Annotated in this window: 103 protein-coding genes, 1 tRNA gene, 5 pseudogenes and 1 riboswitch (1 of these 110 only partly in view); of the genes and pseudogenes, 64 read left to right on the top strand and 45 right to left on the bottom strand. The window is 68.0% G+C overall.

The window, feature by feature from the left end; all coding sequences use genetic code 11:
* On the bottom strand, positions 1-1221 hold the 5' portion of the coding sequence (locus MKK88_RS31495) for a phosphoenolpyruvate carboxykinase (RefSeq protein ID WP_244007367.1). The gene continues 399 nt to the left of window position 1, outside the view; 1221 of the gene's 1620 nt are visible here — the first part of the coding sequence; its start codon is at positions 1219-1221; its stop codon lies beyond the left edge, outside the window.
* 411 nt (positions 1222-1632) lie between these two features.
* Here MKK88_RS31495 and recR point away from each other — a divergent pair, with 411 nt between their 5' ends.
* The 4 genes from recR to truA all read left to right on the top strand — a co-directional run bounded on the left by recR (position 1633) and on the right by truA (position 4546).
* Positions 1633-2238: a recombination mediator RecR gene (gene recR, locus MKK88_RS31490; protein ID WP_244007365.1), complete on the top strand. Its 606-nt coding sequence runs from the start codon at positions 1633-1635 to the stop codon at positions 2236-2238.
* Positions 2239-2331: 93 nt separating this feature from the next.
* Positions 2332-2847 (top strand): peptide deformylase, encoded by a 516-nt coding sequence (def, locus tag MKK88_RS31485; protein ID WP_244007363.1) that lies wholly within the window; start codon positions 2332-2334, stop codon positions 2845-2847.
* Positions 2848-2855: 8 nt separating this feature from the next.
* Entirely contained in the window at positions 2856-3785 is a 930-nt protein-coding gene (gene fmt / locus MKK88_RS31480; protein ID WP_244007361.1) for a methionyl-tRNA formyltransferase, read from the top strand.
* A complete protein-coding gene (gene truA / locus MKK88_RS31475; protein WP_244007359.1) occupies positions 3785-4546 on the top strand; it encodes a tRNA pseudouridine(38-40) synthase TruA in 762 nt (253 codons plus the stop codon). The genes fmt and truA overlap by 1 nt, the downstream gene beginning before the upstream one ends.
* On the opposite strand, the gene dapE is transcribed toward truA, so the two are convergent.
* The 3 genes from dapE to MKK88_RS31460 form a co-directional block, all read right to left on the bottom strand.
* Complete coding sequence (gene dapE, locus MKK88_RS31470; protein WP_244007357.1) at positions 4528-5706, bottom strand: succinyl-diaminopimelate desuccinylase; 1179 nt, start codon at positions 5704-5706, stop codon at positions 4528-4530. The genes truA and dapE overlap by 19 nt on opposite strands.
* Positions 5707-5776: 70 nt before the next feature.
* Complete coding sequence (locus MKK88_RS31465) at positions 5777-8101, bottom strand: amylo-alpha-1,6-glucosidase (protein WP_244007940.1); 2325 nt, start codon at positions 8099-8101, stop codon at positions 5777-5779.
* A gap of 195 nt (positions 8102-8296) precedes the next feature.
* Positions 8297-9427 (bottom strand): glycosyltransferase family 4 protein, encoded by a 1131-nt coding sequence (locus tag MKK88_RS31460; RefSeq protein WP_244007355.1) that lies wholly within the window; start codon positions 9425-9427, stop codon positions 8297-8299.
* Between the two features lie 427 nt (positions 9428-9854).
* Between MKK88_RS31460 and rpmI the strand changes: the two genes are divergently transcribed.
* From rpmI to MKK88_RS31425, 7 genes are all read left to right on the top strand, one after another.
* On the top strand, positions 9855-10058 hold the full coding sequence (gene rpmI / locus MKK88_RS31455; protein WP_007561407.1) for a 50S ribosomal protein L35: 204 nt from the start codon (positions 9855-9857) through the stop codon (positions 10056-10058).
* A 51-nt stretch (positions 10059-10109) separates the two neighbouring features.
* Positions 10110-10496, top strand: coding sequence for a 50S ribosomal protein L20 (gene rplT / locus MKK88_RS31450; RefSeq protein WP_244007354.1), 387 nt, complete (start codon positions 10110-10112; stop codon positions 10494-10496).
* A gap of 148 nt (positions 10497-10644) precedes the next feature.
* Positions 10645-11727 carry a phenylalanine--tRNA ligase subunit alpha gene (gene pheS, locus MKK88_RS31445; RefSeq protein ID WP_244007352.1) on the top strand — a complete coding sequence of 361 codons (1083 nt, stop codon included), beginning with the start codon at positions 10645-10647 and terminating at the stop codon, positions 11725-11727.
* Between the two features lie 14 nt (positions 11728-11741).
* Positions 11742-12044, top strand: a complete 303-nt coding sequence (locus MKK88_RS31440; protein ID WP_244007350.1) for a hypothetical protein — start codon at positions 11742-11744, stop codon at positions 12042-12044.
* Complete coding sequence (locus tag MKK88_RS31435; protein WP_244007348.1) at positions 12041-12547, top strand: hypothetical protein; 507 nt, start codon at positions 12041-12043, stop codon at positions 12545-12547. Before MKK88_RS31440 ends, MKK88_RS31435 begins: the two co-directional genes overlap by 4 nt.
* A gap of 17 nt (positions 12548-12564) precedes the next feature.
* Entirely contained in the window at positions 12565-14985 is a 2421-nt protein-coding gene (pheT, locus tag MKK88_RS31430; protein WP_244007346.1) for a phenylalanine--tRNA ligase subunit beta, read from the top strand.
* 10 nt (positions 14986-14995) lie between these two features.
* A complete protein-coding gene (locus MKK88_RS31425; protein WP_244007344.1) occupies positions 14996-15877 on the top strand; it encodes a DUF1186 domain-containing protein in 882 nt (293 codons plus the stop codon).
* Here MKK88_RS31425 and MKK88_RS31420 read toward each other — a convergent pair.
* The 3 genes from MKK88_RS31420 to MKK88_RS31410 all read right to left on the bottom strand — a co-directional run bounded on the left by MKK88_RS31420 (position 15866) and on the right by MKK88_RS31410 (position 18771).
* Positions 15866-16651, bottom strand: a complete 786-nt coding sequence (locus MKK88_RS31420; protein ID WP_244007342.1) for a HesA/MoeB/ThiF family protein — start codon at positions 16649-16651, stop codon at positions 15866-15868. The genes MKK88_RS31425 and MKK88_RS31420 overlap by 12 nt on opposite strands.
* 124 nt (positions 16652-16775) lie before the next feature.
* Positions 16776-17297 carry a translation initiation factor IF-3 gene (gene infC / locus MKK88_RS31415; protein ID WP_244007340.1) on the bottom strand — a complete coding sequence of 174 codons (522 nt, stop codon included), beginning with the start codon at positions 17295-17297 and terminating at the stop codon, positions 16776-16778.
* Between the two features lie 223 nt (positions 17298-17520).
* Positions 17521-18771, bottom strand: a complete 1251-nt coding sequence (locus tag MKK88_RS31410) for a glycosyltransferase (protein ID WP_409566741.1) — start codon at positions 18769-18771, stop codon at positions 17521-17523.
* 143 nt (positions 18772-18914) lie between these two features.
* On the opposite strand from MKK88_RS31410, the gene MKK88_RS31405 reads away from it, so the two are divergent.
* The gene (locus tag MKK88_RS31405) at positions 18915-19682 is read left to right on the top strand and encodes an alpha/beta fold hydrolase (RefSeq protein WP_244007336.1); all 768 of its coding nucleotides are present in this window, start codon (positions 18915-18917) and stop codon (positions 19680-19682) included.
* 20 nt (positions 19683-19702) lie between these two features.
* Here the strand turns inward: MKK88_RS31405 and MKK88_RS31400 are convergent, their stop codons facing one another.
* Positions 19703-19987, bottom strand: coding sequence for a DUF1150 family protein (locus tag MKK88_RS31400; RefSeq protein WP_020092805.1), 285 nt, complete (start codon positions 19985-19987; stop codon positions 19703-19705).
* A gap of 103 nt (positions 19988-20090) precedes the next feature.
* The gene (locus MKK88_RS31395) at positions 20091-20519 is read right to left on the bottom strand and encodes an Hsp20 family protein (protein WP_244007334.1); all 429 of its coding nucleotides are present in this window, start codon (positions 20517-20519) and stop codon (positions 20091-20093) included.
* A gap of 418 nt (positions 20520-20937) precedes the next feature.
* Between MKK88_RS31395 and MKK88_RS31390 the strand changes: the two genes are divergently transcribed.
* The 7 genes from MKK88_RS31390 to MKK88_RS31360 all read left to right on the top strand — a co-directional run bounded on the left by MKK88_RS31390 (position 20938) and on the right by MKK88_RS31360 (position 25259).
* A complete protein-coding gene (locus MKK88_RS31390) occupies positions 20938-21429 on the top strand; it encodes a hypothetical protein (protein ID WP_244007332.1) in 492 nt (163 codons plus the stop codon).
* Between the two features lie 80 nt (positions 21430-21509).
* Complete coding sequence (locus MKK88_RS31385) at positions 21510-21986, top strand: Tat pathway signal protein (protein WP_244007330.1); 477 nt, start codon at positions 21510-21512, stop codon at positions 21984-21986.
* A 129-nt stretch (positions 21987-22115) separates the two neighbouring features.
* Positions 22116-22808, top strand: a complete 693-nt coding sequence (locus tag MKK88_RS31380; protein WP_244007328.1) for a MotA/TolQ/ExbB proton channel family protein — start codon at positions 22116-22118, stop codon at positions 22806-22808.
* Positions 22809-22873: 65 nt separating this feature from the next.
* On the top strand, positions 22874-23365 hold the full coding sequence (locus MKK88_RS31375) for an ExbD/TolR family protein (protein ID WP_244007326.1): 492 nt from the start codon (positions 22874-22876) through the stop codon (positions 23363-23365).
* 4 nt (positions 23366-23369) lie between these two features.
* Positions 23370-24368: a cell envelope integrity protein TolA gene (locus MKK88_RS31370; protein WP_244007324.1), complete on the top strand. Its 999-nt coding sequence runs from the start codon at positions 23370-23372 to the stop codon at positions 24366-24368.
* Between the two features lie 294 nt (positions 24369-24662).
* The gene (locus MKK88_RS31365) at positions 24663-24992 is read left to right on the top strand and encodes a hypothetical protein (protein WP_244007322.1); all 330 of its coding nucleotides are present in this window, start codon (positions 24663-24665) and stop codon (positions 24990-24992) included.
* 6 nt (positions 24993-24998) lie between these two features.
* The gene (locus tag MKK88_RS31360; protein ID WP_244007320.1) at positions 24999-25259 is read left to right on the top strand and encodes a BrnA antitoxin family protein; all 261 of its coding nucleotides are present in this window, start codon (positions 24999-25001) and stop codon (positions 25257-25259) included.
* 36 nt (positions 25260-25295) lie between these two features.
* Here the strand turns inward: MKK88_RS31360 and MKK88_RS31355 are convergent, their stop codons facing one another.
* From MKK88_RS31355 to MKK88_RS31345, 3 genes are read right to left on the bottom strand one after another with little or no spacing between them, the layout of a single operon-like run.
* Positions 25296-25778 carry a YaiI/YqxD family protein gene (locus MKK88_RS31355; protein ID WP_244007318.1) on the bottom strand — a complete coding sequence of 161 codons (483 nt, stop codon included), beginning with the start codon at positions 25776-25778 and terminating at the stop codon, positions 25296-25298.
* A complete protein-coding gene (locus MKK88_RS31350) occupies positions 25775-25978 on the bottom strand; it encodes a hypothetical protein (RefSeq protein WP_244007316.1) in 204 nt (67 codons plus the stop codon). The genes MKK88_RS31355 and MKK88_RS31350 overlap by 4 nt, the downstream gene beginning before the upstream one ends.
* Positions 25978-27051, bottom strand: coding sequence for an adenylate/guanylate cyclase domain-containing protein (locus MKK88_RS31345; RefSeq protein WP_244007314.1), 1074 nt, complete (start codon positions 27049-27051; stop codon positions 25978-25980). Before MKK88_RS31345 ends, MKK88_RS31350 begins: the two co-directional genes overlap by 1 nt.
* 262 nt (positions 27052-27313) lie before the next feature.
* Here MKK88_RS31345 and MKK88_RS31340 point away from each other — a divergent pair, with 262 nt between their 5' ends.
* Entirely contained in the window at positions 27314-28153 is an 840-nt protein-coding gene (locus MKK88_RS31340) for an aldo/keto reductase (protein WP_244007312.1), read from the top strand.
* Positions 28154-28165: 12 nt separating this feature from the next.
* Here MKK88_RS31340 and MKK88_RS31335 read toward each other — a convergent pair whose 3' ends face one another.
* From MKK88_RS31335 to MKK88_RS31325, 3 genes are all read right to left on the bottom strand, one after another.
* Positions 28166-29698: a sensor domain-containing diguanylate cyclase gene (locus MKK88_RS31335; protein ID WP_244007310.1), complete on the bottom strand. Its 1533-nt coding sequence runs from the start codon at positions 29696-29698 to the stop codon at positions 28166-28168.
* A 274-nt stretch (positions 29699-29972) separates the two neighbouring features.
* Positions 29973-32171, bottom strand: a complete 2199-nt coding sequence (locus tag MKK88_RS31330; protein WP_244007308.1) for a transglycosylase domain-containing protein — start codon at positions 32169-32171, stop codon at positions 29973-29975.
* 195 nt (positions 32172-32366) lie between these two features.
* Positions 32367-32771: an ATP-dependent helicase gene (locus tag MKK88_RS31325; RefSeq protein ID WP_244007306.1), complete on the bottom strand. Its 405-nt coding sequence runs from the start codon at positions 32769-32771 to the stop codon at positions 32367-32369.
* A gap of 183 nt (positions 32772-32954) precedes the next feature.
* Between MKK88_RS31325 and MKK88_RS31320 the strand changes: the two genes are divergently transcribed.
* Positions 32955-33419, top strand: coding sequence for a hypothetical protein (locus tag MKK88_RS31320; RefSeq protein WP_244007305.1), 465 nt, complete (start codon positions 32955-32957; stop codon positions 33417-33419).
* Between the two features lie 114 nt (positions 33420-33533).
* The gene (locus MKK88_RS31315) at positions 33534-33779 is read left to right on the top strand and encodes a PilZ domain-containing protein (protein ID WP_244007303.1); all 246 of its coding nucleotides are present in this window, start codon (positions 33534-33536) and stop codon (positions 33777-33779) included.
* A 9-nt stretch (positions 33780-33788) separates the two neighbouring features.
* On the opposite strand, the gene MKK88_RS31310 is transcribed toward MKK88_RS31315, so the two are convergent.
* The 3 genes from MKK88_RS31310 to MKK88_RS31300 form a co-directional block, all read right to left on the bottom strand.
* Complete coding sequence (locus tag MKK88_RS31310) at positions 33789-34859, bottom strand: acyltransferase family protein (RefSeq protein ID WP_244007301.1); 1071 nt, start codon at positions 34857-34859, stop codon at positions 33789-33791.
* 108 nt (positions 34860-34967) lie between these two features.
* Entirely contained in the window at positions 34968-35342 is a 375-nt protein-coding gene (locus tag MKK88_RS31305) for an HNH endonuclease (protein WP_244007299.1), read from the bottom strand.
* A 23-nt stretch (positions 35343-35365) separates the two neighbouring features.
* Positions 35366-36193 carry an alpha/beta hydrolase gene (locus MKK88_RS31300; protein ID WP_244007297.1) on the bottom strand — a complete coding sequence of 276 codons (828 nt, stop codon included), beginning with the start codon at positions 36191-36193 and terminating at the stop codon, positions 35366-35368.
* A gap of 162 nt (positions 36194-36355) precedes the next feature.
* Positions 36356-36461, top strand: a riboswitch (TPP riboswitch).
* Between the two features lie 73 nt (positions 36462-36534).
* Between MKK88_RS31300 and thiC the strand changes: the two genes are divergently transcribed.
* Positions 36535-38421, top strand: a complete 1887-nt coding sequence (thiC, locus tag MKK88_RS31295) for a phosphomethylpyrimidine synthase ThiC (RefSeq protein ID WP_244007296.1) — start codon at positions 36535-36537, stop codon at positions 38419-38421.
* A 22-nt stretch (positions 38422-38443) separates the two neighbouring features.
* Here the strand turns inward: thiC and MKK88_RS31290 are convergent, their stop codons facing one another.
* Positions 38444-38947: a TY-Chap domain-containing protein gene (locus MKK88_RS31290; protein WP_244007294.1), complete on the bottom strand. Its 504-nt coding sequence runs from the start codon at positions 38945-38947 to the stop codon at positions 38444-38446.
* 233 nt (positions 38948-39180) lie between these two features.
* Here MKK88_RS31290 and MKK88_RS31285 point away from each other — a divergent pair, with 233 nt between their 5' ends.
* The gene (locus MKK88_RS31285) at positions 39181-39528 is read left to right on the top strand and encodes a flagellar protein FlaG (RefSeq protein WP_244007292.1); all 348 of its coding nucleotides are present in this window, start codon (positions 39181-39183) and stop codon (positions 39526-39528) included.
* Between the two features lie 181 nt (positions 39529-39709).
* Positions 39710-39784: transfer RNA gene (locus MKK88_RS31280), tRNA-Gly, on the top strand.
* A gap of 186 nt (positions 39785-39970) precedes the next feature.
* Here MKK88_RS31280 and MKK88_RS31275 read toward each other — a convergent pair.
* Entirely contained in the window at positions 39971-40387 is a 417-nt protein-coding gene (locus MKK88_RS31275) for a hypothetical protein (RefSeq protein ID WP_244007290.1), read from the bottom strand.
* Between the two features lie 17 nt (positions 40388-40404).
* On the opposite strand from MKK88_RS31275, the gene MKK88_RS34355 reads away from it, so the two are divergent.
* Positions 40405-40539, top strand: coding sequence for a DUF333 domain-containing protein (locus tag MKK88_RS34355; protein ID WP_409566737.1), 135 nt, complete (start codon positions 40405-40407; stop codon positions 40537-40539).
* 137 nt (positions 40540-40676) lie between these two features.
* Here MKK88_RS34355 and MKK88_RS31270 read toward each other — a convergent pair whose 3' ends face one another.
* From MKK88_RS31270 to MKK88_RS31255, 4 genes are all read right to left on the bottom strand, one after another.
* Entirely contained in the window at positions 40677-41150 is a 474-nt protein-coding gene (locus MKK88_RS31270) for a VOC family protein (protein WP_244007938.1), read from the bottom strand.
* A 239-nt stretch (positions 41151-41389) separates the two neighbouring features.
* The gene (locus MKK88_RS31265; protein ID WP_244007289.1) at positions 41390-41776 is read right to left on the bottom strand and encodes a nuclear transport factor 2 family protein; all 387 of its coding nucleotides are present in this window, start codon (positions 41774-41776) and stop codon (positions 41390-41392) included.
* A 41-nt stretch (positions 41777-41817) separates the two neighbouring features.
* Positions 41818-42654 (bottom strand): alpha/beta fold hydrolase, encoded by an 837-nt coding sequence (locus MKK88_RS31260; protein ID WP_244007287.1) that lies wholly within the window; start codon positions 42652-42654, stop codon positions 41818-41820.
* A gap of 309 nt (positions 42655-42963) precedes the next feature.
* On the bottom strand, positions 42964-43686 hold the full coding sequence (locus MKK88_RS31255) for an SDR family oxidoreductase (protein ID WP_244007285.1): 723 nt from the start codon (positions 43684-43686) through the stop codon (positions 42964-42966).
* Between the two features lie 102 nt (positions 43687-43788).
* Between MKK88_RS31255 and MKK88_RS31250 the strand changes: the two genes are divergently transcribed.
* The 3 genes from MKK88_RS31250 (at position 43789) to MKK88_RS31240 (ending at position 47140) form a co-directional block, all read left to right on the top strand.
* Entirely contained in the window at positions 43789-44736 is a 948-nt protein-coding gene (locus MKK88_RS31250; protein WP_244007283.1) for a LysR family transcriptional regulator, read from the top strand.
* Positions 44737-45095: 359 nt separating this feature from the next.
* Positions 45096-45761, top strand: coding sequence for a winged helix-turn-helix domain-containing protein (locus tag MKK88_RS31245; RefSeq protein WP_160532851.1), 666 nt, complete (start codon positions 45096-45098; stop codon positions 45759-45761).
* Positions 45758-47140 carry a sensor histidine kinase N-terminal domain-containing protein gene (locus MKK88_RS31240; RefSeq protein ID WP_244007281.1) on the top strand — a complete coding sequence of 461 codons (1383 nt, stop codon included), beginning with the start codon at positions 45758-45760 and terminating at the stop codon, positions 47138-47140. The genes MKK88_RS31245 and MKK88_RS31240 overlap by 4 nt, the downstream gene beginning before the upstream one ends.
* Here the strand turns inward: MKK88_RS31240 and MKK88_RS31235 are convergent.
* Together MKK88_RS31235 and MKK88_RS31230 are read right to left on the bottom strand one after the other, a co-directional pair.
* Positions 47124-47459, bottom strand: a complete 336-nt coding sequence (locus MKK88_RS31235) for a cytochrome c (RefSeq protein ID WP_244007279.1) — start codon at positions 47457-47459, stop codon at positions 47124-47126. The two genes, MKK88_RS31240 and MKK88_RS31235, sit on opposite strands and share 17 nt — an antisense overlap.
* A 15-nt stretch (positions 47460-47474) precedes the next feature.
* Entirely contained in the window at positions 47475-48707 is a 1233-nt protein-coding gene (locus tag MKK88_RS31230) for a molybdopterin-dependent oxidoreductase (RefSeq protein ID WP_244007277.1), read from the bottom strand.
* Positions 48708-49168: 461 nt separating this feature from the next.
* Between MKK88_RS31230 and MKK88_RS31225 the strand changes: the two genes are divergently transcribed.
* The 3 genes from MKK88_RS31225 to MKK88_RS31215 all read left to right on the top strand — a co-directional run bounded on the left by MKK88_RS31225 (position 49169) and on the right by MKK88_RS31215 (position 51052).
* The gene (locus MKK88_RS31225; protein ID WP_244007275.1) at positions 49169-49486 is read left to right on the top strand and encodes a hypothetical protein; all 318 of its coding nucleotides are present in this window, start codon (positions 49169-49171) and stop codon (positions 49484-49486) included.
* Positions 49462-49857, top strand: coding sequence for a tautomerase (locus MKK88_RS31220; RefSeq protein WP_244007273.1), 396 nt, complete (start codon positions 49462-49464; stop codon positions 49855-49857). Before MKK88_RS31225 ends, MKK88_RS31220 begins: the two co-directional genes overlap by 25 nt.
* A 493-nt stretch (positions 49858-50350) precedes the next feature.
* Complete coding sequence (locus tag MKK88_RS31215; protein WP_244007271.1) at positions 50351-51052, top strand: GntR family transcriptional regulator; 702 nt, start codon at positions 50351-50353, stop codon at positions 51050-51052.
* 10 nt (positions 51053-51062) lie between these two features.
* On the opposite strand, the gene MKK88_RS31210 is transcribed toward MKK88_RS31215, so the two are convergent.
* Positions 51063-51479 (bottom strand): nuclear transport factor 2 family protein, encoded by a 417-nt coding sequence (locus MKK88_RS31210; protein ID WP_244007268.1) that lies wholly within the window; start codon positions 51477-51479, stop codon positions 51063-51065.
* 196 nt (positions 51480-51675) lie between these two features.
* Between MKK88_RS31210 and MKK88_RS31205 the strand changes: the two genes are divergently transcribed.
* From MKK88_RS31205 to MKK88_RS31190, 4 genes are all read left to right on the top strand, one after another.
* Positions 51676-52857 carry an ABC transporter substrate-binding protein gene (locus MKK88_RS31205; protein ID WP_244007266.1) on the top strand — a complete coding sequence of 394 codons (1182 nt, stop codon included), beginning with the start codon at positions 51676-51678 and terminating at the stop codon, positions 52855-52857.
* A gap of 8 nt (positions 52858-52865) precedes the next feature.
* Positions 52866-53741: a branched-chain amino acid ABC transporter permease gene (locus MKK88_RS31200; protein WP_244007264.1), complete on the top strand. Its 876-nt coding sequence runs from the start codon at positions 52866-52868 to the stop codon at positions 53739-53741.
* Positions 53742-53745: 4 nt separating this feature from the next.
* Positions 53746-56214, top strand: coding sequence for a branched-chain amino acid ABC transporter ATP-binding protein/permease (locus MKK88_RS31195; RefSeq protein WP_244007262.1), 2469 nt, complete (start codon positions 53746-53748; stop codon positions 56212-56214).
* A 316-nt stretch (positions 56215-56530) separates the two neighbouring features.
* Positions 56531-57829 (top strand): aspartate aminotransferase family protein, encoded by a 1299-nt coding sequence (locus MKK88_RS31190; protein ID WP_244007260.1) that lies wholly within the window; start codon positions 56531-56533, stop codon positions 57827-57829.
* 12 nt (positions 57830-57841) lie between these two features.
* Here the strand turns inward: MKK88_RS31190 and MKK88_RS31185 are convergent, their stop codons facing one another.
* A complete protein-coding gene (locus MKK88_RS31185; protein ID WP_244007258.1) occupies positions 57842-60034 on the bottom strand; it encodes a N,N-dimethylformamidase beta subunit family domain-containing protein in 2193 nt (730 codons plus the stop codon).
* A gap of 25 nt (positions 60035-60059) precedes the next feature.
* Positions 60060-61637, bottom strand: a complete 1578-nt coding sequence (locus MKK88_RS31180; RefSeq protein WP_279602656.1) for an ABC transporter substrate-binding protein — start codon at positions 61635-61637, stop codon at positions 60060-60062.
* A gap of 732 nt (positions 61638-62369) precedes the next feature.
* Between MKK88_RS31180 and MKK88_RS31170 the strand changes: the two genes are divergently transcribed.
* From MKK88_RS31170 to MKK88_RS31160, 3 genes are read left to right on the top strand one after another with little or no spacing between them, the layout of a single operon-like run.
* Positions 62370-63866, top strand: coding sequence for a DUF4153 domain-containing protein (locus MKK88_RS31170; RefSeq protein WP_244007252.1), 1497 nt, complete (start codon positions 62370-62372; stop codon positions 63864-63866).
* A 31-nt stretch (positions 63867-63897) separates the two neighbouring features.
* Positions 63898-64599 carry a response regulator transcription factor gene (locus MKK88_RS31165; RefSeq protein ID WP_244007250.1) on the top strand — a complete coding sequence of 234 codons (702 nt, stop codon included), beginning with the start codon at positions 63898-63900 and terminating at the stop codon, positions 64597-64599.
* Complete coding sequence (locus tag MKK88_RS31160; protein ID WP_313902366.1) at positions 64596-66275, top strand: HAMP domain-containing sensor histidine kinase; 1680 nt, start codon at positions 64596-64598, stop codon at positions 66273-66275. Before MKK88_RS31165 ends, MKK88_RS31160 begins: the two co-directional genes overlap by 4 nt.
* Here the strand turns inward: MKK88_RS31160 and MKK88_RS31155 are convergent.
* The gene (locus tag MKK88_RS31155; RefSeq protein ID WP_244007248.1) at positions 66272-66706 is read right to left on the bottom strand and encodes a DUF2809 domain-containing protein; all 435 of its coding nucleotides are present in this window, start codon (positions 66704-66706) and stop codon (positions 66272-66274) included. The genes MKK88_RS31160 and MKK88_RS31155 overlap by 4 nt on opposite strands.
* A gap of 305 nt (positions 66707-67011) precedes the next feature.
* The gene (locus MKK88_RS31150) at positions 67012-67677 is read right to left on the bottom strand and encodes a DUF2268 domain-containing putative Zn-dependent protease (RefSeq protein WP_244007246.1); all 666 of its coding nucleotides are present in this window, start codon (positions 67675-67677) and stop codon (positions 67012-67014) included.
* Positions 67678-68015: 338 nt separating this feature from the next.
* Here MKK88_RS31150 and MKK88_RS31145 point away from each other — a divergent pair, with 338 nt between their 5' ends.
* From MKK88_RS31145 to MKK88_RS31135, 3 genes are read left to right on the top strand one after another with little or no spacing between them, the layout of a single operon-like run.
* Positions 68016-69239, top strand: coding sequence for an efflux RND transporter periplasmic adaptor subunit (locus tag MKK88_RS31145; RefSeq protein WP_313902365.1), 1224 nt, complete (start codon positions 68016-68018; stop codon positions 69237-69239).
* A gap of 11 nt (positions 69240-69250) precedes the next feature.
* Positions 69251-72400 carry an efflux RND transporter permease subunit gene (locus MKK88_RS31140; protein WP_244007241.1) on the top strand — a complete coding sequence of 1050 codons (3150 nt, stop codon included), beginning with the start codon at positions 69251-69253 and terminating at the stop codon, positions 72398-72400.
* A gap of 6 nt (positions 72401-72406) precedes the next feature.
* Positions 72407-75463 (top strand): efflux RND transporter permease subunit, encoded by a 3057-nt coding sequence (locus MKK88_RS31135; protein WP_244007239.1) that lies wholly within the window; start codon positions 72407-72409, stop codon positions 75461-75463.
* A gap of 233 nt (positions 75464-75696) precedes the next feature.
* On the opposite strand, the pseudogene MKK88_RS31130 reads toward MKK88_RS31135, so the two are convergent.
* From MKK88_RS31130 to MKK88_RS31110, 5 genes and pseudogenes are all read right to left on the bottom strand, one after another.
* Positions 75697-76329, bottom strand: a pseudogene (locus MKK88_RS31130) (tyrosine-type recombinase/integrase); the annotation flags it as partial.
* 354 nt (positions 76330-76683) lie between these two features.
* Positions 76684-77034, bottom strand: a complete 351-nt coding sequence (locus MKK88_RS31125) for a hypothetical protein (protein WP_244007237.1) — start codon at positions 77032-77034, stop codon at positions 76684-76686.
* A gap of 42 nt (positions 77035-77076) precedes the next feature.
* A complete protein-coding gene (locus MKK88_RS31120; RefSeq protein WP_244007235.1) occupies positions 77077-78537 on the bottom strand; it encodes a methyl-accepting chemotaxis protein in 1461 nt (486 codons plus the stop codon).
* A 521-nt stretch (positions 78538-79058) separates the two neighbouring features.
* Positions 79059-79448, bottom strand: a complete 390-nt coding sequence (locus tag MKK88_RS31115) for a DUF302 domain-containing protein (RefSeq protein ID WP_244007233.1) — start codon at positions 79446-79448, stop codon at positions 79059-79061.
* Positions 79449-79629: 181 nt separating this feature from the next.
* Positions 79630-80070: a hypothetical protein gene (locus tag MKK88_RS31110; RefSeq protein WP_244007231.1), complete on the bottom strand. Its 441-nt coding sequence runs from the start codon at positions 80068-80070 to the stop codon at positions 79630-79632.
* A 238-nt stretch (positions 80071-80308) separates the two neighbouring features.
* On the opposite strand from MKK88_RS31110, the pseudogene MKK88_RS31105 reads away from it, so the two are divergent.
* Positions 80309-81253: pseudogene (locus MKK88_RS31105) on the top strand (LysR family transcriptional regulator).
* Between the two features lie 206 nt (positions 81254-81459).
* On the opposite strand, the gene MKK88_RS31100 reads toward MKK88_RS31105, so the two are convergent.
* Positions 81460-82137 carry an HD domain-containing protein gene (locus MKK88_RS31100; RefSeq protein ID WP_244007229.1) on the bottom strand — a complete coding sequence of 226 codons (678 nt, stop codon included), beginning with the start codon at positions 82135-82137 and terminating at the stop codon, positions 81460-81462.
* Positions 82138-82253: 116 nt separating this feature from the next.
* Between MKK88_RS31100 and MKK88_RS31095 the strand changes: the two genes are divergently transcribed.
* The 7 genes from MKK88_RS31095 (at position 82254) to MKK88_RS31065 (ending at position 90449) form a co-directional block, all read left to right on the top strand.
* Positions 82254-83231: a GlxA family transcriptional regulator gene (locus MKK88_RS31095; protein WP_244007227.1), complete on the top strand. Its 978-nt coding sequence runs from the start codon at positions 82254-82256 to the stop codon at positions 83229-83231.
* A 347-nt stretch (positions 83232-83578) separates the two neighbouring features.
* Positions 83579-84064 (top strand): winged helix-turn-helix transcriptional regulator, encoded by a 486-nt coding sequence (locus MKK88_RS31090; RefSeq protein WP_244007226.1) that lies wholly within the window; start codon positions 83579-83581, stop codon positions 84062-84064.
* A 17-nt stretch (positions 84065-84081) separates the two neighbouring features.
* Positions 84082-85245 carry an HlyD family secretion protein gene (locus MKK88_RS31085; RefSeq protein WP_244007224.1) on the top strand — a complete coding sequence of 388 codons (1164 nt, stop codon included), beginning with the start codon at positions 84082-84084 and terminating at the stop codon, positions 85243-85245.
* Positions 85242-86813: a DHA2 family efflux MFS transporter permease subunit gene (locus MKK88_RS31080; protein ID WP_244007223.1), complete on the top strand. Its 1572-nt coding sequence runs from the start codon at positions 85242-85244 to the stop codon at positions 86811-86813. The genes MKK88_RS31085 and MKK88_RS31080 overlap by 4 nt, the downstream gene beginning before the upstream one ends.
* A complete protein-coding gene (locus tag MKK88_RS31075; RefSeq protein ID WP_244007221.1) occupies positions 86803-87366 on the top strand; it encodes a PaaI family thioesterase in 564 nt (187 codons plus the stop codon). Before MKK88_RS31080 ends, MKK88_RS31075 begins: the two co-directional genes overlap by 11 nt.
* Before the next feature lie 126 nt (positions 87367-87492).
* Positions 87493-88830 carry an MATE family efflux transporter gene (locus MKK88_RS31070; protein ID WP_244007219.1) on the top strand — a complete coding sequence of 446 codons (1338 nt, stop codon included), beginning with the start codon at positions 87493-87495 and terminating at the stop codon, positions 88828-88830.
* Positions 88831-89006: 176 nt separating this feature from the next.
* Positions 89007-90449 (top strand): aldehyde dehydrogenase family protein, encoded by a 1443-nt coding sequence (locus MKK88_RS31065; protein ID WP_244007216.1) that lies wholly within the window; start codon positions 89007-89009, stop codon positions 90447-90449.
* 225 nt (positions 90450-90674) lie between these two features.
* Here MKK88_RS31065 and MKK88_RS31060 read toward each other — a convergent pair whose 3' ends face one another.
* Positions 90675-91394: an SDR family oxidoreductase gene (locus MKK88_RS31060; RefSeq protein WP_244007215.1), complete on the bottom strand. Its 720-nt coding sequence runs from the start codon at positions 91392-91394 to the stop codon at positions 90675-90677.
* A gap of 143 nt (positions 91395-91537) precedes the next feature.
* Here MKK88_RS31060 and MKK88_RS31055 point away from each other — a divergent pair, with 143 nt between their 5' ends.
* Both MKK88_RS31055 and MKK88_RS31050 read left to right on the top strand, forming a co-directional pair.
* Positions 91538-92137 (top strand): TetR/AcrR family transcriptional regulator, encoded by a 600-nt coding sequence (locus MKK88_RS31055; protein ID WP_244007213.1) that lies wholly within the window; start codon positions 91538-91540, stop codon positions 92135-92137.
* 118 nt (positions 92138-92255) lie between these two features.
* Entirely contained in the window at positions 92256-92699 is a 444-nt protein-coding gene (locus MKK88_RS31050) for a MarR family winged helix-turn-helix transcriptional regulator (RefSeq protein WP_244007211.1), read from the top strand.
* A gap of 168 nt (positions 92700-92867) precedes the next feature.
* On the opposite strand, the gene MKK88_RS31045 is transcribed toward MKK88_RS31050, so the two are convergent.
* On the bottom strand, positions 92868-93368 hold the full coding sequence (locus tag MKK88_RS31045; RefSeq protein WP_244007209.1) for a DUF302 domain-containing protein: 501 nt from the start codon (positions 93366-93368) through the stop codon (positions 92868-92870).
* A gap of 275 nt (positions 93369-93643) precedes the next feature.
* Between MKK88_RS31045 and MKK88_RS31040 the strand changes: the two genes are divergently transcribed.
* The 8 genes from MKK88_RS31040 (at position 93644) to MKK88_RS31005 (ending at position 103937) form a co-directional block, all read left to right on the top strand.
* On the top strand, positions 93644-94729 hold the full coding sequence (locus tag MKK88_RS31040) for an efflux RND transporter periplasmic adaptor subunit (protein ID WP_244007207.1): 1086 nt from the start codon (positions 93644-93646) through the stop codon (positions 94727-94729).
* Positions 94726-97833 (top strand): efflux RND transporter permease subunit, encoded by a 3108-nt coding sequence (locus tag MKK88_RS31035; RefSeq protein ID WP_244007205.1) that lies wholly within the window; start codon positions 94726-94728, stop codon positions 97831-97833. The genes MKK88_RS31040 and MKK88_RS31035 overlap by 4 nt, the downstream gene beginning before the upstream one ends.
* Positions 97834-98068: 235 nt before the next feature.
* The gene (locus tag MKK88_RS31030; RefSeq protein WP_244007203.1) at positions 98069-98611 is read left to right on the top strand and encodes a TetR/AcrR family transcriptional regulator; all 543 of its coding nucleotides are present in this window, start codon (positions 98069-98071) and stop codon (positions 98609-98611) included.
* Between the two features lie 144 nt (positions 98612-98755).
* Positions 98756-100048 (top strand): beta-ketoacyl-ACP synthase II, encoded by a 1293-nt coding sequence (fabF, locus tag MKK88_RS31025; RefSeq protein ID WP_244007201.1) that lies wholly within the window; start codon positions 98756-98758, stop codon positions 100046-100048.
* Positions 100049-100189: 141 nt separating this feature from the next.
* Positions 100190-100777, top strand: coding sequence for a PaaI family thioesterase (locus MKK88_RS31020; protein WP_244007199.1), 588 nt, complete (start codon positions 100190-100192; stop codon positions 100775-100777).
* Between the two features lie 33 nt (positions 100778-100810).
* On the top strand, positions 100811-101989 hold the full coding sequence (locus MKK88_RS31015) for a thiolase family protein (protein ID WP_244007198.1): 1179 nt from the start codon (positions 100811-100813) through the stop codon (positions 101987-101989).
* Positions 101990-102346: 357 nt separating this feature from the next.
* Positions 102347-103243 carry an alpha/beta fold hydrolase gene (locus tag MKK88_RS31010; RefSeq protein WP_244007196.1) on the top strand — a complete coding sequence of 299 codons (897 nt, stop codon included), beginning with the start codon at positions 102347-102349 and terminating at the stop codon, positions 103241-103243.
* A 202-nt stretch (positions 103244-103445) separates the two neighbouring features.
* Positions 103446-103937, top strand: a complete 492-nt coding sequence (locus MKK88_RS31005; protein ID WP_244007194.1) for a DUF302 domain-containing protein — start codon at positions 103446-103448, stop codon at positions 103935-103937.
* Positions 103938-104192: 255 nt separating this feature from the next.
* Here MKK88_RS31005 and MKK88_RS31000 read toward each other — a convergent pair whose 3' ends face one another.
* Both MKK88_RS31000 and MKK88_RS30995 read right to left on the bottom strand, forming a co-directional pair.
* Positions 104193-104420: a hypothetical protein gene (locus tag MKK88_RS31000; RefSeq protein WP_244007193.1), complete on the bottom strand. Its 228-nt coding sequence runs from the start codon at positions 104418-104420 to the stop codon at positions 104193-104195.
* Positions 104421-104571: 151 nt separating this feature from the next.
* The gene (locus MKK88_RS30995; protein WP_244007191.1) at positions 104572-104883 is read right to left on the bottom strand and encodes a hypothetical protein; all 312 of its coding nucleotides are present in this window, start codon (positions 104881-104883) and stop codon (positions 104572-104574) included.
* A gap of 224 nt (positions 104884-105107) precedes the next feature.
* Between MKK88_RS30995 and MKK88_RS30990 the strand changes: the two genes are divergently transcribed.
* Entirely contained in the window at positions 105108-105557 is a 450-nt protein-coding gene (locus MKK88_RS30990) for a MarR family winged helix-turn-helix transcriptional regulator (protein WP_244007189.1), read from the top strand.
* 398 nt (positions 105558-105955) lie between these two features.
* Here the strand turns inward: MKK88_RS30990 and MKK88_RS30985 are convergent, their stop codons facing one another.
* Positions 105956-107071, bottom strand: coding sequence for a glycosyltransferase (locus tag MKK88_RS30985; protein WP_244007187.1), 1116 nt, complete (start codon positions 107069-107071; stop codon positions 105956-105958).
* A gap of 420 nt (positions 107072-107491) precedes the next feature.
* Between MKK88_RS30985 and MKK88_RS30980 the strand changes: the two genes are divergently transcribed.
* Both MKK88_RS30980 and MKK88_RS30970 read left to right on the top strand, forming a co-directional pair.
* A complete protein-coding gene (locus MKK88_RS30980) occupies positions 107492-108754 on the top strand; it encodes a glycosyltransferase family 4 protein (protein WP_244007185.1) in 1263 nt (420 codons plus the stop codon).
* A 566-nt stretch (positions 108755-109320) separates the two neighbouring features.
* Positions 109321-110211: pseudogene (locus tag MKK88_RS30970) on the top strand (IS481 family transposase).
* 21 nt (positions 110212-110232) lie between these two features.
* Here MKK88_RS30970 and MKK88_RS30965 read toward each other — a convergent pair.
* Both MKK88_RS30965 and MKK88_RS30960 read right to left on the bottom strand, forming a co-directional pair.
* Positions 110233-110379: pseudogene (locus tag MKK88_RS30965) on the bottom strand (IS701 family transposase); the annotation flags it as partial.
* Positions 110380-111010: 631 nt separating this feature from the next.
* Entirely contained in the window at positions 111011-111709 is a 699-nt protein-coding gene (locus MKK88_RS30960) for a glutathione S-transferase family protein (protein WP_244007183.1), read from the bottom strand.
* 110 nt (positions 111710-111819) lie between these two features.
* On the opposite strand from MKK88_RS30960, the gene MKK88_RS30955 reads away from it, so the two are divergent.
* Positions 111820-112395, top strand: a complete 576-nt coding sequence (locus tag MKK88_RS30955; protein WP_244007181.1) for a TetR/AcrR family transcriptional regulator — start codon at positions 111820-111822, stop codon at positions 112393-112395.
* Between the two features lie 148 nt (positions 112396-112543).
* Here MKK88_RS30955 and MKK88_RS30950 read toward each other — a convergent pair.
* Positions 112544-113022 (bottom strand): annotated as a pseudogene (locus tag MKK88_RS30950) (DUF4113 domain-containing protein); the annotation flags it as partial.

Raw genomic sequence — 113022 nt, 5'->3', positions numbered from 1 at the left:
CCGCGGCATGAACGGGGCGCCGAAGCAGGTCGAGAAGGTCGCCTCCGGGCCGGTCAGGCCGCGCTCGGTGCCCGCCACCTTGGCGGTGTAGCCCGAGAGGAAGTGGTACATCGCCTCGGCGCCGGTGAGCTTGGCGATCGGCGGCATCACCCCGAAGGCGTCGCAGGTCAGCATCACGATGTTCTTCGGATGCCCGGCCCGGCCGGTGGCGCTGGCGTTGGCGATGAAGTCCAGCGGGTAGGCGCAGCGTGTGTTCTCGGTGAGCGAGGCGTCGTCGAAGTCCGGCGCCCGGGTCACCGGATCAATCACCACGTTCTCCATCACCGTGCCGAAGCGCTCGGTGGTGGCATAGATCTCGGGCTCGGCGTTGCGCGAGAGCCGGATCGTCTTGGCGTAGCAGCCGCCTTCGAAGTTGAAGATGCCCTCGTTCGACCAGCCGTGCTCGTCATCGCCCAGCAGCTGGCGGGAGGAATCGTTCGACAGCGTGGTCTTGCCGGTGCCCGAGAGGCCGAAGAAGATCGCCGAGCCGCCCTCGGCATCGAGCGCCGCGTTGGCCGAGCAGTGCATCGGCATCACGCCCTGGCCGGGCAGGATGTAGTTCAGGTAGGTGAAGACCGACTTCTTCATCTCGCCCGCGTAGGCCGAGCCGCCGATCAGCACGAGCTTCTTGGCGAAGTCGATGGCGATCACGGTCTTGGACCGGCAGCCGTGCCGGGCGGGGTCCGCCTGGAAGCTCGGCAGGTCGATGATCGTCATGTCGGGGACGTAGGCGGCGATCTCCGAACGGTCCGGCCGGATCAGCAGGTTGCGGATGAACAGCGAGTGCCACGCGAACTCGCTGAACACCCGGGCCTTCACCCGGTGGGCCGGATCGGCGCCGCCGTAGAGATCCTGGGCGAACAGCTCCTTGCCCTCGGCGTGCTTCAGGAAGTCCTGGCGCAGGGTCTCGAACTGCTCCGGCGTGATCGCGCCGTTGTTGTCCCACCAGATCTCGTTCTCGGTGGCGGCGTCGCGCACCACGAACTTGTCCTTGGGCGAGCGGCCGGTATGGCTGCCGGTGGTGGCAACGAGGGCGCCGCCGCGGGCGAGCTGAGCCTCCTTGCGGGACAACGCCTCCTCGTAGAGGCGCGGGGCCTCGAAGTTCCAGTGGACGGCCTTGAGGTCGCGGAAGCCGGCCGCCTCGGCGCCGTGGGCCGCGTTGTGATCACCGATGTTGGTCAAGATCGTATCTCCCGGGGCCCTGTTCGACCGTCGACGCGACTGTGCCGGACGCAGTGCGCGTCCTGGATTGCCGGGGGCGTCCGTGCGGTCGTACAGGTCCGCCGCACGCAGGATCTCCGCTCCCCGGCCGCTCCCCCTTTAACTGAGTAGGCGGCGAAGCTTCGCTGTCCTTATGGGCTCCCTCCAAAGCCCGCAACGTGGACAAACAGGTTAGATCACAGTTGCGGAGGCAGGAACCCCCGTCTGTAAGCAGTCACCCGTATCACGCAGCCATTCAGGACGGGCGGAACGGCTCTGGAATACCCATATACCAGTGATGCGCCCGCGCGCCCTTGCATGCTGATCGGCGACCGTTATGCCGGAGCTGGGCGGCATGCCCGTCCCACGACCGAAACCCCTGTCAGAGACACGATGCCCCAAGCCGTCGCCGGCCCCGAGATCGAACGCCTGATCCAGCTCCTCGCCCGCATGCCCGGGCTCGGCCCACGCTCGGCCCGGCGCGCCGCGCTGCAGTTGATCAAGCGGCGCGACACATTGCTCGGGCCGCTCGCCGACGCGATGCGGGTCGCGGTCGAGCGCATCGTGGTCTGCTCAAGCTGTGGCAACGTCGACACCTCCGAGCCCTGCACGATCTGCCGCGATGCCGAGCGCGATCCCACCACCCTGGTGGTGGTGGAGGATGTCTCGGATCTCTGGGCGCTGGAGCGCTCGGGCGCCGTGAAGGCGCGCTATCACGTGCTTGGCGGCGTGCTCTCGGCGCTCGACGGGGTGCGGCCTGAACACCTGAACCTCGCGAACCTCGTGGAGCGCGTGGCCGATCCCGTTGTGACCGAGGTCATCTTGGCGCTGAACGCCACCGTCGATGGCCAGACGACGGCGCATTACGTGACGGAATCGATCCGCCATTGCGACGTCAAGGTCACGCGCCTCGCCCACGGGGTGCCGGTCGGCGGCGAGCTCGACTACCTGGACGAGGGGACGCTGACGGCGGCGATCCGGAGCCGCACCGCGTTCTGAGGCGGCGGCACGGTATTTGACCGGTTTCGACCCGCATCTTATTCGACGCAAAAGCCCGGATCAGACCCGGCGCTGTCCCTGCCGGTTTCCGCAATGACCATCCGCCAACTCGTCATCCTCCCCGATCCCGTCCTGCGCCGCATCTCCGACCCGGTCGGCCCGATCACCGGCGAGATTCGAACCCTCGTGGCCGACATGTTCGAGACGATGTACGACGCGCCCGGCGTCGGCCTCGCGGCGATCCAAGTGGGCGTGCCGAAGCGTGTGGTGACCATCGACACGTCCAAGGAAGAGGGCGTGCGCAAGCCGCAGGTCTTCATCGACCCCGAGATCGTCTGGTCCTCCGAGGAGAAGCGTGTCTACGACGAGGGCTGCCTGTCGATCCCCGAATATTATGGCGAGGTCGAGCGGCCGGACCGCGTCCGCGTGAAATTCCGCGACCTTGACGGCACCGAGCGGGAGATCGAGGCCGACGGGCTGCTCGCCACCTGCATTCAGCACGAGATCGATCATCTGAACGGCGTGCTGTTCATCGACCACTTGTCGAAGCTGAAGCGGGACCGCGTGCTCAAGAAGTTCGCCAAAGCGGCCAAGCGCGACGCGGCCTGAGGCCGGCCATGCGTGTCGTGTTCATGGGCACCCCGGATTTCGCGGTGCCGACGCTGGAAAAGCTCGCGCAGGACGGTCACACGATCGTGGCCGTCTACACCCGGCCCCCCACCAAGGCGGGGCGCGGCATGAGCCTGCGGCCCTCCCCGGTCCACGCACTCGCCGAGAAGCTGGGCGTGCCGGTACTCACCCCAACCACCCTGCGCACGCCGGAGGCGGCGGAGACATTCGCCGCGCATCACGCCGACGTCGCGGTGGTGGTGGCCTACGGGATGCTGCTGCCGCAAACCATTCTCGACGCGCCGAAGCACGGTTGCCTGAACCTCCACGGCTCCCTGCTGCCGCGCTGGCGCGGGGCGGCACCGATCCAGCGGGCCGTGATGGCGGGCGATGCCGAGAGCGGCGTCGGGGTGATGCGGATGGAGGCCGGGCTCGACACCGGGCCGGTCGCCCTGGAGGCGCGGGTTGCGATCAACCCCGGCATGACGGCGGGCGCGTTGCACGACGCGCTGATGCCGGTCGGCGCCGCGCTGATGGCCCGCGCCCTCGGCCTTCTGGAACAGGGGGCGCTGACCTTCACGCCGCAGCCGGAAGACGGCGTCGTCTACGCCCACAAGATCACCAACGACGAGGCGCGGATCGACTGGTCGCGCCCGGCCCCGGAGGTCGCCAACCATATCAATGGCCTGTCACCCTTTCCGGGGGCGTTCTTCGAGGCCGATTTCGGCAAGGGCTCAGAGCGGGTGAAAGTCCTGCGCGCCTCGACCGGCGACGGGTCGGGCGCGGCGGGCACGCTGCTCGACGCGGACGGAACCGTTGCCTGCGGAAGCGGCGCCGTGCGTCTCCTGGAACTGCGCCGGGCCGGCAAGGGCGGTAGCGCGAGCGGGGCCGAATTCGCCCGCGGCGCCCGCCTGACGCCCGGCGCCCGCCTCGGCTGATGCCCCGCTACAAGCTCGTCATCGAATACGACGGCGGACCGTTCTGCGGCTGGCAACGGCAGGCCGAGGATCCCACCGTCCAGGGCGCGATCGAGGCGGCGGTCACGCGCTTCTCCGGGGAGGAAGTTCGGCTGACCTGCGCCGGGCGGACCGATGCCGGCGTGCACGCCATCCATCAGGTTGCCCATCTCGATCTCGCCAAGCCCTGGCGGACCGACACAGTCCGTGACGCCCTGAACGCCCATCTGCGGCCGCAGCCCGTGGCGATCCTCTCCGCCGAGATCGTGCCGGAGAGCTTCGATGCCCGCCACTCCGCGATCCGCCGCCACTACCGCTACCGGATCCTGAACCGGCGCAGCCCTGCGGCGCTGACGCGGGCCCATGTCTGGCACGTGCCCTGGCCCCTCGACCCGGACCGCATGCACGAAGCGGCCCAGCGCCTCGTCGGCCATCACGACTTCTCGGCCTTCCGGGCCGCCGAGTGCCAGGCCAACAGCCCGATTCGCACGCTGGAGCAGCTCGACGTCGCCCGGGCGTCGATGGCGCTGCACGAGGAGATCGTGGTGGCGACCGCGGCGCGCTCGTTCCTGCACCATCAGGTGCGGGCGATGGTGGGCACGCTGATGCTCGCCGGCTGCGGGCGGCTCTCGGCCGACAATGTCGCCGACATCCTCGCCTCGGGCGAAAAAAGCCGGTGCGGCCCCCTGGCGCCGGCCGCGGGCCTGACTTTCGTCGGCGTCGATTACGACACCACGAAATAGGCCTCCAGCACCCGCTCGTAGATCGCCGTCAGCCGCTCCAGATCGGCGACCGCCACGCATTCGTCGGTCTGGTGCATCGTTTCGCCCACGAGGCCGAACTCGATCACCGGGCAGGCATCCTTGATGAAGCGGGCATCCGAAGTACCGCCCGTGGTCGAGAGGGTGGGCGTCAGCCCGGTCTCCACCCGGATCGCCTCGGAGACCAGATCCACGAAGGCGTCTGGCCGGGTCAGGAAGGCCGGTGCGTTCGAGGGCTGGAGATCCAGGGTGAAGCGCACCGCGTTGCCGGCCGCCTGCTCCAACCGGCGGCGGATCTCGGTACCCAGGCTCTCGGCCGTCCAGTCGTCGTTGAAGCGGATGTTGAACGTCGCCCGGGCGGTCGCGGGGATCACGTTGGTGGCTGGGTTGCCGACGTCGACCGTCGTGAATTCGAGGTTCGAGGCGTCGAAATGCGCGGTTCCGCTGTCGAGCGGTTCGGCCACCAGGGCGGAGGCGAGACGCAGCAGGCCCGGGATCGGGTTCTCGGCCTTGTGCGGATAGGCGACGTGACCCTGCCGGCCGAGAACCGTGAGCTTGCCGGTGAGCGAGCCGCGCCGGCCGATCTTGATCATCTCGCCGAGGCGGCCGGGATTGGTCGGCTCGCCCAGCACGCAATGGTCGAAGCGGTCGCCCCGGGCCCGCGCCCAATCGAGCAGTTTCACCGTTCCATTGACCGCCGGCCCCTCCTCGTCGCCGGTGATCAGGAAGGCGATGGAGCCCGAAATGTCCGGGCCGCGCCGTTCCAGGAAGGCCAGCGTCGCGGCGAGCATGCAGGCGATGCCGCCCTTCATGTCGGCCGCACCGCGCCCGTAGAGCATCCCATCCGCCACCGAGCCGTCGAACGGAGCGTGGCGCCAAGCCCCCTCCCCCTCAGGCACGACATCGGTGTGGCCAGCGAAGACCAAGCAGGGTCCGCGCTCGCCGAGGCGCGCGAACAGGTTTGGCGTATCAGGGTAGCCTGGCTCGGCGAAGACCGGTCGCTCGATGGTGAAGCCGGCTTGCCGCAGCGCGTCGGCGACGACGTCGAGGGCGCCGCGATCCTCCGGAGTGACGGAGGGGCAGCGGATCAGGGCCTGCGCGAGGCGCAGAGCCGCGTGCGGAGCGTCTTGGTCAGCCGACATCAACCCGTCCTCGGCGGCGAAAAGCGCTGCGCGGCCCGCTTACCCTGAAGCGGGCCGCTGAGGGGAGCCCCTACTTGGTGACCACCACCTGCACGTCGCCATGCCGGCGCTGGACCGAGACGGTGACGTCGTCGTCGTAGCGCTGGAAGCGGAGGTCGAGATGCGAGTTGCCGAGCCGGACGTTGTAGAGCGTCACGCCATCGAGGAAGCCCGGCAGGATCGGGTTCTTGAGGCAGACGCTGTTGCCGGTGTGGTCGAGCTCGAGCCCGAGGCACGCCGCCAGGAATGCGAAGGGCGCCGCCGCCGCCCAGGCCTGCGGGCTGCACGCCACCGGATAGGAGACCGGCCCGCGCTGCTTGCGCCGCATGAAGCCGCAGAACAGCTCCGGCAGCCGCTTCTGGTCCTGATAGAGCGAGGTATCGAACATCCCCTGGAAGATGCGCGCGGCCTCGTGCTTGCGGTCGTAGCGGGCGAGACCCATCGCAATGAGGGCGTTGTCGTGCGGCCAGATCGAGCCGTTGTGGTAGGACATGGGATTGTAGCGCGCCTCGCCCTTGGCGATCGTCCGCACGCCCCAGCCGTTGAACCCGTCCTTGCCGAGTAGGGTCTCGGCGACCCGCGCGGCGCGCTCCGGCTTGGCGATGCCGGTGAACAGGGCGTGGCCGGCATTGGACGAGCGCACGGCGCATTGCTTCTTGGCGCCGTCGAGGGCCAGCGCGTAGGTCCCGATCTCCTCGTTCCAGAAGGCTTCGTCGAACGTTTCGCGCAGGGCGGCGGCCTGCTGCATCAGGCGCTCGGCCATCGGGTCGTGCCCGAGGAGGGCGGCGAGCTTCGCCATGCCGTGCTTGGCGGCGTAGACGTAGCCCTGCACCTCGCAGAGCGCGATCGGGCCCTTGGCGAGATGGCCGTCGGCGTGGAAGATCGAATCGTGGCTGTCCTTCCAGCCTTGGTTCTCCAGGCCCTTGTCAGTATCGCGGGCATATTCGACGAAGCCATCCCCGTCCCGGTCGCCGTAGCGGTCCATCCATTCGAGCGCGAGTTCGAGGGCCGGCCAGATCGCCCGCACGGTCTCGAGATCACCCGTGACGGCGTAGTATTCCCAGGCCAGCATCACGAAGAGCGGCGTGCCGTCGATCGTGCCGTAATAGTGGCGGAATGGCACCTCGCCGAGCATCGCCATTTCGCCCCGGCGGGTCTCGTGCAGGACCTTGCCGGGCTGGGCGTCGGCCGCCGGATCGACCGCCTTGGCCTGGGTCGCGGCGAGGTAGCGCAGCACGCCGCGGGCGAATTTCGGGTCGATCCACAGGGCCATCATCGCCGTGATGATGCCGTCGCGGCCAAAGACCGTGGAGTACCAGGGGATACCGGCGAAGGGGTAGATCCCCTCAGGCGTGCGGCTCGCCAGCATGTAGAGGTCGGCGGTGGCCCGGCAGAGGCCCTCGTTGAACTGATCGTTCGACGAGATGATCGTGGTGATGCCGGCGGTCAGTGTACGCAGGTCGCGCCGCGAATCGCGGTAGGCGCGGGCGAAAATCATACCCTCGCCGAGATCCTTCGGCTCCCGCCGGGCGCCGCCGGCATTGGCCGCGAGCGTGAGTTTGGCGGCCGCGTCCTCGCCCACCATCGTGTCGGTCGGCGGCTTGGTGAAGGCGCGGTGCGCCTCGAAGGTCACGCGGATGAACAGGGAGGTCTTGCCCTCCGGGGGTAGCGACACGTCGAAGACCGCGCGGCCCGGCTCGATCGCGTCCGGCTTCGGGCCGAAATGCAGGGCCGTGGTCCGCACGATCTCGTCCAGGCCGACATAGCGGAACTGGACCTCCCGATCGCTCGCCACCAGGACGCCGCGCTTGCCGCGCTCCTTCCGGTCGGTGCCGCGCACCTCGAACAGATCGCGGAAATCCGCGTCGAAGGTCACGGCGATGCGCAGGCGGCGGTGCTTGGAATCGAAGGAGCGCAGGCCGATCCGGTCGTAACAGGCGCCGCGGAACAGGAATTTGGTGCGCTCGATCGCGATCGTCTCGCGGGGGATCGAGGTCTCGTCGTGGGCGTCGAGGCGGATGTCGGGGGTCGTCATGTCGACGCTCAGCGCCCCGTTATCGTCCTGCATCACCGAGGAGAGCATCAGCGGGCGCTGACCCTCGACGGTCACCTCCAAGCGCGACAGGTAGCGCGTATCCTGGAAATACAGGCCCTCCGGGCCGGGCTGGACCCCGATATCCCCGTAGGAATCGAGAACTCCGAACGCCTCGCCGAACTTCAGCGCGCGCAGCGGCCGCTCCACCAGGGAGGTCTGCGCTTCAATGTGATAGGGCGGCAGCACATCGTCCGCATCCTGGAATCCGTGTGCCAACCCTGCGCTCGGGGCCGCATTCCGGACCGTCGACGCCTGATTCATCGCCGCGTGATTCATCGCCTCTTGGGCCGCTGCCGTGTTGTCCGCCATGCGGGGCATCTCCGGGTGGTGTGAGGGTCGGAATCGAAAGGGCCGCCGCATCAATGCTGATGCCGCGGCCCTTGTTCACCTGACGGATGAGTCGCCTTTAAGACGCTAGGCCGGTCCTCGCCGGCCTCGCAAGCCCGGTGCCGACGATCAGGCCGGCATGGCGGCGACCGGGATCGCCGGCCGGGCCGAGCCGTTCACCTCGCCGTAGGGCTGACGAAAGCCGGACGACGGCAGCTTGATCACGTCGGCGCCGCGGCTGAGCAGTTCCTCATAGGCCGCGACGTACTTCTTGACCATGCACTCGGCCGTGAAGCCACCCTCGAAGTGACGGCGCACACCAGCGCGGCTCATGGCCTTCACCTTGGCGACGGCCGCCACGGCATCGTCCATGTTATCGCAGAGCACGCCGCTCACGCCGTCCTTGATCACCTCCGGAACGGAACCGTTCCGGAACGCGATCACCGGGGTACCGGCCGACATCGCCTCGATCATCACGAGACCGAAGGGCTCCGGCCAGTCGATCGGGAAAGCCAGCGCCAGGGCGTTGCCGAGGAAGTCCTTCTTCTGCTCCTCGTTGATCTCGCCGATGAACTCCACCAGCGGGTGATGGATCATCGGCTCGATCTTCTCGTCCCAGTAATCCTGATCGGCCTTGTCGACCTTCGCGGCGATCTTGAGCGGCGTGCCGGAGCGGATCGCCATTTCGATCGCCCGGTCGGGCCGCTTCTCGGGCGAGATTCGGCCGAGGAAGGCGAGGTAGCCACCCTTGGCCTCGGGGTAGTACGGGCAATTCTCAGCCGGCAGGCCGTGATGGATCGTCGCCAGCCAGTTCGAGGTCGGCGGCATCGGCAGGCGCTGATTGTCGGAGATCGACACCAGCGGCATGCCCGTGAAGGTGCGGTAGACCGGCATGAAGTCCGGTACGTCGAGGCGGCCGTGCATCGTGGTGAGGCACTTGTGATTCAAGTCCTCGAACATCGGATACTGCAGCAGATCGATGTGGAAGTGCAGGATATCGAACTCGTGCGCGCGCCGATGGACCTGATGCAGCATGGCCAGATGGCTGGCCGTGTGGTCCCGGTAGCCGAGGAGGCGCAGACCCTCCGGCGTGCAGGACGCCAGCTTGGAGGATGTCTGCGAGTCTCCGCTGGCGAACAGCGTGACGTCGTGGCCCTGGCGGACCAGTTCTTCTGTAATCCAGCTGACGACGCGCTCGGTGCCGCCGTAAAACTTCGGAGGCACGGCCTCCGACAACGGAGCGATCTGGGCAATGCGCACGAAGTGTCTCCTAAGTGGCCGAATTTGACGGGGGGTCTAACCCTGCCGGCCTGAGCGGGACATGAATGAAACTGACGGCTAAGGTTATGGTTCCTGGCGCCCCCCGCTGTCGCGCACCGTTTTGTGCGGTGCGCTCGCTATCCCCGAATTCCTCCGAATCACCATCACGGTCAGGCCGCAGCGAAACAGCCACCGGACCGTACCGTTCCCGCAATCATGGGACCGTGGCCGGCAATCGCCACTGGTCGACTTCACGGCACGGGCGTTGCCGCCGCGTCAGCTTTCTGTCATAAGCCGCCCCGCGTCGAACCGCCCGGCCGATAGGGCTGCCGTGGCGGCTCGTGCTGCTCCACCAGAAGCATCTTTGCGCGCTCCCCCTCCGACCTTCACGGGTCGGCCGGACGGAGTTTCGCCAACGGAGAGCCAAATGCCCAAGCTGAAGACCAAATCGGGCGCCAAGAAGCGCTTCAAGATCACCGGCACTGGCAAGGTGATGTACGCCCAGGCCGGCAAGCGCCACGGGATGATCAAGCGGACGACCAAGCAGATCCGCAACCTGCGCGGCACCACGACCCTGTTCGAGGGCGATGCCGCCAACGTGAAGAAGTACTTCCTGCCGAACGCGCGGTAAGTCCTTCACCACCCGTTGCCACTGACTTTCGTCGAATCCAGGAGATAACCGATGGCCCGCGTCAAACGCGGCGTGACCAGTCACGCGAAGCACAAGAAGGTTCTGAAGGCCGCCAAGGGCTATTACGGCCGGCGCAAGAATACGATCCGCATCGCCAAGCAGGCGGTCGAGAAGGGCATGCAGTATGCCTACCGCGACCGTAAGAACAAGAAGCGCACGTTCCGCGCCCTCTGGATCCAGCGCCTCAACGCTGCGGTCCGCGAGCACGGCCTGACCTACTCGCGCTTCATCGACGGCCTAGCGAAGTCCGGCATCATCGTCGACCGCAAGGCCCTGTCGGAGCTGGCGATCCACGAGCCGGCGAGCTTTGCCGCCGTCGTCGAGAAGGCCAAGGCCGCCCTTCCCCAGAACACCGCCCAGACCGCCAAGGCTGCCTGATCCAGGCTCACGGCGAGACGCACGGAAGGCGCGGTTCCCCAGGAGCCGCGCCTTCGTCGTTTGAGACGCCCCGCGCTTGCGCCGGGCGGCACAACGCGCGAGAGCACGCCGCAAAGGCTTCTTGCGCCAACCCTGCTTGATGACAGCGATGACCGATCTCGACAGCCTCGAACGCGATCTCCTGGCCCAGGTGTCGGCGGCCTCCGACGAGGCGGCCCTCGACGCGGTGCGGGTCGCCGCTTTGGGCAAGAAGGGCAGCGTCTCGGATCTGCTGAAGACGCTGGGGTCGATGACGCCCGACGAGCGCAAGGAGCGCGGGCCCCTGATCAACGGCCTGCGCGACCGGGTTCAGGGCGCCGTCACCGCACGGAAGACCGAGCTCGCCGAGGCTGCGCTCGAGGCCCGCCTCGCCTCCGAGCGGGTCGACGTGACCCTGCCGGTCCGCGAGGCGCCGGAGGTGCGCGGCCGGATCCACCCGATCTCCCAGGTGATCGACGAGATCACCGCGATCTTCGCCGATATGGGCTTCGCGGTGGCCGAGGGGCCAGACATCGAGACGGATGAGCTGAACTTCACGGCCCTCAACTTCCCGCCCGGCCACCCGGCCCGGGAGATGCACGATACGTTCTTCCTGGCCCCCGACCAGGACGGGAAGCGCAAGGTGCTGCGCACCCACACCTCCCCCGTGCAGGTGCGGACCATGCGGGCGCAGACGCCGCCGATCCGGGTGATCATCCCGGGCCGGACCTACCGGCACGATTCCGACCAGACCCACACGCCGATGTTCCATCAGGTCGAGGGGCTGGTGATCGACACCAGCGCCAACATCGCCAACCTGAAATGGGTGCTGGAGGAGTTCTGCAAGGCGTTCTTCGAGGTGGAGAACGTGAAGATGCGCTTCCGCCCATCCTTCTTCCCGTTCACCGAGCCCTCCGCGGAAGTGGACATCCAGTGCTCCCGCAAGGGCGGCGAGATTCGCTTCGGCGAGGGTGAGGACTGGCTGGAGATCCTGGGTTGCGGGATGGTCCACCCGAACGTCCTGCGGAATTGCGGGCTCGATCCGGATGCGGTGCAGGGCTTCGCCTTCGGGGTCGGCATCGACCGCATCGCAATGCTCAAATACGGCATGCCCGATCTGCGCCCCTTCTTCGAGGCGGATGTCCGCTGGCTCGACCATTACGGGTTCCGGCCGCTCGACGTGCCGAGTCTGGTGGGCGGGCTGACGGGATAGCGGCGGAGGGCACCGTGCTGACTCACGCTCAAATTGCCGGCGTCGCCAACGAGGTGCTGCAGGCGACGCTCGGCCCCCACGGCTTCGAGCGCGCCGAGGTTGCCGACGACATCGATCCGGAAGGTGTTGCGGCCGTTCGCGTGTTAGCGCATTTCCGGCCCGGATCGCAGCCGGCCGACGGTCGGGCGGTGGTGGCCGCGCTCTCCGGGCTGCACACGCGGTTGCGTGAACTCGGCGAGGAGCGCTTTCCGTTCCTGCGCTATGCCTATCCCGATGACGAGATCCCGGGCGCAGCCCCCGAGGATTTCGATCCGTGACACGGCGGACACGAAATCCGCTCAGTGGCGGCCTGCTTGAGATCGCGGTTCATCTGACAAGCATCCGAGGGCGGCGCATCGTCGAGCAGGCGGCCTTCCGGCGGGCCCTCAGCAGCGCGTACTATGCGGTCTTCCATTGCCTCTGTCAGATCTGCTGTGATGGCCTCCGCCTCTGGACCGCTTCGGCGGACGAGATCGAACTCGTCTATCGGAACCTCGAACACAACAAGGCACGGGACGTGCTGGTATCACCCAGGGCGCGTACGCTTCACCCAGACGTTTCGGCCGTCGCGGACGTCTTCATCGCTCTTCGCCGCTGGCGGGAAGATGCCGACTATAGTCCGCCGGGCAGGCTCGGCAGCGAGCAGAAGGTGCTGACCCGCACCGAGACCCGAACCCTGATCGCAGCTGCCGAGGAAACAGTCGGTCTTCTTGACGAGCTACCGCTCGACGTCAGGCGGAAGCTCGCGATTCTACTCACCACGCGATCGAGCCGACGCTAGGCTCTCGAAGGTCCATCATGAAATTCACCCTCTCCTGGCTCAAGGACCACCTCGACACCGAGGCCTCCCTCGACACCATCGCCGAGACGCTGACGCGGATCGGCCTGGAGGTGGAAGGCGTCGAGGACAAGGCGGCCGCGCTCAAGCCCTACGTCGTCGCGAAAATCCTGACGGCCGAGCAGCACCCGAACGCCGATCGCCTGCGCGTCTGCACGGTGGAGACCGGCGCCGGTGCGCCGGTGCAGGTGGTCTGCGGGGCGCCGAATGCCCGCGCGGGCCTCATCTCGGTCTTCGCGCCGCCCGGCACCTATGTCCCGGGCAAGAACATCACCCTGTCGGTCGGCACCATCCGGGGCGTCGAGAGCCGCGGCATGCTGTGCTCGGGGGCCGAGCTCGGCCTGGGCGAGGACCATGACGGCATCCTCGAACTGCCCGCGGATGCGCCGGTCGGCCAGGCCTACGCGCTCTACGCCGGGCTCGACGATCCGGTCGTCGAGATAAACCTGACGCCGAACCGGTCGGACTGCACCTCGATCCACGGCATCGCCCGCGACCTCGCGGCGGCCGGGATCGGCACGCTCAAGGGCGAGACCCTGCCGGGCGTGGGTGGCGAGGCCCCATGCCCGATCGGAATCGAGCTGGCCTTCGAGCCGGCCGACCGGCACCTCTGCCCGCTCTTCGCCCTGCGGCTGGTGCGCGGCGTAAAGAACGGCCCCTCCCCGGCCTGGATGCAGGCCCGCCTGCGCGCCATCGGGCTGCGCCCGATCAACGCGTTGGTCGATATCACCAACTACATCACCTTCGACCGCGGCCGGCCGCTGCACGTGTTCGACGCCGCCAAGGTGTCGGGCGGCCTCACGGTGCGCCGCGCCCGGGACGGCGAGAGCCTGGTGGCGCTTGACGGGCGCACCCACACGCTCACCAGCGACACCGTCGTGATCGCCGACCGGAACGGCGTCGAATCGATCGCCGGCATCATGGGCGGCCAAGCGTCGGGCTGCGACGAGACCACCACGGACGTGCTGATCGAATCGGCCCTGTGGGATCCGACCAACATCGCGCAATCCGGCCGGCGACTCGGCATCATCACCGATGCCCGCTACCGGTTCGAGCGCGGCGTCGACCCGGCCTTCACGCTCCCCGGGCTGGATCTGGCGACCCGCCTCGTGGTCGATCTCTGCGGTGGTACGCCGAGCGAGGCGCAGGTCGCCGGCAAGCCGCCCGAATCCGAGCGGATCATCGACTTCCCCTGGACCGAGGTACACCGCCTCGCTGGCCTCGACGTGCCCCAAACCGAGATGACGATCATCCTGGAGACGCTGGGCTTCCACGTCTCTGGCACCGGCGACCGGGTGAAGGTGCGCACGCCGTCCTGGCGGCCCGACGTGGAGGGCAAGGCCGATCTCGTCGAGGAGGTCGTGCGCATCGCCGGCCTCGATCGCATTGAGGCCAAGCCCTTGCCGCGTCTGGCCAATGTGGGCGGCGCGCTGCTCACCGTGATGCAGAAGCGCACGCGGACCGCCAAGCGCGCCCTGGCGAGCCGCGGGCTGATGGAGGCCGTGACGTGGTCCTTCGTCCCGCACGACGACGCCGTGCTGTTCGGCGGCGGCGGCGCTGACTTGGCCCTGGCCAATCCCATCGCCTCCGACCTGTCGGACATGCGCCCGAGCCTCGTGCCCGGTCTCCTGCGCGCGGCCCAGCGCAACGCCGACCGCGGCTACCCGGATGTTGCCCTGTTCGAGGTCGGCCAGTGCTTCGCCACCGACAGGCCGGAGGGCCAGACGATCCGCGCCGCCGCTGTGCGCCGCGGTAGCGCCACCCCCGCGGGGGCCGGGCGCCACTGGGACGGTGCGACGGAGACGGTGGACGCGTTCGACGCCAAGGCCGACGCCCTGGCCCTGCTCGGCAGCCTCGGCGTGCCGACCGGCGGGCTTCAGGTGACGGCCGGTGGGCCGTCCTGGCTGCATCCCGGCCGCTCGGGAACCTTGCGCTTCGGTCCCAAGACCGAGATCGGCTGGTTCGGCGAAGTTCACCCGCGGACGCTCCAGGCCCTCGACCTGAAGGGCAGCCTCGTCGCGGTCGAGATCGTGCTGGATGCCCTGCCGCTGCCCAAGCACAAGCCGACCAAGGCCAAGCCGGCCCTCGCAATGTCCGAGTTCCAGCCCCTGTCGCGTGACTTCGCCTTCGTGGTCGGCCGCGACGTGCCGGCAGGCGATATCGTGAAGGCCGCCCAGAACGCCGAGCGCAAGCTGGTGGCGGGTGTCGACGTGTTCGATCTCTACGAAGGCGTGGGCGTGCCGGAGGGTGCTAAGTCGGTGGCGATCGCGGTGCGGCTTCAGCCGGTGGACCGGACCCTGACCGATGCCGAGATCGAAGCCGTGAGCGCCAAGATCGTCGCCGAAGTCTCGCGCCGGACCGGCGCGACGCTTCGGGCTTGAGGAACAACGCGTGAATCGGACCGCCCTGCTCATCGCGGATCTGGCGGCGGCCGAACGCCGGCCGACCGCCGCTCTGCGCGAGGCCGTGAAGCATCCGGCCGCGATCGCGGAAGCGACGCTGCCGCTGCTCGAAGCAGCGGCCGACGAACGCGAATTGACCCCGGAGGAGGCCAACCTCCTCTTCTGGGGTCTGCACATCATGGCGCAGGCCCGGGACACGCGCGCCCTCGCGCCGCTGCTGCGCCTCCTGCGGCAGGACGAGGAGAGCCTCGATGCCGTGCTGGGCGATGCCGTCACCGCGACCCTCGCCAAGATGCTGGCGAGCCTGTTCGACGGCGATCCAGAGCCGCTGTTCCGCCTGATCCTCGACAGCACCGTCGACGATTACGCCCGCATGGCGCTGCTCTGCGCCTGCACCTTCCTGACCCTGGAGGGACGCATCGAGCGCACCGCAATGCACGATCTGCTGATCCGCTTCGACGACGCGCAAGCGGCCGTCGAGGAGGCGCCGGCCTGGATCGGCTGGGAGGAGACGATCGCGCATCTCGGCTTCCGCGATCTCGCCCCCCGGGTCGCCGCGGCCCGCGCCGACGGACGCATCACCGACGAGATCAGCGACGCCGACTGGTTCAAGGAGGCCCTGCGCAAGGCCGAGACGAAGCCCGACGATCGGGATCGGCTGGGCCCCTATCAGTACGGCTATCTGGACGATGCGGTCGAAGCCCTCGACTGGACCGTCGAGGGGGCGGGTGAGCCGCAGCGAAACCCGTTCAAGGATGTCGGTCGCAACGACCCCTGCCCGTGCGGCTCGGGCAAGAAGTTCAAGAAATGCTGCCTCGGCAAGGAGCAGGCCGAAGGCCCCTGGATGCCGCCGGGCCCGCTATTCAGCTGAAGCGCCCGTGCCGCTGAGGGGGTTCTCGGGATCCCAGCCGTAGTGCAGCGTCTCGAACCGCATCGAGCGGGCATCGACCATCAGGAGACGGCCGACGAGGGGCTCGCCGAAATCCGTCACCGCCCGGATGACCTCCATGGCCATCAGCGAGCCCATCACGCCCGCGAGCGCCCCCAGAACGCCCGCCTCGGCACAGGCCGGGACGCTGCCGGGCGGCGGCGGGTTCGGGAACAGACAGCGATAGGTCGGATTCGGCGTCCCGTCCGGGCCAGTCTCGTGCGCGCGGATCGTGGTGAGCGTGCCGTCGAAACGGCCGAGCGCCGCCGTCACCAGCGGGCGGCGGGCGCGGAAGCAGGCATCCGAGACGGCGTAACGCGTGGCGAAATTGTCGGACCCGTCCGCCACGAGGTCGTAACCGGCGATCAGCTCGACCGCGTTGTCGGGATCGATGCGGATCGGGTGCGGGACCACCGCGACATGTGGGTTGAGGCGCGCGATCGCCTCGGCGGCGCTCTCGACCTTCGGTCGGCCGAGATCCCGCGTGCCGTGAATCACCTGCCGTTGCAGGTTCGACAAGGAGACCGTGTCGTCATCGACGATACCGATCGTGCCGATCCCGGCCGCCGCGAGGTACTGAATCAGCGGCGCGCCGAGCCCGCCCGCACCGATCACGAGCACCCGGGCAGCCTTCAGCCGGGCCTGACCCGGGCCGCCGATCTCGGCAAGCACGAGGTGGCGGGCGTAGCGTTCGATCTCGTCGGAAGAGAGGGCCATGCGCAGCCCATAGGCCTTCGCAGCGGCGCGCGGAAGAAGCGCAAGGGCCGTTGTCGGGATCGGCGCTGGGGCGAGGATGCCCCAGGGCCGGAAATCAGCGGCGGAAAAGGAGACGCGGCGGCGCTCAGCGCGGCGCCAGGATCATGATCATCTGCCGGCCTTCGAGCATCGGCTCGCTCTCGACCTTGGCGATCTCGGCCGTCTCGTTCTTCACGCGCTCCAGGAGGCGCAGGCCGATATCCTGGTGAGCCATCTCACGGCCACGGAAGCGCAGGGTCACCTTGACCTTGTCGCCCTCCTCGAAGAAGCGGTGCACCGACTTCATCTTGGTGTCGTAGTCGTGCTTGTCGATGCCGGGGCGGAGCTTGATCTCCTTGACCTCGACCGTCTTCTGCCGCTTGCGCGCCTCGTTCTGCTTCTTCTGCTCGTTGAAGCGGAAGCGCCCGTAATCGAGCAGCTTGCAGACGGGCGGCACGGAATTGGGCGCGATCTCCACGAGATCGAGGCCGGCTTCCTCGGCGAGGTTGAGGGCGTCGAAGAAGGGGACGACGCCGCGGTTCTGGCCGGTATCGTCGATCAGCTGCACCTCTCGCACACCGCGAATGTCGCGGTTGGCGCGCGGCCCGTCCTTCTGCGGGGCCGGCATGGCTCTCATCGGTCTACGAATGGCTTAGGTCTCCTGCTGCAACGACGAAATGGCGGACCGGACAATCCCCGTGAGGATCACCCGGCCGCCGGCCGCTCCGGTCTCTTCCGGACATACTACGTTGGGGGAAGCGCGGCCAGAGTCAACGTCTGACCGAGACGGAGACCGAAAATAGTCGCGGTCCACCGTGGGATGTCAACCGGGGCCGCGGGCCTGGGCCGGCTCAGCGGGCGTCACGCAGCAATCGGGCATAGACCGCCAGCGTATCGCCGACCATGCGATCGAGCGAGAAATGCGCCTCGACATGGGTGCGGGCCCTGCGCGCCATGGCATCCCGGGCGCTCGCCCCGAGGGAGAGGGCTTCGGTCAGTGCGGTTGCCAGGGCAGCGGCATCCCCAGCCGGAACACGCCACCCGGTGCGCTGGCCGGGCGGCACATCCGGCGGGGCCAGGACCGTCTCGGGCACGGCTCCGAGGTTCGACACCACAACCGGCGTGCCGAGCGCCTGCGCCTCGACCGCCGATCGCCCGAAAGCCTCCGGCTCGACGGACGGCACGGCCACGACCGAGGCGGCTCTGAACGCAGCCGGCATGTCGGTGCAGTGGCCGACCCGTCGCACGACGGCGTCGAGGTTCCGGGCTGCGACCAGCGCGTCGAGTTCACGCTCGTAGGCGCTCCGTCCCTGGGCGTCGCCGGCCAGCACGACGGCGAAATCGCGGATGCCCCGGTCGCGCATGTGCGCGGCTGCCTCGATCAGTACGCGCTGCCCCTTCCAGGCGGTGAGGCGGGCCGCCAGCAGAATCACCCGCTCGTGCGGCGCGACGTTCCAGGCCCGACGCAGCGCCTCGACCCGGCCCGCACTGACGGCGACCGGGTTGAAGACGGCGAGATCGGTGCCCCGGTGGATGACCTGGACGCGATCACCGGCCTGCTCGGCATGCATCCGCTTGATGAGATCGGCGGTGTAATGCGAGTTGGCGATCACCACGTCGCCGCGGGCCATCACGGAATTGTACAGCACCTTCACGCTGGTCCGGCCGGAATAGCTGCCGTGATAGGTCGTCACGAATGGAAGGCCGAGCCTGCGCGCGGCGCCGAGCGCCACCCAAGCGGGCGCGCGCGAGCGGGCGTGAATGATCTGCACGCCCTCCCGGCGGCACAGCATCATCAGCCGCAGGACGTTGACCGCCATCCCGGCCGGATTCTTGGACGCCGCCGGGAAGCGCAGCCAGTGGCCACCCTTCGCCTGCAACTCGCCGACCAGGCGCCCGCCTTCGGTCGCCACCAGGGCGCGGGCCCCGACCGCCGCCAGCGCGCCCGCGACATCGACCGTCGTCCGCTCCGCACCCCCGGCTTCAAGTTCGGGAATGATCTGCAGGACCCGCGCGCCCGCCAGGGCGCCGACCTCGGCGGGGAAACCCGACAGGCCTCGCGGCTCGTGACCCGTCCGCGGTCCCTCGGCGAGGACGCGCATGCCGCCCGCCGGTATCTGCCAAATGCTCGCTGCCATTGCTTCAGCATCGTCGTCGCGCTTTACGGTCCGGTAAACGGATGTTGAAGCGAACCGTCTCAAGGACGGCGTTTCTTCGCCCATGGATGGGGATATCGGAGATCCGCATGAGCGAGAGCGAGCCGCGTTTCCTCACGGTCGGTGCCGGAGGCCTCGAACGGCGCATCGCCGTGCGCGAGCGCCAGGGGGCGGGTCCGCCGGTCGTGTGGCTCGGCGGGTTCCGATCGGACATGAAGGCCACGAAGGCCAGCGCCCTCGATCAATGGGCGGCGGAAGCCGGGCGCCGTTTCGTCCGGTTCGACTACGCGGCCCATGGCGAATCGAGCGGCACGTTCAAGGATTGCACGATCAGCTCCTGGCTGGAGGACGCGCTGGTCGTGCTGAGCGCGCATGTCGACGAACCCCCGATCCTGGTCGGCTCCTCGATGGGTGGATGGATCGCCTGCCTCGCGGCCCGCGCCCGGGCGTTACGTGGCGAGACAACCGCGGGGCTCGTGCTCATCGCCCCGGCCCTGGATTTCACGGAGGATCTGATCTGGGGCCGTCTCAGCGCGGCGGCGCAGGCCATGCTGGTTCGCGACGGGGTCCTGCGCCGGCCCAGCGACTATGCGCCGGAGCCGGATCCGATCACCCTGAAACTGATCGAGGATGGGCGCGGGAACTGCCTGCTCGGAGATTCCTTCGATCCGGCCTGCCCGATCCACATCCTGCAAGGGATGCGCGACACCGATGTGCCCTACACCCACGCCCTCAAGATCCTCGGGCGTCTGCCGGCAGAGGGGACCGTCATGACGCTGATCGCCGACGGCGACCACCGCCTGTCGCGGCCGCAGGATATCGCGCGGCTCGTGGCGGCGGTGGCCGAGATGGTCTGACGGGGCGAGGCCCGTCGGGTTCAGTGCAGGCTGACGGGCTGCAGATCGTGCGCAGCGGCATTGGCCAGCACGACATCGCGGGAATCGGCGAGCATGATCGGTGCACCGCTCGCCGAGAGCAGCGCGAAGAGGTCGAGGCCCGGCGTCAGTTCCGGAGCCTGCGGGAAGAAGCGGCGCACCTCGTCGGATCGGATCGGCCGGACGTAGGCGATATGCCCCTCACCGAGCGCCGCGAGATCGGCCGGCTGGAAGTCGGCGGGATCGAGATCGGCGGGGGTCAGGGGCGACGGGTTCAGATCGGTCATCAAAGCCCTCCTGGGGTGGCAGAGCGTCCGCGGCCGGTCCCGGAGGCACCGGCGGCACGCTACGCATGTGGGGATTGCTGTCGTCCGATCAATCTCTTCGCTGTCAGCCGCGCGCGCCGATATCGATCTTGCGCACGATCCGATCCGGCTCCGGCCGGACGAGGTCGATGGACAACAGGCCATTGGCGAGATCCGCGCCGAGGACCTCCATGCCGTCGGCGAGGAGGAAGGTACGCTGGAACTGCCGCGCCGCGATGCCGCGATGGAGAAAATGCCGCTCGCGCTCGTCGACCTGCCGGCCGCGTACCACGAGCTGGCTCTCCTCCAGCATCACGTCGAGTTGTTCGCGGGTGAAGCCCGCGACCGCCAGCGTGATGCGCAGCCGTTCGGGCTCGCTCTCGGTCCGGGGCAGGCGCTCGATATTGTAGGGCGGATAGCCGTCGCTGGCGGCCTTGGAAACCCGGTCGAGGGCCTGCTCGATCTCGTCGAACCCGAGCAGGAACGGATGCCCGAAGGGCGAGGTGCGCGTCATCGCGGCCGTCATCCAGAAAGCGAGGCCTCCGCGCCCGGGGCTTGCCGCCGCCCCGCGATGCCCGAGCACCTCGTTGACAGGGAGCCCGCCATGGCAGCGCTCCGCCGGACGAGACAACGCCGGCAACTCGACGATATGGCCGCGGTGGTGCGGCCCATCAAGGGACGTCCGCGATTTCCGACGTATCCGATCTTTCCTGCCCCCTCGGGCGCATTCAGGACCATTCGGCAATGTCGTGTAGGAAAGAGTGGCAAGTTATCAAACCGCCACGCTCCGTCCTAACAGTTTGGAACTGCTCTGATTTTTGCGCCTGCCCTTGATCACGACGCCGGTGGTGGCTTACTGCCGCGACTGGCGATCGGACGATCTCATTGGACGAGCGCACGAATTCCTCCTGTGACGCGAGGCAACGCAGCCCATGGACGCGCCCCGGACTCTCTCGGACCGTACGGCGATGCGGCGCGTGGTCGACGTGTGCGGCGACGAGGCCGAGATCCTGGCTTTGTCGGTGGCCCGGTTCGTCGCAGCCGGCTACATGACCAGCGACGTCGCGTGCTGGAATGCGGCCTTCGACGGGGCTGAGCAATTGTTGGGGCCGGCGGAGGGATGCCGGTTCGTAGCCTGCGTTGTAGCGATCATTCGCGCCCTCCGCGCCGAGCGCGAGGAGGATTGGTCGTTCATGCCGGCGAGTTGCTGCCGGGTGACCGGCCACGAATGCGCGCTGGTGAATATGATCAACCGGGGCCGGCGTCAGCTCTGGGTCGACCTGGAGGAAGCGGCGGCGGAGATGACCGGGCGCGAGGCGGCGCCACGGCTGGTGGCGGCAGTCCGTGCGGCCGTCGATCCGCTCGAAGCGGCGGCCGAGCGCTTGGCGCCGGCGTCCTGCCGCAGCGGCGTCGTACTTCACTGATCCCCCGCGGGATCGCATCGATTGGGCAGAGGCGGCGGGCGCGGGCCTGCTGCGCTGGCGAGGAAAAGGATGACGGTTCGGTGCTTGCCTTGAGCGTTCCCCTATACCGCCGACGGATCGGGCGCATTGCGTTCGATACGGCGGCCTGTGTCGCGCTCTCGGCGCTCCTCGTGGCATCGGCCCTGGCCCAGGATGGGTCGGAGAAGGCCGGGCCTTTGAAGCTCCAGCTCAACAAGGTCGAGACCGCCGGAGAGGCCTGCCGCGTCACCATGGTGATCGACAACACCAGGGGCGCAAGCCTCAAATCCTACAAGGTCGATCTCTTCGCCTTCGACACGGATGGGGTGGCCCAGAAGCGCGTCGCCGTGGAACTGGGGCCGCTTCCGCCCCGGAAGACCGTGGTGAAGATCTTCGATTTTCCCGGGATCGCCTGCAACAAGGTCGGGCGCGTCCTGTTGAACGACGTTCTGGCCTGCGACGGAGGCGACTCCGCCCGCGAGGCCTGCCTCGAACGGACCGAGACGGACTCGAAGGCCAGCATTCCGTTCGACCGCTGAATTCGGCTGTGCGTCGGATGAAGCGGTGACACCGTCCGGCACCTTGGATTGCCGGGCGGCCAGCGGCTTTCGCCGCCCCCGACAAGACAGCGGCGCAAGGCCGCATGAGACCAACGGCAGGAGCCCGCGATGGACCCGACACAAGCGCCGATCGAGGCGGCCCACGACTTCTCGTTCCTCGGCCTGTTCCTTCAGGCCGATCCGATCGTCAAGGGCGTGATGATCCTCCTGGTGGTCGCCTCCATCGCGTGCTGGACGGTGGTGTTCGAGAAGATCATCCGCCTCGCCGCAGCCCGGCGGCAGGCCAAGGACTTCGCCACGCTGGTCCAATCCGGCGGCAAGCTCAACGGCGATCTCCGCGGCATCGCCGGCCACGTCGCCCGGGCGGGCATCGACGCGTGGCGCGATCAGGACACCTCCGAGACCCGGGCCGAGCGCCGCGAGCGGATCGAGCGGGCCATGAAGGGCGCGCTCACCATGGAAATGAAGCGCCTGCGCACCGGCCTCTCGCTGTTGGCGACCTCGGGCTCGACAGCGCCGTTCGTCGGCCTGTTCGGCACGGTCTGGGGCATCATGAATTCGTTCTCGTCGATCGCGCGAAGCCAGGACACGTCGCTGGCCGTGGTGGCGCCGGGCATTGCGGAGGCTCTGTTCGCCACCGCGATCGGCCTCGTGGTCGCCATCCCGGCCGTCATGGCGTTCAACAAACTGTCGGGCGACGTGAGCGCGATCCAGAGCACCTTCTCGTCCTATATCTCGCTGCTGGGTAACCGCCTCGCCCGCGACCGCGCCGGCACAGCGCACCGCGCCGCCGCCGAGTAAGCTGCACCACCCCCCTCTGCCGCGCCCGCCCGACGGGCCGGACGCACCGGAACCGGAGACGCCCCATGGCGATGGGATCCATCCGCACGAGCGACGACGACGATCTCGACGACATGCCGATGTCCGAGATCAACGTGACCCCGATGGTCGACGTGATGCTCGTGCTGCTGATCATCTTCATGGTCGCCGCGCCGCTGATGACCACCGGCGTTCCCGTTCAGCTTCCGAAAACCGCGGCCCCCAAGGTCGCGCAATCGAAGAAGCCTCAGGAGGTGACGGTCGACAAGGACGGCAACCCGTCGATCGCCAAGGAGGTGTTCACGATGGACAGCCTCGTGCCGCGCCTGCGGGAGATGGCGGCTGCGGACAAGGATCAGGTGATCCTGGTGCGTGGCGACCGGGACGTGCCCTACGGCAAGGTCATGGAGGTGATGGGCCTCGTGGGCCAAGCCGGCTTCACCAAGGTCTCGCTGATCGCACAGTCGCCCGGCGGCGCAGCCGCGGCCTCATCGGCTCCTGCCGCCCCCGCTGCCGCACCCGCCGGGACCGCCCGCTGAACCGATGAACACTCTCGTACCGACGGATGTGCCCGAGGGGTTCGGGCAGCGTCGCCCATCCGGGCTCGTCGCGGCTTTCCTGGTCGCGCTGCTGCTGCACGCCCTCGCGCTTGTGGCCGCGATGTTCCTGCAGCTCGCGCCGCCGACGCCGCCCGGCGAGCAGCAGATCACGGTGGATCTGGCTCCGGTCATGACCGAGGCGCCGACTGAGGCGCCGTCCGAGCAGCAGATGAGCCAGGCCGCACCGCCGGAGGTGAAGCCCGTCGATCTGCCGCCGGATGAAGCCGTGCAGCCGCCGCCGCCGGCCGAGACCGCCGAAGCAAAGCCGGAGGAGACCCCGGTGGTCGAGCCGCCGCCCCAGGCCGAGGCGGTCGAGACGCCGAGCCAGGTGATCACCTCCACCGCGGAGAGCGCCGAGCCGTTGACGCCGCCCCCCGCCGAGGTCGCCAAGACCGAGGAGCCGCCGAAGACCGAGCCCGATCCCGCCAAGCTCAAGGCCGAACGGGAGGCGAAGCTGCGCAAGATCCGTGAGGAGAAGCTCCGCGAGCAGAAGCGCGAGGAAGCGCGGCAGGAGCGTCTCGAAGAGATCCGCGAGGCGAAGGCGAAGGCGGCGCGCGAAGCCAAGGCCCGTCAGGCCAAGGCGCAGCAGGGCGCCGAGGCACGCAACTCCGCTTCAGCGTCGCGCCAGAATACCACCGGCCGCGCCGCGGCGGGCAGCGACCCGAGCGCGATGCGACAGTGGACCGGCGCGATCAGCTCGGCGATCCACGGGCGTATGAACGCGGGTGCTGCCAACGGGACCGGCGGCGGAACCGCCGTCGTCCGCTTCACCGTGCTGCGGTCGGGTCAGGTGACGGCTGCGGGCGTCGCGCGCTCCAGCGGCATTGGCCAGATTGACAGCGCCGCACTCTCGGCTGTCCGCGGAAGCCTACCGCCGGCACCGCCCGGCGTGACGCAGCCAAGCCTGTCGGTCTCGATCCCGCTCAACTTCCGAGTGAGATAAAATTGGGCCTCACAACGCTTGGCTAAGAATGAAGGTGCCAGGACTAGTCTGAACTTTCGGTAATCCCCGCGAATATTGTGCGCTCGCGTACCAGACGCGCGCCGCAGATTCGCCATCGGACTGGCGGGCATGCTAAAGCCTTCCGGAACATGCATCTGTGTGCCTTCAGCGACGGGACATGGCTGCGTTTGACCCGGCTTTGCCCACCTCCTCCAGCGGGCCGGACCCGCTCAGTCGCCATCCCGCGCAGGTTGCGACGGGCCGGTGTGGCTGAGCAGGGGCGAAAGGGACAGAATGAGCGACGAGACTGAGTACGACCTCGACGAGGAGAATGCGACGCGCGACGCGGAAGCGGAGGCCAAGACCCGGGCCGATAACCGCGCCGAACGGGCCGAACGCGCCGAGCGGATGGCTCGCGAGGGCGCGCAGGCGATGGCAGAGCATCACGCGCAGATCAAGGCCGTCGACGAGCGGACCGTCAAGTTGCGCGCGCTTCGGCTCGCCAAGGAGGCCGCGGACGCTCAGACCAAGGCGGCCGAGAAGGAAGCCAAGGCTGCCGCGAAGGGGGCCAGCAAGGGTGCAGCCAAGAAGGCCGCACCGAAGAAGACCGCGGCAAAGGATTAGAGGCCGATGGCCGACGATCGCAACCGCCGCCGCTTCAGCGATCCGCGCGCGGCCGCCGAAGCCGCTTTCAGAGCGGCGACCTCGCCGAAGCCGGAGGCTCCGCCTCGGCAGGCAGCCCCCCGACCCGCAGCGCCCCCCGGTGCGCGGGAACTGGTGAGCCTGCGCCTCGACAGCGCGGTGCTCGCCCACTTCCAGAAGGATGGTCCGGGCTGGCAGGACCGCATCAACGCGGCGCTGAAGGCGCTCGTCCCCGCCGAACAGGACTGAGTCCGGTCCTCAAGTCGGTGCGACAGCGCCCCCATCCTACGCGTCGCGGGGGCGCTCGCGCAGGATTCGGTTCACCGCGCGATCCAACGCCGACAGGAAGGCTGACCGGTCGGCGCGCGAGAACGGTTTCGGACCGCCGGTAATCGTCCCGGCCTCCCGCAGGGATTGCATCAGATCGCGGGTCGCGAGGGCCATGCCGATCGAGGACTCGCTGAACGGTTTGCCCGTGAACGCCAGAACCGTCGCGCCAACCTTCACGCAGCGTGCGGCGAGCGGTACGTCAGCGGTGAGGACGATGCTGCCCGGGCCGGCGCGTTCGGCGATCCAGTCGTCGGCGGCGTCGAGGGTGGAGCCGACCACCACGCGCACGATCCAGGGTTCGCGCGGCAGGTTCAGGATGCTGTTGGCGACAACATGGACGGTGAGCCCGTAGCGGGCCGCGACTCGATAGGTCTCATCCTTGACCGGGCAAGCATCGGCATCAAGGTAGATCGGCGGCCCCGCCGCATCGGCGCTCATGGTCGCGGCACGAGTTTCGACGTGAAGCCCGCGAGGACCAGGAGCACGCCGAGGGCGAACTGCCAGTGTTCGATATCGCCGCCCACCGAGATCACGACGGCATGTCCCAAGACCAGCAATCCGAGCAGCGGGAAACCGAAACGCAGACCCATCTTCGCGGTCGTCAGGATGGCGGCTCGGGGTGCCTCGACGCGGGCCATCAGCGGGCAGCCGCCACGCGCCGCTGTTCCAGTTCCGTGACCGGCACGGCATCGGTGTGACCGCGCTCCAGCGTGGCGACGGCGAGCGGGGCTCCGCGGCCCCGGAGCGCGTGGGCGCCGAGCGAGCGCGCGCGCACGCCGCCGGGCAGACGCTGCAGCCGCTCCAGGAGATCCTGCGAGATCAGAATGCCGACTCCGAGGGGGCGGCACAGGGCCTCGATCCGCGACGTGACGTTCACGGCATCGCCGAAATACGCGATCTTGTGCCGATCGACCCCGACTTCGGCCGTGACCACCGAACCGCCGTGCAGAGCCGCGCGCAGCCGCGGCACCGTCCCGAACCGGGCCGTCCAGGCCGCCGCATCGGCCTCGATCCGATCGAGCACGTCGAACAGGCAGGTCACGCAGCGCGCATCCTTCAGCCCCCGGGCCATCGGCCACGTGATGATGGCCAGATCCCCGACGTAATCATCGACGGAGCCGCCGTTGCGGCGCACCGGCTCGGCCAAAGTCGCGAAGACGGCCCCAAGATATTCCTGGGCGCGCAGATCGCCATGTGCCTCCGCGAAGGCGGTCGAGCCGACCACGTCGAGGAACAGGAAGACGCGCTCCTCCTCCACGGGCTTGTGATAGCGGCCGATCATGAAGTTCACGAACACCTCGCCGCCGATCAGGTCGCGCATTCGGATCACGAAGACGAGGAGACCGGACACGGCCAGGGCGTAGGCGAGCACGCGCGCGGTCATCCGCGTCGCCGAGGTGAGATCATCATGCGTCAGCGCGAAGGTCCAGACCAGCAGGCCGCCCAGCGCGTTGCCGGTCATGATCATCAGCACGTAGGCGAGTTCGGCCGCCACCACGTAGAGCCAGGCCGGGAACCGGCGGATCCGCGCCTGCAGGCCCGCCAGGATCAAACCGCGGTCGAAGGCCAGCACCGTCGCGCCCATGCAGAGGCCGTAGGTGAAGCCGGCGAGCGGAGAAGCACCCGCGGCGAAGATGATGTTGTAGAGGAGCCCAGCAGCCGCGGCCGCCAGCAGGATCACGACCCAGAACAGGCGGTGGGCGGGCAGCATCGGCGCAACTCCAGCATGGCCAACCGAGCGACCGCGCACCGGACCGGGCTTCACGGGTTCGACTCCATGACGCGGGATCGGTGGGCCCGCGCCGTCTGACATCAGGCCATGGCCTAAAGTGCAGCACCGCCTTCAAGCGCGGTCTCTTGCTCAACAATCCATGATGGCGCGAGTAAGGCGTGCATCGGCAGGATCGCGACGCAGGCTCCGCTCGTCGGCGCCGTTATCGCGGCAGTGACGAGACAGGGAAGGGAACGACGCCATGCAGGCCAGGAGCTTCGGTGCAGCCCGCGTCCCGGTTCCGGTGATCGGACAGGGCACGTGGCATATCGATCGCGCGGATCGCGGCAACGCCATCGCCGCTTTGCGCGCCGGCATCGATGCCGGCATGACCCATATCGATACGGCCGAAATGTACGGCGACGCGGAGGCCATCGTGGCCGACGCGATCACGGATTGCCGCGAGGAAATCTTCCTCGTGTCGAAGGTGGTGCCCGGTAACGCGACCCGCCGGGGCGTCGCGCGCGCCTGCGAGGAGTCGTTGCGGCGCCTGCGCACCGACCGGCTCGACAGCTACCTGCTGCATTGGCCCGGCCAGCACCCCCTGGAGGAAACGATCGCCGGATTCGAGGATCTGCGCCGGGCCGGCAAGATCCTGTCCTGGGGTGTCAGCAATTTCGATGTCGAGGATCTCGACCAAGCCCTCGCCATCGCCGGGCCGGACCGCATCGCCTGCAATCAGGTGCTCTATCATCTCAACGAGCGGGCGATCGAGCACGCGGTGTTGCCCTGGTGCGAGAAGCACGGCGTCGCCATGGTCGGCTACTCGCCGTTCGGCAGCGGCGATTTCCCCGATCCCGCCAGTGTCGGCGGCCAAGTTCTGGCGGGGATCGCGCAGGCGCACGGAACAACCCCGCATGCGGTCGCCCTCGCCTTCCTGACCCGGATGGGCGGGACGTTCACGATCCCCAAGACCGGTCGGCCAGCCCGCGCGGTGGAGAATGCCAGTGCGGCAAACCTGCATCTCGGGGCGGCCGAGATCGCCCTGATCGACGCACATTTCCCGCGGGGGCCGCGCCCGCGCATGCTGCCGATGCTCTGACGACCCGGCCGGTCACGCGACGGCAGCCGGTAGGACGAGCCTCGCCCAGGGCGCCGTCCGGACCCGGTTGCGACCGGCGGTCTTGGCCGCGTAGAGCGCCGCATCCGCCGACACGAACAGCGATTCGGGCGCCTCGCCGGACCCCACGTCGACGCTCGCGACGCCGATACTAACGGTGGCAATCCCGCCGATCTCCGGCGCGTGCGCGATCTGGAGATTGACCACGGCGCGGCGGATGCTCTCGGCGACGCCATCTGCTTGCGCGGCGTCGCAGCCGGGCAGGAGCGCGACGAATTCCTCTCCGCCGATCCGGAAGCCGAGGCCGCCGGTCGGAAGGGTCTGGCGCAGACAATCGGCAATCGCCGTGAGAACCTCGTCGCCGCGGCGATGGCCGAACCGGTCGTTGAACTGCTTGAAGTGGTCGGCATCGACGATCAGCAGCGAAAGCGGCGTCCTGAAACAGACGGCCTGGGTCCAGGCTTCCGCGAAATGCTCATCGTAGCTCCGGCGGTTCGGCAGGCCGGTCAGGCCGTCCGTCCGGGCCAGCACGGTGAGAGCGGCGTTGGCCGCGCGCGTGCTCGCCTCGGCGGCCACGTGCCGGCCGACCTCCCGTTTGACGAGGATCATGAAGCCGAAGCTGAGGATGTTGAGGCCCAGCATCAGTGCGGCGATGATCGCAGCCTTGTAGATCCAGTGGGCTTGGATGCTCTCGACGCTCGTGGCCACGGTGACGATGAGTGGCAGATCCTGAAGGTTGGCGAAGCTGTACAGGCGCATCGCGCCGTCGAGATGGGACCGACCGATGAACTCACCGCGCTCACTCGTACGGTAGGTGCGGTAGCCGGGGCTCGCGCTGATGTTGCGGCCGAGAGCATCTAGCTTGGCGGGCACGCGGATCAGCAGCGTCCCATCCTGATGAAACACGTTGACGATCAGTCCGGCATCGAAGCGCATGCGGTCGAAACGTTCGTGGAATTGGCTGAGATCGAGCGAACCGGTGACGATCCCCGCGAAGGATCCATCCGGCCGCTCCACCGCCCGGGCCATGCGGATGATCTGCCGGCCTGTCAGCAGCGAGCGACTCGGCCCCATCAGCATCAGGCCCGTATCCGGCGCAGCGCGCAGAGCCTGGAATTCGGGAAGGGCGCTCAGGTCCGGCATCGGCAGGACGCTGCGATCGCTCGTCGCGATGACGTGACCCTCCCGATCCGTCACCGCGATGGGGCCAAGGCCCGTTCCGATGGCGGCGGCATTGAAATCCGCCAAGCGTCGGAGTTCGGTGGCCAGGGAGGCGCCGTCCGGACCCATCGCCGCGTGCGCAGCGGCGCGCAGGGACAGGTCATAGGACTTGATGTTGTGTCCGACGCCCTCCTCGATCACCGAGAGAAGGGTGAGCGCGTTGCGCCGCGCGTTCTGCCACGCGATGTCGCGCAGATCGAAGCAGAGATAGACACCGAGCAGGGTCAGGCACAACAGCAGGATCGCGCCAGCGGCCTCGATCAGTTGCGAGGCCGAGACCACGAGATGCGCACGCAAGACTGCCACGAACGATCGCAGGACCATGGACATCGCGTCGAGACGGCTGCGGTCGAACGCACGTGCGGTCGCCGGATCAATGATCGAGGACCAGCGTGCCACCTAAAGATTTTATGCAACGTTACTTAGGTTGCGCAAAACCGGTATACCAGTCAATGAAAGCAGTGTACTGCGCGCCAATTCAATGATCGCTGGCGTGTCTGCCACCACCGATCGGCAGGATCGAGGGCTGATGAACCTCGGGGCCCGGCCGCACGTCGCGGCCGCTCCGGGCCCCCTGCACCTAATCCCCGATTCCGAACAACTTCTCGATGAAGTTGCGATCATCCTTCGGAGCACGCCGGGACGCCGCGGCCGGGCGCGGTGCGGGAGCCTCCGGCGCGCCGAGGATCTGGCCCAGGATCCCGCCCGGCGCCTCCTGCCCGGCGCTCGCCACCGAGGCGGTCGTCTCCGGCGCCCTGCGCCAGCGGTTGATGTTCGGGAGCGGAACCGGATTCTGACCCTTGAGCGCCTGGGTCATGTAGCTCTTCCAGATCTCCGCCGGCAGGTTGCCGCCCGTCACCTTCTTGGTCAGCTCGCCGTCGTCGTTGCCGAGCCAGACCCCGGTCACGAGGCTGCCAGAGAAGCCGATGAACCATGCGTCCCGGTAATCCTGGGTCGTGCCGGTCTTGCCCGCGAGATCCCAACCCGGGATGTCGGCCTTCTTGGCAGTTCCGCTGACGAAGGTCTCGTGCATCATGGCGTTCATCATGCCGTCGGCATCGGCGCTCATGACCCGCCCGAGCCCGCTCTCGGCGCGCTTGTAGAGCACCTTGCCGTCCTGGCCCTTCACGGCCGTAACCACGTAGGGGATCACCCCGTTGCCGCCGTTGGCGAAGGCCCCGTAGGCGCCGACCATCTCCAGCAGCGTGACTTCCGAGGTGCCCAGCGCGATCGAGCCGTTGGCCTGGAGCGGCGAGGTGATGCCAAGGCGCTGGGCGGTCTGCACCACCGCCTTCGGTCCGACCTCCTGGCCCAGGCGCACCGCCACGGTGTTGAGGGAATGGGCGAGCGCCGTGCGCAGGGTGACCGCGCCCTCGTAGCGGTGCGAGTAATTTTCCGGCGCCCAATTCCCGATGCGGATCGGCGCGTCGTCGCGCACCGTGTCGGGGGTGGCGCCATGCTCGACCGCGGTCAGGTATACGAACGGCTTGAACGAGGAGCCGGGCTGGCGCTTGGCCGTCGTGGCGCGGTTGAACTGGCTCTGTGCGTAGTCGCGCCCGCCGATCAACGCGCGGATCGCCCCGTCCGGGCGCATCGAGACCAGCGCGCCCTGGCCGACATTGAAGCGGGCGCCCTTGGCGTTCAGCTCCTCGGTCAGGGTCCGTTCGGCGGCGGCCTGCAGGCTGGTGTCGACCGTGGTCTGAACCGTGATGTCGCTATCGAACTTGCCGACGTAATCGTCGAGCACGTCCATCACGAGGTCGGCGACGTAGTTGGCCGAGCCGCCGCCCCGGGCGTTGGCGGGCCTGGCCGGCTGACCGAGCGCCACCTTCACGTCCTGCGCCGAGGCGAAGCCGAGTTCCTGCATGGCGGCGAGCACCTGCGCGGCGCGGGCCTGGGCGGCCGGCAGGTTGCGGTTCGGGGCGAGCCGCGAGGGCGCCTGGACGAGACCGCCCAGCATCGCGGCCTGCGCGAGCGACACCTCCCTGGCGGGCTTGCCGAAGTAACGCTGCGCGGCCGCCTCGACGCCGTAGGCGCCGGCGCCGAAATAGACGCGGTTCAGGTAGAGTTCGAGGATCTCGTCCTTCGTGTATTTGTGCTCCAGCCAGAGGGCGAGGATCGCCTCCTGGATCTTGCGCGAGGCCGAGCGTTCCGGAGTCAGGAACAGGTTCTTGGCGAGCTGCTGGGTGAGCGTCGAGCCGCCCTGCGCGACCCCGCGCCGGGTCACATTCTGGCCGACGGCCCGCAGGATGCCGACCGGATCGACACCGAAATGCTGATAGAATCGCCGGTCCTCGATCGCCACGAAGGCCCGCGGGAGGTAGGGCGGCAATTCCTTGATCGAGACCACCCGTCCGCCGGTCTCGCCACGGTTGGCGAGCAGCGTGCCGTCACTCGCGAGGATCGCGATGTTGGGCGGCCGCTTCGGAACCGAGAGCTGGTCGATCGGCGGAAGCTGCGAGGCATGATAGGCGATGAGCCCGGCGAGCCCGATGACGGCCCAGAGGCCGAGCACCACCGTGCCGTAGACGATCCGGCCGAACCACGAGCGCCGCCGCCGCTTCCGGCCCGCGCCCGTCGAACGTGCCGACGCCTTGGCCGGCGCGCGCGCCGGTCCACCTGCTCGCTTCGCCACGCGTTCTCCTGATCCGGGACGGTCGTCGCGGGACAGGCGCAAGTCGAGGTCGCCGCGATCCCGCGCGCGCCCTTCCGGCACGTCGAAATTCGGCTCAACCCTGCCCCGACCGTTGCCCTGACCCTTGCCTCGTCCCTCGGCCATGCATCCCGTCTTCGATTGATCCGGACCGGTGCGCCCCCCGGGTGCCCCCCAGGCGATACTGCACGGTCTTCGCACGCTTCATGCTGCGGCTTCGGCCCCGATACAGGACAGGACGACGACAGCCATGAAGCCGCCTTGTCGAATCCGTTTGTGACCGCATCGGGGTGAAGCTGGACGAGAAGGCTCGCCAATCCGTTAAGACGGCGTCAACCTCTCGGGCCCGGGTGCCGGGTCCGGCGGATGCGCCACACCCATGACCCGACGCGCCTCGCTCAGCATCACCGCGTGCCGGGCCGATTGCGGGCCGGAATCCGGCGTTTCCCGGCCCAGCCGGGCGATACGGGATAGGAAGAGACGGCGGCGCAGGCCGAATCGCCGGAGGCTCATCAGCAGCGCCTGGAGGACGAGACGGACCGCCTCCGCCCGCTCCCGCTCCAGGACGATCTCGGCGTTCAGAGCCGCCTCGCGCTGCAAGGCAGCCGCCAGTTCCCCCCGAACGGCGGCCCGCTCGGCCTCGTCCCTGCGCGCCGCCGCAAGGTCGATCCGGCATTCCTGCAAGGCGCTGAGCAGCAACAGCTCATGCGCGGACGAATCTCTCACTCGACCCTCCCGACACGACGCGGTCCAGCGGCGACCAGCGCGCGACGTCCTCCTGCCGATCGATCCACCCCCGCGGCGCGATCGATCCCGTCGGGCGAGGCCATAGCGAGCGCAGCCGCTGGCCGGAAGCCGCCATCCGGATTATTCGGCCCCCGCATCGCGCATCACGGGGGAATCGGGGACGTGCAGAATCGGATCGTCGCGGCCATCGCGGCCGGCACGTTGGGGATGAGCCTGATCGGGCTCACCGCCGCATACGGGTATCAGCTCGACACGGTGAACCTGATCGCCTGCGCGCAGGAGGGGGGTGTCTGCCGGATGCCCTATCCCACCAACGTCTATTTCGGCGTCCCCGGCCGCACCAACGGCCGGCCGTTCCCGCAGGGCGGCGTGATCGCCTGCAACGCCCAAACCTTCGGCGATCCGGCCCCGGGCCAGCCGAAGAGCTGCTGGTACGCACCGCGCATCACCGCAGGCGGATCGAACGACCGCTACCGGGACGATGGCTATAACCGCCGCCGCGACGATTACCGCGACGATCGCGACGACGACTGTGATTACGATCGCCCGCCGGTGCGTCGCCCCTACGATGACGATTATGACCGGCCCGCGCCACGGCGCTACAGAGACTATCGCGACGATTATTGATCTCTGCTGGACTGCAGAGCTCGGCATTCGTATTCAGCCTGTTAACGGCCCTCCCGCAGGGTCTCGGACGGCAAAACCCGTTTCCGCGGGCGGATGCGACCGATGGAGAGGCTCATGACGGAGGACCGCCGCGGCACGTTCCGCCGGAACGCCTTCACGTTCGGCTCCCTGCTGCTCGCCGACGGGGAGGTGAACTGCCTCGTCTGGGACGCGACCGACACGGGTGCCCAGATCGAAATGGAGGACGATCAGCCGGTGCCGGATCGATTCCCGCTGCGGCTCACGGCGGGGGGCGATCCGCGCCCTGCCACCGTCGCATGGCGGCGAAGCCGTCGGATCGGCATCGCGTTCGAAGGCTGAGCCGGTCCATCAGGTGGCCGGGACGGCCAGACGGGCCAGCCCATGCGCCGGCGCGAGGTGGCAGCGGGCGGGCCGGACGAACAGGATGTTCAGGGGCGTGCCGCGCACGAGCCACTCCAGGGCGAGCGGAACCAGCACCGCGACGACCATCACGATGAGGCTCACGGCGCCGATATCGGCGATGATCCCGGTGCGGATGAGGATCTCCCGCGTCGCCGCCATCGGCAGCGAGAACGCGAGATAGATGACGATCGAGCGCCGGCCGCAGGCGCGGATCGCGTCCGCCGCGGGGCCGCCGGTCCGGCCGATCAGGGCTGCCGCCACCACGATCGCCAGCGCGCCGGCCGCGCCGAGGGCGAGGCTCACCAGCGGCAGGCTCGCCAGGGTCGGATGGGCTGTGTTGCCCGCCGGCGTCAGCGCCAGCCACCCTTCGAGGACGGCCCAGAGGGCGAGGCCGCCGAGCGCTGGCCCGACGTGGCGACGGGCCATGTCGGCGAGGGGGAAGATCCGGGCCGCGAACAGATACCCGGCGACGAAGAAGACGTAGCGGGCACAGAATTCCTCGATCAGGGTGGAATCACTGCGGATGTCGGCGATCTGCAGCAGCGCGGCCGCGGCCAGCAGCACAACGCCCGGCACGCGGCGCAATGCCTTGGTCACCACCGAGAACACCGCCAAAAGGTAGATGAACCACAGACTGGAATAGGGCTCGATCAGGGCATGCGCGAGATGGGCTGCGAACGCCGCCGGGCCGCCATCGCCCACGATCTTACCGTACCGGGCCGCCGACTGGATCACCAGCCACAGCAGGTAGAAGTAGGCGAAGTGGACCACGCGGCGGTCCGAGAACAGGCGCCAGTCGCGGTCGATCACCCGTCCCATGAAGAGGCCCGACAGCAGGAAGAAATCCGGGATCCGGAACGGCTTCGCGAAGGCGACCACCGGGTGGAGGAAGCCCTCCCCGCCCATGGCGTCACCCGTACCCGTCACGGAATGCATCATCACGACCAGGAGGATGCAGATCCCCTTGGCGATATCGACCCAGGCCAGTCGATCCCGCGTGTCCCCAGTGTCGGCCATTATCGTATCCCCGATACTGGGATGATCCTGGACCCGTTCTGGTTGACGGCAAGGTTCGAACTGACATCGTTCTGCCGACGTGGCGAAGAGTCAGTAAATACCCGCCGCTCAGACTTTACGTCTCGATGCCCGCCGGTCGCGGGTCATGCGCGTGGCGGCGTGAAAATCATCGGGCTTGCCGCGCACCCAGGCGAGAAATCGGGCGATCTCCGGATCGGTCCGCAGGGCCTCCACGTCGGCGAGCCGGTTCGCGATCTCGGCCTCGCTGTAGCGGGCGTGGATGGCCGAGTGGCAGATCTGGTGCAGCCGCACGGTGCCGTGATGGGTGCCACCCTTCAGCTTGGGCGTCAGATGGTGGAGGCTGGAGCGCGCGCGGGGTGGGATCGGACGCTCGCAGAGCGGGCAGACCGGATCGACCCGCCGGGCGCCGCCCAGCTCATCGGGATCATCGGCGCTCCAGCGCTGGGACCGCCGTCCAACCACGCTCACCCTCCCCCATCCACCCGTTACCCCGCCGTCTCGGCCGGGGCGCAGCCGCCGCCAACGCCCGCGCCGAACCACACCGCCGCCTCGCGATCCCTGAGGCCCAGGATGGAGACGTGATTGCCCGGCACCAGTTCGATCCGAGCCCGGGACCCGGCCGCGGCGGCGAGCGCCTGAGCGAGCTTGGCCGGCACTACCGGATCGTCGCGGCCCTGCACGATCAGCACCGGCGCCGTCCCGGTGCGGATGCGCAGATCCGAGCGGAAAGTGTCGCGCAGGAGCCAGGGTGGTACCAGCGGGGCATGCAGCCGCACCGTGTGGGTCATCGAGTCGAACGGCGCCTCCAGGTAGAGCCCGATCGCGGAGTCCCGCTCCGCCACCGCGACCGCCACGGCGGCACCGAGGGAATGACCGTGCAGCAGGATCGGAGCCCCCGGCGCCCGCGCCGCGGCCTCCGCCACAGCCGCGACGCCGTCGCGGATCAGCCCCGACTCGCTGGGGCTGCCGGTCGAGCCGGGATACCCGCGATAGGCGGGGGCCAGCACGCCCCAGCCGGCCGCGCGCCAGGGATCGGCCGAGAAGCGCGCGGCGTGCGGTTCCGGACGGCCACCATTGCCGTGGAAGGTGATCACGACGCCGCAACCCGACCGTGGGGCGCGCCACAAAGCGTGAAGGGTTTCGCCGTCCGCGGTGGCGATCGTGATCCGCTCGACACCCGGCGGCACCGGCGCCAGCGGCGGCGGCCGATAGGCGCCGGGATACAGGAATCGGCGTTGTCCCAAGGCGAGCGCGATGAGCGCCAGCCCGTACAGGAGGAGCACCGCGAGCGCGAGGCCGGCGAGAAGGCGCATTCGGATCGGCGGGAGGAAGCGGCACGTGAAGGCCCTCCCTAGGACCGCTTCCGCCGATCTTGCAATTGGGTACGGCTTCGAACGCCTTCAGACCTCCGTGCGCGGATGTCGTCCGGGATCTGCGCGCAGCATTGACAAAGCCCGCAGCAACCGTGAGTCTTGAATCGTTCCGAGGGGGGCCCCGCAGGGGGCTGAGATTGGGCATCCGGCCCTGACCCTTGAACCTGATCCGGCTCATACCGGCGGAGGGACGGGAACCTGCGGCTGCGTGTATCGCGGCCGGCTCTCTCATCTCACCCAACGCGTGGACCGGACCGCTCCAGAGCGAGGAGAGGCCCACGATGAATGCACCCGTTCGCCCCAAGGACGTGACAGGCAACCCCGAGGCCGTGACCACCGGTCCGGTCACCGGATCGCGCAAGGTCTATGCGAGCCCGGCCGGGCGGCCGGACATCCGCGTGCCCTATCGCGAGATCGCCCTCTCCGATCCCAAGGAGGCACCGGTGCGGGTCTACGACCCGTCGGGCCCCTATACCGAGACCGATGCGCGCATCGACCTCAATGCCGGCCTGCCCGGCGTGCGCGAGCCCTGGATCGCGGCCCGCGGCTACGCGACCGTCGAGCCCCGGGCGGTCAAGCCCGAGGATAACGGTTTCGCCGGCGACAAGCTCGTGGCCCCCTGCCCCGCCGAGCGGATGATCCGCAAGGCCGCTCCGGGCCAGATGGTGACGCAGTACGAGTTCGCCCGGGCGGGGATCATCACCGAGGAGATGATCTACGTCGCCCACAGGGAGAATGCCTGCCGCGAGCAGATGCTGGCGGGTGCCGAAGCCGCGCTTGCCGACGGCCAGAGCTTCGGCGCCGCGGTGCCGCCCTTCATCACCCCCGAATTCGTCCGCGACGAGATCGCCCGGGGCCGGGCAATCATTCCGGCCAACATCAATCACACCGAGCTGGAGCCGATGGCGATCGGCCGGAACTTTCTGGTCAAGATCAACGCCAATATCGGCAACTCGGCCGTCACCTCATCGGCGGCCGACGAGGTCGAGAAGCTGGTCTGGTCGATCCGCTGGGGTGCCGACACGGTCATGGACCTGTCGACCGGCCGCAACATCCACAACATCCGCTCATGGATCATCCGCAACAGCCCGGTCCCGATCGGCACGGTGCCGATCTACCAGGCGCTCGAGAAGGTCGGCGGCGACCCGCTGAAGCTCGACTGGGAGGTGTTCAAGGACACGTTGATCGAGCAGGCCGAGCAGGGCATCGACTACTTCACGATCCATGCCGGCGTGCGCCTCGCCCACGTGCCGCTGACCGCACGGCGCGTCACAGGCATCGTCTCGCGCGGCGGCTCGATCATGGCGCGCTGGTGCCTCGCCGGGCACCGGGAATCGTTCCTCTACGAGCGGTTCGACGAGATCTGCGACATCATGCGGGCCTACGACGTCTCGTTCTCCCTGGGCGACGGCCTGCGCCCCGGCTCGATCGCCGATGCCAACGACGCGGCGCAGTTCGGCGAGCTGGAGACGCTGGGCGAGCTGACCAAGGTCGCCTGGGACAAGGGCTGCCAGGTGATGATCGAGGGCCCCGGCCACGTGCCGATGCACAAGATCAAGGTCAACATGGAGAAGCAGCTGAAGGAGTGCGGCGAGGCGCCGTTCTACACCCTCGGCCCGCTGACCACCGACATCGCCCCGGGCTACGACCACATCACCTCCGGCATCGGCGCCGCCATGATCGGCTGGTTCGGCACCGCGATGCTCTGCTACGTCACCCCGAAGGAGCATCTGGGGCTCCCCGACCGGGACGACGTGAAGACCGGCGTCATCACCTACAAGATCGCCGCCCACGCCGCCGACCTCGCCAAGGGCCACCCGGCCGCGCAGCTGCGCGACGATGCGCTCAGCCGCGCCCGGTTCGACTTCCGCTGGGAGGACCAGTTCAACCTGGGCCTCGATCCGGATACGGCCCGTCGCTACCACGACGAGACCCTGCCGAAGGATGCCCACAAGGTCGCCCATTTCTGCTCGATGTGCGGGCCGAAATTCTGCTCGATGAAGATCACGCAGGACCTGCGCGCCGAGGTGCTGGCGATGGAAGAAGCCGGCGAGGTCGTGGGCGCGGCGCCCGCGATGTCGAAGGCCGAGGCCGAGGCCGGCATGAGGGCGAAGTCGCAGGAATTCCTGGCCGAGGGCGGGAAGCTCTACGTCGACGCCGCGGAGTGAGCACGCGGCACGCCCGGTCCGATCAGGATGTGGGCGTGCCGCAGGCGGCGTCCGGATCGTCGCCGGGTGGGACCGAGACTTTCATCGCGGATCCCGGGCGGGCGCCATGTCCGTCATGCAGCGCCGCCAGCATCAGTTCCGCCGCGATGGCGACATCCGGCGGATCCCCGAGCTCGACCTCGCGGGCGAAGCTCTCGCGCGGGCTGGCCTGGACATAGCCGAGCGCCCGCAGAGCCGACCGGGCGGCTGGCTCCAGGTGCAGGCGGCCCTTGCCGGTCGGGCCGTAGGCGCCCGACGAAGCCTCGCACAACATGCGCGTGTCGCGGTCGTGGAAGAGGCACTGAACGTAGCGCTGGGGCTCGTCGCGCAGCGCGAGGATGATGAAGCGGCCGCGCGACTCTTCGACCGGACCGCGCCGATGCATCTCTTCCAGGCGCGCCGCCAGCGCACACCGGTACTGCGCGATGAAGCGGCTCCGACTCGCCGCCATGCCGCCATCCTCCGCCGCCGCGAGCGACGACGTCATGATCATCATGACCGCGCAGAACCGGCGCATCCGGCGACCCCGTCAAATGGCGGACGCAACCGTTCTGCGCCGCGGATGCGAGAACAGCAAAGATTTGTGTCGATGCGGTAACGGACTGTTCAGGCCACGCCGGATCGGCCTCCGACATCCGGTGGATGGGCTGCCAGCGTTAAGAGACGCTTAGGCAGACTCGCGACTCAATCCTCCGATCACAGGATCGCAGGAGATCAGCCATGGAGATCCGCCCGCTGGCGGCCCCGTCCCCGGGACCGCAGGGCCTGGACGCCCTCGGAGCCACAGCCGCTCCGGCCGCCACGGCCGACACGCAACAGGCCTCCGACTCCGCCGCGAGTTCCACGCCGTTGGAACCTGCGGTGAAGCTCGATATCGGCACGACCAACGGAAAGGCGCGTTACATCCAGGATCCCGATACGAGCACCATCGTCTTCCAGGTCGTCGATCGATCCTCCGGCACCGTGATCGATCAATTGCCCAGTGAGACGGCCCTCCGGAACCGAGCCTACGACTCCGCCCGCGAGACCCACCGCCCGCAGACCGGCAGCGTGTCGCGCGTGGCCTGATCGGGTCCGTAACCGGGGGATCTGACGGCGCCGTACCCGTGCGAAGACTGACGCTGAAAAGCGCAGATGATCCGTTTGACGCCGCCGTGGTCCGGCTGTTAGATCATGCCCGAGCATGAATGCTCCGGTTTCAGGCTGAGCGGTTGAACCGCTTTGGCTGTGTCGGACGCGGTTTATGTCCGCGGGCGTAGTTCAGTGGTAGAACGTCAGCTTCCCAAGCTGAATGTCGTCGGTTCGATCCCGATCGCCCGCTCCAACTAACTCGCTCAAGCATCAGCCTTTCTGACAGTCTGCCGCTGATCTCGCGTTCCCCACGTTCCCCGTCGCGTTCCCTATGGGCTGTTCAGGCCCCGTTCTTCGCGGCCCGATGGGCGAACCTCGGCTCCGCCACCGTCCGCGATTTTCCGACTGCGCCGCGCGAGTAGCGCTGCGTCGTCGAAATCTATGTGTGAGCCGCCGCCGACCGGATGTGGTCGAGGTCGGCCCCCTTATCTTCGGCTTCCGTGATCGCCCCGGCCCGCGCGTCCATGTTCCGGACGTGATCCGGCACGCCGGCCGCCCGAGCTACGATCCGCCATTCACGCCCGTAGGCTGACGCGGCGTAGGGCCGACCTGCGGGCTCATCGAGGATGACCGGCCCGACCCTGCGATCAACTGGCACGCGGTCCAGCAGGGGCAGCACCAGCGGGCAGAGCTTGAGATCGTGCGCGACAAAGGCACCGGTCTTCGTCGTGGCCTTCCGCACCACCAAGTCGGCGGCGAGGACGGACCCGGTGAGCCCGTTCGCCCAGCGCCGGCCGTTTAGCAGGATGCCCGAGAGTCCCTGCCCTTCCGGAATTGGCTCCCCCTCGCCGATCACGTCCTTCTGGCGTAGCGGTGACCGCGAAGCTTTCTGATGGAGGTGAGATCGGCCTCTGCTACCTCCCCGGCAAGAAAATCGTCGAGGAGTGGACTTTGTACCGGATGCTCCAGGGGGTGAAGCCGACAACTGACAACAACCCGTTCCGGTAGACCGGCACGGCAGCTCGCTACCGCTACCAACCCAACCCGGACGCCTGCATCGCCCTGTAGGCTTCCCACAGGCAGCCCCTCGACGTTCATCCGGCGACTTGGGCTCCTTGTGGCAAGCGGTCCGCTGCCTGGCGGGATCAGCGATCTTGGGCGGTAGCTGGCGGCTGCATAAACTCGATCGTCGCGCCGTCAGGACCAACGGCGTAGATCACCCGCGTTCCAGCCCGCGCGCCGCTCGCGATCGGCTGCGGAATGCCTTGCGCCTTCCAGCCGTAGACGGCGATCCGCACCAGAAGCGCGTCGATGTCATCCACTACAAGGGCCAGATGCGCGAAGCCAGGGTCGAACGGCTTGGCTGGCTCGCTTGGTCGCTCCGGACCCTGATACTCCAAGAGTTCGATCGTCTGGTCCGGCAGCGAAACGATTGCCATGCGCACCGTCGCCCCATGCGCTCCGGTCACCTGACCAAGGAACTCTCCCCCCATCTCGCCCGTCCGCATAAGCCGCGCGCCGAGCCCATCGACCCAGAACCGAAGCGCCTCGTCGAGGGAAGCGACCGCGAAGCCGACATGATCGGCGCGCCGTACGTGGATGCCTGTGTGTTCCGTCATGAGGGATGGTCTAGCGGCAAACGGCCCATTCGTCCGCGACGGATCGTGGCCGGTCCTTCGGCTATGTCCGCGTCGATGCTGGCACTGCTCGAAAGCGGATCGACGGAAATCCACCCCAAGCGGTTCTACGGCATGCGACCCAACTCGGACGCGTGGACTCGTGGTGCCACTTCCTGAAAGCGGCCATTCGTCGGTCGTCCGGTGCTTACGGTTCGGCGGGCTTCCGTCGGATGCCACGTCTAACTCGCCGGCTGGTCGAGCAAGACCCATAGGCGCGCGATCCTGCCATTCACGACTTCGGCCACGTCTGCTCCCGTGACGACGATGGCGCCGCCATTCGGGCCCGCTTGCCATTGCAGCGAACCCAGCCCGTGGTGCCCCAAAGCGGTGCCGACGGGCGTGAACCGGAAGGTCGGCCCAAACTGTTCCAGCAGCTTGCCGGCGACGTCAGCGATGGCAGCACGCCCTCGCACGACGTTGGTCGGCTCGTACATGACCGGCTCGGCCACGTAGAGTTCGTCCAGTGCGGCCGCGCGCCTGACCGGGTCACGCTCGTTGAAAACCCGTTCCAGATTCGACCTCAGGAGGTATTCGTAGTCCGGCTCCGCCGCATCCGCGGCCGTCATCGGGGACTCAGGCATAGGATGTTCCTCTTTAGCTGGAGCGTTCAGGACTGCACGAAGGCCAACAGGTCCGCGTTCAGGACCTCGGCGTTGACGGTCAGCATGCCGTGCGAGAAGCCCGGGTAGGTCTTGAGCGTGGCGTTTTGTAAAATCCTGGCTGAGAGGCGGCCGGCGTTGTCGATCGGTACGATCTGGTCGTCTTCCCCATGGAGCACGAGCGTCGGCACGCCGATTGCCCTGAGGTCCTCGGTCTGGTCGGTTTCCGAGAAGGCCCTGATGCCTTCGTAGTGGGCCTTGGCACCACCCATCATACCCTGGCGCCACCAATTCTGGACGACGCCGGAGAGCGTCGTCGCGCCCGGCCGGTTGAAACCGTAAAAAGGCCCGCTCGGTAGGTCAAGGAAGAACTGTGCGCGGTTGTCGGCGAGCGCCTTGCGCAACCCGTCGAATACCTCCAGCGGCAGTCCGCCCGGATTGCTGTCCGTCCTGACCATGAGAGGTGGCACGGCCGAGACCAGCACCGCCTTGGCGACCCGCCCTGCGGGCTCGCCGTGCCGCGCGACGTAGCGGGCGACCTCGCCGCCGCCGGTCGAGTGGCCGACATGGACCGCGTCCCGGAGGTCGAGGTGCTCGACCACCGCAGCCGCGTCGGCCGCGTAATGATCCATGTCATGCCCGTCCCAGGTCTGCGCAGAGCGTCCATGCCCGCGGCGGTCGTGCGCGACCACGCGATAGCCGTGCCCGAGGAAGAATAGGGCCTGTGCGTCCCAATCGTCGGACGAGAGCGGCCAGCCGTGATGGAACACGATGGGCTGGGCCTCCTTCGGCCCCCAATCCTTGTAGAAGATGTCTGCGCCGTCGGCTGTGGTGACGTAGGGCATGGTGGTCTCCGGTTCAGTGGGGAGAGGGCTTGGCGTCCGACGACGATGCTTGCATGAACGGGACCTGCCGCGGTCCAGCCGCGCGGCCACCGTTGATGGCGAGCGTGGCGCCCGTGACGTAGGATGCCTCCAGCCCGGACGGACAGGCGACAGCCGCGACGTTTTCCGACGTGCCGTGCCGGCCGCGGGTGGAGCGCAGGTCCAGGAGTCTGGATAGAAGCCCCAGACCGGCGCCTTGCCCATCGCGATGGCGCCGGGCCGGAGGGGATCGAAGAGGACGGCCATGAGTACGCTCGCGGCCCGGGCTGATCAGACGAGGCGTGAGCCGCCATCGACGTGCAGCGTCTCGCCGTTCATGAAGCCGTTGGTCATGAGGAAGACGACCGCCGCACCGGCCTCGTCAGCCGTGCCCAGGCGCCCCTGCGGCAGCTTCTCGGTCAGCGCGGCGACGTAGGCATCGCGGTGGGCGCCAAGCGTGCGGGCCAGCAGCGGTGTGTCGGTGGTGCCGGGAGACAAGGTATTCACCCGCACCGGCGCCATCTTCAGCACAAGACCGCGGGCAAATGCCTCCATCGCGGCAGAGGCGGCGGCCAGCACCGCGGTGCCCTGGGCGCTGGGTCGGTCGGCCAACGCGCCGGAGATGAAGGTGACCGATCCGTCCTTCGCCAAGCGGTCGCCGAGGGCCCGCAGGGTGTGGACCGCAGCCCAGATCCGCTCGTCAAAGGCCCGCTTCAGGTAATCGACCTCGGCTTCCAGGATCTTGCCGGCCACGAAGGTGCCAGCGAGCAGGACGAGGTGATCGACCTTCGGGATGTCGGCCAGCGCGACCGCGATGGTGTCGGGCCGGGTCACGTCCGCCGCACGCCAACCGGCAAACGCATTCTCCGTCGCGACGCGCTCGGCGCCCTCGGCATTGAAGCCGACCACAATGACTTTGGCGCCTGCCGCCGTCGCCTGCTGGGCGGCCGCGAGGCCAATGCCCGAGGTGCCACCGAAGATGACGACCATGCGGTCCTGAAGAATGCTGCCCATGACGATGATCCTTCTCGGCCCCGCCGCGGTGCCTGTGGGAGAAGAATGGGTCATGGCTTGGAGCTTGATAATTGGGCCCTTTGGCGGTTCAATTGTGCCGTCATGGAACAGATCGGCCTCGACCGCCTCACGGGCATCATCGCCTTCGCCCGTTCTGCCTCGCTCGGCAGCTACACGGCCGCTGCACGCTCCCTCGGCATCTCGCCCTCGGCGGTGAGCAAGAGCGTGCAGCGGCTGGAGGAACGGCTGGGCTTGAGCCTGTTCACACGCACAACCCGCTCGCTGACGCTGACGCCGGAGGGGCGTAACCTGCACGAACGGGCACTGCGCCTGCTGCACGAGGCAGAGTCGATCGAGCAGGCTGCTGTGGCAGCGCGCTCAGAACCGGCTGGCGTCCTGAAGGTGACGGCACCGTTCCCCATCGGCGTGCATCTGCTTGCGCCAGCCCTGCCGGGCTTCCGCGAGCGCCACCCGAAGCTGTCCATCGACCTGCGCCTCGGGGACCGCTTCGCCGACCTCATCGAGGAGGGTATCGACGTGGCGATCCGAGTGGGTGAACTCGCCGATTCCCGCTTGCTCTCCCGGCGTCTCGCACCACACCGGCTCTGTGCCTTTGCGTCACCGGCCTACCTGAAGCGGCGCGGGACGCCGCAGCATCCGGACGACTTGATCCACCATGACTGCGTGAACTTCCGCTTCCAGAGCACGGGCCAGGCCCTGCGCTGGCCATTCCGGATCGGTGGCCGCATGGTTGAACGCACGCCGAACGCCGGCATCGTCACCGACTTCAGCGATGCGGTCGCGGCTATTCTAGTGGCCGGCGGCGGCATTGGCATCTCGCCGACGTATGTCGTCGCATCCTACGTCGAGCGAGGCGCGTTAGTGCCAGTCCTGCAGAGCTTCGCCACCGAGCGTTCCGTGTTCACGGCGCTGTGGCCGGAGAGCCGACGCGGCAATCCAAACGTGAAAGCTTTTTTGGCCTTCCTTGGTCGTGTGTTCCCATCCCCGACACCTTGGGACAAGCTGCTCGAAGGTGCGGCGAGGCCGTAAGCAGTCCCCGTGGAGATGTCCGCCTCGAGACATCCGCCGGTCGGAAGCAAACGGGCAGCACCCAGGACTGCCGACGGTCCTGCCCTTCGACGAACCGACCCATGCTGGCCTCCGCAGATGAAGCGACAAGTCTATCTCAGAAGGGACTTTTGACACAGCCTCGACCCAACCCGGTCGCAGAAGCCGGTCATGGCGACACCACGGAAGCGGACATCCGTCTCGTTGCCCGTCCGGCTAACGATCGGCCCTAGCCGATAGCCGCCCGCCGCGGACGGGGCCCACAAAGTTGCCCCAAGCCGCCGCTAGCGTGGTACTTCGGCGCGATCGCGGCACATGCGCAACCCTGAAGCGAACGTTCTGTGCGCATCCTCGTTCTCGAAGATGACCCCGTGCTGTCGGACGGTCTGGTCTCAGGCTTGTCGTTGCATGGCATGACCGCGGACTGCGTTGCCACATGCGGGGACGCGGTATCGATCTTCGATGCGACGCATTACAGCGCGGCGATCTTGGATCTGATGCTGCCCGACGGCTCCGGACTGGACGTGTTGAGCCACATCCGCGCGCGGGACGACGCCACACCGGTCATGGTCCTCACCGCGATCGACGCCGTTGCCGACCGGATCGCCGGGCTCGACCGCGGAGCGGACGACTACATGGGCAAACCGTTCGACCTGGGCGAGCTCGCAGCCCGGCTTCGTGTCATGATCCGGCGGGCGGCCGGACGCGCCTCTGCAACCTTCGCGTGGCGCGACCTCACGATTGACTTGAGCAGCCGTTTGGTCGCGCGGGCGGGCGTCGCGCTCAACCTTTCGCGCCGCGAGTTCGCGTTGCTGGAGGCGCTGTTCGAGCGGCCCGGCCGTGTGTTGTCCCGAAGCCAGCTGGAAGCCCGCCTCTACGGCTGGAACGAGGAGATCGGCAGCAACGCGCTCGAAGTCCATGTCCACAATCTGCGCGCCAAGATCGGACGGGACGCGGTCGAGACCGTGCGCGGCCTCGGCTACCGCATCCGGGAGGACCGTGCGTGAACTCTCTGCGCATGCGCCTGTTCGTGACCCTGGTCACGGCAACCGGGCTGGTCTGGCTCGCCGCCATCGCCTGGACCTATGTCGACAGCCGCGCCCAGTTCGAGAGCATCCTCGACCGCCGCCTGATGGAGGCGGCCCGCATGGTCGACAGCTTGTTCACGCCGGCCCGGGCGGGGGCCGCACGGCAGGTGGGCGGAGACGGCGACGCCCTTGCGCGGGTGGTGAGCTACGACCGTCACCTCAGCTGCCAGATCTGGTCCCTGGACGGGCGCCTGATCGGCGCCTCGGACGGGTCGCCGGATCCGGTCTTGTCGGACCAGCACGAAGGGTTCTCGAACCGCGTGGTCGAGGGTCAAGCTTGGCGTGTCTACGCCCTGTCCGACCCGGCCAAGGGCTTCCGCATCCTCGTGGGCGACAATCTCGGACAGCGGCGGCAACTGGAGCACGGCCTCGTCGAAAGCCTGCTGCTCACCGCCGGTTGCGTCCTGCCGATCCTGGCGCCGCTCATCTGGCTCAGCGTCGGCCGGGGCCTGCGGCCGCTGAACCGCGCGACCCGCGATCTCGCCGCCCGGGATGCCGACAACCTGGAGCAGGTTGAGACCGGCCGAATGCCGTCGGAGATCCGACCGCTGGTCGATGCGCTGAACCGCCTGTTCGGTAAGGTCGCGGCTGCGCGCGAACACGAGCGTACCTTCCTGGCCTATGCGGCGCACGAGTTGCGGACGCCGCTGGCCGGCCTGAAGACACAGGTGCAGGTGGCCATGCAGGCGCCCGGGGCCGCCATGCGGGACGCCGCCCTCGCCCAGACCCTGCGCGCGGTCGATCAGTCGGCACGCCTCGTCGAGCAACTCCTGACGGTCTCGCGCCTCGACAGCGGCGGGCGCCCGGCCGCCATCGCCTGGATTCCCGTGGAGGAGCGCCTGCGCGATCTGCTCGCCGGGATGGGCAGCGTGCCGAAGCCGGAGCGCGTCGCCTTCGCGCCCGCCCTCACCGCGCTCGAGATCCAGATGGACGAGGATCTGTTCGACCTCGCCATGCGCAACCTGATGGAGAACGCCCTGTTGATCACCCCGCCGGAAGGGGCGATCGCCTGGGACGCCGCGCTCGGCGCGGATGGAAGCGCCACCCTGTCGATCACCGACGAGGGACCCGGCATTGCCGAGGCGGAGCGCGCCCTGGTGATCCGTCGCTTCGTGCGCGGCAGCCGGCGGGCGAAGCTCGGCAGCGGCCTCGGCCTCTCAATTGTCACCATGGCGCTGGAGCAATCCGGCGCCCGCCTGCTCCTCGACGGACGGGACGGCGGCCCCGGCCTCAAGGCGAGCGCGATCTTCGGCCCCGGGCTCGCCAGGCGTGCCCCGCCCGCTACGGCTCGCCTTTGACCCGCGCGAGGTAGTCGACGATCACCCGCGCATCCTCCGGCGTGATCGGAGCCTTGTAGGCGGTGATCATCTTGTCGACGACCGCATGCCACTCCTCCCGGGAGAGGGCGGGCTGGTTCAGGGTGTGGTCGGCGGAGTGGCAAGCCGTGCAGTTCGACGCGATGACGTCGGAGCCCGGCCCGGCGGGGAAACCGATATCGTCGCCGAAGGGCAAGTCGACCTCGGGCGTCGGGCGAAGCTCCAGCGGCGCGGCGGCGAGGGCCGGCGCCGAGCCGGCAAGCAGGCCGGCCAGCAGGGCGGTGCGGAGGGATCGGGACATGGTCGCGCTCACCTCTCAGGCCGCCACGAGGTCGAGGGTCTCGACCTGGTTGGACATGTAGCCCCCCGGGTTCCAGACGCGCCGCATCGGCTGCACCACCCGGTCGGCGTTGGTGCAGCGGGCCATCACGGTGTGCGCCCCGCGAGCCGGAAGGCTGATCGTGGCCTGCCATTGCCGGAAGCTGTAGGTGCCCTCATCCCTGCCCAGGGTCGTGGGCTGCCAGGTCCTTCCGCCATCGAGCGACAGGTCCACCGCGGCGACCCCGCGGTCGCCCCCGAAGGCGATGCCGCGCACCGGTTGCGGCGCCCCGACCGGGACGCTGTCGCCCGGCTTGAGGTTGGTCACGAAGGAGCGGGGCAGGTTCCGGGTGATCGGGACCATGCCGAAACCCTTCTGTCCGGGCTCGACCGTGTGATTGGGCGTGTCCGGCACGCGGTAGCTCCGCGTGGTCCAGACGCTGGGGTCGGGGTGGTCTGTCACCTCGATATCGTCGAGCATCTTGATCCAGTAGACGGCCGACCAGCCGGGGACGATGAGCTTGAGCGGGAAGCCGTTCAGCATCGGCAGTTGCTGGCCGTTCATCGCGAAGGCCAGCATGACCTCGCCGTCGCGGGCGTGATCGATGTCCAGGGCCTTCACGAATTTCGGTGCGTCAGGCAGCATCGGTTCATCGAGGCCGCCGAACTGCACATGGGTGGCCCCGCCCTTCACGCCGGCCCGATCAAGGACATCCTTCAGGCGCACACCGGCATAGAGAGCGTTGCTCATGGAGCCGTTCGCCCATTGGGCACCCGCGACCCGGGGCTGCGCATAGAGACGCGAATTGCCGGCGCACTGGCTGACCGCCGCGATCTCGAAGCGCGGCAGGTCGTAAATCAGCTCACGCAGCGACAGCGCCTGCGGCCGCTCGACAAGGCCGTGGACCTTTAAGGCGAAGCTGCCGGTGTCAACGTGGGTCGGGAAGGTGGCCCAGTGCCAGCTGACGAAGTGCTGGTCGTTCGGGGTGAACACGCCGGTGTCGAAGACATCGAACGGCGTCTCCAGCCAAGGCGGCCGGGTACGCTGGACGATCATGCGCCCCTTCTCGGGATAGGTCGTGGTCATGGGCCGGGTGCTCGGGCCGCCCGGGACATGGAAATCGAAGGTGTCGGCGCGAGCTCGGCCGGCGAGCAGGCCCATCCCGCCGAGGGCGGCGGCCGACAGGAGGCCGCGGCGGCTCGGAGACGATAACGTGGTGTGTTGAGGCATCGAATCGAAAGGTCCGCTGAGCCGGAGCCCTAGAGGCCGGCGCAGGGTCTCCGCGCTCCTCAGCTTAAGGGCACCTTAAATGCGCCGCGGCGCGTCGCGGAACGCGTATGGGTGAAGCGAAGCGGGTGAGGCCAGACGCACCAACAGGCGAGCCGCGTCTTCGATTGCAATTCGCAGAGGTCAGCCTGGGTCGACTTCGTGGCCCAATCGCAGAGCGCATGCCTCGGGTGTGCGAAGAGGATCGTGGAGGGGCGCGACGGCGTCTGCTTCTTGGAACTCTCGTTCAAGAGCGGATCGACGGAAATCCACCCACCCCGGTCATTCAGAGGCACATTCCAGCGGGCTGGAAATGGCCGAAAGCGGCTGGTCCGCTTCCGAGACTGTCCGCCGGGAAAGCGGACGGGGTCCTACCGACCCAAGCCGGACCGTTAGTCTCGCTCGTTCTTCGCCTGAAAGCAGACGTGCAGGGCGGCGCGACGGCCACCGAGTTCTGGGATGTCGCCGGCTACTCGACGAAGACGTCCGCGATCACCATGTCGGCGGCCGATCTGGTCGATGCGGCTATGGCCGGTCTCGATCAGGGCGAGCTCGTCACCATCCCGGGCCTGCAGGACGCGGCCGACTGGACGCGCTTGGGAGAGGGTCGCCGGGCGATCGCCGCCAAGTTCAACAACGCCAAGCCCTCGGCGCGCCAAGCCCTCGGCGCGCTACGGGCTCACGACGGCGAACGCTGCCTGAACCTTGGGGAACATCCATGCCGTACCTTCAGCTCGACGTGATCGGTCCTCATTGCGTAGCGTCCAAAAAGCGCCTCGCGGCGCAGATGAGCCAGACTTACGCGGAGATGATGTCGGTCGACATCCGGCGGATCAGTGTCGCCATCCGCGAACTCGGCGAGGGCGGCGTGTGGCGGATACCGGAGGCCGGCGGCGAGCCGGTGCCGGTCTCCGTGATGATGCTGGACATCCGCAAGGGACGCTCGGCCGAGTTGCGGATGGAGGTCGCCAAGGCGCTGTGCGCCCACTGCGTCGAGATCCTCGGCCTGAGCGAGGATCGCCTCAACGTGGAGTTCACGCAGCATTCCGGTGACGAGATGTATCACCCGGCCCTCGGGGGCTACAGCCCCGAGTGGTCACCAGACGAGCAGTGACTTGGCGCGCACGGTTCTGCTCGTGCGTGGAGCACCACTGTCGGTATTGGCCCCGGGCTGCCATCACGGCTGCCCAGCTGGCGACGGGCTAAACGGCGGATCAAAGCCATGGGCTTGGTGAATGCCATTCCACAATTGTTTGCCTCGTCGGTAGCGCGGAACTTCACAGTCTCGTAGCTCAACACGACACTTACTTCCTGAGCTTCAGCGCCAAAACAGAGCTTCGCAAGTCCACCCATCTGAGATGTTCAGGCGGGCGTTTGGTGAGGGCGGATGCTGGCTCGACGCTGCCCGCCGGCTCTGTCTAAGGTCGGCCAGACAGGCGGATGCTGTCCGAGCGTGACTGAAACGGCTGGCGTGACCGTTGCACCGGCAGGTCTGCTTCGGCAGACAGCGCCTGGACACCCGTCCGAGCCGCCGGAGCGGATCGCGACCCGGAGAGGAACATGACCGACCAATCCCCAGGGACGGTGGCGCCAAGTCCGGGACGTCGATGAAGGCTCGCGATGATGGGGATCGCGTGGGCACCATCTGCCAAGCCCTCCGACGGGCCATCGTGGAACGGGCGCTCGCCCCTGGCGACCGTCTGCCGGAGGATGCCCTGGGCGAGCGGTTCGGGGTCAGCCGCACCATCGCGCGGCAGGCCCTGCTGCGGCTGGCCGGGGAAGGCTTGGTCGACCTGCGCCGCAACCGCATCGCCACCGTGGCGACGCCGAGCTGGGAGGAGGCGCGTGACACCTTCGACGTGCGCCTCGGCCTGGAGCGGCTCGTGGTCCGCCGCCTCGCCGGGCAGCTCAGCCCGGAGCAGCGCCAGGGCCTGCTGGACCAGATCGCCCGCGAGGAGGCCGCCCGGGGCGGGCCCGAGGCGCTGTCGATCCGGCTCGCCACGGAATTCCACCTGATGCTCGCCGAGATGACCGGCAGCGCCGTGCTGACCCGCTACGTCGCGGAACTCGGCTATCGCTGCGCCCTGATCCTGTCCCTCTACAGCCGGCCGCATTCCTCGGACTGCGCCGTGAGCGAGCACCGCGATATCGTCGCCGCCCTGGTCGCGGGCGATGCCGAGCGCGCCGCCGCGCTGATGGATCACCACCTCGACGCGGTCGCCGAGCGGGCGCGGATCGTGCCCCCGGCCCCGCGCGAGCGCGATCTCGCGCGCCTGCTGGCGCCCTACGTCGCGGGCGGCGGGGCCTGAGCGCGCGGCGTCAGGCCTCGAGACCGTGCTTGGTCAGGAGGCGCTCGGCGCTGTCGTTCCAGACCTCCATGCCGACGATCAGCCCGTCGCGCACGGTGAAGCGGTCGACGTAGCGGTTGCCCTCGAACGGGGTGCCGTCCGGCCACGCGCCGTACAGGGTGCCGAGGCTGTAGACCGTGGTGACGCCGTCGCCCGGCACCACGTCCAGCCGCTCCATCCGCTTCTTCACCCAGGCGTAGCGCCCGGCATTGAAGGCCGTGACCTCGGACGGGTGGTGGAACACCCGGGCGCCGGTGAACACGATCGGGGTGCCCGGCGCCATGTAGCGGGCGGCCGTCTCGGGATCCGGGACCATCGAGGCTTCCAGATAGGCGGTGACGTTGGCGGCGTCGCGGGCGGTCGCCGCATCGTGGATCACGTCGGTCATGGCGGGCCTCCTGTCCGCTCAAAGTGACGCAAAACCTGCGCCTGTGCATGCAGGAAGTGTATGCACTTTGGCTATGGATTGAGCACAGGATGCCTCTGGGGACACAGCCACCGGTACGTGAAACGGCCGAGTCGAAAAATTCCAGTGGCATGGAGGTTGCGCTCGGCAGGTTGCGCCCCGCCCTCGGAGACACGCCATGGCCTCCTTCCTGCCCCCGACCCTGCGCCGCTTCGCGGTGACGACGAGCGCCCTGTTCGGCCTCGCGATATCGACCGCGCAGGCGGCCGACACCGTCAAGATCGGCTTGGTGACGGCCCTGAGCGGCCAGTCCGCGAAATCCGGCGAGGCGATCTCCCGCGGGATCGGGCTCGCCATCGACGAGATCAACGCCAAGGGCGGCGTCCTGGGTCGCCCGCTGGAGCTCGTGGCCCGGGACGACGAGGCCAACCCCTCGAAGGGCGTGCTGGCGACCCGCGAGTTGATCCAGCGGGTCGGGGTCGTCGCGGTGGTCGGCGGCCTCGACACGCCGGTGTCGATGGCGATCGTGCCGATCGCCAACCAGATGAAGGTGCCGTTCATCGGCCCCTGGGCGGCCGGCACCGGCATCACCCGCAACGGCGCCGCCGACAACTACGCCTTCCGGGTCTCGGCGGTCGACGCCCTCGTCGACGAGGCGCTGGTCGCCTACGCGGTGAAGACCTACGGGGCGAAGAAGCCCGGGATGATCCTCGTCAACAACGCCTGGGGCGAGTCGAACCAGAAGGGCCTCAAGGACGCCCTGCAGGCGGCCAACCTCCCGGCGGCGGGCATCGAGAAGTACGAGGCCAACGACGTCGACATGGTGCCCCAGCTGTCCCGGCTGAAGGAGGCCGGCGCCGACGCGCTGTTCCTCGTCGGCAATGTCGGCCCCTCGGCCCAGGTGGTGAAGTCGCTGGACCGTATGGGTTGGTCGGTGCCGGTCGTCTCGCACTGGGGGCCCGCGGGCGGGCGCTTCGGCGAGCTCGCCGGCCCGAGCGCCGGCAAGGTCCACTTCATCCAGACCTTCACCTTCGCGGGCAACGCGTCGCCCAAGGCGAGCGCGGTGCTCGACGCGCTCAAGGCCAAGTACCCGGCGATCAAGTCGATGGCCGACGTTACCCCCGCGGTCGGCATCGCCAACGCCTACGACGCGACGCACCTGCTGGCGCTCGCCATCCAGGCCGCCGGATCCACGGAGGGCCCGAAGGTGCGCGACGGCTTCTACAAGATCGGCACCTATCCGGGCCTGATCAAAACCTACGACACGCCCTTCGCCCCCGGCCGGCACGACGCCCTGGGACCGAACGATTACGTGTTCACCCGCTTCAAGGACGGTGAGATCGTCGCGGTGACCAACTGAGCCCGGCGATGCTGACCTCCATCCTCGTCAGCGGCCTCGGCCTCGGCCTCGGCAGCATGTACGGGCTCGTGGCCCTGGGCTTCCACGTGACCTACGCGGTGTCGGGGACCGTGAATTTCGCGCAGGGGAGCGTCGTCACCCTGGGCGCGGTCCTCGCCTACGCGCTCGGCGTCACCCTCGGCTGGCCGATGCCGGCCGCGATCGTCCTGGCGCTCGCCGGCTGCGCCCTGTTCGGCCTTGTGGTCGAGCGGGCGCTGGTCCGCCCGTTCGTGGCCCGCGGCTCGGATGCGTGGCTCCTGGCGACGGTGGCGGGCGGCATCGTCCTCGACAACACCATGCTGTTCACCTTCGGCAAGGAGCCGCGCAGCCTGCCCTCGCCGCTGGCCACGAAGCCGGTGGAGATCCTGGGGACCGGCATCTACCCGCTGCAGCTCGTGATCCCGGTGGTCGGGATCGCGCTCGCCTTCGCGATCCGCACGGTGTTCCGCCGGACCGATCTCGGCCGCGTCCTGCTCGCCGTGGCGCAGAACGCCGACGCCGCCCGCCTGATGGGGATCGACGTGCGCCGCACCGTGGCCTGCGCCTTCGCGCTCTCGGCGGTGCTGGCCGGCATCGCGGGCCTGCTGATCGCGCCGCTGTTCTCGGTCTCGGCCGAGCTCGGCACGCTGTTCGGCATCAAGGCCTTCGCGGTGGCGATCCTCGGCGGCATCGGCTCCGCCACCGGGGTGATCCTAGCGGGGCTGCTCTACGGCCTCGTCGAGGCCGGCGTCACCGCGACCCTGGGCTCGACCTACACGCAGCTCGTGGTGTTCTCGGTGATTATCCTGGCCCTCACCCTGCGCCCCGACGGCCTGCTCGGCCGCGCCGCGGTCAACAAGGTCTGATGCAATGCCGTACCTGCGCTCGGCCCCGGTGATGCGGCTCGGCATCGCCGGTCTCACCGCCGCCGCGCTCGGCCTCGTCGCGCTGACCGCCGGCTACAGCCACTTCGTGATCGCCCTCGTGGCTTTGACCACGGTGGCCGGCGTCGGCCTCAACGTGCTCCTCGGCCTGACCGGGCTGATCTCCTTCGGCCAAGCCGGCTTCTACGCGATCGGCGCCTACACGAGCGCGATCCTGACGCTCCACGGCGTCAGCTTCTGGCTGGCGCTGGCGGCGGCGACGCTGATCGCAGCCCTCGTCGGCGGCCTCGTGGCGGTGCCGGCGATGCGGGTGAAGGGCCCCTACCTCGCCATGCTGACGATCGCCTTCGGCTTCATCGTTGAGCACGGGCTGATCGAGGGCGGCGAGGTGACCGGCGGTCAGAACGGCCTCGTCGTCACCGACGCGCCGACGCTTCTCGGTGAGCCGCTCGCGCCGGCCGGCCTCGCGGTGCTGGCGGTGCTCGCCGCTGGGGCGAGTCTAGCCGGGTTCGACCTTCTCGCCCGCAGCCGCCTCGGCCAGGCGATGCGCGCCGTGCGCGACGCCGACGTCGCAGCCGCGGCTTTGGGCTTCGACCCGGTCCGGGTGAAGACCCTCGCCTTCGCGATCTCCGCCGCCCTCACCGGCCTCGCGGGGGCCATCCTGCCGCCGCTGATGCTGTTCATCGCGCCGAGCTCGTTCCCGTTCTCGCAGTCGATCCTGTTCGTCCTTTCGGTGATCGTCGGCGGCGCAGGCACGGTGCTCGGCCCGCTCTTCGGAGCCCTTGTCACCGTGCTGCTGCCGGAGGCGCTGTCCGGCCTCGCCGAGTACCGCCTGCTGTTCTTCGGGATCGCGGCGCTGGCGGTGATGTGGCTGGTGCCCTCGGGACTGGTCGGCAGCCTCGCCCGGCTGCTGCCGCGGGGCCGCGAGGCACCGGCCGCCGCGGAGGCCGGTGAGCCGCTGCTGCCTGGCACGGCCGCGCGCGAGGCCCTCATCCTCGACGGCGTCGGCATCCGCTTCGGCGGCATCACGGCGGCGGATGGTGTCGACCTCACGGCCCGGCCGGCGGCGGTCACCAGCGTGATCGGCCCGAACGGGGCCGGCAAGACCACCGTGCTCAATTTAATCTCGGGCTTTTACCGCCCGAGCGCTGGGGCGATCCGGCTGGGCGACCGCGACCTCGCCGGCCGGCCGGCCCACCTTGTCGCCCGGGCCGGCATCGCGCGCACCTACCAGACCACGCGTCTGTTCGGCTCGCTGCCGGTGGTCGACAACGTCGCCCTCGGCCTCGCGCCGGGCCAGCTCTGGCGCCGCGCGCGGGCGCGGGACCGGAAGACGGCGGACGGGCTCCTCGCCTTCGTCGGCTACCGCGGCGCCCTCGATCGGCCGGCCGCCGAGCTGCCCCATGTCGACCGACGCCTCGTCGAGATCGCCCGGGCGCTCGCCGGCAACCCCGCGGTGCTGCTCCTCGACGAGCCCGCCGCCGGCCTGTCGCGCGCCGACACCGACGGGCTGGCCCGGCTGATCCGCCGGATCGCCGACAGCGGCGTCGCGGTGGTGCTGGTCGAGCACGACATGCCGCTGGTGATGGGCATCTCCGACCACATCCTTGTCATGGATGCCGGCCGCCCAATCGCGCGCGGCACGCCCGCCGAGATCCGGCGCGACCCGGCGGTGCTGCACGCCTACCTCGGCGGCGCCGACACCCCGGCCCGGCCGCGGAGCGCGCCGTGGCAGGGGCCGGCGGACGCTGTCCTCTCCGTCCTCGACCTGACCGCAGGCTACGGCGCCGCGCCCGTCCTCGACGGCGTCCATCTCGACGTGCGGCCGGGCGAGACCGTCGCCCTGCTAGGCGCGAACGGCGCCGGCAAGTCCACGGCGATGCGGGCGCTGGCGGGGCTGCTGCGCCCGGTCGCGGGCGCGATCGTGTTCGACGACCAGCGCGTGGAGGCACTGCCGGCGCACCGGATCGCCCGCGGCGGCCTCGTCCTGGTGCCGGAGGGCCGGCAGGTCTTCCCGGAGCTCACCGTCGTCGAGAATATCCGTCTTGGCGCCTTCGGGCGCGGGACGCCGATCGACCCTGCCGAGGTCGAGCGCCTGCTCGACCGGTTCCCGGGGTTGCGCGAACGAGCGGCGAGCCGGGCGGGCCTGCTCTCCGGCGGCGAGCAGCAGATGCTGGCCATCGCCCGCGGGTTGATGGCGCACCCGCGCATCCTGCTCCTCGACGAGCCGTCGCTCGGCCTCGCCCCGGCGATGATCAACGCCCTCTACGCCACCGTGGCCGAGCTTCGCGACGAGGGCATCACCATCCTGATCGTCGACCAGATGGCGGCGCTCGCCCTCACGGTCGCCGACCGCGGTTACGTGCTGGAGCAGGGCCGGGTCGCCGCGCGCGGAACCGCCGCGGAGCTGTCGGCGGATAAGGGGCTTGAAGCGGCCTATCTCGGTGCGGCGTGAGAAGACACGGCGTTGAGACGCGCGTGTGGGATGCTCGCAGACGTAGCTCTGACGGTTGTGCGATGGCCGCCGCGCAGACTTGCCTCTGCCGTAGCAGGCGCCAGCGAGAGCGCGGTTCATAACAGCAGACACGTCTGCGTCCGGTTCGCGCCCCAAGCTGTCTGAACGGCGTGCCTATGCGCCCAGGCAAGCGTCCGGTTTTGGACAGCGGGCTGACGGCGGTTGATGGCACGAACCATGCGCGTGGTCGCACGATACCAGCCGCTTGATACGACCGTGCCCGGGTTCGCGAACCCGATAGCCCCGGAGATCGCAGGTGATTACGCCGACCACCGCTGAGGAGCAGTCGCTCGCTCAGATCGCGCGCCGCGTGCTGCCGGGGGGCAACTTCGGCAACATGGCCGGCGATATCGTCATCCGCTCCGGCCGGGGCGGCCGCGTGCGGGACGTCAGCGGCAACGAGTACATCGATTATCTGCTCGGCTCAGGGCCGATGCTCGTCGGGCACGCCCACCCGGCCGTGAACGCCGCCGTTTTGGAGCAAGTCGAACGCGGCTCGACCTTCTTCGTCAACAACGAACCCGGCATCCGGCTCGCGGCCGAGATCGTCGCCGCGGTGCCCTGCGCCGAGCAAGTCCGCTTCGTATCCACCGGCACGGAGGCCGACGCCTACGCCATGCGGCTCGCCCGCGCCCATCGCCGCCGGCCGAAGATCCTCAAGTTCGAGGGCGGCTATCACGGGATGAGCGATTGGGCCCTAATGAGCCTGTGGTCCGCGCGGGAGACCAACACGGGGCGCGCCGTCGCCGACACGGCCGGCATTCCGCCCGGCCTGCTCGACGAGATGCTGGTGTGCCCGTTCAACGATCTCGCCGCGGCGCGCGACATGATCCACACCCACCACGCTGCGATCGCCGGCGTGATCGTCGAGCCGATGCAGCGTCTGATCCCGCCCACGCCGGGCTTCCTGCAAGGCCTGCGCGACTTGACCACCGAGTACGGCATCGTGCTGATCTTCGACGAGGTCGTGACCGGCTTCCGTCTCGCCTACGGTGGGGCCCAAACCTACTACGGCGTCACGCCCGACCTGTGCACGCTGGGCAAGGTGATCGGTGGCGGCTACCCGCTGGCAGCGGTCGCCGGCCGGGCCGAGATCATGGCGCACTTTGATCGTGAGCAGGTTGGGCCGGAGAGCTTTACGCCGCAGATCGGTACGCTCAGCGGAAACCCCATCGCCGCCGCGGCTGGGCTGGCCGCTCTCGACGTTCTGAAACAACCGGGCGCGTACGAACGCCTGTTCGAGACAGGGCGCGCCATCTGGGCGGGCGTCGAGGCGGCTCTGCGCGACGCAGGCCACGCCATCACGATGGTGGGCGAGCCGCCGATGTTCGACGCACTGTTCACGACATCGCCCGTGACGGATCACCGAGGCATGGCAGGGGCCGACGCCGCGCGCGCCAGACTGTTCAACGGCCTGCTGCGGACGGGTGGGATCCTGAAGGGCGAGGGTAAGACCTACGTCTCGCTCGCCCACGGCGAGCGGGATGTCGCCGACACGCTCACGGCCTACCGCACCGCCGCTCTGGGCCTGGACGCGGCACAAGGCGCGGCTTGAGGCGCTGCGCTTTCAGGGTTCGTCGCGCGAGAATCGCCGGACCACATTCTCCAGCAGCCGAGAGATCTGTCCCTGGAACGCACCCGCTTGCCAGAGGCTGCCGCAGAACGTGATCGAGCCCACCGATAGCACCGCCCCCCCGGATGGATTCTCGAAGTAGACGACCTCGCCCCGCTTGAGCTCCTCGGGCTCTTCGCCCGAAATGGTCAAGACGTGCGTGAGCATCTCCTCCGGCACGGTCACGAACGAGCTCGGCGGGTCCTCTGACACCGCGAGAATCACCGCGTCCTCCGGCGTCCCGAGGTCCCGATCGGCCCGGTCGAGCTCGAACCCCGCTGCCCCGCCGCCGGACAGGCCGTACCCGCCGATCGTCTCCCCCTCGACCCCCTCGAACACCCACGCGTACGTGGGCGCGTATGAGGCCGGCAGCCGCCGGTAGTGGGTGCCCTCGAACAGTCCCTGACCTGAAAAGCCGACGCCGACCAGCGCCTGCGGCGGCCGACGGTTACGCCGCCACAGGCCACCCAGCGCGCCGTCGAAGGCATTATGGTACTCGCCGGGCTCGGCTTCCCAGGCCCGGATCCCGCCTTCGGCGCGCCGGATTTCGATCACGCCCGGCATGTCATGATGGCGGGCGATGCGCCAGTAGAACCCGTTGCCCCCGAGGTACACGAGGCGGCCGCCGCCCGCGGTATAGGCTGTCAACGCGTCGAGCGTGCCCGGCGTGTGGTATTCCGGGTGCGAGCCTGTCAGGATTGTCCGGTAGGGCCGGATCAGGTCGAGGCCCTCCTCGTCGAGATCCTCGTCTGTGACGATGTCGAACGAAAAGCACTTGGCGGTGAGCCACGCGAGGAGGTGCGTGTCGGCGGGGTAGTGCCGCAGGCCGGAGCCCTTCGGGTCATCGAAGGTCAGATAGCCCGGCCGCATTGTTAGGATCGGCCGCAGGCGGGACGAGAATGCGATGCCGCTGCCGTCGGCGTGACGGTTGTAGGTCGAGCGGCCGTAGACCGGGAAATCATCCGGGTTGTAGGGCGAGGCTCCCCAGGCTGCAGCACGCGCCCGGAGGCTGTCGTCAAAATTACCGCGCGCGTGGTTGGCATAGGCCTGGTAGGTGAAGGTGGAGGCCAGAAACGCGATCGGCGCCCGGGGGCCGTCGCGGCGCGGCAGGACATAGAACGGCAGGCGGTCCTCCCCGCCGGCACAGGTCAGCCGCAGCGCGTAGGCGCCGCTCGGCAGGTCCGGGATCGGCAGGGCGAAATCGGGCTCCCAGCGGCAATCATCGAGGTCGTCGTCGTGGAAATGGATGGCGGCGTAGTCGTCAGGCGCGTGGCGGAAGCAGGTCTCGCGTCCACTCCAGAACGCTCCGACCACGCCGCGGGTAGGCAGATTCACGGCGCGGCCGTGGCACTTCTGCGGGCCGGTGTCGATGAGTTCGATGCCGCCGATGTCCCGCGCGAAGTCCCACAGCGCGAGCGGGGCGAGTTCCTCGGGGATGCGGGCCGGATCGGGCCATTCGGTCGCTGACCCGCCCAGGATCGCCGGCGCCTCGATCTTGCCGGTGAAGTGCCGCGTCGGCTCCGCCGCACGCTCGGCCGCGAACAGCACGGGTCCCCCGGTGGGGAGCGCGAGCCCGGTGGTCTCACCGCGCCGAACGGCTGGTTCATCGCCGTCAAGCGCCCGCTGCCCGAGGGTAAGCACGCCACTCCGCGGGTCGGCTGCGAGCCAGATCCGGTACCAGCGCCTCCGCTGGATCGGAACGTCCGTGGCGAGATCGGCGCTGCCGCCCGGCCACCGCAATGACGCGGTCGCGCCCGCCAGACCAAACGAGATGACGACCGCACGATCCCCGGCCTCCTCGGTGAGGACGGCGCGTGTGTCCCCCGGCCGAGCCGCCCAGACCAAGACGGTCCAGGTACAGGGGGCAGACGCATCCCGGTCTGGTCCAGCCGACACGAACCCGTAGGATCCAGACCGGATCGGCTGACGGCGTCCGGATACCGTCCGGTCGAAAAGAGCGGACAGATCCTCAATGCGAAGGCCTGGGCCCTCCGGATTCGGGTCACCCGAGACGACCCGCTCCAGCCGCGCTCGGTATGAACCACCGTCACGCAGGCTGACGTGGACCGAGAGTGTGTCGCCGGGCCGCCCGGAGAAGCGGGACAGGTAGCCCGTGACGGGAAGTTCGGCCGGTACCACGTCGCTCATCCCATCGGCCCTCCGGCCCACCACGTCACGCTTTCCGGACGTTGTAGAACAGCGGGAAACCCTTCAGCAGCCCCGTCACGGTGTTGCGCCGCGCCGTCGGCTGGAAGAAGATTCCGAGGGGCAGATAGGGCACCTCGGCGAAGGCCTGCTCCTGCAACTGCCGGCAAATCGCCAGCTGCGCGACGGGGTGAGAGGTCTCGAGGTACTTATCCCGCATCGCCTCCAGCGCTGCGCTGGTCGGCCAGCCGTAGATGCCCTTGGTGCCGATGCCACGGATGAACTTGTTGTCGGCCGGGGTAATCGTGCTGACCGCGGTCGTGAACGTGCACATGGCGCTCCACCCGCCCGCCTCGACCGGCTGCATCGAGCCCCAACGCTGTGCCATGGTGCCCCAATCCAATGCCTGGAAGTCGACGTTGAGACCGATGCGCTGGAACATGTCGGCCATCACTTCGCTCATCGCGTTGATGCTGGCGAAGTCGGTCGGCGCCATGAACACCACGCGCTCGCCCTTGTAGCCTGACGCCTGCACGGCGGCTTTGGCCTTGGCGAGGTCCGGCGTGCGCGACAGGCGCTCCATCCCCGCGTCGTTAGTCATCGGCCCCGGGGTCATGTATCCGATGCCGTCCCGCCACATCGTCGGGTTGTCACCCGCCACCGCCGTCATCACGTCCGCCTGGCTCAGTCCCATCAGCAAGGCCCGGCGAAGGGCGGGATTGTTGAACGGCGGTTGGAGGTGGTTGACGCGCATCAGGCCGAGGAAGCCCGCCTCATCCTGAACTTCCGTGCGCAGGTCGCGGTTGCGGTTGAGCGACGCGACGAGGTCGGGGATCGGCTGTTCCCACCAGTCGATCTCGCCGGTCTGCAGCGCGGCGGCGGCGGTGGCGGCATCCGGGATCGTGCGCCACTCCACCCGGTCCAGATGGACGATTTTGGGGCCGGAGAGGAAGCTCGGGGTTCCATCCTCGCGCGGGACGTAGGCATCGAATCGCTCGTAGACGTTGCGCGCGCCTGGGACGCGCTCGGCGGAGAGGAATCTGAATGGCCCGCTGCCGATCACCTCCGGGACCGGCTTGAAGGGGTCCAGCTGCGCCAATCGCTCCGGCATGATGCAGGGCATGTTCGTATTGGCCTTGCCGAGCACATCGGGCAGGGTCGGGAAGGGCCGCTTGAGACGGATCCATACCTCGCCATCGGAAGGCGCCGTCATCTCGTCGATGGCCGCCATCAGATCGAAACCGTAGAGGTCGCGTGCGCCCCAACGCTTGAGGCTCGCGACGACATCGCGACCGCGCACCGGCTGGCCGTCGTGGAAGCGCAGCCCGTCGCGCAAAGTCAGCCGCCAGAGCAGGCCATCCCGCTCGACAACGTGTCCGGCGACCATCTGCGGATGCGCCACGTAGGCGTCGTCAACCCCGTACAGGGTGTCGAAGACCATGAAGCCGTGGTTGCGGGTGACGAACGCGGTGGTGACGATCGGGTCGAGGAGAGCGAGATCGGCCTGCGGCACGAAGCGGAGCAAGCGGTCTTTGCCCGCGGCCCGGGCGACTGCTGGCATCGCGAGACCAGCGCCGGCGAGTTGCAGAAACTTACGCCGCCGCATCCTCATGATCCTGATCTACCCTTCGCGCCTTCTCAATACCCCCAACAAGAAGCATGCCGTTCAACCTGCTGACCCGTGAAGCTTGGCAGCGAGGCGCACGATGATTTCAGCGTGACCCAGAATTTCGGCAATGTGTCGTCGTTCTGCTTTTGGCCGCAAGCGGTCTGGCGACTTTCGGTTGCGCGAGGCGCCAAACCGGACAGCGCAGCGTTTTCGCTGCCAGCTGCCAACGCTCACGTTTTTCCGACGTTTGAATTTTCGACGCAGTTTTCCGACAGAACCCGGTAGGCTCGGCGGGCGCAACATGCATCGTCAGCGTTTGTCGGTAAGACGATCGCTTCCCCGACATCACGAACTGCAGGACGAATGTCCGACAAGGATCGAAAACAAAACGTCCGCCTCCGAATTAGGGGACGAAGTTAGACTGCCATCTTGGACGGTCATTGCGTCCCACCAGGATTTGGGACCGTGTGGTCCGCGCGTGCACTACCTTAAACCGCCCCGCGTAAAACTTGCCTAGAAGGAAGCGCTCTGCACAAAGCCTGCACAAAAGTCCTGACCCGCTGCACGTTCTGTCCCTCGCCGGTGCAAGCTCCGGCTTCATGCTGCGGTCGTGAGTTCGAGGCGGCCTCGCCATCGGTGATCGAGACACGCGATCGTCCGTCAGAGGTTTTCGCCGCTCCGCCGTTCGGCGCGCCCGCGCCGTTCGGTTCTCCGACCGCAGAGGCCCGTATGACATCCCTGCCCCTGGACGCGCCCGCGCCCGCAATCTCCCAACCCCTCCCGAAGCTTGTGCTCGCCGGCGCCGTCGCCTTCCTTGGTGACCGTCTGTTCTATGACCATCCGCTGGGGATCTCTCTCGTCCTATTCCTCGCGCTGATCGGCATCGCAGCGCTCGTCACCGGGTGGCATCGCATTCGCGCTCGCGATCTCACTGCCGCACTCGTTCTGCTAATCGTCGGCCTCGCCCCACTGATTGAAACAGTCGGCTTCGTGTCCGTGATACTCGGGATCGTCGGCCTCGCCCTGTCCGTCGCGGTGCTCACCGGTGGCTTGAACCGGCGCGCGGGCGCGATCGTCGCGGCGGCCAGCGGCATCCTCCTCACGGGTCCGTTCGACCTCCCGCCGGACGTCTACAGGGTCGCGCGTCGGGCCGTGAGCGCCGGGCGCGCACCGCGCGTGGCGACCCTCATCGGCTGGGGCGTGCCGATAGCGCTCTGCGTCGTCTTCGCCGGATTATTCTCGGCGGCCAACCCCCTGATCGAAGGGTGGATCTCGGGCATCCCGTGGTCGGCGCCGATCCCGAACTTCGACCTCCCCCGCATCCTGTCGTGGCTGATGCTGCTCGCGATCGTGTGGGCCTTCGTCGCCCCGCGGGCGGGAGGCCGATCGAAGCTTGCAGGCGACGCGGACTCTCACGCCGCGGAGATGACTGTCGCCGTCGCACCGCCGGTCCTGTTGCGCCCGTCCATGGTCCTGCGATGCCTCGTGCTGTTCAACCTGCTCTTCGCCGTTCAGTCGGCGACGGATGTTGTCTACCTTTGGGCTGGCTTCGCCCTGCCATCTGGCGTGACCCACGCCGCCTACGCGCACCGAGGGGCCTACGCGCTCGTCGCAACCGCACTTCTCGCCGCAGCCTTCGTCCTTGCGGCGCTGCGCTCTGGGGGGGTGGGGGAGCGCTCCCCCCTCATCCGGGCCCTCGTCTGCGTATGGATCGGCCAGAACGTCCTGCTGGTCGCCTCGGCGATGCGGCGGCTCGACCTTTACGTCGAGGCCTATGGGCTCTCGATCCTGCGCTTGGCGGCGCTGATCTGGATGGCCCTGGTCGCCGTCGGCCTCGCGCTCATCCTCGCGCGCATCGCCCTGCGGCGCAGCAACGCTTGGCTCGTCCGGGCCAACCTTCTGGCGCTGGCCGCGACGCTCTATGCGTGCGCGTTCGTGAACTTCGCAGGTACGGTGGCGGACTACAACGCGGAGCGCTGGTCCCGGACCGGGCAGGCGTTCGACTTCGTTTATGCGATGAGCCTCGACGCCGAAGCGATCCCGGCGGTCGACCGGGTCCTGGCAGACTACGACGGCCCTCAGACCGAGTACGCCCGGTGGTGGCGTGGGTGGCACGCACGCGACCTGCGCGAGCGGATGCGGGACTGGCGCGCCTGGACGTTCCGGGATCAGCGGCTTCTGAACTACCTTGGCGCCCACCCCGACGCACCGTCCCGCGCGCGGTGAACCCTCGAACTGGCCGGCACGACTGACGCTCATGGACCGCAGCATCCTCGTCGTTGATGATGATCCACACATCCGCGACGTCATCCGCTTCGCGCTGGGGAAGGCTGGCCATGCGACGCGGGTCGCCAGCGACGGCGACGAGGCGCTGGCCGAGTTCGGTCGGGAGCCTCCGCGGCTCATCGTTCTCGATGTCGGGCTGCCGGGCATCGACGGCCTGGAGGTCTGTCGCCGTGTGCAGCGGACCTCCGAGGTGCCGATCTTGTTCCTCTCATCCCGCGACGAGGAGATCGACCGGGTGCTCGGCCTGGAGATCGGCGGCGACGACTACGTGACCAAGCCGTTCAGCCCGCGCGAGCTCGTCGCTCGCGTGGGGATCATTTTGCGCCGCACCGAGAGGCCGCGCCCCGCCCCGGCGGAGGACGGGGTCCTGCGGCGCGGCCGCCTGATGCTCGACCCGCCGCGACACACGGCAACCTTCGACGGGGCAGCGGTCCCACTCACGGCGGTCGAGTTCGCGATCCTACGGGCGTTGGCCGTGCGCCCCGGCTATGTCCTGGACCGGGACCGGTTGATGGATGCCGCCTATGGCGGCCGCGTCGCCGTCTCCGACCGCACCATCGACAGCCACGTGCGCAACGTCCGCGCCAAGTTGGCCGCGCTCGGCTGCGCCGACGTAATCGAGACCGTGCACGGCGTCGGCTTCCGGCTCGGACCCTGCGGATCGTCGACGTGATCGCCCAACCTGACGCGGCCTCGGCAGTCCATGAGAAATGGCGGCCGAGCCTCGGTCTCGTCGTCCTGGCCATGCTGCTGACGGTGGCGCTCCTCCCGGTGTTCGGCCTGTCCTTCGTCAGGCTGTACGAGAACCAGCTCGTCCGTCAGGCCGAGGGCGAGCTGATCGGTCAGGCCGCCGTGCTGGCCGCGGTGGTCGGGCGCGAGATCGCTGTAGATCCGGCACGCGATGCCCTGCTCGGTCCGGCCGTGACGGCGGCCGACCCGGCCGCCATCGAGCCGACCTTGGACCTGACCGTGGATCCGATCCTCGGCCGCCGGCCGGACGCGACCGACGCCCCGGCATCTCCGCCGGTCGCCGCAGCGCTCGCCGCACGCCTCGCGCCGCTCCTGCCTCAGATCCGGGCGATCACGCTCGCCGGCTTCAGGATCGTCGACCGCGACGGCGTCGTTCTCGCTGGCGGTGACGAAGTCGGACGGTCGCTGGCCGGGGTGGAGGAGGTCGCCGCCGCGTTGCGGGGACAGTTCCGGGCCGTGATGCGGGTCCGGATCTCGAAGCACCCGCCGCCGCCGCTCTACGCCCTCAGCCGCGGCACCGGCGTACGGGTGTTCGTGGCGTTGCCGGTGCTCGTCGAGGGGCGCGTGGCCGGGGCGGTGTACGCCTCACGGACCCCCGACAACATCGTGCGGCTCCTGTACGGCGAGCGCAACAAGGCCGGTCTCGCTGGGCTGATCGTCCTGACCATGACGCTCGCCATTGCCTTTGTATTCACACGAACGATCGGACGCCCCATCGACACGCTGATGGCCCGCGCGGCGGCGATCGGTCGGGGTGCGCCGGTTCCAGCCGATCCCGGAGCGCGGTTCGGCACGCGTGAGATCGCAGCCCTCGCGCGCAGCCTCGATGCGATGGCACTGCGCCAGCGCGAGCGTTCGGACTACGTCGCCACGTTCGCCAGCCACGTCTCGCATGAGTTGAAGACGCCGCTGACTGCGATCCAGGGGGCGGCGGAATTGCTGCGGGACGAGGAGTGTGAGGCCTTGGGCGACCACGGCGACGATCCGGGCGCGACGATGAGTGCGGCTGAGCGGCGACGCTTCCTCGACAACATCGTCGCCGACACAGTCCGGCTCGGCGTACTTCTGCGACGGTTGCGCGCGTTGGCCCGCGCCGAGGGTGTTGCTTCGGAAGGGTCCACGTCACTTCGGGCGATCACGGCGGACCTCCAGGCCCGTTTCATCGATCTCGACATCCAGGCCGGCGGCGCGCTCGACCACCCGCTGCCTCTTTCGCCGGAAGACGCCGGCATCGTGTTCGGCCACTTGGCTGACAACGCCGCCCGTCACGGTGCAGCGACCCTGCGCCTCGACGCAGCATTGGTGCGTGAGGGGCTGCGCGTGCGCGTCGCCGATGACGGACCTGGAATTCCGGACCGGGACCGGGCGCGGGTATTCGAGCCGTTCTTCACGACGCGCCGCGAGAGCGGCGGGACAGGGATGGGTCTGAGCATCGTGCGCGCGCTCCTCAGTGGGTGCGGCGGGTCGATCGTGCTCGCCGCCGCGGAGCGCGGAGTTACCTTCGAGGTCGGACTACCTCCGGTGGGCCGTCGAGAGGCAGCAGCGGCGTTGCGCGATGATGGCCGGATCAAGCTGAATGCCATCACCGGGGGGGCCTAAGCCGGAGGTTGCCGGTACGGCAAGTTTCGCCGGGCGATGAGCCACTCGCACCAAGCGGCTGCGCGGATCCCGGCCGCGTAGGCGACGAGGTTCCATGGCGAGAAGATCCGACCCAGGAGGAGTGCCCCCGGGAGCGTCAGCCGGAACGCGTCGAGCCAGGGCTGGTGATAGAGGCGAAGCAGTTCGATGGAGAGCGCGACGAGTCCGGCCACGGTCGCTGTCGCCGCGATTGACCACCGGGGCAGCAACGCCGCGGACAGGCTGTAGACCATCGAGGCCCAGAGCAGGGATCCACCGTACTTGAGCGCGAAGCGGGGCAAGCCGAGCGGGACCAGACGCCAGACGAGGCCGATCCCGATCAGCGCAATCGAGAGGGCCAGCCAAGCCGGACGTGATCGCGGTCGGCTTGGCGTCGAGTGAACACGCGTCATCGATGTCGCCACGTGTGTCATACCTGTGGAACTTGGTGGGACCGACGCGTAGCTGACAACGTGAAGGCTTGCGTGGAGTCATACGCGGCAGCTTGCCGTACCATCGGACCGTTCCGTAAGCCGACGTTATGCGAACGGCCGGTTGAGGATCACAATTCAGCCTGCGCCCTTCGCCGGGGAAGCAGCCGTACCGCTTCTAACCTGTTACGGCCATAAGGGAGAGGCACCGGCTGATCCCGAAAGCAGCCATCATCTGCCATTGGCCAGAGTGAGGAGAATTCAGAAGCGGCCTCGCCGGTCGCCGGTTAGAGGTTCGACAGCGTGCGTCCGCGGGCGGCCTTGATAACGTCGTGCGCGGGGACGTTGACCCAGGCGTCGCCGCCAGTGTCTGCCCCTGCGTCCAGCCAGTCGCCCACGATCCTGTAGCCGAGGGTGTACCCGAGCCAACGCGGATACCGTCCACCGAAGCCGAAGAACCACGCACCGTGGTCGTGCCCGTTGCCCACGAGCGTCGCGTTGTCCGGCAAGTTGGCTGCGAGCACCTCATCGGTCACAGCGCATTCCCAAGGCGCGGGCGGCGAGTTGAACAGGCGGCTGACGAACTGCCCTGCCAAGCCCTCGCTGACGAGGGCCTCACCCAGCGTCCAGCCATAGCCGGGACCGGCCATGCGCATGCAGTGATGGGCCTCATGCGCCACCGTCCGGCGCAGATCGCCATCACGCAGCGAACGGGCGAAATTGGGGTTATTGGGGTCAATGGTGAGGGAGAAAAGGCCGGCGCGCGTGGCCTGTCCCGTCGTGCCGGTCTCCGGGATTACCGCGCCGGGCAAGCGCTGCACGAGGATGTCGAGCGGCGACACCGGCAGCACGGTGCCTACAGCCGTTCGGGCGATCTCGACCTCCGCGGCGATGGCGCTACGCCAGGGAGTCAGATCGCCAGACGCTTCAAGCCAATGTAACTGCCAAGTCATCCTATGCCTCCTCGGGCTCGGCAGCCTCACCTTGCCGTGAGCGGCAGGAGTGGACAACTCGGCCTAGGGATCAGAGACGGGCACCGTGATGAAGTCTGCTTCACATCATTTTCCATTGATCGCAATCCATATATCTCAGAGATGTGATAAAATTTTAAATTGATAAATATTTTACGCAAAATGAGGTCGAAGTACATATATTATAGATTGCAAGTGCTTGCAAAATACGGCAATAATCTATGATAAACTAGAAATTGCAGCGACATATCTGCACGAATTACCTTGCCACTTTGTATGGCTTAGCTAATGTTGCGGCGCACATCGTCCAAAGGTGGAGCATGCGCAGGTTCGCGATCGGTCTCGGAACCGGAATGGTCTTGTCGTTTGGCGTGATGGTAGCCTGGCCCGCCGCGCCGGACTGGCTCGCTTCGCAGCGCGGGAAAATACTTCCGGCGGGGCCGTCCGTTCAGTCGGCATCAGGGGGAGCGCCACCGGCTAGACCTCCACAGACTGCCGCCCGTGTCGCGGTCGAGGCGACGCGCAGCAGCGACGTGCCGATAACCCTGTCGGGCATCGGGACTGTCCAGGCCTACAACACCGTCGGCGTGCGCTCGCGCATCGATGGCGAGATCACCCGGGTCCTGTTTCGCGAAGGCCAGGACGTCAAGGCGGGCGATCCCATCGCCATTATCGACCCGCGCCCACTCCAGGCCCAGCTTGATCAGCAGGAGGCAACGCGGCTCAAGGACCAAGCGCTCCTCGACGGCGCCCTGCTCGATCTCCAGCGCTACGAAGCCCTCGTCCTCAAGAACTTCGCCAGCCAGCAGCAGGTCGACCAGCAGCGCGCGCTCGTCGCCCAATACCGAGCCCAGATCAAGACCGACGAGGCTCAGATCGCCTACGCTCGGACACAGCTCTCGTACACGAGCATCACCGCGCCGCTCACCGGCCGCACGGGCGTCCGCTTGGTCGACCAAGGCAATTACGTCCGCGCCGGCGACGCCTCCGCGATCGTGGTGGTGACGCAGCTTCAGCCGATCTCCGTCCTCTTCACCCTGTCTGCCACCGCCGTCGCCCAGAGCCGCCTGACCCTCGGCGAGATCAAGGCGCCGGTCAGGGTCTATGCCGCCGACGAGAAGACCCTCCTCGACACCGGCACAGTCGAACTCGTCGACAACCAAGTCGATCCCGCCACCGGCACGATCAAGCTCAAAGCGAGCTTCCCGAACGCCCGGCTCACGCTCTGGCCCGGCAATTTTGTCAATGGCCGCATCACCGTCGGTGTCCGCTCCCAGGGCGTCACGATCCCGCTCGCCGCCCTGCGCCACGGTCCGCGCGGCGACTTCGTGTTCCTCACCCAGGACGGGCACAGTGTCGTGGCCCGATCCGTCACCCCCGGCCAAGTGAGCGACGGCCGCGTCCTCATCGAGAACGGGCTCAAAGCCGGCGACCGGGTCGTGACCGAGGGACATTACCGGCTGGAGAACGGCACCCCGATCACGATCATCGACAAGCCGGAGGCGCCACCCCGCCCCGCGTCCTCGCCGCGTACGCCGAGCTGACGGCCGCGGCGATGTCGGCCCCCTTCATCCGGCGCCCGATCGCGACGGCTTTGCTCACCCTCGCGCTGCTCCTGCTCGGCACCATCGGCTACCGAGCGCTGCCAGTCTCCGCCCTGCCGGCGGTTGATTTCCCGACCATCCAGGTCACCACCACCTATCCCGGTGCCTCACCAGAGGTGATCGAGACCGCGATCACCTCGCCGCTTGAGCATTATCTCGGCCAGATTACTGGCCTCACCCGGATGAACTCCACCAGTGCCGCAGGCACCAGCCAGATCACGCTGCAATTCGACCTCGCCCGTCCGATCGCCGTCGCCGCTCAAGATGTCCAGGCCCAGATCAACGCAGCCTCGGGTTGGATGCCCGTCAGTCAGCTCCCCGGCCCGCCGGCCTACCGCCTCGTCAACCCCGCCGACGCACCGGTCCTGATCCTCGCCCTCACCTCCGAGATCCTGCCTCTGCATGAGGTCAGCGACTACGCCCAGACCGAGGTGATCCAGAAGCTGTCTCAGGTGCCGGGTGTCGGCGCCGTGACGATCGAGGGCGATCAGACCCGCGCCGTGCGCCTCGACGTCAGTCCCGGCCGCCTCGCTGGCCTCGGCCTCTCGCTCGAGGACGTCCGCCGCGCCGTCGCGGCCTCCTCCACCAACCTGCCCAAGGGCAGCCTCGACGGGCCAGAGCAGGCCTTCCAGGTCGGCGCCAACGACCAGCTCCTCGAGGCCGAGGCATTTCGCGACGTGGTGATCGCCTACCGCGACGGCGCGCCGGTTCACCTGCGCGACGTCGGCACCGCCCGCGACGGGGTCGAGAACACCGACCTCGCCGCCTGGTTCGATGGCAAGCCCGCCATCCTCCTCGACATCCAGCGCCAGCCCGGCGCCACCACGATCGAGGTCGTCGACGCCATCCACGCCCTGCTGCCCAAGCTCCGCGCCGCCCTTCCGCCCGCCCTCAAGATCGCGGTCGTCACCGACCGCACGGTCTCGATCCGCGCGGCGATCGCCGACGTGCAGTTCACCCTGGTTCTCACTGTGGCCCTGGTGGTGCTGGTAGTGTTTCTGTTCCTGCGCAAGCTCTGGGCGACGGTGATCCCGAGCCTTGCCCTTCCGGTCTCGCTGGTGGCGACCTTCGGGGCGATGGCGTTGCTGGGATATTCCCTCGACAACCTCTCGCTGATGGCGCTCACCATCGCATCCGGCTTCGTCGTCGACGACGCCATCGTGATGATCGAGAACATCGTGCGCCACATCGAGGCCGGGGAGGCGCCGCTTCCGGCCGCCCTGAAGGGCGCGCGCCAGATCGGGTTCACGGTGGTGTCGCTCACCGTGTCGATGGTGGCGGTGTTCATCCCGCTGCTGTTGATGGGCGGCCTGGTCGGGCGGCTGTTTCGCGAGTTCGCCGTCACCCTTTCCCTGGCGGTGGTGATCTCAGGCGTCGTCTCGCTGACGCTGACCCCGATGATGTGCGCCCGGCTCCTCGCCCCCGAGTCGCCGGGCCATCAGCCGGGCCGGCTGTTCCGCTGGAGCGAGGCCGGGTTCGAGGTGCTGACGCGCCTCTACGTGCGCGGCGTCGATCGGGTCCTGACGCATCGCCGCGCCACCCTGGCGCTGTTCGCCGTCACGGTCGTTGCGACCGCCGGGTGCTACATCGCAGTCCCCAAAGGCTTCATCCCCGAGCAGGATACCGGGCTCCTCGTCGGCGCCACCGACGCGCCGCAGGACATCGCCTTCCCGGCCATGGCCAAGCGCCAGGGCCGCATCGCCGCGATCCTGGCCCAGGACCCGGCGGTGACCGCAGTGTCGAGCTTCGTCGGCGTCGGCACCGTCAACCCGACCCTCAATACCGGCCGCCTGTACATCGATATCGGCCCGGCTGACCGGCGCGACCCGGCCCCCGTCGTCATCGCCCGCCTACGCCGGGCCGTCGAGGCGGTGCCCGGCATCGCCCTCCACCTCCAGGCGGCACAGGACCTCACCATCGAGACCCGGGCGGCGCGCACGCAGTACCAGTACACCCTCCAGGCCCTCGACGCGGAGGCAGTCCGCCTCTGGAGCCGGCGCCTACTCGCCGCCCTGCGTGCGGAGCCGGCGCTCGCCGACATGACGAGCGACCAGCAGGACGAGGGCCTGCAACTCGCCCTCACCATCGATCGCAAGGCGGCGGCGCGCTATGGCATTACCGTCGACGCCCTCGACCAAGCCCTCTACGACGCCTTCGGCCAGCGCCAGATCGCCACGGTCTACGGCCCGCTCAACCAGTACCGGGTGGTGCTCGGCCTCGATCCGGCCCTGAGGCAGGCGCCGGACATCTTCGATCGGGTCTACGTCACCACCGGCACCGCGCGGGCACCGACATCAGGGGACGCCGCCAACGGCCTTGGCACCGGCTACCACGAGGCCGGGAGGGCAGTACCACTCTCGGCCTTCGTACGGGTCGAGCGGCGGGTGGCGCCGCTCTCCGTCACCCATCAGGGCCTGTTCCCCGCCGTGACCCTGTCGTTCAACGTCGCGCCCGGCTCCTCCCTCGGCGCGGCCGTCGAGGCCTTGCACCGGGCCGAGCAGACGATCGGCCTTCCCGACACGGTGACGACCGGCCTCTCGGGCGCGGCGGCCGAGTTCGCCGCATCGCTCAGGAGCACCGGGATCCTGATCCTGGCCGCGATCGTGACCGTCTACATCGTGCTGGGCGTGCTCTACGAGAGCGTCATCCACCCGCTGACCATCCTCTCCACCCTGCCTTCGGCCGGTCTCGGCGCCCTGCTGGTCCTGATGCTCGCCGGCATGCCCTTCGACCTGATCGGGCTGATCGGCATCCTCCTGCTGATCGGCATCGTGAAGAAGAACGCCATCATGATGGTGGATTTTGCCCTGGAGGCGCAGCGCGAGCGCGGTCTCGCGCCGGAGGCGGCTATCCGCGAAGCCTGTGCCCTACGCTTCCGCCCGATCATGATGACGACCTTCGCGGCCCTGCTCGGGGCGCTGCCGTTGGCGCTCGGCGACCACATCGGGGCCGAGCTGCGCCGCCCGCTCGGGGTCGCAATCGTCGGCGGCCTGATCGTGAGCCAAGTGCTCACCCTCTACACCACGCCGGTCATCTATCTGGCTTTCGACGCGCTCGGCCGCGGCCGCCGACGGTCCCGGGCCGTCCTCGTGGCGCCGTAGCGACCCGTGAACCTCGCCACCCCCTTCGTCGCGCGGCCGGTGGGTACCGCGCTCATCGCCCTCGGGCTCCTGCTCGTCGGCCTCGTCAGCCTCACCCGGCTGCCGATCGCCTCGCTGCCCAACGTCGAGCGCCCGACCATCGTGGTCCAGGCGAGCCTGCCCGGCGCCAGCGCCGACACTGTCGCCTCCGCCCTCGCCCAGCCGCTGGAAAACCGCCTCGGCCTGATCGCCGGCCTCAGCGAGATGAGCGCGTTCAGCGCGCTCGGCGGAACCCAGATCACGCTCCAGTTCACGCTCGCGAAGGACATCGACGCGGCGGCCGGCGACGTGCTCGCGGCGATCAACGCGGCGAGGCCCGACCTGCCCAAGGATCTGCCGCGTCCCCCCGTCTACTACAAGGCTAATCCTTCGAACCTCGCCGCCATCGTGCTGGCGCTGACCTCCGACATCCTGCCGCCGAGCGAGGTCTACGAACTCGCCGACAGCGTCGTGGCCGCCAAGCTCGCAGCCCTGCCGGGGGTGGCACAAGTCAACGTCTCGGGTGCCGAGCGGCGGGCGGTGCGCATCCGGGTTTCGCCGCACCGGATGGCGAACATGCAGCTTTCCCTGGAGGAGGTGCGCGCGGCCGTCCGCGACGCGAGCCGGAACCTGCCGAAGGGCGCGGTCACCCTCGCCGACCAGACCTGGACGCTCTCGGCCAACGACCAGCTGATCCGGGCCGAGGACTGGGTCGACGTGATCGTCGGCTTCCGCGGCGACCGGCCGATCCGCCTCGGCGACGTCGCCGAGGTCACCGACGGCGTCGTGAATACGCGGCTTGCGGGCTGGTTCAACGGCGAGCGCAGCGTGGTTGTCTACGTCCGCAAGCAGCCGGACGCCAATGTGGTCGAGACCGTCGATGCCGTGAAGGCGGCCCTGCCCGACCTCGCGCGCTGGCTGCCACCCTCGCTGGAGGTGCACACGCTCTACGATCGCACGGTCCTGATCCGCGAGTCGGTCTCCGAGGTGGCCCGCACCATCGCGATCGCGATCGGCCTCGTGATGGTCGTGGTCGCCCTGTTCCTGCGCCGGCTCCCCGCCACCCTGGTCCCGGTGATGAGCATCCCGATCGCGCTGGCCCTGACCCTCGCGGCGATGGAAGTCCTCGGCTACTCCCTCGATAACCTGTCGCTGATGGCGCTCACCATCGCGGTCGGCTTCGTGGTCGACGACGCGGTGATCGTGGTCGAGGCAGCGGTGCGCCTGATGGAGGAGGGCCGCTCTGCTTCCGCCGCCGCGCTCGAGGCGGCGCGCCGCATGGGCGCTACCATCGTGGCGATCTCGGCCGCCTTGGCGGCGGCCCTGCTGCCGGTTCTGCTGATGCCCGACGTGATCGGGCGCTACTTCCGCGAGTTCGGGCTGACGCTGGTGGCGGCGATCGCCGCCTCGGCCCTGGTCTCCCTGACCCTGGTCCCGATGCTGTGTGGCCGCTTGCTGCCGCGGCGGAGGGACGATCATCCTCCGTCCGCCCCGTCCCGGCCGGCCCGTGCCTACCGGGCGAGCCTCGCTTGGTGCCTGCGCCACCCGGGCCCCGTACTCGCCGCCCTGGCGGCGAGCGCCGCGGGCTCCGCCGGGCTCTACGCCGCCCTGCCGAAGGGCCTCATGCCGACGCAGGATACCGGGATCCTGCAGGTGCGCACGCTCACCAGCCCGAACGTATCCTTCGCCGCCATGGAGCGGCTGCAGCGCCAAGTCGCGCAGCAAATCCTGCAGGAGCCCGCGGTCGCGGCCCTGAGTTCCTACATCGGCGGCGACGGCTCGTCGCTGAGCAACGGTAACCTCTATGTCGGCCTCAAGCCGCTCGCGGAGCGTCCAGGCGTGGAGGTCGTGGTGGCGCGCCTGCGCGAACGGCTCGCCGGGGTGCAGGGGATCCGCACCTTCTTCAAGCCGCTGCAGGACCTCAGCCTCGGCGGGCAGAGCGCGACCGCGCGCTATCAATACGCGATGGTCGGCCCCGATCCGGACGCCCTCTGGACGGCCTCCGAGGCGATGCGCAGACGCATGCTGGCGATGCCCGAACTCACCGACGTCGTGACGAGTGTCGAGCGCGCCGGGCTCGAGGCCGGCCTTGTCATCGACCGGCAGCGGGCGGCGCAGTTCGGCGTGACGCCGCTCGCCATCGACAACACGCTCTATGACGCGTTCGGGCAACGGCAGATCCAGATGATCTACCTGCCGTCGCGCTACGCCCGGGTGGTGCTGGAGGTCGAGCCGGCGGCGCAGGGCAGCCCATCCTCGCTGGACGGGCTCTACGTGCCGGGGGCGAGCCTGAGTCGACTACAGGTGCCGCTCTCGGAGGTGATGCGCCCACGCCGGGCGCATGCCGCGATGTGGCAGCGCCATCTCGACGGGCTGCCGAGCGTGACCCTCTCGTTCAACACCCGACCAGGGGTGGCGATTGGCAGTGCACTAGCGGCGATTCGGGCCACCGAGCAGGAGCAGCACCTACCCGACGAGATCCGGGCGAGCTTCCGGGGCGAAGCGGCGGAAGCTGAGAAGTCTGAGGCGCGTCAGCTTTTTCTGGTCGTCGGCGCAATCTTGGCGATCTACATCGTGCTGGGGGTGCTCTACGAGAGCCTGATCCATCCGCTGACGATCCTCTCGACGCTGCCTTCGGCGGTAGTCGGCGGCCTCCTAGCGCTTCACGTCACCGGCACACCGCTGACACTGGTGGCCTCGATCGCCTGCGTGCTTCTGATCGGGATCGTAATGAAGAACGCCATCCTAATGGTGGACATGGCTCTCGTGCTCCAGCGCGAACAGGGACGCCAAGCCACCGAAGCAATCCTGGAGGCGGCGCTCACCCGAGCACGACCCATCCTGATGACGACGCTGGTGGCGGTGTTGAGCGCCTTACCGCTAGCGCTCGGAACCGGCCCGGGCCACGAACTCCGCCAGCCGCTTGGTCTTACGGCGGCAGGTGGACTGCTCGTATCCCAGCTTCTGACGCTTTACTCGACGCCCGTGGTCTTCTCGGTCCTCTCCCGTCTCGTCCAACGTTGGTCCGGTTTCTGCCGAGGTTGAGCACCATTGTCCACCAAGCCGGCAGCAGGCCACTATGCGCTATGATTGCGATGGCTGCTCGCTGCGTGACATCTTCCGTAACCGGCCCTTATGCGAACGCGCCACCGCGCCCGTCACGGGGAACGTCCGCTATTGAGGAGCGTCCGCGGCTCAATTTATGACTGAGATGGGCGCATTGCTGCCGGACCGGTTCCGAAGCCCCTCGACACAAAAGCCGAGGGGCCGAACGCGCAAATCTCAGTTCCTTCGGCAAGGGTCAGAGCATCCTCGACGTCGACACCGAGGTACCTAACCGTGCTCTCGATCTTGGTATGGCCGAGCAGGATCTGGACAGCACGCAAATTGCCGGTCCGCATGTAGACCAAGGACGCCTTCGTGCGACCGAGGGAATGCGTCCCGTAGTCCTGGCTTCGCAACCCGATGCCCGTGACCCACTCGTCGACCAGCCGCGCATACTGTCGAGTGCTGATGTGCGTGATGCCGTCGAGCCTGCTCGGGAAGGCATCATCGTCGAGCGTCCCACTGCGGGCCTCCAGCCATGCCAAGATGCTGGTACGAGCGGGTTCGAGTCACTCAAACTGCACCGGCCGGCCGGTCTTGCGCTGGATGACGATGGCCCGGCTACGGATGCGCCCCCCCCCGCTGCCGAGATCACCGATCTTGAGCTTGACGATATCGCAACCGCGCAGCTTGCTGTCGATGGCAAGGTCGAACATCGCCCGGTCGCGTGTGCGCCGCTCGCGGTCGAGCCAAAACCGGATGGCCCAGACCTGCTGAGGCTTAAGAGCTCGCTTGGCCCCGAGCTTGCGGCCAGCGTTCCAGGCTGGCCGGCCCTTCGTGGCCGGATCGTGTGCTGAGTGTCCCATATCTATCTCCTCGCCGGCCCATGCCGACGTGGCGAGAAGACACGCAAACTGAGGCTCCGGAGATCAGGGCAGGCATTTGCTGACGTTCCACTGGCGACCCATCGCAGCCGTTCCAATCGCTATTGACGCTACTCGAAAGCGGTCGTTGCGGTCCGGTTGGCGATTTCGGCTCAGGGAGTTGCCCAGACCTCAGCGTCTACCCGAAATTGGACTTTCGAAAAGCGATCAGCTTTGCGCGTGATCGCTAAAGCCTAACGCGGCACAGCCGGGCGGCGCGGACCGCCGCAGGGAATTGGCCGGCATTGACCTGTGGCGAAGACAAGTGTGGCTGCGTCCGGGCCAGCGCATGGCTGCTCAGACACGCGGCTTCGGAGATCTGGTCGCATCGAGCGGATCGGTCCGCGGCAACGCCGTAGCTATGCGCGAGAATGTGCGGCACTGGTTCGCGATACGCTTCAGCGCGGCAATCGCCGCCGTCATGGGCAATCCCAGCTTGCTTTCCGGGCCGATCAGATTGGTCATATCGGCGATCTTTGCCTTTAGTCGGTCGCTCAGCTCGTCCAGAGCATGAGCGGAGGCGCGGATATGGAAGACGCGCGATCCGAGATCGTCTCCGGCCTCGAACGACCTTGCCAGCTCCTGGGTCGAGCGCCGGAGCCCGTTGCCGCTGAGGCCGACGAGCGGAAGATGGTGGATGTCGGCCATTGCTGCCGCCGGTGGTGCGCCGAGGTGATGCGTCGACGGAGGTCACCCCGCCCTGAGAAACTTCTCCATGCTGGCGCCGAGCCCGGCTGAATGCGCCGCCAGCTTGTCGGAGATCTGCCGGACCATCTCGGCGAACTGTCCGGTCTCGCCGGCTGCCGCAGAGACACCGGTGATGTTGGATGACATCTCCTGGGTCGAGGCCGCCTGTTCCTCGACGGCACTCGCCATGGCCAGCGTAAGCTTCGAGAGTTCGGCGACCTCATCGGTGATCATCCGGATCGCCGTCACGGCCTCGCCGGTGGCGTCCTGAATGGCCCTGACCTTGCCAGTGATCTCGCCAGTCGCCTTTGCAGTCTGCCCAGCCAGTTCCTTCACCTCGGTGGCGACCACGGCGAAGCCGCGGCCCGCTGCGCCGGCACGCGCCGCCTCGATGGTGGCGTTGAGCGCGAGCAGATTGGTCTGGTCAGCTATAGACTTGATCATGCCCACCACCGTATCGACCTCGCTGGCGTTGGCGGCGAGATTGCGCACGGTCGCGTCCGTCGCCGTCGCCTGATTGGCGATCTGCTGGGTGCGTTCGGAGACGCGCCCGACCTGGCCTGAGATCTCGTGGATCGAACTCGTCATCTCCTCGGAGCCGGCCGCCACCGAGTTCGCCCGCTCGCTCGCCGAGTCTGCCGAGCGGTTCAGACCTTGCGCAGAGTCCTTCATCTCGCCGATGGCGGTGCCCAGCGCATCGACGACGCCAGCGACTTCCTCGGCCATGGCGAGCTGTGCCGTGATGATCGACCACGTTAGCATCGGCCCGACATAGGCGCCGTCCGCGTCGGTTATGGCCGAGACTTGTAGGTCCAGCGTCTCGGGACCGACCCTGATCTTGGTCCGATGCGGTAGCCGACTGGCATCGGCCAGCATGTTGCGCTGATGATGCGGGTTTTTGTGGAAGACGTCGAACGACCGACCCATCATCTCGGAGGCCTTGATGGGTAGGTACTTCTCGATCGACTCCAGGGTCTTGCGCGAGGTGTTGTTGAGGTAGTTGATCTTGAAGTCGTTCTTCGGATCGGCGGTCATGACAGCGACCGGCATCTCATCGATCATCCGCAGCAGGCGGCCAGTTTCATTTTTCTTGGCCGTGATGTCGCTGGCGAACTTGACGACCTTGAACGGCTTGCCGTCGGGGCCGAGGATCGGGTTGTAGGTCGCCTCAAGCCAGACCTTCGCGCCCGATCGCGCCCTCCTGAGGAACTCACCGGACACGAACTCGCCAGCCCGCAGCTTTGCCCAGAACTCGGCATAATCCCAGCTGTTGGCGGCATCGTCACCGACGAAGATGCGGTGATGCTGCCCCTGCAGGGACGCCAGATCGTAGCCGACGACGGCCAGGAAATTCGAGTTAGCGCGCAGGATGGTTCCATCCATGCTGAACTCAATGATGGCCAACGAGCGCGTGAGAGCGTCGAGCGTAGCCTGAGTCGCACTGAAGGTGGGCTTGCGAAACATGGGACAACTTTCGGTAGACGCAACATCGTCCCACGAAGCTTCTAACCCACCGTTCACAAGGCGCAGCATTACACTGGAATTGTGCAATCTTCGACGTCATTTTCGACAAATCCAGCGCGGCCAACAAGCATCCCAAGCTGAAAATGGCACAAAACATGCCACTTGAGCATCGCACAAATGTCGTGAATACGATCTAGTTGCGCGCTTGGCTAGAGTTCCATCAAAGCTATGAGCAACATTCCAAATCTGTTCGTATGGCGCCGTTTGCGTCTTCCAGCTCTCGCTCCAGAGCAGACGGTCTCAGAACTACCCTGAGCGGCTATTCTGGAGGCGATCCCAAGCGGTCACCAGCGGATGAGGTGAGCGTCTCCCAAACCAGACATTCGCCCCGCCGCGGATGACCATGGCCTTCGCCGGCGCAGATCACGGCCACATCGTGAAGACCGTCCGTCCGGCTCCGCAACCAAAGGCGGCAACGTGGCAAAGCTTGATCCGATTCGCGACGCTTGCGGGACTTGACGTCATTCGGCGACCGCGGCGAGGACGCTCCGAAGCAGGCCATCCAGTTTACGGGCGACGGCGTCGACCGGCGGATTACTGTATTGACCGAAGGTGCTGGCCGGGCGGTCATACCCGAAGGCGACACCACCCGCGGCGTCCTCGCGCAAGAGCACCCGGATCGGCGCGTATAAGGCGGCCGAAACGTTGTGCCGGGTCATCGATGCCGCCGTCAGCGGGTTGCCGATGTCATACTGGATGGCCTTGCGGCTCAACCCGGCGGTGAGCAGCACGTCGCCGTGGTCCCTGGATCCGAAGATCGAGAGCGGCGCCTGCCGTTCGAGGAGACCGCGCGCCTCGTCCACGTCACCGGCCTTCAGGAGCTTGGCGTCATCGAGGTCGATGGCGGGCACCGAAGCCTCCAAAGCGGATTGGACCGCTTCAAGGGACTTGGTCGAGGAAAGGGTCACATGCTCGACCGTGACCGTGGTCGAAGTGAGCTGACTGGTCATGATTTCATCTTCGAATTTCGAAGAGTGGGCGGCCTGCGGCGCAGTCTGCGATTGCCAGTCCTCGGCCTTTCCGGCTGTCCGCTCAGTTCATGGGCTCAAGCGACCCGAGCTTGACCGTGCCCGTGTTGGCCTCGACCGTGACAGGCACGTCGGGCAGCCACCGGACGACGCCCGCGGTCGCGAAGCCTCCCTGCTTGAGGACCTGCGCGGCATCCGTCGCCACGTTCCGGTTCCGGTAGGCGACGGTGATGGTGCCGGGCGCCTTGAAGGGCTCGACGGAGGCGATGGCCGGCCGCGCCTCCTGCCAGCGCGTGAGGGCCGGCACGAGGAGACCGCCCTGCGCACGCACGTCGGCCGCGCTCAGCGCGAGACCCGGCGTGTGGTAGGCGGCGCCGATGACAGCGGGGACGGAGAAGGCGCCGTGCGCGGCAGTGCCAAGGGTCGCCTCCGACCCTGCGGCCGGCAGGAGGGCCACAACGGTCATCGTCAGGGCGGCGGTGACGGTGATGGTACGGTGGGTCATCGTTCGATCCTCTCGGTGTGACGGGAACCCGTCGTTCGATGAGGGGAAGATGCAGCCCACAGTCGTATTCATCAAACAGATGCAATCGATAGCCAACATCCACGCCGTGAATGATGGTATGGTGACTTCAGCCCTGTCGTCATCTCATTCCGTCAGGGACGCCACACGGTTCCGCTTGCCGGACCCTCCATCGTCGGGCCGTCGGGGATCTGGTCGGGAATGACGCGCGGGCCGAGCCATGACGATCAAGCACCGTGACCTCGCCGGCATCGACCTGAACCTCATCGTGGCGCTGGATGCGCTCCTGAGCGAGAGCAGCGTCACGCGCGCCGCCGTGAAGGTCGGCATCACGCAATCCGCCATGAGCAGCAGCCTGGCACGCCTGCGCAAGCTCCTCGGCGATGACCTCCTGACCCGCACGCCGGACGGCATGCGCCCGACTCCGCGCTCGCTCGCCCTCGTCGAGCCGGTCCGAGCCGCCCTGCGCCAGTTCCAGGGCGTCGTCCTCCGGGAGGACGATTTCGACCCCGCGACGGTGGAGCGGTCCTTCACGCTCGCCATCCCCGGCAGCGTCGAGGTGCGTCTCATCCCGCGCCTGCTCGCATTCCTCGCGCACGAGGCGCCCGGCGCCTGCATCTGGTCAGCCTCGATTACGGGAGCGTGTTGGCGAACCTCGACGCCGACAGGATCGACGTGGCCGTCGGCATGATCTCCGAGGGCCAAGTCCACCACAAGGTCCGGCCGCTTTATCGCTTCGGCTTCCTGAGCCTGTTCAATCCTCGCTTGCTCGGCGTGAGTGGTCCGCTGTCGCTCGACGACTTCGTCCGGTTCCCGCACATCCTGACATACCTGACCGGCGTCGGCCCGGGGGTGGTCGACACGGCGCTCGCCAAGGTGGGCCGGACGCGGAGGCTGGCGGCGACGACGCCGCGCTTCGCCACCGTGCCGTTCCACGTCCAAGCCGCGCCCCTGATCGCCACGATGGCCGACGAACTGGCCACGACCTTCGCGGCCCAGCTCGGCTTGGCGACGAGCCCCGTGCCGGTGCCGACCGAGGACGATCGTCATCTCGATGCTGTGGCACGCTTCCTATGACCGTGATCCCGCCCATCGTTGGCTGCGGGAGGTCATGGTTCACTTGGGGCGGGAGGCGGGGAGCGCACACGGGGAAGAAGCGGTCTGATCCGTTCCCTCGCGCTGACTTCACCCGGGAGCCCGCGCGAACGCGTCGGCAGGTCCGACGATGTCCGGCGGCTGCGATTTCAGGGGGGGGCGACAACCCCGACCGTGGCGGTCCTGGCGTCCGTCGTCATCCCCACCCGGGCAGGCCATCCACGGGTTCGACCGGTCGACGGGGCGGCCACCATCCCGGGGGCCGGCCGGCGACGCTCAGTCATGGTGGCCGCAGCCACATCCCGGTGCATGCGTCCCGCCGGGCCAGCGCGAGGCGCGGATCACGCTGCAGAAGTTGCCCTTGCGGAAGCCCGGCTCCTTGTCGGCGATCACGTTGGCCTTGACGTTGCCGAAGGTGGTGCTCGGCTTGTGCTTGATGCCGTCGTAGAAGGCCTGGATGATGTCCTCCTTGAAGTCCGGGGTGCGGGGAAAGGCTGACACGACCGCCTCGCGCTCGGCGTCCGTGTACTCGCCGTACGTCAGGCCGAGCACGTCCATCTCGACGCCGGCCGTCACGAGCGCCACCACCGGGTGCATGTGGACGGGAATGCCGGGCGTGGTGTGCAGCGCGATGGCGGTCCAGACCGTGTAGACGTCCGCCTCGGGCACGCCGTGCGTCTTGAGAAAGTCGCGGGCCGCGTTGGCGCCGTCCACCTCGAACCGCTCCTCCGCGCTGCCGTGACCGGGCATCAGGCCGACGTCGTGGAACATGGCGCCGGCGTAGAGGAGCTCCCGATCGAAGTTCAGGCCGCGGTGGGCGCCCGCGAGGGCGCCGAACTGGTAGACCCGGCTCGAATGATTGAAGAGCAGCTCGGTCTCGGTGTCACGGACGAACTCCGTGACCGCACGGGCGAGCTTGCTGTCGGGGATGGCGACGTCCTGGTCGATGCTCATGGAAGGGCTCCTTTGCTTTACCTGTCCTCCGGAGCTAGGAGACACGGTGCTTGGCATCAATCGACGTAGTCCGACGATTTCTGCCAACATGCGTGCATCGTCGGACACCGGTTCTCATGACGTCCCGAACAGTCGCCCTCCTTGCCCTGCCGGACGTTCAGCTCCTCGATGTCGCCGGCCCGCTCGACGTCTTCGCCGAGGCCAATATCCAGTGCGGCCGGGAGGTCTATGCCCTCGCCGTGGTCGGGTCGGCACCGGGCCCGATCACCACCTCCTCGGGACGGCGCCTCCTACCGGACCTCATCGCCCCAACCGAGGCGAGCTCGTCTTTCGACACGCTCCTCGTGGCCGGCGCCCCCCGGATGCATGAGGCGGCGGTCGCCCCCGAGCTGCTCGCGTGGCTCCGGGACGCGGCGGGGCGATGCCGGCGCTATGGCTCGGTCTGCAGCGGAGCGTTCCTGCTCGGGCAAGCCGGCCTTCTCGACGGCCGGCGGGTGACAACGCACTGGGCGGTCGCGGAGAGGCTGGCCGCACGCTTCCCGGCGGCGCGAGTCGAGGTGGACGCTATCTGCCTGTTCGACGGCCCGCTTCGGACGGCGGCCGGCGTCACGGCCGGGCTCGATCTCGCCCTGGCGCTCGTGGAGGAGGACCTCGGGGCCGAGATCGCCCGGCGGGTGGCGGCGCAGCTCGTCATGTTCTTCAAGCGCGGCGGCGGCCAGATGCAGTTCAGCCGTCGCGGCGTGAGCGCGTCGTCTGGCCGCTCGGCGTTGCAGGAAGCCCAACGCTGGGTGGCCGCGCATCCCGCTGAGGATCATGGTGTCGAGCGGCTGGCCAGCCGGACCGGCATGAGCCCCCGTCACTTCGCGCGCGTGTTCCGTGCCGAGACCGGCATGACTCCGGCGGCTTACGTCGAGACCGTGCGGATTGAGGCGGTGCGCCGCCTCCTGGAAACGGGCGACGTTGCTTTGAAGCAGGTCGCGGGCGCCTGTGGCTTCCGGGACGTCGACACGCTCAGGCGCGCCTTCATGCGGCGGGTCGGTACGACGCCCGCCGAGTATAGGCGCCTACATGCGGCGCCCGGGAGCCGGCTCTAGGCGCGCAGCCATTCCAATCGCTGACAGACCACCGAAAGAGCTGCCAAAGAGAACCCTTGGATTGAACGACGGAGCTCGCTGCAGGTCAGGAGGGATCGAGCAGCCTTTCGCGCGCACTACCAAAGCCTTCCTACGATTGATCGTGCAGGCGAAGAACGGATCACTCGCGCGCTTCGACGTCTGCGCCGCCACCGTCCGGCAGCGATGCGGAACAGGATGGTCCCGATCGTCGCTCGGTTCCACGCCAGAGAGCGGCGGCGCGCATTCGGATGACAATGAACCAGGGCGTCCCGTCCTCTAACCTTTAGTAACTTGCATAATGAAAGTGACTCGGCCATGTTGGGCCGATGCAACGCACGCCCTTCGATCAGATGCCCTGTCCCGTCGCCCGATCCCTGGACCGGGTCGGCGAGTGGTGGAGCATTCTCATCCTCCGGGACGCCTTCTACGGGCTGACCCGGTTCGACCAATTCGCGCAGAGCCTCGGGATCGCGCCGAACATGCTGACCCGCCGGCTCAAGGCCCTGTGCGAAGCGGGTCTTTTGGAGCGGCGGCCCTATCAGGAGCGGCCGGCCCGGTACGAATACGTCCTGACCGAGAAGGGCCGCGATTTCCGGCCGGTGCTCTGGACCCTGTTCGCCTGGGGCAACCGCCACCTCGCCCCCGAAGGCGAGAGCGTGATCCTGACCGATCCGGCCACCGGCCTGCCCGTCGATCCCGTCGTGGTGGACCGGCGGACCGGCCGCCCCCTCGAAGAGGGTGTGCGCGTGGCGGCGGGCCCGGCCGCCAGCGACAGGCTGCGGCGTCGTTTCGAGCCCAACACCACGATCTGACAGCGGGAGCTACGGGGATGGGCGACGCCGCGACAGCCGATGCGTTCGTGAAGGGCGATGGCCAGGAGAAACTCGTGGCACCGAGGCGCCTGTCCCGCAAGCGGGCAGCGTTCTGCGGGATCGCGCTTCTGGCCCTGGCCGGGGGTGGATTCTACGGCCGTTTCTGGTGGGAAACCGGCCGATTCATCGAAAGCACCGACGACGCCTATGTCGGCGGCGACGTGACGGTGATCGCCTCCCGTGTCCCGGGCCTCGTGGCCGAGGTGCTGGTGAGGGACAACCAGCGCGTCACCGCCGGAGACCTTCTCATCCGCCTCGACGACAGGGATTACCGCGCGGCCCTGGCGAAGGCGGAGGCGTCGGTGGCGGGTCAGGACGCCACGCTCCTCAACCTCGCCGCCACAAGGCGTCTGCAGGAGGCGGTCATCGCGCAGAACCGTGCCGAACTCGCGGGGGCAGAGGCCGAGGCGGCTCGCACCCGCTTCGACGTCGACCGCTATCGCGAGCTTTCGGCCAAGAGCTACGCATCCGAGCAGCGCTTCCAGCAGGCGGATGCCGACGACAAGAAGGCTATTTCCGCCGTCGCCAAGGCTCGGGCCAGCCTCGATGCCGCCGAGCGACGGATCGCCGTCATCGACACGCAGAGCCGGCAGGCCGACGCAGCCCGGGCGCAGGCCGTGGCCGAGCGCGACGCCGCCCGGCTGAACCTCGGCTACACCGAGATCCGCGCGCCGACCGATGGCGTGGTGGGCAACCGCAGCGCCCGAGCGGGCTCTTACGCCACGACCGGCGCCGGGCTCATCGCCCTCGTGCCGGCGGATGGCCTCTGGGTCGACGCGAACTTCAAGGAGAGCCAGCTCGCGCATATGCGTCCCGGCCAGACCGTCGGCATCGTGGCGGACGTGCTACCGGACGAAACCTTCACCGGCCATGTCGAAAGCCTCGCCCCGGCGACCGGCGCGCAGTTCAGCGTCCTGCCGCCCGAGAACGCCACAGGCAACTTCACCAAGATCGTCCAGCGGGTGCCGGTGCGTATCCGCCTCGACGGCGATGGGGGACGCCTCGGCCGCCTGCGCCCCGGCCTGTCGGTGACCGCCTCGGTCGACCGCCGGGGCGGATCACCCCGGTCCGGCACCCCCGACGCGGCTGCTGCGGTCGTGGTCGGGGCACTCGGCCGGTGAGCATCGCCGGCCGCACGGAGCTGAGCGAGGGTCGAAAGGTCTTTGCCTTCGCGGTGATGTGCGTCGGCTTCTTCATCGCCCTCTTGGACATCCAGATCGTCTCGGCCTCCCTGAAGGAGATCGGTGGCGGGCTCTCGGCGAGCCCGGACGAGGTCGCCTGGGTGCAGACGAGCTACCTGATCGCCGAGATTATCGTGATCCCGCTTTCGGGCTTCCTCGCCCGGGTGATGTCGACCCGCTGGCTGTTCTGCGTCTCGGCCGCGGGCTTCACCGCCACCAGCCTGCTCTGCGGCTGGGCCTGGGACATCGAGAGCATGATCGCCTTCCGGGCGCTCCAGGGCTTCCTCGGCGGCTCGATGATCCCGACCGTGTTCACCACGGCCTTCGCGTTCTTCCCCGGCAAGAAGATGGTGGTGGCCGCCGCGACCATCGGGGCGCTCTCCTCGCTGGCCCCGACCCTGGGGCCGACGGTGGGCGGCTGGATCACCGACAATTACTCCTGGCATTGGCTGTTCTTCGTGAACCTCGTGCCGGGGATCTTCGTCGCCGTCGTCGTGCCGCTGATGGTGCAGGTGGACGAGCCCGAACCAGCCCTCATCAAGACCGCCGACTGGCTCGGCATCGTCCTGATGGCGCTCTTCCTCGGCTGCCTCGAATACACCCTGGAGGAAGGCCCCCGCTGGAACTGGACCGAGGACGCCACGGTCCGCACGACGGCGTGGGTCTCGGGGCTTGCCGGCATCGGCTTCCTCTGGCGGAGCCTGACCTACGCCCACCCGATCGTCGACCTGACGGCCCTGAGGAGCCGCAACTTCGCCCTGGGCTGCTTGTTCTCCTTCGTCACCGGCATCGGCATCTTCGCCACGATCTACCTGACGCCGCTGTTCCTCGGTCGGGTGCGCGGCTTCTCGGCCCTGCAGATCGGGCTCGCGGTGTTCTCGACCGGCGTGTTCCAGGTGATGGCGATCCCGGTCTACGCGATCCTCGCCCGACGCGTGGACCTGCGCTGGCTGATGATGTTCGGGCTCGGCCTGTTCGGGGTGAGCATGTGGTCGTTCACGCCGATCACCCATGAATGGGGCTGGCGCGAGTTGCTCTGGCCGCAGGCGATGCGGGGCTTCGCGCAGCAATTTGCCGTGGCGCCGACGGTCACGCTGACCCTGGGTGGCCTCGCCCCGGCGAAGCTGAAGCTCGCCTCCGGCCTGTTCAACCTGATGCGCAACCTCGGCGGCGCCATCGGCATCGCGGCCTGCGCGACGATCCTCAACGACCGCACCAACCTGCGCTTCCTGCGCCTCGCCGAGCACCTCAACCCGACGAACCCGGCGATGCTCACGAGCCTGCACGGCATGGAGGCGCGGATGGCGAACGGCTTCGCCGGGGACCCGGCCCACGGGCACGCCGCAGCCCTGCGCCAGCTGTGGTCGCTGACGTACCGCGAGGCTCAGACGATGACCTATGCCGATGCCTTCGTGGTCATCACCGGCTGCTTCGCCCTCGCCACCGCCCTGGTGCCGCTGATGCGCAGGGTCGGACCGCCGAAAGGACCCGTCGTCGATGCCCACTGATGCCGCGCTCGATACCGCATCGTCCCGCCGCCGCGTCTTGGAATGGTCCGACCGTGCCCTCGTGGCGAAGGCAGGCCAGGGCCTCGATGGCCTTGCCTTCCTGCGGGCGATGATGGCGGGGGAGGTTCCGCCTCCGCCGCTGATCGCCCTGCTCGGCATCGATCTCGTCTCGGCCGAGCCCGGCCGGGTGACGATGCGGAGGGGGCCGGGCGCGTACCTCTGCAACCCGCTGGGCTCCGTCCACGGCGGCGCGCTCGCGTCGCTCCCCGACAGCGTGATGGGTTGCGCCGTGCATGCGACGCTGCCCCTGGGCCGGGGCGACACCACGCTGGAGATCACGGTGAACGACCTGCGCGCGGTCACGGCCGCGTCCGGGTCGCTCACAGCGGTGGGAGAGATCGTCCATGCCGAACGCCGGCAGGCGGTGGCCGAGGCTCGGCTCTCCGACGGGGCAGGACGACCCTGCGCCACGGCAAGCACCACCTGCCTGCTGATCGACCTGCAGCCACCGGCGCCCGATCCGGTCGTGGCGGCCTGGACCCGAGTCTCGTGAGGGCCGCTCGTACCGCCCGGCCGCCGGTATCGGCGCGCGATCTCGACCCGCCCGGCCTCGGGAGCGGGGCCCCCCCCACGGGATGCCCGCACGGAGCGCCTGCTGAGGGGCTCGGTCCTCGGGACCTTGCTGCGCCTCGCGGGGCCCAACGTCCTGATGACCACCGCCCAGGCCTCGACGGGCCTGATCGAGACCTACTTCATCGCCCGCCTCGGCACCGATGCCCTGGCCGGCATGGCCCTCGTCTTCCCGATGCTGATGCTGATCCAGATGGTCTCGGCCGGCGCGGTCGGCGGGGGCATGCTCTCGGCCGTCTCGCGGGCGCTTGGCGGCGGTCGGCTGGCGGAGGCGAACGGTCTGGTCTGGCACGCGGTCGCCATCGCGGTCGGGCTCGGTGCGCTCACCACCGTCGCGGCCCTGCTCGCCGGCCCGCACCTCTATGCCGCCATGGGGGGAAGCGGGGCCTCGCTGACGGCCGCGCTCACTTATTCGGATGTGGTCTTCGCCGGCGCCGTGCTGCTCTGGCTGTTCAACGCGCTGGCCGCCGTGATCCGGGGCACCGGCAACATGCTGCTCCCGGCCGGGGTGATGTGCGGGGGCACGCTCGCCCTCATCCCGCTCTCACCCGCGCTGATCTTCGGCATCGGGCCTCTGCCGCAACTCGGGGTAGTCGGCGGCGCGGTCGCGGTGCTCGCCTACTACGTGGCCGGGATCGTCGTCTTCGCCGGTTACCTCTGGTCCGGCCGCGGGGTCCTGCATCCTCCGGTCCGGCCGCCGGCCCTGTCGCGGACCGCGCTGGCGTCGATCCTCCGGATCGGTGCCGTCTCGGCCGTCGTCAGCGCCACCACGAACGTGACCATCGCCACGGCGACCGGCCTCGTGGGCGTGGCCGGGCCGGCGGCGGTGGCGGGGTACGGCACGGGGGCGCGGCTCGTATACCTCCTTGTGCCCATGGTGTTCGGCTTTGGGGCGCCGCTTGCCGCGATGGTCGGAACCGCGGTGGGCGCCGGGGATACGGCCCGCGCCAGGCAGGTGGCCTGGATGGGGGCGGTGATCGCCGGCCTCCTTGCAGAATGTATCGGGCTCGCCGCCGCACTCCGACCCGAGGTCTGGCTGCACCTGTTCGACCAGGATAGCGGCATGCTCGCCGTCGGCGCGCTCTATCTTCGGCTCGTCGGGCCCTTCTACGGCCTCTTCGGCGTCGGGCTCGCCCTCTACTTCGCCGCGCAGGGGGCGGGACAGGTGGGGTGGCCGCTGGTTGCAGGATTGCTCCGCGTCACCGTCGCGCTCGGCGGGGGACTCCTGGCCTTGCATCTCGGCTACGGGTTGGAGGGCCTGTTCCTCGCTCTCGGCGCTGGCCTTGCCACCCTGGCTTTCATCAATGCCGGCGCCCTGGCGTCCGGGGCGTGGCTCGGACGATCTCGGACGTCGACCGCTCTGCCACCGACGCCGCGCAGGGCATGACGGGCCGCCGGTCATGCCGGTTCGTCAACCGGCGGACCTACTCCTTCCGACCCCTGCCAGGCGAAGCAGGGGCTTAGCCTAAATCCCGAAGGCCCCCATTCCCTATGCCCACTTCCAAGTTGAACGCCCTCGCGTGCCTCGTGTCGGGAACCCCCGTGCCTTTCGGGGGTGACCGCATGACTGTGATCACGCCGGAACTCACGGAGGCCTTCCAACCTGGCGACCACCTGCTGGTCCTGCAGGAGACCGGAGACCTGCTCCACATCCCCGCGGCCCAGATCGCCATGGCGGCCGCCGCGGTGGACCGGGCCCATGCAGCCTTCCTGGAGATGTCGGCGATACCGGATCGGGGCATCGGGCGGTTCTTCGACCGTTTCGCTGCGCTCCTCGAAGACCCTTCGGCCTGGAGTGCCATTGCTGAGGCGAACCGGCAGGATGTCGAGCGCGCCCAGGGCGGTGGCCGTTCGACGACCCGCCTCGTCGCCACCGACCGGATGCGGCAGGACATGATCGCGGGCCTGCGGGCGTGGCGCGACAGCGAGACGCCGCGCGATCGAGTCGTCGAACGCATCGTCCATGCGGGCTGGACGGTCGAGCAGGTGGCGGCACCGCTCGGCGTGGTCGGCTTCGTCTTCGAGGGGCGTCCCAACGTCCTCGCCGATGCCGCCGGTGTCCTGCGCAGCGGCAACACGGCCGTCTTCCGCATCGGCAGTGACGCGCTCGGCACCGCACAGGCCATCATGCGGCACGCCCTCATGCCCGCGCTGAGGGAGACCGGCCTCCCGCCTGGAGCCATCTCGCTCGTCGAGAGCCCGGAACGGTCGACCGGCTGGGCACTCTTCGCGGACCGTCGGCTCTCGCTGGCGGTGGCACGCGGGTCGGGTCGTGCGGTGGCCCAGCTCGGGAGCGTCGCCCGACAAGCCGGCACGGCGGTCAGCCTGCATGGAACCGGCGGTGCGTGGATGGTGGCCGACCGCGATGCGGATGTGGCGCGCTTCTCCGCAGCCGTCGAAGCTTCCTTGGACCGGAAGGTCTGCAACACGCTGAACGTGTGCTGCATCCATCGCGCCCGGGTGACGGATCTGGTGCCGATTTTCCTGGCAGCCCTGGAATCCGCCGGCCGCGTGCGCGGCTCCGGATGCAAGCTTCACGTGGTCGTTGGCGACGAGACTGCTCTACCGGAGGCTTGGCGCACCGCTACCGTCCGGGTCCGGCGCGCCGGGGGTGAGCAGACCGAACCGCTGACGGAGATCCAATCGGAGGGTGATCTCGGCCACGAATGGGAATGGGAGGACACGCCCGAGGTCAGCCTGAAGATCGTGGACGATCTCGATCACGCGGTGACCCTGTTCAATCGCCACAGCCCGCGTTTCGCCGCATCGCTGATCAGCCGGGATCCGGAGGCGCATCGCCGCTTCTACGACACGGTGAACGCGCCCTTTGTCGGCGATGGGTTCACCCGGTGGGTCGACGGGCAATATGCCCTGAACCAGCCCGAGCTCGGGCTGTCCAACTGGCAGGGCGGCCGTCTCCTCGCCCGGAGCGCCATCCTGTCCGGGGGCGGTGTCTTCACGGTGCGCAGCCGCGTCACGCAGGACGACCCACTGTTGCGGCGATGAAGGACCGGAATGCCGCGAGGTCGGCTAGGCGACCGGCCACGGAGATCTCGACGGCCGGCAGCATCCTGGACAGGCGGCCACCGCCGGCGCGAGACCTCGGCGTGCGGCACTCTTTCCCAGGCACGCCAACGCTGCGGCTGGCGGAGCGAGGGCGGCGACTGTCGCCACCCCCGCCTCGACGGGTCGGGCCCGAAGGCCCCGGAAAGCCAGATCGACGGAGGTCCGTCAGCCGCCGGCCTGCAGCGCGGCTTCGAGTTGCGGCCCGGTCTGGGACCAAAGCTGGCCGATCTGCTGCGCGGTGGGGTCCGGGAAGATCGAGGTCTGACCATCGGCGAGGCCCCGGACGATGTTGGCGGCCGCATGTTCGGGCGACGCCTTCTCCATCGGCATGTCCTTGGCCAAGTCCGTGTCGATGGGACCGGGATAGATCCCGACGACGGTGACCCCGGACTTCGCCAAGGTGCCGCGTAGTCCTTGCGTCAACGACTGCAGGGCGGCCTTTGAGGCCGAGTAGCCGGCCAGGAGCGGTACGGGCGCAAGGCCGACGACGCTGACGACGTTGGCAACCGTCCCCGATCCACGGCCGGTGAGATGCGGCAGGAAGGCCCGGATCACCCGCAACGTGCCGTAGTAGTTGACGTTCATGTCGGCCTCGACCGCGTCCTGGCTCGTGGCGATCGAGTCGCCGAACGCCATGGTGCCGGCGTTGTTGACGAGGATGTCGAGATCCGCGGCGGTTCCGGCGGCCGCCGCGACGGATGCGTCGCTGGTTACGTCGAGCTGCAGCGGGACGACACGGCGGTCGCCGAAGTCGGGCAAGGACGCCACGCTGCGCGCGGCGGCGTAGACCTTCGCCACATCCGCCTTGAGGAATTCGCGCACGACGGCCGCACCGATGCCGCGGTTGGCGCCGGTGACCAGAACCACCTTGTTCTGCAGGGACATGATCTCTCCTCCAATAGGCGTCGCACGCCGGACCCGTCCCGCGGCGAAGTAAACCGATCTGTTTACATGCTTGGCACGTAAACAGATCGGTTTACCCGGTCAAGGCCATTCGGTATGGTGCGGAAGGATGGAAGGGGGGCCCGATGGCCGGCGACGTGCGGGGCGAGGACAAGAAGCGGGAGATCGTGCGGCAGGCTTTCGACCGCTTCTACGACGGCGGTTTCCATGCGACCGGCGTCGATGCCGTCCTCTCGGAGAGCGGCATCTCGAAGCGTACGCTGTACAAGTATTTCCCGACCAAGGACGACCTCATCGAGGCAGTCCTGGAGTTCTATGGTCAGTTCATCGTCGGGAAGCTCTTTGATCCCGTGGCGGCTTCGAACGAGGAACCGCGCCAGCAGATCATGGCCATCTTCGATGCCCGCAAGGCGATGATCGACGAGAACCCGACGCGAGGCTGCCTGGGCATCAAGGCGGCCCAGGAGTTCGTCGGCAAGCACGCCGGCTTGGCCGCGCACGGGAAGCATGCGGCGCTTTACGTCGAGCGACGCTTCGTCGACCTCTGCGAGCGGGCCGGGCTCGCGAGGCCGGCCGAGGTGGGCAAGCAGATCAACGTGCTGTTCCAGGGAGCCCTGCTGCTCTCGCAGGTCTACGGCGACGGTTCACCGTTCGTGTCCGCCAAGCATGCGGTCGCCGCGCTCCTGGAGGCCGACGACGAACCTACTCCCTCGGATCGTCAGTGAGGCCACGGCTCTCCGCTCGAACATTGCCGACCTTGATTCCGTCGTTGCGAACAGGGGCAAATGCCGCCATCTCGATGCAGGCAATGGGCCGTGGACGCCAAGGGAGCGAGAGGCACATATGGACGACGTGCCACCGGAGGCCTGCAGTTGCTCCGCCGTGAGGCAGGCCGCCAGGCACCTGACGCGTCTCTACGACGGCGTGCTGGCTCCCACGGGCCTCGGCCTCAACCAGTATTCCATACTGACCAAGGTCGACCGCCACGGCGAGCCGTCGGTCCAGCAGCTCGCCGCGCTTCTGGTCATGGATCGCTCGACCCTCGGCCATCTCCTGCGACCACTGGACCGGCGCGGACTTCTGACCGTCCGGCCATCGACGAGGGATGGCCGAAGACGGGTTGTGGCGCTTACGCCGGAGGGAAGCGCGCTCCTCGCATTGGCCAAGCCACTCTGGAAGTCCGCGGAGGAAGGCTTCCAGGCTAGCTTCGGGCAGGATGAGGCAGCCGGTCTCAAAAACCTGATGCGCCAGGTTACCACGACCGATCTTCCGGGTCCGGCGCGCTAGGCGTGTCGGTTCCGGACGATGGGTAGGGCCGGTTCGTCTCAGGCGTTTCCGAACCTGTTCTGGTCGGCGCGGCCCGCCTGGGCGAGCCGGCCCCCAATGTACCCGCCGGTCGATCCGGCCCCCACGACGAGCAGGCGCATGGTGTTCTCCTATTGAGCGAGGGCGAGTTCACGCCGTAGTGCCGGTCACCTGTTCCGCGAGGGCGGCAAGCTTGGCATCGAGGCCTCGGGCCGCGGCGAGGCATGCTTTATCGGCGATGTTGCCCATCAGCGTGGAGGGCACGTTGTAGGCGAGACGCGTCGTTCCCGAAGCCTCGTCACGGTAGAGGAAGAGCCGAACGGGCACGTTGAGGCCGGCCCGGATATCGTGGCGCAGCATCGTGATGGCGATGAGCGGGTTGCCAAGGGTGTACATCATCGCCTTGGCGTCTTGCCCATAGACATTGAGCCAGTCGCCGTGGTCGAGCGTGAGGAAGCGGGTGAAGCCGCTCGGTCCAAGATGCTTCTCGACCTGGCTCCGGAACTCCCCCTCGTCTCGCGCACCACCTGGGAGAGCCGGCCAGCCGACCTCCTCGATTGACCCTACGGCGTGTTCGAAGGCGGCGACGACCTTCTCGAACGACTGCGTGGTGACGTGCTCCACGTGTTGGACCCGCAGTTCCTGGATCATCTTCGTTCGTCCCTGATCACGCGTCCGGGCAGGTACTCGCCGAGTCAGTATGTGCAATTGCCCTTATTCGACAAGCCGACGTCGAGCGGTTCGAATTAGTCAGTCACTTCACTCCGTGCAGGAGGTCTGTCCGACCGGCCAGCCGGTGACATTGTGCGCTCCAGCACGCCAGCCAAGTCGACGGACAGGGACGGCATTGACGTCCGTTTCGCCTCCAAATAGATGTCGATCATAATGATTGATGCGGTCGGAAATGGCCGCAGAGGAGCGGTGCGATGGACCCCAGGGCTTTCCTTGTTCTGACCCCGCTGGCTTTGGCAGCCTGCTCGCCGGCCGAGACCGCAGTGCCTCAGGAGCCGCCGCTGGTGCAGACGGTCGCGGTCGCCCCGTCGGCGGCTGGCATCGCGCGCTACACCGGCGTCATCCGGGCCCGGACCGAGAGCAACCTCGGCTTCCGGGTCGGCGGCAAGATCTACGAGCGCCTCGTCGATCCGGGGGACCACGTCCGCCTCGGTCAGCCGCTGATGCGCCTCGACCGGACGGACTTCACCCTGGCGCTCAACGCGGCGCGGGCGTCGGTCGAGGCGGCCCGGGCACAGATGATCAAGGCCAAGGCTGACGATGAGCGCAGCCGCAAGCTCGTCGGGGACGGCTGGACCTCGAAGCAGACCTACGACCAGAACAAGGCCGCGGCGGATGCGGCCATCGCCCAGTTCGCCAACGCCGAGGCGCAGGCGAGCCAGGTCGCCAACCAAGCCGGCTATTCCGAACTCCAGGCCGATGCCGACGGCGTCGTGATGGAGGTCCCGACCGAGCCGGGCCAGGTCGTTGCCGCCGGCCAGACCGTGGTCAAGCTCGCCCGTGATGGCGCTCGCGAGGCGGAGGTGTTCCTGCCGGAGGGAAGCCGGCAGCTCGCGAAGGGCTCGGCATCTGCGACCCTCTACGCCGAGGGCGAGACCACCTATCCGGCCAAGCTCCGGGAACTTTCCGCCACCGCCGATCCGGCCACACGGACCTATCGCGCCCGCTACATCCTCTCTGGCGGAGGCGAGACCGCGCCGCTCGGCGCGACCGTGACGCTCCGGCTCAAGCCGCTGGATGCACAGCGCACGGCATCGGTCGACGTACCCCTCGGGGCCCTCATCGACATCGGGCAGGGCTCGGCGGTCTGGAAGTTCAACGCCGACACCAAGACGGTCACCGCCCAGGCAGTCTCCGTCGCCCGCATGTCCGAGGAAAGCGCACAGGTCGTATCGGGCCTCAGCCCGGGCGACCGCATCGTGTCGCTCGGCGCCCACCTCCTGAAGGCCGGCCAAGCGGTCCGGCAGGCCCCCGCGAGCCTGACGGGAGTCACCCAATGACCGGCTTCAATCTCTCCGCCCTGGCGGTCCGCGAGCGCGCCGTCACGCTCTTCCTGATCATCGCGGTGACCGCCGCGGGATTCTTTGCCTTCCAGAAGCTCGGGCGCGCCGAGGATCCGGCCTTCACCGTCAAGACGATGTCGGTCTCGGCGGCGTGGCCGGGGGCGACCACCTCGGAGATCCAGCGGCAGGTCTCCGATCCGCTGGAGAAGCGCCTGCAGGAGCTCGTCTACTACGACCGGGTCGAGACCACGGTCCGCCCCGGCCTCATGCTGATGAAGGTCTACTTCAAGGACAGCATGCCCCCGGCCAAACTGCAGGAGCAGTTCTACCAAGCCCGCAAGAAGCTCTCCGACCAGGCCTCATCCCTCCCGCGCGGCGTGCTCGGGCCCCTGTTCAACGACGAGTTCTCCGACGTTTACTTCGCCCTCTACGCGCTCCAGGCGCAGGGGCTGCCGCACCGGCATCTCGTCCTGCGCGCCGAGGACCTGCGCCAGCGCTTGCTCCGGGTGCCGGGCGTGGAGAAGATCAACATCCTCGGCGAGCAGGCGCAGAAGATCTTCGTCGAGATCTCGTATCAGCGCCTTGCGACGCTCGGCATCACTGGCCAGCAGCTGCTCGCGGCGCTGGCCAACCAGAACGACGTGACGCCGGCCGGCTTCGTCGAGACCGCCGGCCCGCGCGTTTACCTCCGACTCGACGGCGCCATCGACGGCCTCGACACGATCCGCAACCTGCCGGTGGCGGTCGGCGACCGCAGCCTCAAGCTCGGCGACATCGCCGAGGTGAAGCGCGGCTACGAGGACCCGAAGGTCTTCGCGATCCGCAACAACGGCGAGCCGGCCCTGATGCTCGGTCTCGTGATGAAGCCGGGCTTCAACGGCCTGGCGCTCGGCGAGGCACTCAACGCCGAGGAGGTGGCCATCCACCACGAGCTCCCGACCGGCATCACGTTCGCGAAGATTACCGATCAGGCGAAGGTCATCGACGACGCCATCCACGAGTTCATGGTGAAGTTCTTCACCGCGCTCTCGGTGGTCATCGTGGTCAGCCTCGTGGCGCTGGGCTTCCGGGTCGGCATCGTCGTCGCGCTCGCGGTCCCGATCACGCTCGCCGCCGTGTTCGTGGTGATGATGCTCACCGGCCGCGACTTCGACCGCATCACTCTCGGAGCCCTGATCATCTCGCTCGGCCTGCTCGTGGACGATGCGATCATCGCCATCGAGATGATGGTGGTGCGCATGGAGGAGGGCTACGACCGCGTCGAGGCCGCAACCCATGCCTGGAGCGCCACCGCCGCGCCGATGCTGACCGGCACGCTCGTCACCATCGCGGGCTTCCTGCCGGTCGGCTTCGCCGCGTCCACGGCGGGCGAGTACGCCGGCAACATCTTCTGGGTGGTCGGCTTCTCGCTGATCATCTCGTGGATCGTAGCCGTGACCTTCACGCCTTACCTTGGCGTCAAGCTTCTGCCCAACATCAAGAAGGTGGAGGGCGGTCACGAGGCGATCTACGCCACGAAGAACTACGAGCGCCTGCGCCGCGTAGTCCGGGCTTCCGTCGACCACAAGTGGCTGGCGGCCGGAATCACGGTCGGGCTGTTCGCGGCGGCCGTCGTCGGCATGGGCAAGGTCGAGAAGCAGTTCTTCCCGAACTCGGAGCGCCCCGAACTCATCGTCGAGGTGACGCTGCCCACCGGCTCCGCCTTCGCCACCACCGAGGCGAGCGTGAAGAAGGTCGAGGCGGCCGTCCGTGGGCTCCCCGAGGCGCGCGAGATCACGAGCTACATCGGCCAGGGCATGCCGCGCTTCGTGCTTTCGTTCGATCCCGAGCTGCCCGATCCCGCCTTCGCGCAGATCGTTGTCCAGACCTCCGATGCGGTCTCCCGCGACACGCTCCGCATCAAGCTGCGCAAGCTCGTGAGCGACGGGCTCTTCCCCGAGGCCCGCGTGCGCGTGCTGCAGATCGTGTTCGGTCCGCCGATCCGCTTCCCCGTCGCCTTCCGCGTGATGGGACCCGATCCCGACGTCATCCGCGGCATCGCTGATCAAGTCCGCGACGTCATGATGGCCAACCCCAACATGCGCCTCGTCCACCTCGACTGGGGCGACAAGACCCCGAGCCAGCACCTCGTCCTCGACCAGGAGCGCCTGCGCCTGATCGGCCTGACGCCCAAGGAGGCCGGCCAGCAGTTGCAGAGCTACCTCAACGGCACGCCCGCGACCCAGGTCCGCGAGAACCTGCGCTCGGTGGATGTACTCCTGCGCAGCCCCGGCCCGGAGCGGCGCTCGCTCGGCGACATCGGCGACTTAACGCTTACCACCCATGACGGGCGCCAAGTGCCGGTCTCCCAGGTCGCGCACCTAGAGAGCCGCAACGAGGACGCGGTGCTCAAGCGCTACAACCGCGAGACCTACATCCGCGTGCAGGGCGATGTGCTCGACGGGAAACAGCCGCCGGACATCCACGCGCAGATCTTTCCCGAGCTCGACACGATCAAGGCGAAGCTGCCGACCGGCTACCGCATCGACACGGCCGGCGCGGTTGAGGAGAGCGCCAAGGCGATGAACGCGCTCGTGGCGGTCTTCCCGCTGATGCTGATCGTGACGCTGACGGTCATCATGCTGCAGGTGCGCTCGTTCACCACGATGTTCATGGTGTTCGCCACCGCGCCGCTCGGGCTCGTCGGTGCCGTCCCGACGCTGCTCGCCTTCCACCAGCCGTTCGGCTTCAACGCGATCCTCGGGTTGATCGCCCTGTCGGGCATCCTGATGCGCAACACCCTGATCCTGGTGGACCAGATCCACCACGACCGCGCGGCGGGCCTGTCGGACTACGAGGCCATCGTGGAGTCGACCGTGCGCCGGGCCCGGCCGGTCATCCTGACGGCGGCGGCGGCGATGCTGGCCTTCATCCCGCTGACCCATTCGGTGTTCTGGGGTGCGTTAGCCTACGTCCTCATCGGCGGCGTCGGCGTGGGCACGCTCCTGACGCTGCTGTTCCTGCCCGCCCTCTACGCCCTCTGGTTCCGGGTCAGGCGGGCGCCCGCCGAAACAGGCGTCGCCTCCGAATCCGCTCAGATGCGTGTTCAGGCGCCGCGTTGATCCAGGGACACGGACCGATGTCCCGGTGAGGGGGTATTCCGGGATCGCGCGTTCGTCGGCCGAACGCGCGGTGCACCGGCCGGCCTGCGACCAGCCCCCCTGCGCAGGCCGGCCGGTTGTCGTGCCGAGTTCGCTTCGCCATTCCCGGCAGCAGCGGGCGGCCGCATGAGGGACGCCCCTTCTTAGATGACGTTTCGCATCTATATTGGACCCAAGAACGCCGGAGAATCAGGCAATGCCCAGGGTCTCGCAGGAACAGGCCAAGCTCAACCGCCGCCGCGTCGTCGAGGTCGCCGCGTCGCTGTTCCGGGAGCGCGGCATCAATGGCGTCGGCGTGGCCGACATCATGGCGTCCGCCGGCCTCACCCATGGAGGGTTCTACGGCCAGTTCGCCAACAAGGAAGCGCTCGCGGCCGAGGCGTTCGATTCCGCGCTGGATGAGGACTACCGGGGGGCCGTCGACACCATCATTGCCAACTATCTCTCCCTCGCGCACGTCCGGGCACCCGGGATGGGCTGTCCTCTCGCCGCCCTGGCAAATGACGTCGCGCGGGAGCCGCGGGGCGGCCCCGTGCGTGCGCGCTTCACCCAAGGCGTCGAGCGCATGGCCTCCATCCTCGCCGGCCTGACGCCCAGGGCAGCCAGGGAGCGCCGCAGGCAGCGGTCGCTGGCGACGCTTTCGACGATCGTCGGTGCCGTCGTCCTGGCGCGGGCGGTCGACGACGAGGCGTTGGCGACCGAGCTCATCGAGGCGGCGCGGACTTCCGTCTCGGCATGACATCCACGGGACCGGGCCGACCGTGACGGCTCGCGCCTGACGGCGGCGCGTCCCTGACGACCTGAAGGAATGTCGGTGCCCGGCCTGTCGGGACCTGCCTGTGCCGTGCGCCGCTGCGCGTACGATCTCGGCGAGAGGATATCCATGCGCGAACGGATCGTGGTCACCGGTATGGGCGTCGTGTCCCCCCTCGGATGCAGCGTCGAGGGCCTGTGGCGCAGGCTTGTCGCATCCGGGTCCGGGCTGCGGCGCCTGCCGGACGACCTGGTCCCCGACATCGACGCGAAGGTTGCCGGGCTCGTGCCGTCCCGGGAGGAGGACCCGGATGGGTTCGATCCGGATGCCCTCATCCCGGTGAAGGACCGCCGCAAGATGGACCGCTTCATCCAGTTCACGCTGGCGGCTGCGGACCAGGCGCTCCGGCAGTCGGGCTGGACGCCGTCCAGCGAAGCGGAACGCATTCGCACCGCGACCGTCGTGGCATCCGGCATCGGTGGCTTCCAGAGCATCACCGACGCGGTCGAGACCGTACGCACCCGTGGCGCGCAGCGCCTGTCGCCCTTCACCGTGCCGTCCTTCCTGGTCAACCTGGCCGCCGGCCACGTCTCCATCCGGTACGGCTTCAAGGGACCGCTCGGCGCGCCCGTCACCGCCTGCGCGGCGAGCGTCCAGGCCATCGGGGACGGAATGCGCCTCATCCGCGGCGGCGAGGCGGACGTCGTCGTCTGCGGCGGCGCGGAAGCCTGCGTCACCCGGGTCGCGCTCGGTGGCTTCGCTGCAGCCCGCAGCCTCTCGACGGCCTACAACGACACGCCCGAGGCCGCCTCCCGTCCCTTCGACCGAAGCCGCGACGGCTTCGTCATGGGCGAGGGTGCCGGCATCCTTGTGCTGGAGACCTTGGACCATGCACGGGCGCGCGGTGCCGTCCCGCTGGCCGAACTGGTCGGGTACGGCACCAGCGCCGACGCCTACCACCTCACCGCCGGCCCGGCGGACGGCAGCGGCGCCCGGCAGGCGATCACCGCGGCCCTGGCGATGGCGGGGCTCGAACCCGCCGCCATCGGCTACGTGAACGCGCACGCGACCGCGACCTCGGTCGGTGATGCCGGCGAACTGGCGGCGCTCAAGTCCGTCTTCGGCGAAGGCGGACCGGCTATTTCCTCGACCAAGTCCGCGACCGGGCATCTCCTCGGCGCGGCCGGCGGCCTGGAAGCCATCATCACGGTTCAGGCGCTGCGCGAGGGCATCCTCCCGCCCACGCTCAACCTGACGGACCCCGACGAGGCTGCGGCCGGCCTGGACCTGATCGGTCCGTCGGCCCGGCGGGCATCCGTGGACTATGCGCTGTCGAACGGCTTCGGGTTCGGGGGCGTGAATGCGAGCATCGTCCTGAGGCGGATGCCCATCGGCCGAGAAGTTTCCACGCTCGAAAGTTAGTCCGCCGCGATTGGAACTTCGCGGCGGTTGACGTGTCTTCGCTGAGCTAATAAATGTTGACCATCATATTTAATCTGAATCTGAGTCGTCGGCCGGGCCTCGTCCGGCCACCCCTCGGCAAGGCATGGAAGTTCACACCCTATGAACAGCGCCAACCGAGCCGCTGACCGGACATCGTCCGACGGCATCCTGCGCATCGACAGGCCGGAACCTTGGGGTAAGGCCAGTCCCCTCGGCGGCGAATCCGGGCTGGACCTGCTTCGCGCCATGGTGGCGGGCGAGATCCTTCCTCCGCCCGCTATGGCCCTGCTCGGCATTGAGCTGGTCTCGGTCCGGGACGGCGGCGCGACGCTGCGCCGGAAGCCGGGCGACTACGTCTACAATCCCATGGGACCGGTCCACGGCAGCGCCGTGGCGGCCCTGTTCGACCTGGCCCTCGGTTCCGCGATCCAGTCCGCCCTGCCGAACGGTCGAACCTACACGACGCTGGACACCCGGATCAGCTACCTGCGTCCCATCACGGCCAAGTCAGGAACCCTCACCGTGACGGCGCGGGCCGTCGACGTCTGGGAGCGGGAGGCGGCGGCCGAGGCGCAGCTCACCGATGCGGACGGCCAGGTCTGCGCCACGGCGACGATGACCGGCACCGTCGTCGAGAGACCCCGCGAAGGCTCCCCGGAGAAGCCGAACCGGACGTGGGACGTCTCCGACTGGTTCAAGATCTCCTGACACCTCGCCGCCCAGTGACTTGGAGGCCCGACCATGCGTGACATCGTCCTCTGCAATCCCGTTCGGACCGCCATCGGCGCCTACGGCGGTGGCCTGAAAGGCGTCGCCGCCACCGAACTCGGCGCGATCGTGGTCCGCGAGACCCTTCGCCGTTCGGGGCTGGAGGGCGGCAGGCTCGGGAGCGTGACGATGGGCAACGTCGTCCAGGCCGGGAACCGCATGAACCCGGCCCGCCAGGCCGCGGTGAACGGGGGCGTCCCTGTCCCGGTGCCGGCCCTGACGGTGAACCGGGTCTGCGGCTCCGGCGCCCAGGCCATCGTGACGGCCGCCGACGAGATCCGGCTCGGCCACCACGATGTCGCGCTGGCAGGCGGCATGGAGAACATGGACCGGGCGCCGTACCTGATGGAGGGCGGTCGCTGGGGCCATCGCATGGGCCATGCCCAGATCCTCGACAGCATGCTGAGCGACGGGCTCAACGACGCCTTCTCGGGCGAGCATTCCGGGTGGCACACCGAGGATCTTGCGACGCGCGCCCAGATCGGTCGCGAGGCCCAGGATGCCTGGGCGGCCCGCTCCCAGGTGCGGTTCGAGAAAGCCCGATCCGCAGGCGCGTTCGATGCCGAGATCGTCGCCGTCGAGGTCAAGGGCCGCAAGGGGATGGAGACCTTCGCCCTCGACGAGGCGCCGAGGCCGGAGACCACCGTTGACACGCTGGCGAAGCTCAAGCCCGCCTTCCGCAAGGACGGGACGATCACGGCTGGCAACGCGCCCGGCTTGAACTCCGGTGCGGCGGCGATGCTCGTGGCCGAGCGGGGTTTCGCCGACGCCAACGGCCTGGAGGCGTTCGGGCACCTCGTGGCCTACGGTATCGGGGCCTGCGAGCCGGGCCTGTTCGGGCTGGGGCCGGTGCCCGCCGTCCGCCAGGCGCTGGAGCGTGCCGGGTGGTCGCTCGGCGATCTGGAGCGCGTCGAGATCAACGAGGCTTTCGCGGTCGTACCCCTGGCGGTCGCCAAGGAACTCGGCCTGCCGGAGGACATCATCAACGTCGAGGGTGGCGCCATCGCACATGGCCATCCCATCGGCGCGACCGGCGCGGTCCTGACGACCCGCCTGCTCCACTCCATGCGTCGCGACGGCATCCGGCGCGGTCTGGTCACCCTCTGCATCGGCGGGGGACAGGGCATCGCGCTCGCGGTCGAGGCCGCCTGACGGGCCTACTCCTGCGTTCCGGCCGGCCCGGAGCCCTCCGTCGACAAGCGAGGACATGGCCATGATCGGGTCCACGGTTCGGAAACTGCGCTCGCCGGCTACGTGGCGAAGCCTTTGGGAGAGGCTCGCGGCGATGGAGGCCGCCCTGTCCACGACCGAGGCGGAGATCCACGATCGGCGCATCTCACGGCTCGAAGCGGAGATGGCCGAGTTGCGCGCACGGACTGGCCTCCCGCCTCTCGCCGACCGGTCGAGAGCGGCGGAGTCGTCCTGCCTGCCCTGAGCGGCATCGGAGGCCGGGCTCTCAACGAGCGCGGGATGGTCGCGAGGATCTGGTTGCCGAAGGAAGGCGTAGTGATGTCGCAAGTAACGCTCGACACCGTCGAGGATGACGCCCGGACGTACACGCGCCGCTGGCTCCACGCGGGTGACATCGCTTACGCCACGCTGAAGGACGGGACCCGGATGCGCTACGTCAGGTCCGGAGAGGGGCCGGATCTCGTCCTCACGCATACCGTGCGCACGCAGCTGGACATCTTCCAGTTCGTGATCCCCCTGCTGTCGCGGCACTTCACCGTCTACGCCCTCGACCTGCCGGGTTTCGGTTGGTCGGACCTGCTGCCGGAGCGGCCGAAGGACGAGCCGACGCTCCGGGCGCAGCTCAAGGACTTCCTGCAGGTGCTCGGTCTCCGCCGGCCGATCCTGGCCGGCGAGTCGATCGGTGCCACGCTGTCCCTCTCGCTGGCGGCGGAACTCGGGGACGGGGTGGACCGCGTCGTGGCCTTCAACACCTACGACTACCTGCCCGGTCTGGAGCGTGCCAACCTGCTCGCGTCCATCATCGTCAAGAGCGTGCGTGCTCCCCTGATAGGCCCGGTCTTCGCGGCGACCGAGAACCGTTCGATCACCGGCGGCATCCTCAAGGGCGGCTTCGCCGACCCGCGGAAGCTGCCCGACGACCTGCTGGACGAGATCTCGCGCGTGGGCATGCGTCGCGATTACGGGAAGGGCATGCGGCGACTCCTGAAGGCGCTCCCGAGCTTCGTCGCGGCCCGTTCGCGATACGGCGCCATCAAGGCCCCCGTCACGCTCGTCTGGGGTGAGCGCGACTGGTCTTCCCGCGAGGACCGCGCCGGCGTCGAACGGAGCGTGCCTGCGCCGAAGGTCATCACCCTCGCAAACACGGGCCATTTCAGCGCGCTGGAGCGTCCTCAGGACTGGGCGAACATCGTCGTCTCGGCCACGACGAACTGAACGTGGGAAGCCCGATATGTCCGATGCGACCATGGTCTCGCAGGGTTACCGGCACTGGCAGCCGTCGAATGAAGCAGGGCGGATTCTTCGAGCAGCCACCGGCCCGTCCCGCCGAACCGTGATGTTCGGGAGCGGAGCCTTCGTGCTTGCCGGTAACGCCGCTCACGGCGCCGGGCATTCCCCAGGAGGAGCAGGAGTCCCGATGAAGAACCCCGAGATATCGTTTGTTCCCGTCACGACCGAGCACGTCACGATCCGGTCAGCGAAGCCGTTCGAGGCGGTGCGGGCGGCCTTGGAGGCCGCGGTGCCCCTTATCGACAATGCCTACGTTCAGCTTCTGGCCGCGGGAAAGGTGGATGCGGCCCGCGACCTTCTGCGGAAGCAGGCACCCCTCTCGATCTTCGGTACGCGAAACCACGGCCAGTTGCTGCAGGTCGCCGGACTGCAACGCCGGGCGATCCAGTACGACATCGGCAACCCGCTCACGGCCTCCGAGATGACGCGCCACGTCCTCTCGTCCGCGCTCTACGCCCCGATCAGGGTGCTCCTGAGCGAGGACCACGACGGACGCGCCGTCTTCGAGTACGACCGGCCGAAGACCAGTTTCGGTCAGTTCGGCGACAAGGACGTCGATGCGGTGGCGGGCGCGCTCGACGGACGCCTGCGTGAGGCGCTGGTGGCTGCGTCCACCTAAACCGTAACGCGTCCTGGGAGCATCGGGCCACACGATGGGCTCTGACGGTTCCTGGACGCGCGGCGTCCGTGGCGCGATCCGGGGCCGTCGGTCGTGAGGTGTCCCGGGCCGGCCCGTCAACGACGCGCCCGGGTCGCGGTCGAAGACCGCGAGAAAGGCTTGGCGGGCTTGTCCTTTCCGGTGCGCCCTCAGCGATGACTCACGCGTCGGTGCGGGTTCGAGGGCCCTCGCCACCCGGAGGCCGAGGCTTTCGCCTCAACGGTCCGCCACGCTGCCGGCCACGGCCACGACGGGCCGGGACGCACCGGCGGGCGGTACCAAGGACGGCGTGGTGGTCAATTCCGAGGCCGGATGCACCGCCGCCGCGGTGCGGGCCTGCTCGCGATAGATCGGCGGCGTGACGTTGATGCGGCCATCCGCCTTTGCCGCGCCCACCATGATGACGATCGCGAAGGCGGAGAGAACGAGCGAGCGCATGTTCATGACGTCATTCCTTCGGGATGCGCAGGGCTTGAGCCCCGTTCCATTCACCGTATGACTTGCCGAATGCCGGGATTGGGACGAATGTCATCGACGTAGTCTTCGATGACATTCATCTTGCTTGCGGCGACCGGTAATTTTCAGTGGCAATGCTTCAGTAGTTCGGGGCGTCGAGCCACGAGCCCCAGACATTGATCCTGCGGGGAGCCGGCCGGTCGACTGCGGTCCCGGTCGTGACAGACCCCGCCAAGCCCGAGGCGTAGGACTGACCGGGTGAGACGGAGGCTTTGGCCTCGGCGTTTCTGCCGCGGTGCGCCGCGGAGGGGACGCCTAAATGCGAGCCGGGCACGTTGAAGGTGTGTCCCCAGGCCTCGAAGGTCTGTGCCTGCTGGGCCAGGGCCGGAGCTGCGATGGTCGCCAGGCTGGTGGCGACGACTACGGCGGCGAAGGCGGATCGAACGGTCATGATGGGTCTCCTATTCACGTCAGCGTCGGAAGCTGCGTGGTCCGAGCGGACCGGCCCCTCGGCGTGCTCCGATTACGTTGATATAAACCTTTTTCGGCGGGCGGCCGTGCGCCACCGCACATGAGTTGATATCAACATTTATGGCGCGGCTTTCGGCTTCGGGGATTGCGGGACGCGCGGATGCCCCTCATATCGTTGGTATCAACTATTTTCGGGAGCTTCACGTGGCATCCGGCGCCGAAATGACCTCGACCATCGCCGCGTCCGTCGAGCAAACCTGCTTCAGCTTCGCGGCCCAGCGGGCGGCCCGCGCCATCGGCCGTCGCTATGACGCGGCCCTGCGTCCGACGGGACTGTCGAACTGGCAATTCACGCTGCTGATGATGCTCATTCGCGACGAGGCGCCGACCATAGGTACCCTGGCGCACAACCTGGCGATGGACCGGACGACCGTCACTGCCAACCTGAAGCCCTTGGAGAACCGTGGGCTCCTCGCGACTCAGCCCGATGCCGAGGACCGGCGCGTCAGGCGCGTCATTCCCACGGACGAAGGGCGGGCGCTCCTGTCACGGGCGTATCCCCTGTGGGAGAAAGCCCAGGAAGCCTGCGCGGGCCAACTCGGCAAGGCCGGCCAGAAGGCCTTCCGTTCCGCTGTTGACACGCTGTCGACGTAAGCCGGCCCGGCCGCACGCCTCGTCCAGCTGATCCAAAATGCCCAGACCGGCGCAACCTTGCCCCGTTAGGCACAAGCCATCAGCCAATCCCTGAGCGTCCGCATTTTGCGGTTTCGGGTCCGAAAGCGGAACGGCAAAAAACCACCCTGAGCCGTCATTCCGATAGCGACCCAACCCAGCCGCCTGGAGCAGTATGAGCGCGTTCCATAAGCAGTCATTAGTCGGTCGTCCGGCAACTTCGGCTCGGGGTGAATAGCGGAAACGCCGGTTCTGGATATGACGACACTGAAACCGGATCTTCAGTCTGCACAAGTCGGTTAGCGATGCTCTGCTCCGGGTATTGGACACCCGCGCTGCCGAGTCGTTGCTGTCAGATTTCTGCCATTGCTGCGATGGCCTTAACCTTCCGCTGTCAGCAGCTCTCTCCAGGAGGTCCTGAAGGAGGCTTGGGAGAAGCGATCGAGCGACAACTTCATCTCGGCGAGGCGGTGCCCCTTCTCCTCCTCGCCCATGCCGAGCGCCTCGTCCATCCCGCGGCTGATCGAACCAAGGTCGTCGCAGTCGACCGCGATCGCGTTGGGGCCCGCCACCTCGAAGAGCACGCTGTCGCGCGTCACGATCGGCATGAGGTCGCTGTTGATAGCCTCGGCGACCGGGACGCCGAAGCCTTCAAGCCGGCTCGCGAGCGCGAAGGCGCGGGCGTGGGCGTAGAGCCAGGTCAGTTGCCCGTCCGTCACGTAATCTAGGATCCGCACGCCGGGCGTCTCCGCGGCCACCCGCTCAACCTGCTCGAAGCCGGTCTCCCGCGCGCCACAGAGGATGTAGGACACGCCCTCGGCGTGCAGGCGCGATCGGGCGTAGGCCTGGATCATGGTGGCCTGATTTTTGCGGTGTCCAAGGCTCCCCACGGTCAGGATGAACGAGCTCGACACCCCCTCGACGGGGGATGCTTTGGCGGAACTCATTTCTTTGCGCACCGGAGGGTAGACCACCCTCGTCCGGGGCAAGGCGCCGTACAGCCGGGCGAACTCGTCCGACGAGAACCGGCTGACGAAGACGATCTCCGGCTTGACGGCACAGATCTTTGCGTAGGCGTGCTTGTAAAGGTTCGCGATCCAGCTGTTGTAGAGGTCGGGATGGCTGATGGGGCCGAGATCGTGGCACAGGACGATGTCGTGCGGCCGGAGGCCGGCGTGGATCACGCTGTGGGGGTCGAGGTGCACGCACCGCCCACCCCTGCCGATCGTCGGCAGCGGGTTGAAGCCAAGGACGCTCATGAGGCGCAACTCCGCCTTGAAGCCCGTGTCCAGGCCCAACGAAGACTTCACCTCCTCGTTGACGCCCGCGGCACGGCGCCAATAATGGACAGTGGAGATCACGTCTCTGTTATTGTCGATGATGTCCCGTCCGATAAAGTATTTTCCAGTCTTGTTCTCAAGTGCGGAAGAAAAATCAACGTGCCACGCTTGTCGATAGCGGGCATCGGCATTCCGCGATGGGGAGCCTGTCATCATCGAGCCTGTCTCTCGTCGTCTCCGGAGGCGGTGCATGACGGTTCACGCCGAACCGTCCCAAAATTCGATGCCGTTCGCGCCGCCTGCGCAGGATCTTCGGAGGATTGCGATATTGCGGTCGGAGCCAAGGGCGCTGTCGTACCATGTCCCACGGTTCAGTCGAGCGATCGGCGTGACGTCCGCCCCCGTCGACCTTCTCTTTCAACTTTCATAGCTCGAAACATTATCGGGGCTAGCAGGTTGAAACCTGGATGGCTGACCGGCATTGAATTTCTTGGCGCGAAAAAAGCAAGCCTCGCTGTTGATTACTGAACTCCCGGTTGCGCGAGCTGAGGTCGCCCGGGCCGACCTACCGGACGGTCAATCGATCCGTTGCCTTCCCGCGACGGGCTGGCCCCGCCTATCAGACACAGATGATCCATGAAGATCCTACTTGTCCCCGCCGCGTATTTCCCCGCCCTCGGCGGGACAGAAAGGACGACGCGCGTGATCGCCGAGTCCTTGGCACGACGGGGCCACTCCGTCGCGATTGCAGTTGCCGACATCAGCAGCTTCGCCGGATATTATGACCTCGCCTCCCCCCGCACGGGTCGGCCGCAGCGGGAAACCCTGGACGGCGTCGACATCTACCGGATCGAGCTCTACTCCAGGCTCGTGAGCCAGCAGGCGAAGCTGATCCGCCGCTTCCAGACGCCGCCGAGATCGGGCGAACTCGCGATGAAGGTGCTCAAATACGTGTCGCGCTCGGGCTTCAAGCGGCGCTTGGGCGCCCTGGTGCGCTGGCTGAAGCCGGACGTCATTTTGACGCTCCCGCACCTCCAGCCCCACGTAAAGATGGCGGCCGAAATCGCCCTCTCCGAAAGGATCTATCTCGGGATCTTCCCACACATCCATGCGAACGACCCGTCCTTCCCTCATCGCGACCTGGCTAAGGTCTGCAGGTCGGCCGATCTCTGCATCGCCATCACCGAGCAGGAGCGCAGGAGGCTAGTCGAAGACTACGGCGTCCCGCTCGCAAAGGCGCTATATTCCGGGCTGGGCACGGTGCTGCCCGAGGCTGGCGAGGGTGGGGCCCGCGGTTCGACCCCGACGGACGTCCTGTTCGTCGGCCGGAAGACGGCAACTAAGGGCCTCGCGGTCCTCGCCGAGGCTGTAAAGGGCATGGCCCGGCGGGGCGGCTTCAGAGTCGTCCTCATCGGGGCCAGGGCGCCGGACACCGAGGCGCTGGAGGCCGCCTTCAGGGCCGAACTCGGGGAAGGGCAGTTCGTGAGCGAGCACGATGTGTCCGACGACGAGCTCGACAGGTGGTATCGGCAGAGTAGGCTGGTGGTGCTGCCTTCTAGGATCGAGTCCTTCGGATCCGTCATCCTGGAGGCCTGGGCCCGCGGGCGGCCGATCGTGACCCTGGACCTGCCGATCTTCCGGGAGATCGTGAGCGCGGGCATCGACGGGCTGCTCGTCCCCCCGGACGACGCCGGGGCGCTGTCCAAGGCCATTTCCGACCTGCTGGACGACGAGGCCGAGGCAGACCGGATGGGGCGCGCGGGCCGCGAGAAGGTGGCACAGAATTATACATGGCCATCAGTTGTCGACCGCATCGAGGGCTGCCTCCTGACGGGGTTGGATAGCCGCGCGCGGGCTGCGGGAGAGGGACTCAGTCAAGGCACGACCGCGCAGCGCTGATCGCTCGGATGCTCGCGTCTTGCTCCGATGTTCTGGTGCTTCATGAGCCAGTGCCGGAGCGCACAAGTTCTGTGTAATTCTGCAGGACTCTGCCGGTTCACAGCTTAATGCTTCTCTGGCATGTCACTTTGGCAATGTTTGCTAGGTGAGTTGGGCGCAGCGCAGGCAGCAGGTAGGTGGGCCCGAGAGTCACACCAGCATAGCCTCCCACACGGCCGGAAGGGTTGGCTGGGGCGGTGGCAGGCCACCGTCAGCTTTTCCTCCTGCCCCGCTCGGGCGAAGCGTCTGCGCTGCAGAAAGGCGTAGGGCAGCATGGCCGTCAGCGAGTGTCGCTGCAGTCCGGTTCAGAAGCGGCCCTCGAAATGGTCGAGGCCGAATTCCTCCTCCACTCGCTGGTGTGCCTGCTCGCACACCCGGCGCACCCCGATGGTGCTCACCAGACGGCGTAAGCTGGGTGTTTGATCTCGTGGTGTGGTGGTACGGTTGAGCACCATGCTGCGAGGGATGCGCTAAGTGGCCAGGTTCTCCATGGAAGCGCCACCACGACATAGGCAGTCCGTCGCGCGATCCAGTTACGTGAAGAGAGCGTAAGGTCGTTGGCCAAGCGCTACGGCGTCAGCCCGACGACGGTGCACAAGTGGCGCAAACGGACGAGCACAGCGGATGCCCGGACGGCCCCCAAGGGACCGCGCTCCACCGCGCTCACCGTTGAGCAGGAAGCGATCATCGTCGCCTTCCGCCGGCACACCCTGCTGCTGCTTGACGACTGCCCCTACGGCTTGCAGCCGACGATCCCGCACCTGACGCGATCCTCGCTGCATCGCTGCCTGGAACGGCATTGCAGTAGTCGACTACCCGAGATCGACGGAAACAAACCCAAGAAGCAGCGCTTTGCAACTTACGCTATCGGCTACGTCGACATCGCCGAGGTGAGTGCGGCTGCGGGCAAGCTCAGACTGTTCGTCGCCATTGACCGAACCAGCAAGTTCGTCTTCGTACGGCCGGTGGAAAGCGCCGGCATGATAAAAGCCGCTCAGCTCCTGCGTGACTTCATCGAAGCTGTGCCTTGCCGCATTCACACCGTGATCACATACAATGGCGCTCAGTTCACATAACGTCGGCAGGATATCTACGATAGTCAGCACATCTTCGACCGCGTCTGCGACGAGATATCCATCGGACATCGGCTGACCAAAGTGAACCATCCTTGGACCAATGAACAGGTTGAGCGGATGAACCGCACGATCCAGGACACGACGGTCAAGCGCTACCACTATGACAGCCACGACCAGCTTCGAATGCATCTGCACTTGTTCGTCGATGCCTACAATCACGCGCGTAGACTCAAGACCCTGTAGGGCCTGACACCCACCGAGTTCCTCCTGAATGCCTGGACGAAAGAGCCCAATCGCTTCAGGATCGATCCGTCACACCTCATCCCGAACCTATACACCTAGCCTTCGGCGGCAGGTTGACCCGTAGTACCTACGCTCGCCCGAGGCGAGGTGCTTGCCCACCAGCCACACCTGCTCTTCACCAGGCAGGTGCTGGTTCGCCTTGTCACCAATACGCCACGTGGGGCCGTCTGCGACGCGCATTGGCACCGCGGCGAAGTTTGTCCTGAGCTATCCCTTAGTGGTGAGAACGGGCTTGACAATCAACGTCATACTATCTGTCCAGGCCCGGATCTTAAATCCTGGGTGATGTCATGGCCCGGCAGGCTGAGGTGCATGCGGCCGATTAGTCTCATCAGGCGGTACGCGGCGGCTGGCGAGGCAGCGAACATGATCGTCTACGCCTGCTTGGAACAGGCCTCCGTGACCATTAAAACGGTGCACACCATCGACGGCGATGTGGCTCGCTTCATGGTCCGACAGAGGGGCCTGAACTAAGCAGGTGCAAGCAGCACCCCTGTATTGGTGCCCAACGTAAAGGACGAGAACCGAACGCCCTGAAAGGCGCTCCTGCTCTCTCCTGAGCCCACCGCAGTGAACGTCCGCTTCAAGGTAGTCCACACATCGCGCGGAACGTCCCGGTTGGGTCGTGAGCGGTTCCCACGGCTATGTCCGCTTGATTCACCCGCTGCCCAGTAGCGGACGGGCAGGAGACCACCCAAAGCGGCCGCTCCGCAATCGACCCAACCCAGCCGCCCGGATCGCCGTCGGCGCTTCTCCAAAGCAGCCATCGTAGAACGCCGCTTGAAGCCGGTTTCAACAGCATTGCGGTCGGGCGGATGCCAGCCCGACCGCCGAACACTCATGTGCGATTGTCGATCTCCGGTACGCCGCTGCTACGGTCAGCATAGGCGGCGATGAAGGCCGGTCGAGCCTGCCATCGTCGCCACAGGGCATCGAGATATTCGAACCGCTCATCGAGTGGGGTGGCGTTGACGGGGAACTTGGAGAACGCAATCGCCGTCGCCAACGTGATGTCGGAGAACGTCGGCTGATCGCCACCCAGCAACCAATCGCGGCCATCCGCGAGATGCCGGTCCACGAGAGCGGCATGCGCCAGCGCCACCTTCCGTGAATGCTCGCCCCAGGCCGGGTTGCTGGTCAGTTCGAGCTTCGGGCCCAATCCCTGGTGCAGGACGTGGAAGGCGGTGACGATCGGGTAGAGGATGTGCACCCACACCCGGTTGTCCCACATCTGATCGAGGCCGCGCTCGTGGGCCGTCGCCCCCATGATCTTGCGACCCTCGAACGTGTCGTCGAGGTAGCGCGCGATGGCGGAGGTCTCGCTGAGGTAAGAACCATCGGCGAGCGCGAGCGTCGGTGTCTCGCCCCAGGCGTTCATCTTCAGGTGCCTCCAACCCCGCTGCTCGCCCACCGGCGACATGTTGTAGATCGTCTCGTCGAAGCGGTCGGCGATGCCCTTCTCGTGCATGAAGATCCGCAGGCGCTGCGGGTTAGGGAAGGCCGAGGGGGAGGTGAAGAGCTGGAGCTTGTCGGACATTATGGTCTCGCTTTCCTAAGCCGCCTGTCTGTCAGATGACAGGCAACAAGCTAGGCCTAGCATCTTGCCCCGTCAACCCCTGTCTGCCATATGACAGACGGAGGTTGGACATGGCCGCGACATCAAAGGGAAATGTGAGAGAGGCCATCCTCATGGCCGCCAAGGAGGCGGCGATGGCCTATGGCTACGGCGGCCTCAACTTCCGCGACCTTGCGCAGACCGTCGGCATCAAGGCTGCGAGTATCAGCTACCACTTCGCCAATAAGGCTCTCCTCGGCGAGGCAGTCGCACGGCGCTACTGGGAAGACATCGCCCGCGATCTCGAAGCCATCTCGACGGATGCCCGAAGCCCAACTGAAGCGTTGCAGCGATACCCAAGCATCTTTCGGTTATCGCTTGAGCGCGACAATCGCATGTGCCTGAGCAGCTTCATGGCGACGGAATATGATGAGTTGCCGGAGCCCGTGTTGAAGGAGGTGCAAACCTTCGCCGACGTGAACACCGCTTGGCTGAGCGAACACTTGATCGCCGCCAAACTCGCCTCCCCGGCTGAGGGTGAGTCGAAGGCCAGCGCCATCTATGCTGCTGTCGCCGGGGCGCAGATCATCGCGCGAAGCCGTTCGAACGTACAATTGTTCGACGCGTTGATCGAAAGCTACCGACGGATGGGCTTGCTCCCAAGCTAGTCGAACTGCATGTCCGGCAGTTTCGAGTTTGGCTGCCTTCGCCGCATCCAATTCCCGCCGGGCGACTGGTTCAGCGGGTGTCTCACCCCGAAGCAGACCGTCTGTTTTCCACCCAAAGCACTCGTGACGCCGGACGCTGCGCGCCCTCTGCGTGCGCCACCGGTAGCTCGCCCACCTGCGTCGTGTAGCGCGGCATGCGCATCTCGAACTTGGTGTTCCAGTCCCACCGGCTGACCAGCCCGGCTCGCGCCGGCACCACCGCACCCCGGCCCCAGCGCGCCGATCAGCGCCCGCGGGCTGTGCGACAGCGGCACGAGGTCGTTCGTCACGATCCCGGCCTTCGAGTAGCGCCACGGCCGCTCGCCCGGCTCGCGCCAGGTCTTCGCCACCCCGTGCCGCGCCGCCTTGATCAGCGCCAGCGTGTCCGAGCTGTGCTCGGGCAGGCACACCGTCGTCGAGACCGAGCGCATCGGCGCGCCCCGGTCTTGCTCGCTCGTGTGATAGAAGACCGTCACGTGGTCGGTGCCCAGCCCCTCCCGCCGCAGCTTCTCGCCGAGCCGCGTCGCGTGGGCGGCGACCGCCTCCTCCAGGGTGGCGCGGTCCTCGATCCGCGCGGAGAACGAGCGC

The organism is Methylobacterium sp. E-005, assembly GCF_022829725.1.
Lineage (GTDB): Bacteria > Pseudomonadota > Alphaproteobacteria > Rhizobiales > Beijerinckiaceae > Methylobacterium.
This window is presented reverse-complemented; position numbering and strand designations above follow the sequence as displayed.

Coding starts and splice junctions, on each gene's coding strand:
- recR (WP_244007365.1), top strand. CDS start 1,633: ATGCCCCAAGCCGTCGCCGGCCCCGAGATCGAACGCCTGATCCAGCTC.
- def (WP_244007363.1), top strand. CDS start 2,332: ATGACCATCCGCCAACTCGTCATCCTCCCCGATCCCGTCCTGCGCCGC.
- fmt (WP_244007361.1), top strand. CDS start 2,856: ATGCGTGTCGTGTTCATGGGCACCCCGGATTTCGCGGTGCCGACGCTG.
- truA (WP_244007359.1), top strand. CDS start 3,785: ATGCCCCGCTACAAGCTCGTCATCGAATACGACGGCGGACCGTTCTGC.
- dapE (WP_244007357.1), bottom strand. CDS start 5,706: ATGTCGGCTGACCAAGACGCTCCGCACGCGGCTCTGCGCCTCGCGCAG.
- MKK88_RS31465 (WP_244007940.1), bottom strand. CDS start 8,101: ATGAATCAGGCGTCGACGGTCCGGAATGCGGCCCCGAGCGCAGGGTTG.
- rpmI (WP_007561407.1), top strand. CDS start 9,855: ATGCCCAAGCTGAAGACCAAATCGGGCGCCAAGAAGCGCTTCAAGATC.
- rplT (WP_244007354.1), top strand. CDS start 10,110: ATGGCCCGCGTCAAACGCGGCGTGACCAGTCACGCGAAGCACAAGAAG.
- pheS (WP_244007352.1), top strand. CDS start 10,645: ATGACCGATCTCGACAGCCTCGAACGCGATCTCCTGGCCCAGGTGTCG.
- pheT (WP_244007346.1), top strand. CDS start 12,565: ATGAAATTCACCCTCTCCTGGCTCAAGGACCACCTCGACACCGAGGCC.
- MKK88_RS31420 (WP_244007342.1), bottom strand. CDS start 16,651: ATGGCCCTCTCTTCCGACGAGATCGAACGCTACGCCCGCCACCTCGTG.
- infC (WP_244007340.1), bottom strand. CDS start 17,297: ATGCCGGCCCCGCAGAAGGACGGGCCGCGCGCCAACCGCGACATTCGC.
- MKK88_RS31410 (WP_409566741.1), bottom strand. CDS start 18,771: ATGCGCGTCCTCGCCGAGGGACCGCGGACGGGTCACGAGCCGCGAGGC.
- MKK88_RS31405 (WP_244007336.1), top strand. CDS start 18,915: ATGAGCGAGAGCGAGCCGCGTTTCCTCACGGTCGGTGCCGGAGGCCTC.
- MKK88_RS31400 (WP_020092805.1), bottom strand. CDS start 19,987: ATGACCGATCTGAACCCGTCGCCCCTGACCCCCGCCGATCTCGATCCC.
- MKK88_RS31395 (WP_244007334.1), bottom strand. CDS start 20,519: ATGACGCGCACCTCGCCCTTCGGGCATCCGTTCCTGCTCGGGTTCGAC.
- MKK88_RS31390 (WP_244007332.1), top strand. CDS start 20,938: ATGGACGCGCCCCGGACTCTCTCGGACCGTACGGCGATGCGGCGCGTG.
- MKK88_RS31380 (WP_244007328.1), top strand. CDS start 22,116: ATGGACCCGACACAAGCGCCGATCGAGGCGGCCCACGACTTCTCGTTC.
- MKK88_RS31375 (WP_244007326.1), top strand. CDS start 22,874: ATGGCGATGGGATCCATCCGCACGAGCGACGACGACGATCTCGACGAC.
- MKK88_RS31370 (WP_244007324.1), top strand. CDS start 23,370: ATGAACACTCTCGTACCGACGGATGTGCCCGAGGGGTTCGGGCAGCGT.
- MKK88_RS31365 (WP_244007322.1), top strand. CDS start 24,663: ATGAGCGACGAGACTGAGTACGACCTCGACGAGGAGAATGCGACGCGC.
- MKK88_RS31360 (WP_244007320.1), top strand. CDS start 24,999: ATGGCCGACGATCGCAACCGCCGCCGCTTCAGCGATCCGCGCGCGGCC.
- MKK88_RS31355 (WP_244007318.1), bottom strand. CDS start 25,778: ATGAGCGCCGATGCGGCGGGGCCGCCGATCTACCTTGATGCCGATGCT.
- MKK88_RS31350 (WP_244007316.1), bottom strand. CDS start 25,978: ATGGCCCGCGTCGAGGCACCCCGAGCCGCCATCCTGACGACCGCGAAG.
- MKK88_RS31345 (WP_244007314.1), bottom strand. CDS start 27,051: ATGCTGCCCGCCCACCGCCTGTTCTGGGTCGTGATCCTGCTGGCGGCC.
- MKK88_RS31340 (WP_244007312.1), top strand. CDS start 27,314: ATGCAGGCCAGGAGCTTCGGTGCAGCCCGCGTCCCGGTTCCGGTGATC.
- MKK88_RS31330 (WP_244007308.1), bottom strand. CDS start 32,171: ATGGCCGAGGGACGAGGCAAGGGTCAGGGCAACGGTCGGGGCAGGGTT.
- MKK88_RS31315 (WP_244007303.1), top strand. CDS start 33,534: ATGACGGAGGACCGCCGCGGCACGTTCCGCCGGAACGCCTTCACGTTC.
- MKK88_RS31310 (WP_244007301.1), bottom strand. CDS start 34,859: ATGGCCGACACTGGGGACACGCGGGATCGACTGGCCTGGGTCGATATC.
- MKK88_RS31300 (WP_244007297.1), bottom strand. CDS start 36,193: ATGCGCCTTCTCGCCGGCCTCGCGCTCGCGGTGCTCCTCCTGTACGGG.
- thiC (WP_244007296.1), top strand. CDS start 36,535: ATGAATGCACCCGTTCGCCCCAAGGACGTGACAGGCAACCCCGAGGCC.
- MKK88_RS31290 (WP_244007294.1), bottom strand. CDS start 38,947: ATGACGTCGTCGCTCGCGGCGGCGGAGGATGGCGGCATGGCGGCGAGT.
- MKK88_RS31285 (WP_244007292.1), top strand. CDS start 39,181: ATGGAGATCCGCCCGCTGGCGGCCCCGTCCCCGGGACCGCAGGGCCTG.
- MKK88_RS31270 (WP_244007938.1), bottom strand. CDS start 41,150: ATGACGGAACACACAGGCATCCACGTACGGCGCGCCGATCATGTCGGC.
- MKK88_RS31265 (WP_244007289.1), bottom strand. CDS start 41,776: ATGACGGCCGCGGATGCGGCGGAGCCGGACTACGAATACCTCCTGAGG.
- MKK88_RS31260 (WP_244007287.1), bottom strand. CDS start 42,654: ATGCCCTACGTCACCACAGCCGACGGCGCAGACATCTTCTACAAGGAT.
- MKK88_RS31255 (WP_244007285.1), bottom strand. CDS start 43,686: ATGGGCAGCATTCTTCAGGACCGCATGGTCGTCATCTTCGGTGGCACC.
- MKK88_RS31250 (WP_244007283.1), top strand. CDS start 43,789: ATGGAACAGATCGGCCTCGACCGCCTCACGGGCATCATCGCCTTCGCC.
- MKK88_RS31235 (WP_244007279.1), bottom strand. CDS start 47,459: ATGTCCCGATCCCTCCGCACCGCCCTGCTGGCCGGCCTGCTTGCCGGC.
- MKK88_RS31230 (WP_244007277.1), bottom strand. CDS start 48,707: ATGCCTCAACACACCACGTTATCGTCTCCGAGCCGCCGCGGCCTCCTG.
- MKK88_RS31220 (WP_244007273.1), top strand. CDS start 49,462: ATGCCGTACCTTCAGCTCGACGTGATCGGTCCTCATTGCGTAGCGTCC.
- MKK88_RS31215 (WP_244007271.1), top strand. CDS start 50,351: ATGAAGGCTCGCGATGATGGGGATCGCGTGGGCACCATCTGCCAAGCC.
- MKK88_RS31210 (WP_244007268.1), bottom strand. CDS start 51,479: ATGACCGACGTGATCCACGATGCGGCGACCGCCCGCGACGCCGCCAAC.
- MKK88_RS31205 (WP_244007266.1), top strand. CDS start 51,676: ATGGCCTCCTTCCTGCCCCCGACCCTGCGCCGCTTCGCGGTGACGACG.
- MKK88_RS31200 (WP_244007264.1), top strand. CDS start 52,866: ATGCTGACCTCCATCCTCGTCAGCGGCCTCGGCCTCGGCCTCGGCAGC.
- MKK88_RS31195 (WP_244007262.1), top strand. CDS start 53,746: ATGCCGTACCTGCGCTCGGCCCCGGTGATGCGGCTCGGCATCGCCGGT.
- MKK88_RS31185 (WP_244007258.1), bottom strand. CDS start 60,034: ATGAGCGACGTGGTACCGGCCGAACTTCCCGTCACGGGCTACCTGTCC.
- MKK88_RS31180 (WP_279602656.1), bottom strand. CDS start 61,637: ATGCGGCGGCGTAAGTTTCTGCAACTCGCCGGCGCTGGTCTCGCGATG.
- MKK88_RS31170 (WP_244007252.1), top strand. CDS start 62,370: ATGACATCCCTGCCCCTGGACGCGCCCGCGCCCGCAATCTCCCAACCC.
- MKK88_RS31165 (WP_244007250.1), top strand. CDS start 63,898: ATGGACCGCAGCATCCTCGTCGTTGATGATGATCCACACATCCGCGAC.
- MKK88_RS31155 (WP_244007248.1), bottom strand. CDS start 66,706: ATGACGCGTGTTCACTCGACGCCAAGCCGACCGCGATCACGTCCGGCT.
- MKK88_RS31150 (WP_244007246.1), bottom strand. CDS start 67,677: ATGACTTGGCAGTTACATTGGCTTGAAGCGTCTGGCGATCTGACTCCC.
- MKK88_RS31145 (WP_313902365.1), top strand. CDS start 68,016: ATGCGCAGGTTCGCGATCGGTCTCGGAACCGGAATGGTCTTGTCGTTT.
- MKK88_RS31140 (WP_244007241.1), top strand. CDS start 69,251: ATGTCGGCCCCCTTCATCCGGCGCCCGATCGCGACGGCTTTGCTCACC.
- MKK88_RS31125 (WP_244007237.1), bottom strand. CDS start 77,034: ATGGCCGACATCCACCATCTTCCGCTCGTCGGCCTCAGCGGCAACGGG.
- MKK88_RS31120 (WP_244007235.1), bottom strand. CDS start 78,537: ATGTTTCGCAAGCCCACCTTCAGTGCGACTCAGGCTACGCTCGACGCT.
- MKK88_RS31110 (WP_244007231.1), bottom strand. CDS start 80,070: ATGACCCACCGTACCATCACCGTCACCGCCGCCCTGACGATGACCGTT.
- MKK88_RS31100 (WP_244007229.1), bottom strand. CDS start 82,137: ATGAGCATCGACCAGGACGTCGCCATCCCCGACAGCAAGCTCGCCCGT.
- MKK88_RS31095 (WP_244007227.1), top strand. CDS start 82,254: ATGACGTCCCGAACAGTCGCCCTCCTTGCCCTGCCGGACGTTCAGCTC.
- MKK88_RS31090 (WP_244007226.1), top strand. CDS start 83,579: ATGCAACGCACGCCCTTCGATCAGATGCCCTGTCCCGTCGCCCGATCC.
- MKK88_RS31085 (WP_244007224.1), top strand. CDS start 84,082: ATGGGCGACGCCGCGACAGCCGATGCGTTCGTGAAGGGCGATGGCCAG.
- MKK88_RS31075 (WP_244007221.1), top strand. CDS start 86,803: ATGCCCACTGATGCCGCGCTCGATACCGCATCGTCCCGCCGCCGCGTC.
- MKK88_RS31065 (WP_244007216.1), top strand. CDS start 89,007: ATGACTGTGATCACGCCGGAACTCACGGAGGCCTTCCAACCTGGCGAC.
- MKK88_RS31060 (WP_244007215.1), bottom strand. CDS start 91,394: ATGTCCCTGCAGAACAAGGTGGTTCTGGTCACCGGCGCCAACCGCGGC.
- MKK88_RS31055 (WP_244007213.1), top strand. CDS start 91,538: ATGGCCGGCGACGTGCGGGGCGAGGACAAGAAGCGGGAGATCGTGCGG.
- MKK88_RS31050 (WP_244007211.1), top strand. CDS start 92,256: ATGGACGACGTGCCACCGGAGGCCTGCAGTTGCTCCGCCGTGAGGCAG.
- MKK88_RS31045 (WP_244007209.1), bottom strand. CDS start 93,368: ATGATCCAGGAACTGCGGGTCCAACACGTGGAGCACGTCACCACGCAG.
- MKK88_RS31040 (WP_244007207.1), top strand. CDS start 93,644: ATGGACCCCAGGGCTTTCCTTGTTCTGACCCCGCTGGCTTTGGCAGCC.
- MKK88_RS31035 (WP_244007205.1), top strand. CDS start 94,726: ATGACCGGCTTCAATCTCTCCGCCCTGGCGGTCCGCGAGCGCGCCGTC.
- MKK88_RS31030 (WP_244007203.1), top strand. CDS start 98,069: ATGCCCAGGGTCTCGCAGGAACAGGCCAAGCTCAACCGCCGCCGCGTC.
- fabF (WP_244007201.1), top strand. CDS start 98,756: ATGCGCGAACGGATCGTGGTCACCGGTATGGGCGTCGTGTCCCCCCTC.
- MKK88_RS31020 (WP_244007199.1), top strand. CDS start 100,190: ATGAACAGCGCCAACCGAGCCGCTGACCGGACATCGTCCGACGGCATC.
- MKK88_RS31015 (WP_244007198.1), top strand. CDS start 100,811: ATGCGTGACATCGTCCTCTGCAATCCCGTTCGGACCGCCATCGGCGCC.
- MKK88_RS31010 (WP_244007196.1), top strand. CDS start 102,347: ATGTCGCAAGTAACGCTCGACACCGTCGAGGATGACGCCCGGACGTAC.
- MKK88_RS31005 (WP_244007194.1), top strand. CDS start 103,446: ATGAAGAACCCCGAGATATCGTTTGTTCCCGTCACGACCGAGCACGTC.
- MKK88_RS31000 (WP_244007193.1), bottom strand. CDS start 104,420: ATGAACATGCGCTCGCTCGTTCTCTCCGCCTTCGCGATCGTCATCATG.
- MKK88_RS30995 (WP_244007191.1), bottom strand. CDS start 104,883: ATGACCGTTCGATCCGCCTTCGCCGCCGTAGTCGTCGCCACCAGCCTG.
- MKK88_RS30985 (WP_244007187.1), bottom strand. CDS start 107,071: ATGATGACAGGCTCCCCATCGCGGAATGCCGATGCCCGCTATCGACAA.
- MKK88_RS30980 (WP_244007185.1), top strand. CDS start 107,492: ATGAAGATCCTACTTGTCCCCGCCGCGTATTTCCCCGCCCTCGGCGGG.
- MKK88_RS30960 (WP_244007183.1), bottom strand. CDS start 111,709: ATGTCCGACAAGCTCCAGCTCTTCACCTCCCCCTCGGCCTTCCCTAAC.
- MKK88_RS30955 (WP_244007181.1), top strand. CDS start 111,820: ATGGCCGCGACATCAAAGGGAAATGTGAGAGAGGCCATCCTCATGGCC.